Origin of the sequence: Paenibacillus radicis (ex Gao et al. 2016), from assembly GCF_014641555.1 — a bacterium.
GTDB lineage: Bacteria > Bacillota > Bacilli > Paenibacillales > Paenibacillaceae > Pristimantibacillus > Pristimantibacillus radicis.
The window spans coordinates 960,987-1,076,329 of the sequence record NZ_BMHY01000001.1; the positions used below are offsets into that span (position 1 = coordinate 960,987).

At 46.6% G+C, this 115,343-nt stretch carries 109 protein-coding genes and 1 pseudogene (1 of these 110 only partly in view); 81 read left to right on the forward strand and 29 right to left on the reverse strand.

Going from position 1 to position 115,343, the window contains the following annotated elements:
• Nucleotides 1–49: 49 nt before the first annotated feature.
• The 3 genes from IEX98_RS04340 (at nucleotide 50) to IEX98_RS04350 (ending at nucleotide 3,574) form a co-directional block, all read left to right on the forward strand.
• Nucleotides 50–868, forward strand: a complete 819-nt coding sequence (locus IEX98_RS04340) for a MerR family transcriptional regulator (protein WP_188887664.1) — start codon at nucleotides 50–52, stop codon at nucleotides 866–868.
• A 100-nt stretch (nucleotides 869–968) separates the two neighbouring features.
• Nucleotides 969–1,787 carry a MerR family transcriptional regulator gene (locus IEX98_RS04345; protein ID WP_188887665.1) on the forward strand — a complete coding sequence of 273 codons (819 nt, stop codon included), beginning with the start codon at nucleotides 969–971 and terminating at the stop codon, nucleotides 1,785–1,787.
• Between the two features lie 566 nt (nucleotides 1,788–2,353).
• Nucleotides 2,354–3,574 (forward strand): hypothetical protein, encoded by a 1,221-nt coding sequence (locus IEX98_RS04350; protein WP_188887666.1) that lies wholly within the window; start codon nucleotides 2,354–2,356, stop codon nucleotides 3,572–3,574.
• Nucleotides 3,575–3,644: 70 nt separating this feature from the next.
• Here the strand turns inward: IEX98_RS04350 and IEX98_RS04355 are convergent, their stop codons facing one another.
• Nucleotides 3,645–4,163 (reverse strand): DUF3231 family protein, encoded by a 519-nt coding sequence (locus IEX98_RS04355; RefSeq protein ID WP_188887667.1) that lies wholly within the window; start codon nucleotides 4,161–4,163, stop codon nucleotides 3,645–3,647.
• 279 nt (nucleotides 4,164–4,442) lie between these two features.
• Nucleotides 4,443–5,396 (reverse strand): AraC family transcriptional regulator, encoded by a 954-nt coding sequence (locus IEX98_RS04360; protein WP_188887668.1) that lies wholly within the window; start codon nucleotides 5,394–5,396, stop codon nucleotides 4,443–4,445.
• 282 nt (nucleotides 5,397–5,678) lie between these two features.
• On the opposite strand from IEX98_RS04360, the gene IEX98_RS04365 reads away from it, so the two are divergent.
• The 19 genes from IEX98_RS04365 (at nucleotide 5,679) to IEX98_RS04455 (ending at nucleotide 32,120) form a co-directional block, all read left to right on the forward strand.
• Nucleotides 5,679–6,722: an SDR family oxidoreductase gene (locus tag IEX98_RS04365; RefSeq protein WP_188887669.1), complete on the forward strand. Its 1,044-nt coding sequence runs from the start codon at nucleotides 5,679–5,681 to the stop codon at nucleotides 6,720–6,722.
• 346 nt (nucleotides 6,723–7,068) lie between these two features.
• Nucleotides 7,069–8,445, forward strand: a complete 1,377-nt coding sequence (locus tag IEX98_RS04370) for a glycoside hydrolase family 30 protein (RefSeq protein ID WP_188887670.1) — start codon at nucleotides 7,069–7,071, stop codon at nucleotides 8,443–8,445.
• A 106-nt stretch (nucleotides 8,446–8,551) separates the two neighbouring features.
• Nucleotides 8,552–10,873, forward strand: a complete 2,322-nt coding sequence (locus IEX98_RS04375; RefSeq protein ID WP_188887671.1) for a response regulator transcription factor — start codon at nucleotides 8,552–8,554, stop codon at nucleotides 10,871–10,873.
• Nucleotides 10,874–11,085: 212 nt separating this feature from the next.
• Complete coding sequence (locus IEX98_RS04380) at nucleotides 11,086–12,033, forward strand: ABC transporter permease (protein ID WP_188887672.1); 948 nt, start codon at nucleotides 11,086–11,088, stop codon at nucleotides 12,031–12,033.
• 10 nt (nucleotides 12,034–12,043) lie between these two features.
• On the forward strand, nucleotides 12,044–12,919 hold the full coding sequence (locus IEX98_RS04385) for a carbohydrate ABC transporter permease (protein ID WP_188887673.1): 876 nt from the start codon (nucleotides 12,044–12,046) through the stop codon (nucleotides 12,917–12,919).
• A 92-nt stretch (nucleotides 12,920–13,011) separates the two neighbouring features.
• Complete coding sequence (locus tag IEX98_RS04390; protein WP_188887674.1) at nucleotides 13,012–14,553, forward strand: ABC transporter substrate-binding protein; 1,542 nt, start codon at nucleotides 13,012–13,014, stop codon at nucleotides 14,551–14,553.
• A 52-nt stretch (nucleotides 14,554–14,605) separates the two neighbouring features.
• Nucleotides 14,606–16,882, forward strand: coding sequence for a carbohydrate-binding protein (locus IEX98_RS04395; RefSeq protein ID WP_188887675.1), 2,277 nt, complete (start codon nucleotides 14,606–14,608; stop codon nucleotides 16,880–16,882).
• Nucleotides 16,883–17,067: 185 nt separating this feature from the next.
• Nucleotides 17,068–18,615, forward strand: a complete 1,548-nt coding sequence (locus IEX98_RS04400) for a spore germination protein (RefSeq protein WP_188887676.1) — start codon at nucleotides 17,068–17,070, stop codon at nucleotides 18,613–18,615.
• Between the two features lie 43 nt (nucleotides 18,616–18,658).
• A complete protein-coding gene (locus IEX98_RS04405; RefSeq protein WP_188887677.1) occupies nucleotides 18,659–19,765 on the forward strand; it encodes a GerAB/ArcD/ProY family transporter in 1,107 nt (368 codons plus the stop codon).
• On the forward strand, nucleotides 19,752–20,918 hold the full coding sequence (locus IEX98_RS04410; RefSeq protein ID WP_188887678.1) for a Ger(x)C family spore germination protein: 1,167 nt from the start codon (nucleotides 19,752–19,754) through the stop codon (nucleotides 20,916–20,918). The genes IEX98_RS04405 and IEX98_RS04410 overlap by 14 nt, the downstream gene beginning before the upstream one ends.
• 190 nt (nucleotides 20,919–21,108) lie before the next feature.
• On the forward strand, nucleotides 21,109–21,717 hold the full coding sequence (locus IEX98_RS04415; protein WP_188887679.1) for a DUF998 domain-containing protein: 609 nt from the start codon (nucleotides 21,109–21,111) through the stop codon (nucleotides 21,715–21,717).
• Nucleotides 21,718–21,925: 208 nt separating this feature from the next.
• Nucleotides 21,926–24,124 carry a helix-turn-helix domain-containing protein gene (locus IEX98_RS04420; RefSeq protein ID WP_188887680.1) on the forward strand — a complete coding sequence of 733 codons (2,199 nt, stop codon included), beginning with the start codon at nucleotides 21,926–21,928 and terminating at the stop codon, nucleotides 24,122–24,124.
• Nucleotides 24,125–24,269: 145 nt separating this feature from the next.
• Nucleotides 24,270–25,229, forward strand: coding sequence for an ABC transporter permease (locus IEX98_RS04425; protein WP_188887681.1), 960 nt, complete (start codon nucleotides 24,270–24,272; stop codon nucleotides 25,227–25,229).
• Nucleotides 25,230–25,243: 14 nt separating this feature from the next.
• A complete protein-coding gene (locus tag IEX98_RS04430; RefSeq protein ID WP_188887682.1) occupies nucleotides 25,244–26,140 on the forward strand; it encodes a carbohydrate ABC transporter permease in 897 nt (298 codons plus the stop codon).
• A gap of 26 nt (nucleotides 26,141–26,166) precedes the next feature.
• On the forward strand, nucleotides 26,167–27,846 hold the full coding sequence (locus IEX98_RS04435) for an ABC transporter substrate-binding protein (RefSeq protein WP_229691956.1): 1,680 nt from the start codon (nucleotides 26,167–26,169) through the stop codon (nucleotides 27,844–27,846).
• 183 nt (nucleotides 27,847–28,029) lie between these two features.
• Complete coding sequence (locus IEX98_RS04440; RefSeq protein ID WP_188887683.1) at nucleotides 28,030–29,334, forward strand: VOC family protein; 1,305 nt, start codon at nucleotides 28,030–28,032, stop codon at nucleotides 29,332–29,334.
• Between the two features lie 90 nt (nucleotides 29,335–29,424).
• Entirely contained in the window at nucleotides 29,425–29,991 is a 567-nt protein-coding gene (locus tag IEX98_RS04445) for a TetR/AcrR family transcriptional regulator (protein ID WP_188887684.1), read from the forward strand.
• Between the two features lie 191 nt (nucleotides 29,992–30,182).
• Nucleotides 30,183–30,989 carry an aldo/keto reductase gene (locus tag IEX98_RS04450; RefSeq protein WP_188887685.1) on the forward strand — a complete coding sequence of 269 codons (807 nt, stop codon included), beginning with the start codon at nucleotides 30,183–30,185 and terminating at the stop codon, nucleotides 30,987–30,989.
• Between the two features lie 603 nt (nucleotides 30,990–31,592).
• Nucleotides 31,593–32,120 carry a histidine phosphatase family protein gene (locus IEX98_RS04455; protein ID WP_188887686.1) on the forward strand — a complete coding sequence of 176 codons (528 nt, stop codon included), beginning with the start codon at nucleotides 31,593–31,595 and terminating at the stop codon, nucleotides 32,118–32,120.
• A gap of 61 nt (nucleotides 32,121–32,181) precedes the next feature.
• Here IEX98_RS04455 and IEX98_RS04460 read toward each other — a convergent pair whose 3' ends face one another.
• Nucleotides 32,182–33,051 (reverse strand): LysR family transcriptional regulator, encoded by an 870-nt coding sequence (locus tag IEX98_RS04460; protein WP_188887687.1) that lies wholly within the window; start codon nucleotides 33,049–33,051, stop codon nucleotides 32,182–32,184.
• A gap of 181 nt (nucleotides 33,052–33,232) precedes the next feature.
• Between IEX98_RS04460 and IEX98_RS04465 the strand changes: the two genes are divergently transcribed.
• Both IEX98_RS04465 and IEX98_RS04470 read left to right on the forward strand, forming a co-directional pair.
• Nucleotides 33,233–34,330 carry an NAD(P)H-dependent flavin oxidoreductase gene (locus IEX98_RS04465; protein WP_188887688.1) on the forward strand — a complete coding sequence of 366 codons (1,098 nt, stop codon included), beginning with the start codon at nucleotides 33,233–33,235 and terminating at the stop codon, nucleotides 34,328–34,330.
• A complete protein-coding gene (locus tag IEX98_RS04470; RefSeq protein WP_188887689.1) occupies nucleotides 34,327–35,181 on the forward strand; it encodes an alpha/beta fold hydrolase in 855 nt (284 codons plus the stop codon). The genes IEX98_RS04465 and IEX98_RS04470 overlap by 4 nt, the downstream gene beginning before the upstream one ends.
• Nucleotides 35,182–35,332: 151 nt before the next feature.
• Here the strand turns inward: IEX98_RS04470 and IEX98_RS04475 are convergent, their stop codons facing one another.
• The 3 genes from IEX98_RS04475 to IEX98_RS04485 form a co-directional block, all read right to left on the reverse strand.
• Nucleotides 35,333–36,964, reverse strand: a complete 1,632-nt coding sequence (locus IEX98_RS04475) for a M56 family metallopeptidase (protein WP_188887690.1) — start codon at nucleotides 36,962–36,964, stop codon at nucleotides 35,333–35,335.
• A 9-nt stretch (nucleotides 36,965–36,973) separates the two neighbouring features.
• Complete coding sequence (locus tag IEX98_RS04480; protein ID WP_188887691.1) at nucleotides 36,974–37,333, reverse strand: BlaI/MecI/CopY family transcriptional regulator; 360 nt, start codon at nucleotides 37,331–37,333, stop codon at nucleotides 36,974–36,976.
• 226 nt (nucleotides 37,334–37,559) lie between these two features.
• A complete protein-coding gene (locus tag IEX98_RS04485) occupies nucleotides 37,560–38,591 on the reverse strand; it encodes a YheC/YheD family endospore coat-associated protein (RefSeq protein ID WP_188887692.1) in 1,032 nt (343 codons plus the stop codon).
• Between the two features lie 469 nt (nucleotides 38,592–39,060).
• Between IEX98_RS04485 and IEX98_RS29060 the strand changes: the two genes are divergently transcribed.
• The 3 genes from IEX98_RS29060 to IEX98_RS04500 all read left to right on the forward strand — a co-directional run bounded on the left by IEX98_RS29060 (nucleotide 39,061) and on the right by IEX98_RS04500 (nucleotide 41,492).
• The gene (locus tag IEX98_RS29060) at nucleotides 39,061–39,483 is read left to right on the forward strand and encodes a hypothetical protein (RefSeq protein WP_229691957.1); all 423 of its coding nucleotides are present in this window, start codon (nucleotides 39,061–39,063) and stop codon (nucleotides 39,481–39,483) included.
• Nucleotides 39,484–39,726: 243 nt separating this feature from the next.
• Nucleotides 39,727–40,455 (forward strand): AraC family transcriptional regulator, encoded by a 729-nt coding sequence (locus IEX98_RS04495; RefSeq protein ID WP_229691958.1) that lies wholly within the window; start codon nucleotides 39,727–39,729, stop codon nucleotides 40,453–40,455.
• Between the two features lie 146 nt (nucleotides 40,456–40,601).
• Entirely contained in the window at nucleotides 40,602–41,492 is an 891-nt protein-coding gene (locus tag IEX98_RS04500) for a DMT family transporter (protein WP_229691959.1), read from the forward strand.
• Between the two features lie 88 nt (nucleotides 41,493–41,580).
• Here the strand turns inward: IEX98_RS04500 and IEX98_RS04505 are convergent, their stop codons facing one another.
• The 6 genes from IEX98_RS04505 to IEX98_RS04530 form a co-directional block, all read right to left on the reverse strand.
• Complete coding sequence (locus IEX98_RS04505; protein WP_188887693.1) at nucleotides 41,581–42,024, reverse strand: hypothetical protein; 444 nt, start codon at nucleotides 42,022–42,024, stop codon at nucleotides 41,581–41,583.
• Nucleotides 42,025–42,256: 232 nt separating this feature from the next.
• Nucleotides 42,257–43,048: an energy-coupling factor transporter transmembrane component T family protein gene (locus IEX98_RS04510; RefSeq protein WP_188887694.1), complete on the reverse strand. Its 792-nt coding sequence runs from the start codon at nucleotides 43,046–43,048 to the stop codon at nucleotides 42,257–42,259.
• 9 nt (nucleotides 43,049–43,057) lie between these two features.
• Complete coding sequence (locus tag IEX98_RS04515; RefSeq protein ID WP_188887695.1) at nucleotides 43,058–43,936, reverse strand: ATP-binding cassette domain-containing protein; 879 nt, start codon at nucleotides 43,934–43,936, stop codon at nucleotides 43,058–43,060.
• On the reverse strand, nucleotides 43,921–44,763 hold the full coding sequence (locus IEX98_RS04520; protein ID WP_188887696.1) for an ATP-binding cassette domain-containing protein: 843 nt from the start codon (nucleotides 44,761–44,763) through the stop codon (nucleotides 43,921–43,923). Before IEX98_RS04520 ends, IEX98_RS04515 begins: the two co-directional genes overlap by 16 nt.
• 2 nt (nucleotides 44,764–44,765) lie before the next feature.
• Nucleotides 44,766–45,278, reverse strand: coding sequence for a CD3072 family TudS-related putative desulfidase (locus IEX98_RS04525; RefSeq protein WP_188887697.1), 513 nt, complete (start codon nucleotides 45,276–45,278; stop codon nucleotides 44,766–44,768).
• Nucleotides 45,268–45,846 carry a CD3073 family putative ECF transporter S component gene (locus tag IEX98_RS04530; protein WP_188887698.1) on the reverse strand — a complete coding sequence of 193 codons (579 nt, stop codon included), beginning with the start codon at nucleotides 45,844–45,846 and terminating at the stop codon, nucleotides 45,268–45,270. Before IEX98_RS04530 ends, IEX98_RS04525 begins: the two co-directional genes overlap by 11 nt.
• 621 nt (nucleotides 45,847–46,467) lie before the next feature.
• Between IEX98_RS04530 and IEX98_RS04535 the strand changes: the two genes are divergently transcribed.
• Genes IEX98_RS04535 through IEX98_RS04545 form a run of 3 tightly spaced genes read left to right on the forward strand, consistent with a single transcriptional unit; the run spans nucleotide 46,468 to nucleotide 48,071 of the window.
• Complete coding sequence (locus IEX98_RS04535; protein WP_188887699.1) at nucleotides 46,468–46,920, forward strand: MarR family winged helix-turn-helix transcriptional regulator; 453 nt, start codon at nucleotides 46,468–46,470, stop codon at nucleotides 46,918–46,920.
• Between the two features lie 40 nt (nucleotides 46,921–46,960).
• Nucleotides 46,961–47,440, forward strand: a complete 480-nt coding sequence (locus IEX98_RS04540; RefSeq protein ID WP_188887700.1) for a GNAT family N-acetyltransferase — start codon at nucleotides 46,961–46,963, stop codon at nucleotides 47,438–47,440.
• Nucleotides 47,441–47,477: 37 nt separating this feature from the next.
• A complete protein-coding gene (locus IEX98_RS04545) occupies nucleotides 47,478–48,071 on the forward strand; it encodes a GNAT family N-acetyltransferase (protein WP_188887701.1) in 594 nt (197 codons plus the stop codon).
• On the opposite strand, the gene IEX98_RS04550 is transcribed toward IEX98_RS04545, so the two are convergent.
• The gene (locus IEX98_RS04550) at nucleotides 48,060–50,960 is read right to left on the reverse strand and encodes a hybrid sensor histidine kinase/response regulator (protein ID WP_229691960.1); all 2,901 of its coding nucleotides are present in this window, start codon (nucleotides 50,958–50,960) and stop codon (nucleotides 48,060–48,062) included. The two genes, IEX98_RS04545 and IEX98_RS04550, sit on opposite strands and share 12 nt — an antisense overlap.
• A 431-nt stretch (nucleotides 50,961–51,391) precedes the next feature.
• Between IEX98_RS04550 and IEX98_RS04555 the strand changes: the two genes are divergently transcribed.
• Together IEX98_RS04555 and IEX98_RS04560 are read left to right on the forward strand one after the other, a co-directional pair.
• Nucleotides 51,392–51,676, forward strand: coding sequence for a hypothetical protein (locus tag IEX98_RS04555; protein ID WP_188887703.1), 285 nt, complete (start codon nucleotides 51,392–51,394; stop codon nucleotides 51,674–51,676).
• 97 nt (nucleotides 51,677–51,773) lie between these two features.
• Complete coding sequence (locus IEX98_RS04560) at nucleotides 51,774–52,061, forward strand: hypothetical protein (protein ID WP_188887704.1); 288 nt, start codon at nucleotides 51,774–51,776, stop codon at nucleotides 52,059–52,061.
• Here IEX98_RS04560 and IEX98_RS04565 read toward each other — a convergent pair.
• Nucleotides 52,045–52,533: a DinB family protein gene (locus tag IEX98_RS04565; protein WP_188887705.1), complete on the reverse strand. Its 489-nt coding sequence runs from the start codon at nucleotides 52,531–52,533 to the stop codon at nucleotides 52,045–52,047. The two genes, IEX98_RS04560 and IEX98_RS04565, sit on opposite strands and share 17 nt — an antisense overlap.
• A 245-nt stretch (nucleotides 52,534–52,778) precedes the next feature.
• On the opposite strand from IEX98_RS04565, the gene IEX98_RS04570 reads away from it, so the two are divergent.
• Nucleotides 52,779–53,429 (forward strand): phosphatase PAP2 family protein, encoded by a 651-nt coding sequence (locus IEX98_RS04570; protein ID WP_188887706.1) that lies wholly within the window; start codon nucleotides 52,779–52,781, stop codon nucleotides 53,427–53,429.
• Between the two features lie 176 nt (nucleotides 53,430–53,605).
• A complete protein-coding gene (locus IEX98_RS04575) occupies nucleotides 53,606–53,866 on the forward strand; it encodes a hypothetical protein (protein WP_188887707.1) in 261 nt (86 codons plus the stop codon).
• A 119-nt stretch (nucleotides 53,867–53,985) separates the two neighbouring features.
• On the opposite strand, the gene IEX98_RS04580 is transcribed toward IEX98_RS04575, so the two are convergent.
• Nucleotides 53,986–54,801, reverse strand: a complete 816-nt coding sequence (locus IEX98_RS04580) for a UTP--glucose-1-phosphate uridylyltransferase (protein ID WP_188887708.1) — start codon at nucleotides 54,799–54,801, stop codon at nucleotides 53,986–53,988.
• Between the two features lie 208 nt (nucleotides 54,802–55,009).
• Here IEX98_RS04580 and IEX98_RS04585 point away from each other — a divergent pair, with 208 nt between their 5' ends.
• From IEX98_RS04585 to IEX98_RS04605, 5 genes are all read left to right on the forward strand, one after another.
• A complete protein-coding gene (locus IEX98_RS04585; protein ID WP_188887709.1) occupies nucleotides 55,010–56,293 on the forward strand; it encodes a UDP-glucose dehydrogenase family protein in 1,284 nt (427 codons plus the stop codon).
• Nucleotides 56,290–57,228: an NAD-dependent epimerase/dehydratase family protein gene (locus tag IEX98_RS04590; protein ID WP_188887710.1), complete on the forward strand. Its 939-nt coding sequence runs from the start codon at nucleotides 56,290–56,292 to the stop codon at nucleotides 57,226–57,228. The genes IEX98_RS04585 and IEX98_RS04590 overlap by 4 nt, the downstream gene beginning before the upstream one ends.
• Before the next feature lie 17 nt (nucleotides 57,229–57,245).
• Complete coding sequence (locus IEX98_RS04595; protein ID WP_188887711.1) at nucleotides 57,246–58,448, forward strand: glycosyltransferase family 4 protein; 1,203 nt, start codon at nucleotides 57,246–57,248, stop codon at nucleotides 58,446–58,448.
• Between the two features lie 5 nt (nucleotides 58,449–58,453).
• On the forward strand, nucleotides 58,454–59,458 hold the full coding sequence (locus tag IEX98_RS04600) for a CotS family spore coat protein (RefSeq protein ID WP_188887712.1): 1,005 nt from the start codon (nucleotides 58,454–58,456) through the stop codon (nucleotides 59,456–59,458).
• A 193-nt stretch (nucleotides 59,459–59,651) separates the two neighbouring features.
• Nucleotides 59,652–60,602 carry a VanZ family protein gene (locus tag IEX98_RS04605; protein ID WP_188887713.1) on the forward strand — a complete coding sequence of 317 codons (951 nt, stop codon included), beginning with the start codon at nucleotides 59,652–59,654 and terminating at the stop codon, nucleotides 60,600–60,602.
• 58 nt (nucleotides 60,603–60,660) lie between these two features.
• Here IEX98_RS04605 and IEX98_RS04610 read toward each other — a convergent pair whose 3' ends face one another.
• From IEX98_RS04610 to IEX98_RS04620, 3 genes are all read right to left on the reverse strand, one after another.
• Nucleotides 60,661–61,623: an alpha/beta hydrolase gene (locus IEX98_RS04610; RefSeq protein ID WP_229691962.1), complete on the reverse strand. Its 963-nt coding sequence runs from the start codon at nucleotides 61,621–61,623 to the stop codon at nucleotides 60,661–60,663.
• A gap of 203 nt (nucleotides 61,624–61,826) precedes the next feature.
• Nucleotides 61,827–63,194 carry a sensor histidine kinase gene (locus IEX98_RS04615; RefSeq protein ID WP_188887715.1) on the reverse strand — a complete coding sequence of 456 codons (1,368 nt, stop codon included), beginning with the start codon at nucleotides 63,192–63,194 and terminating at the stop codon, nucleotides 61,827–61,829.
• Nucleotides 63,191–63,865 carry a response regulator transcription factor gene (locus IEX98_RS04620; protein WP_188887716.1) on the reverse strand — a complete coding sequence of 225 codons (675 nt, stop codon included), beginning with the start codon at nucleotides 63,863–63,865 and terminating at the stop codon, nucleotides 63,191–63,193. Before IEX98_RS04620 ends, IEX98_RS04615 begins: the two co-directional genes overlap by 4 nt.
• Before the next feature lie 161 nt (nucleotides 63,866–64,026).
• On the opposite strand from IEX98_RS04620, the gene IEX98_RS04625 reads away from it, so the two are divergent.
• The 13 genes and pseudogenes from IEX98_RS04625 to IEX98_RS04685 all read left to right on the forward strand — a co-directional run bounded on the left by IEX98_RS04625 (nucleotide 64,027) and on the right by IEX98_RS04685 (nucleotide 74,271).
• Nucleotides 64,027–64,788 (forward strand): YHYH domain-containing protein, encoded by a 762-nt coding sequence (locus IEX98_RS04625; RefSeq protein ID WP_188887717.1) that lies wholly within the window; start codon nucleotides 64,027–64,029, stop codon nucleotides 64,786–64,788.
• 65 nt (nucleotides 64,789–64,853) lie between these two features.
• A pseudogene (locus IEX98_RS04630) lies at nucleotides 64,854–65,012 on the forward strand (HAD hydrolase family protein); the annotation flags it as partial.
• Nucleotides 65,013–65,076: 64 nt separating this feature from the next.
• Nucleotides 65,077–65,649 (forward strand): TetR/AcrR family transcriptional regulator, encoded by a 573-nt coding sequence (locus tag IEX98_RS04635; protein ID WP_188887718.1) that lies wholly within the window; start codon nucleotides 65,077–65,079, stop codon nucleotides 65,647–65,649.
• Between the two features lie 1,161 nt (nucleotides 65,650–66,810).
• A complete protein-coding gene (locus IEX98_RS04640) occupies nucleotides 66,811–67,407 on the forward strand; it encodes an RNA polymerase sigma factor (protein ID WP_188887719.1) in 597 nt (198 codons plus the stop codon).
• A complete protein-coding gene (locus tag IEX98_RS04645) occupies nucleotides 67,404–68,009 on the forward strand; it encodes an anti-sigma factor family protein (RefSeq protein WP_188887720.1) in 606 nt (201 codons plus the stop codon). Before IEX98_RS04640 ends, IEX98_RS04645 begins: the two co-directional genes overlap by 4 nt.
• A 166-nt stretch (nucleotides 68,010–68,175) precedes the next feature.
• Nucleotides 68,176–69,366, forward strand: coding sequence for a hypothetical protein (locus IEX98_RS04650; protein WP_188887721.1), 1,191 nt, complete (start codon nucleotides 68,176–68,178; stop codon nucleotides 69,364–69,366).
• 164 nt (nucleotides 69,367–69,530) lie between these two features.
• On the forward strand, nucleotides 69,531–69,713 hold the full coding sequence (locus tag IEX98_RS04655; protein ID WP_042162387.1) for an IDEAL domain-containing protein: 183 nt from the start codon (nucleotides 69,531–69,533) through the stop codon (nucleotides 69,711–69,713).
• A gap of 158 nt (nucleotides 69,714–69,871) precedes the next feature.
• Entirely contained in the window at nucleotides 69,872–70,300 is a 429-nt protein-coding gene (locus IEX98_RS04660; protein ID WP_188887722.1) for a DUF2487 family protein, read from the forward strand.
• Nucleotides 70,301–70,530: 230 nt separating this feature from the next.
• Nucleotides 70,531–71,061 (forward strand): QcrA and Rieske domain-containing protein, encoded by a 531-nt coding sequence (locus tag IEX98_RS04665; protein WP_188887723.1) that lies wholly within the window; start codon nucleotides 70,531–70,533, stop codon nucleotides 71,059–71,061.
• Nucleotides 71,062–71,076: 15 nt separating this feature from the next.
• Nucleotides 71,077–71,748 carry a menaquinol-cytochrome c reductase cytochrome b subunit gene (gene qcrB / locus IEX98_RS04670; protein WP_042162381.1) on the forward strand — a complete coding sequence of 224 codons (672 nt, stop codon included), beginning with the start codon at nucleotides 71,077–71,079 and terminating at the stop codon, nucleotides 71,746–71,748.
• Between the two features lie 18 nt (nucleotides 71,749–71,766).
• Nucleotides 71,767–72,642: a menaquinol-cytochrome c reductase cytochrome b/c subunit gene (locus IEX98_RS04675; protein WP_188887724.1), complete on the forward strand. Its 876-nt coding sequence runs from the start codon at nucleotides 71,767–71,769 to the stop codon at nucleotides 72,640–72,642.
• Nucleotides 72,643–72,729: 87 nt separating this feature from the next.
• Nucleotides 72,730–73,362, forward strand: a complete 633-nt coding sequence (locus IEX98_RS04680; protein WP_188887725.1) for a DUF1405 domain-containing protein — start codon at nucleotides 72,730–72,732, stop codon at nucleotides 73,360–73,362.
• 42 nt (nucleotides 73,363–73,404) lie between these two features.
• Nucleotides 73,405–74,271, forward strand: coding sequence for a sporulation protein YpjB (locus tag IEX98_RS04685; protein ID WP_188887726.1), 867 nt, complete (start codon nucleotides 73,405–73,407; stop codon nucleotides 74,269–74,271).
• Between the two features lie 31 nt (nucleotides 74,272–74,302).
• On the opposite strand, the gene IEX98_RS04690 is transcribed toward IEX98_RS04685, so the two are convergent.
• Nucleotides 74,303–75,169, reverse strand: a complete 867-nt coding sequence (locus tag IEX98_RS04690) for a YitT family protein (protein WP_188887727.1) — start codon at nucleotides 75,167–75,169, stop codon at nucleotides 74,303–74,305.
• Between the two features lie 147 nt (nucleotides 75,170–75,316).
• Here IEX98_RS04690 and IEX98_RS04695 point away from each other — a divergent pair, with 147 nt between their 5' ends.
• The 21 genes from IEX98_RS04695 (at nucleotide 75,317) to IEX98_RS04795 (ending at nucleotide 95,665) form a co-directional block, all read left to right on the forward strand.
• Complete coding sequence (locus IEX98_RS04695) at nucleotides 75,317–75,652, forward strand: nucleotide pyrophosphohydrolase (RefSeq protein ID WP_188887728.1); 336 nt, start codon at nucleotides 75,317–75,319, stop codon at nucleotides 75,650–75,652.
• Between the two features lie 54 nt (nucleotides 75,653–75,706).
• Nucleotides 75,707–76,252 carry a tetratricopeptide repeat protein gene (locus tag IEX98_RS04700; RefSeq protein WP_188887729.1) on the forward strand — a complete coding sequence of 182 codons (546 nt, stop codon included), beginning with the start codon at nucleotides 75,707–75,709 and terminating at the stop codon, nucleotides 76,250–76,252.
• A gap of 5 nt (nucleotides 76,253–76,257) precedes the next feature.
• Nucleotides 76,258–77,058: a 4-hydroxy-tetrahydrodipicolinate reductase gene (dapB, locus tag IEX98_RS04705; RefSeq protein WP_188887730.1), complete on the forward strand. Its 801-nt coding sequence runs from the start codon at nucleotides 76,258–76,260 to the stop codon at nucleotides 77,056–77,058.
• Nucleotides 77,059–77,089: 31 nt separating this feature from the next.
• On the forward strand, nucleotides 77,090–77,512 hold the full coding sequence (locus tag IEX98_RS04710) for a methylglyoxal synthase (protein WP_042162366.1): 423 nt from the start codon (nucleotides 77,090–77,092) through the stop codon (nucleotides 77,510–77,512).
• On the forward strand, nucleotides 77,512–78,204 hold the full coding sequence (gene bshB1, locus IEX98_RS04715) for a bacillithiol biosynthesis deacetylase BshB1 (RefSeq protein WP_188887731.1): 693 nt from the start codon (nucleotides 77,512–77,514) through the stop codon (nucleotides 78,202–78,204). The genes IEX98_RS04710 and bshB1 overlap by 1 nt, the downstream gene beginning before the upstream one ends.
• A gap of 95 nt (nucleotides 78,205–78,299) precedes the next feature.
• On the forward strand, nucleotides 78,300–79,460 hold the full coding sequence (bshA, locus tag IEX98_RS04720) for an N-acetyl-alpha-D-glucosaminyl L-malate synthase BshA (RefSeq protein ID WP_188887732.1): 1,161 nt from the start codon (nucleotides 78,300–78,302) through the stop codon (nucleotides 79,458–79,460).
• 86 nt (nucleotides 79,461–79,546) lie between these two features.
• The gene (locus tag IEX98_RS04725; RefSeq protein WP_188887733.1) at nucleotides 79,547–80,827 is read left to right on the forward strand and encodes a CCA tRNA nucleotidyltransferase; all 1,281 of its coding nucleotides are present in this window, start codon (nucleotides 79,547–79,549) and stop codon (nucleotides 80,825–80,827) included.
• Nucleotides 80,814–81,791 (forward strand): biotin--[acetyl-CoA-carboxylase] ligase, encoded by a 978-nt coding sequence (locus IEX98_RS04730; RefSeq protein WP_188887734.1) that lies wholly within the window; start codon nucleotides 80,814–80,816, stop codon nucleotides 81,789–81,791. The genes IEX98_RS04725 and IEX98_RS04730 overlap by 14 nt, the downstream gene beginning before the upstream one ends.
• Before the next feature lie 259 nt (nucleotides 81,792–82,050).
• Nucleotides 82,051–82,983, forward strand: coding sequence for a 3-methyl-2-oxobutanoate hydroxymethyltransferase (gene panB, locus IEX98_RS04735; protein ID WP_188887735.1), 933 nt, complete (start codon nucleotides 82,051–82,053; stop codon nucleotides 82,981–82,983).
• Nucleotides 82,958–83,854 carry a pantoate--beta-alanine ligase gene (gene panC, locus IEX98_RS04740; protein WP_188887736.1) on the forward strand — a complete coding sequence of 299 codons (897 nt, stop codon included), beginning with the start codon at nucleotides 82,958–82,960 and terminating at the stop codon, nucleotides 83,852–83,854. The genes panB and panC overlap by 26 nt, the downstream gene beginning before the upstream one ends.
• Complete coding sequence (panD, locus tag IEX98_RS04745; protein ID WP_188887737.1) at nucleotides 83,847–84,230, forward strand: aspartate 1-decarboxylase; 384 nt, start codon at nucleotides 83,847–83,849, stop codon at nucleotides 84,228–84,230. Before panC ends, panD begins: the two co-directional genes overlap by 8 nt.
• A 129-nt stretch (nucleotides 84,231–84,359) precedes the next feature.
• Nucleotides 84,360–85,127 carry a hypothetical protein gene (locus IEX98_RS04750; protein WP_188887738.1) on the forward strand — a complete coding sequence of 256 codons (768 nt, stop codon included), beginning with the start codon at nucleotides 84,360–84,362 and terminating at the stop codon, nucleotides 85,125–85,127.
• Nucleotides 85,128–85,144: 17 nt separating this feature from the next.
• A complete protein-coding gene (dinG, locus tag IEX98_RS04755; RefSeq protein ID WP_188887739.1) occupies nucleotides 85,145–88,021 on the forward strand; it encodes an ATP-dependent DNA helicase DinG in 2,877 nt (958 codons plus the stop codon).
• Nucleotides 88,018–88,674, forward strand: coding sequence for a redox-sensing transcriptional repressor Rex (locus IEX98_RS04760; protein WP_188887740.1), 657 nt, complete (start codon nucleotides 88,018–88,020; stop codon nucleotides 88,672–88,674). The genes dinG and IEX98_RS04760 overlap by 4 nt, the downstream gene beginning before the upstream one ends.
• Complete coding sequence (locus IEX98_RS04765; protein WP_188887741.1) at nucleotides 88,655–89,962, forward strand: amidohydrolase; 1,308 nt, start codon at nucleotides 88,655–88,657, stop codon at nucleotides 89,960–89,962. The genes IEX98_RS04760 and IEX98_RS04765 overlap by 20 nt, the downstream gene beginning before the upstream one ends.
• Nucleotides 89,963–90,559, forward strand: a complete 597-nt coding sequence (locus IEX98_RS04770) for a cell wall elongation regulator TseB-like domain-containing protein (protein ID WP_188887742.1) — start codon at nucleotides 89,963–89,965, stop codon at nucleotides 90,557–90,559.
• Between the two features lie 117 nt (nucleotides 90,560–90,676).
• A complete protein-coding gene (locus IEX98_RS04775; RefSeq protein WP_188887743.1) occupies nucleotides 90,677–91,222 on the forward strand; it encodes a hypothetical protein in 546 nt (181 codons plus the stop codon).
• A complete protein-coding gene (locus IEX98_RS04780) occupies nucleotides 91,215–92,711 on the forward strand; it encodes an AAA family ATPase (RefSeq protein ID WP_188887744.1) in 1,497 nt (498 codons plus the stop codon). Before IEX98_RS04775 ends, IEX98_RS04780 begins: the two co-directional genes overlap by 8 nt.
• A gap of 171 nt (nucleotides 92,712–92,882) precedes the next feature.
• Nucleotides 92,883–93,758, forward strand: coding sequence for a 3-hydroxyacyl-CoA dehydrogenase family protein (locus IEX98_RS04785; protein ID WP_188887745.1), 876 nt, complete (start codon nucleotides 92,883–92,885; stop codon nucleotides 93,756–93,758).
• Entirely contained in the window at nucleotides 93,758–94,963 is a 1,206-nt protein-coding gene (locus IEX98_RS04790) for an acetate/propionate family kinase (RefSeq protein WP_268237821.1), read from the forward strand. The genes IEX98_RS04785 and IEX98_RS04790 overlap by 1 nt, the downstream gene beginning before the upstream one ends.
• Before the next feature lie 21 nt (nucleotides 94,964–94,984).
• Nucleotides 94,985–95,665 carry a DnaD domain-containing protein gene (locus tag IEX98_RS04795; protein WP_188887747.1) on the forward strand — a complete coding sequence of 227 codons (681 nt, stop codon included), beginning with the start codon at nucleotides 94,985–94,987 and terminating at the stop codon, nucleotides 95,663–95,665.
• Between the two features lie 48 nt (nucleotides 95,666–95,713).
• Here IEX98_RS04795 and IEX98_RS04800 read toward each other — a convergent pair whose 3' ends face one another.
• The 9 genes from IEX98_RS04800 to IEX98_RS04840 all read right to left on the reverse strand — a co-directional run bounded on the left by IEX98_RS04800 (nucleotide 95,714) and on the right by IEX98_RS04840 (nucleotide 104,976).
• Nucleotides 95,714–96,700 carry a MerR family transcriptional regulator gene (locus IEX98_RS04800; RefSeq protein WP_188887748.1) on the reverse strand — a complete coding sequence of 329 codons (987 nt, stop codon included), beginning with the start codon at nucleotides 96,698–96,700 and terminating at the stop codon, nucleotides 95,714–95,716.
• 145 nt (nucleotides 96,701–96,845) lie between these two features.
• Nucleotides 96,846–97,496: a methylthioribulose 1-phosphate dehydratase gene (mtnB, locus tag IEX98_RS04805; RefSeq protein ID WP_188887749.1), complete on the reverse strand. Its 651-nt coding sequence runs from the start codon at nucleotides 97,494–97,496 to the stop codon at nucleotides 96,846–96,848.
• Between the two features lie 69 nt (nucleotides 97,497–97,565).
• Nucleotides 97,566–98,237, reverse strand: coding sequence for a 2-hydroxy-3-keto-5-methylthiopentenyl-1-phosphate phosphatase (locus IEX98_RS04810; protein ID WP_188887750.1), 672 nt, complete (start codon nucleotides 98,235–98,237; stop codon nucleotides 97,566–97,568).
• A complete protein-coding gene (locus IEX98_RS04815) occupies nucleotides 98,237–99,457 on the reverse strand; it encodes a 2,3-diketo-5-methylthiopentyl-1-phosphate enolase (protein WP_188887751.1) in 1,221 nt (406 codons plus the stop codon). Before IEX98_RS04815 ends, IEX98_RS04810 begins: the two co-directional genes overlap by 1 nt.
• Nucleotides 99,454–100,335, reverse strand: coding sequence for a pyrroline-5-carboxylate reductase (proC, locus tag IEX98_RS04820; protein ID WP_188887752.1), 882 nt, complete (start codon nucleotides 100,333–100,335; stop codon nucleotides 99,454–99,456). Before proC ends, IEX98_RS04815 begins: the two co-directional genes overlap by 4 nt.
• A gap of 48 nt (nucleotides 100,336–100,383) precedes the next feature.
• On the reverse strand, nucleotides 100,384–101,634 hold the full coding sequence (locus tag IEX98_RS04825; protein ID WP_188887753.1) for a glutamate-5-semialdehyde dehydrogenase: 1,251 nt from the start codon (nucleotides 101,632–101,634) through the stop codon (nucleotides 100,384–100,386).
• A gap of 59 nt (nucleotides 101,635–101,693) precedes the next feature.
• The gene (proB, locus tag IEX98_RS04830; RefSeq protein ID WP_188887975.1) at nucleotides 101,694–102,794 is read right to left on the reverse strand and encodes a glutamate 5-kinase; all 1,101 of its coding nucleotides are present in this window, start codon (nucleotides 102,792–102,794) and stop codon (nucleotides 101,694–101,696) included.
• A 399-nt stretch (nucleotides 102,795–103,193) separates the two neighbouring features.
• Complete coding sequence (locus tag IEX98_RS04835) at nucleotides 103,194–104,384, reverse strand: pyridoxal phosphate-dependent aminotransferase (protein ID WP_188887754.1); 1,191 nt, start codon at nucleotides 104,382–104,384, stop codon at nucleotides 103,194–103,196.
• Nucleotides 104,385–104,535: 151 nt separating this feature from the next.
• Nucleotides 104,536–104,976, reverse strand: coding sequence for a hypothetical protein (locus IEX98_RS04840; RefSeq protein WP_188887755.1), 441 nt, complete (start codon nucleotides 104,974–104,976; stop codon nucleotides 104,536–104,538).
• A gap of 128 nt (nucleotides 104,977–105,104) precedes the next feature.
• Between IEX98_RS04840 and IEX98_RS04845 the strand changes: the two genes are divergently transcribed.
• Nucleotides 105,105–105,899: a carbon-nitrogen family hydrolase gene (locus IEX98_RS04845; protein ID WP_188887756.1), complete on the forward strand. Its 795-nt coding sequence runs from the start codon at nucleotides 105,105–105,107 to the stop codon at nucleotides 105,897–105,899.
• A 488-nt stretch (nucleotides 105,900–106,387) separates the two neighbouring features.
• On the opposite strand, the gene IEX98_RS04850 is transcribed toward IEX98_RS04845, so the two are convergent.
• Nucleotides 106,388–107,278: a LysR family transcriptional regulator gene (locus tag IEX98_RS04850; protein WP_188887757.1), complete on the reverse strand. Its 891-nt coding sequence runs from the start codon at nucleotides 107,276–107,278 to the stop codon at nucleotides 106,388–106,390.
• A gap of 212 nt (nucleotides 107,279–107,490) precedes the next feature.
• Between IEX98_RS04850 and leuC the strand changes: the two genes are divergently transcribed.
• From leuC to IEX98_RS04885, 7 genes are all read left to right on the forward strand, one after another.
• Complete coding sequence (leuC, locus tag IEX98_RS04855) at nucleotides 107,491–108,906, forward strand: 3-isopropylmalate dehydratase large subunit (protein ID WP_188887758.1); 1,416 nt, start codon at nucleotides 107,491–107,493, stop codon at nucleotides 108,904–108,906.
• 30 nt (nucleotides 108,907–108,936) lie between these two features.
• Nucleotides 108,937–109,536 carry a 3-isopropylmalate dehydratase small subunit gene (gene leuD, locus IEX98_RS04860; protein ID WP_188887759.1) on the forward strand — a complete coding sequence of 200 codons (600 nt, stop codon included), beginning with the start codon at nucleotides 108,937–108,939 and terminating at the stop codon, nucleotides 109,534–109,536.
• Between the two features lie 227 nt (nucleotides 109,537–109,763).
• Nucleotides 109,764–111,209, forward strand: coding sequence for an N-acetylmuramoyl-L-alanine amidase (locus tag IEX98_RS04865; protein ID WP_188887760.1), 1,446 nt, complete (start codon nucleotides 109,764–109,766; stop codon nucleotides 111,207–111,209).
• Between the two features lie 21 nt (nucleotides 111,210–111,230).
• Nucleotides 111,231–111,785, forward strand: coding sequence for a GerMN domain-containing protein (locus IEX98_RS04870; RefSeq protein ID WP_188887761.1), 555 nt, complete (start codon nucleotides 111,231–111,233; stop codon nucleotides 111,783–111,785).
• Nucleotides 111,786–111,839: 54 nt separating this feature from the next.
• Complete coding sequence (locus IEX98_RS04875) at nucleotides 111,840–114,335, forward strand: S-layer homology domain-containing protein (RefSeq protein WP_188887762.1); 2,496 nt, start codon at nucleotides 111,840–111,842, stop codon at nucleotides 114,333–114,335.
• Between the two features lie 133 nt (nucleotides 114,336–114,468).
• Nucleotides 114,469–115,170, forward strand: a complete 702-nt coding sequence (gene nth, locus IEX98_RS04880; RefSeq protein ID WP_188887763.1) for an endonuclease III — start codon at nucleotides 114,469–114,471, stop codon at nucleotides 115,168–115,170.
• 5 nt (nucleotides 115,171–115,175) lie between these two features.
• Nucleotides 115,176–115,343, forward strand: the 5' portion of a protein-coding gene (locus tag IEX98_RS04885) for an NAD/NADP transhydrogenase alpha subunit (protein ID WP_188887764.1). 102 nt of this gene lie beyond the right edge of the window; 168 of the gene's 270 nt are visible here — the first part of the coding sequence; it begins with the start codon at nucleotides 115,176–115,178; its stop codon lies off the right edge, out of view.

The window sequence follows — 115,343 nt, forward strand, 5'->3', positions numbered from 1 at the left end:
GTAATATAAATATATGGTTTTTGAGACATTAAGTCAGGAGGAACAATTCGTGTCGGATAATGACAATAGATACTTCACAACTAGCGAAATGGCATCCATAAGCGGCGTGACAAAGCATACCCTTTTTCATTATGACGAGATAGGACTTTTAAAGCCCGAGTTCATTCACGCGAACGGGTACCGCTATTATTCGCTTAGGCAATCCTATATTTTGGATATTATTAGTGTTCTGAAAAAGGCAGGCAGCACACTGCAGGAGATCAAAGGGTATATTGAGAACCGGAACGGCCTGAAGCTCGAGAATCTGTTCAAACAGAAGCAGAATGATCTGGAGAGGGAACTACACAGAATCAAACGGATGCAGGTTATTATGCAAAATGCCATTCAAATGACGAAGACATCAATGAAGGAGCTCCGGACTGAGCCATTAATAGAAGAATGTCAGGAGGAGTATTTGATTGCTACACCGCTTAAACAAGGCGATAGAATGGAAATTAATTCGAAGTTAAGTGAGCATCGAAAATATTGCGAGAAGAATTTGATTAATCATGAGTTTTTAACTTGGGCAATTGTAAGTAAAGAAACATTTGTATCGGGCGGCTTCTCTTGGAGTTATGTTGCAAATAAGCTTAAAGCCCCTATAGCGAGAAATAGAATGATTACCAAGCCGAAAGGTTTGTATGTGGTTATGGATTATATAGGCTCTTACGAATCTTTGCCGGAAGCCTGCGTAATGATTAAAATGTTCATCGAGCGCAAAGGAATGAAGGTATGCGGAGATGTGTACATCATGGACCTGCTGAATTATTTCTCCGAGATCGATTTTGATAGCTACGCAGTACGAATTTCAGTCGAAGTCTCGATTTAACAACAGAAATAATGTTAATGGGGGAGGAGGCAATCGCAGATCTAACTGTGAAGAGTGGTTTTTCGCACCGTTAACTCCGAAAATGAAGGAGTGATGAATTTTGTCAAATATACAACCCCAGTTTTTTAGCACTAATGAGATGGCCAAAATATGCGGAGTCACGAAGCACACCCTCTTTCACTATGATGAGATTGGATTATTAAAACCTGAGTTTATTAACGACAAGGGCTATCGTTATTACACTACTAAGCAATGCTACACTTTGGATATTATCAACGTACTCAAAAAAGCGGGAAGTTCCCTTGAAGAAATCAAACAATTTTTTGAAAATCATAATACAGAGAAGTTCGTAAATCTAGTTCAACAGAAACAGTGCGAGCTTGAAGTAGAGCAGCTAAAAATAAAACGCATGCAAAATTTTCTCAGGAGTGCAGTCGAGATATTGAAGAATGTGAAGAATGATTCGAGGGATACTCCAGTGATAGAGAGATGTGAAGCGTATTACTTTATCACGACGGCTGTGGGTGATCAAAGTAACGATCATGAATATGCTAAGAGACTAAGTGAGCATCGGGATTATTGCGAGAAAAACATTATTATGAATGAATTTTCATTGTGGTCGATTATAAATAGGGATAACTTTATAGCTAGTAATTACTTTCCAAATTTTATAGCCAATAAACTAATTGTTCCAATGGATGGAGACAAGGTAGTGGTAAAACCCAAAGGCACTTACGTCGTAATGGATCATAAAGGATCATGTGAAACGAAATCTAGCACCTATTCGAAAATAAAACAATTCATTAAAGAAAAGGGGCTGATTATAAGCGGGGATGTATATGAAGTGGAAATAATGAATCATCTCGCAGAAGAAAATCCGGATAAATATGTGATCAGAATTTTAGTAGGGGTCTCTTGAAAATAAATATTTCGTTTATCGTCTATAATTTGCTTATTGTTTTTGAATTGGAGACAAAGATCGGCATCATTTATTGCTATTTACAACGGAACGTATATCTACTACAGCGTAAACCGCGAAATAGCTTGTTGGAGTAATTTTTTTTTGATTTTATTTCTATGAATTTAGAAGTATAGAAATATTTTTAGTGGAGAGAGAAGTTTTACTTTATAGGTCGAATACATTGAAAATTTATATGCTGGCTCCTTTTTTAGATAGGTCTGTTTACACAATTATTGTACTCAGAAAAAAAAAATAAATGTAGACGCTTGGTAGTGGCCTATAAAGCTCGGGAAAGGGCATCTAGAATAACAGGTTGCCGAATTTCTCGGTGAGGTGTTTGTTAAATACACGGAGCTCATCATTATGCACCCTCGCATACAAACCTATATCGATCGCTTTGGGTCTAAAAGACAGTTACCTGAAAACGATATAAATGGTAATATAAGTTATTGGTAGGAGGTTGGTTAAATTGGTATGTTCATCAGATTTCATTTTGATGGCTTTTGCGAAAAGGGAGGGTTAGTTTGAAAAAAATAATAGGTTTGCTTGGTTTAGTATTCATGATGATTCTATATAGCTGTGTTGACAATTCCCAAAACAAAGAAATACACGAATCTAAACAAACAATTATCCCGGGCACTACGATTTCAAATGAAACCATTTCGATTTATGACATTCACAATGCAAAAATCGGAGAAATTGAACGTTATGGAATCTTAGTGCTAACCGACGACAGCATTATTTACAATAGGATTCCGACGGGGTCTGTTGACTTGATAACTGAAATGGATTATTATCGGTACATTTTTGCAACAAAAGAAATTATAAAATTGGGCACAGTTGAAAATTTTTCATACGAAGCTAAGTATGACACAACAGTCATTGGCAACTCATTATACATGATGGTCACAACGGGTGAAATATCAGAAATTGAAAACAGAACGCTTCATCTTTATAAAGTGGACTTAATCAGTAACACGATGTCAGTTGTTTTTTCTGAAGAAGGCGGATTTCCCTACAATACCATGACAGCTGTAGGGGATAAATTGTTCATGATCAGAGTAAACCCTGCCGGCGGCTCTGAGTTAGAAGTATACAACACAGAAACGAATGAAAGAAAGATTGTAAAGAAATTTGAGTTTAATGACAAAGCAAATATAGGAGAAGCTATCCGACAGATCACTTCTGACGAAAAAACAGTTTCATTATTACGGTTGAAAATGGAATCTGGTGAAAAATCACGGTTGTACCTGGATGTATACGACCATGATATGAATTTCCTGCGGTCTGTTGATGTGTCAACGATTCCATCTCATTCTACTGACTCGCCTGAAAACGAATTACGTCAAGGCGTATCCAATTTTGTCATTGCAAACGATTATATCTACTATGCGAATTTTAGCATTACAAGATTTTTGGGGGAAATTGAAAATGACTCCCTACGCTCTATTATGGATGTTAATCCGGAGTTCGAAATGGCTTCAGAATCTGTGAAAAGCAAATATTCGGGTTTATTTTATCAATCGTTTAGCAAAGACAATGACTTATATCTACTAAATTACACAGATGGCAAGCTAAGAAAAACGACGTTTAATGCGGATGACGAAAGGTATTATATCGTCAACATTTCGAGAAATACAAATGACAATCTCTTAATTACAATGAAATACAGTCACCCCGACACAGGAGAGGAACTTGAGCCCAAATTATACTATGTTAATTTGTCAGAGTTAGAATTTTCATAGGGTTACTCCTTCATTAATTCAATAACTAGCGTTAAGCCCCTGTTAAAGGGGCTTTTCCAATATGCTCGACTTATACTTTAGCTGTCTCTGGCCGCTTAACTTGAAGCGGAGGAAAGATGAGCCAGCCTTTATCTTTAAGCAGATCCAGTATTTTAACGCCTTGAGCGGCCTTGGCGAGATGATATTTAGCAAACAGTGCGCCAATATCTATTCTGATCGATTGTCCCATAGCTTGGCTGCATGCAACGATACCCATGGATGTATCTGTGGCAATTTTTATAGCGATCTCAGGATCAGTAAATCTTGCACCGGCTGGAATATCTTCAAGTTTAACTGATGGTCTTTCCGGCATAGTAGGAGCGGGAGTGATGCCATTGTTAATGAGCAAAGCATCAAGTTCTTTACTTTCTGACTTTGCTTGATCAATAAGGTTCTCGAGAATTTTTTTCAGATCCTTGTCGCCAGAGTGATTTAAATATGCTTGGTAGCACGATATAGCGCCTTTAGCTGCTGATGAGGCCATAAATACATTAGAAATTTCGCCATAATGCATGGGCTCATCTTTAGGATTGCCGCTTAAAATTCCCATTTTTTTTAGCTCCTTTGTTAGATAGGTCTGTCTACACAAGATTATTGTGCTCAGGAAAATAAAAAAAATGTAAGACGGTTTTTCCATACTAATGGCGTACACCAAAGATACTCAAATGCCGTTGGAGAGTAAAGGGACTTATCCCTACTAGATCCCGTAGCATTCGATGTAAATAGAATAGTTCTGTAACCCAGCTAGCTTAAGTAAGAAGGATCGGTGGCTTGAAACAACGTGAAACATCTATAGTATGGATTGGTTCAAGTAATTAACGGATTACTTTCACGACCATGAACGGCTGTCTGGCTGCAAACTCTCAGAAGCAGATTTCTGCACGGTTTTAATATCCTGAAGAGGAGGGAGACCAAACTGCCGCCGGTATTCCCGGTTAAATTGTGAAAGGCTTTCATAGCCCACCTCTAGTGCAGCAGTCGTGGCATCCATTGTGCCGCTTAACATCAAGCGCCGTGCTTCTTGAAGGCGAAGCTGCTTTTGATACTGCAGGGGACCCATAGATGTTATGATTTTAAATTTATGCTGCAGTCCCGATACACTCATGTTCGTATAACTAGCTAGCTCATGAGCAGTAAAAGAACGTTTAAAGTTTTCTTTTATCCAGGCAATAGCTTTTCCGATACCGTCGGCTTGCTGGTCAAAGAGCACTTGTTGAAAAAACAAATGCCCGTAGTCGCCCGACAATAATCGGAAGATCATTTCTTGTTTGATTAGAGCGGATACAAAAGGTGCTTCTGCCGGCTTGCTAGTCAGTTTCAAAAGTCTAATTAACAATTCTAAAAAATCGGCATTGTATTTGCCAATGAACGCTCCGGTACTCAATTTTTTATCCTTAGGTTTAACTTTAATTCCGGCCGAGAGCATGACGGAGGCGATCTCCTGCGTCGTAAAGTCGATGCGCAGACCGATAAAAGGCGACTCCTTCGTAGCTTGGACGACTTGTGAGGTTCCAGGCAGATCAATTATAGAAGCTAAGAAATCACCCGGGTGCGCATAAAATATGTTTTTTCCAAAATGGAGCTTCTTCGTTCCTTGAAGAAAAAGACAAAAGGAGGGCATTAACAGGCAGGGAATCGGCGGCCTCTCATGACTGTGCCGGTCAATGATAAGATAGGGGATGATGGTTCTCGTACTTCCGTCTGCGGTGGTAATTCTCTCGGCCAGTTCAATGAGCTGGCCTAAATTGTTCTCAAGATTCGAGGGGCTTCCTTCGGTTGACATAGGGGCTGTACTCCTTTCTATGACATACGAATGCAAATGCTTCTTATCTAATTTGGCTCTACATTTACATTGATGCAGTATACGTCAAATTATACGTTTTCCATATTTGAGCACAATTACAAATACGATAAAATGCAGTTTTAGGCAAATTTCATGCAGGATTGGGCTCATTTAGCTTTTCTTTTTAACAGATAATTGGGTTAAGGACTTCTTGAAAGAATTAGTTACAACGGAAGTATAAATCGGCTGCAGATTGTAATGTAAACGAGAGGAGCATGTACGATGTCAGAAAATAAGAACCCTTTAGTGCTTGTAACCGGAGGTTCAGGATTTATCGCTGTTCATATCATTTTGAAGCTGCTGCAGAAGGGATTTCATGTGCGGACAACACTTCGTACGATGAGCAGACAAGATGAAGTAAAAGCTATGTTAAAGTCAGGCGGCGTGACGAATTTTTCAGGCCTGTCATTTATTCAAACCGATTTATCATCAGATAAGAACTGGGGGGAGGCTGTCAAAGGGGCAGAATATGTCATCCATGTGGCTTCACCAACGCCTAATAAAATTTATAAAAATGAGAATGAAATGATTCAGCCAGCTCGTGAAGGTGTTTTACGGGTGTTAAGTGCAGCACGTGATGCAGATGTCAAACGTGTTGTCCTCACTTCTGCATTCGGAGCAATTGGTGTGGGGCATCATAATCATAAAGGACCCTTCACGGAGGAAGACTGGTCTAATATCAATGCCAAAATTCATCCTTATCAAAAATCAAAAACGATCGCTGAACAATCTGCTTGGGAATTTATCCGCAAAGAAGGTAATGGACTAGAGCTTGCTGCAGTAAATCCTGTTGGTGTGATGGGGCCTATTCTAGGAAATGACTATTCTCATTCTAATGACAGTGTTCGCCGAATGTTGGAAGGCAAACTAAAGTATGTCCCCAAAATTTATTCTGATTATGTGGATGTCCGAGATGTTGCGGATTTGCATATTTTGGCCATGCTGCGTCCCGAAGCGAATGGAGAGCGTTTTATAGCTTCTAGCTCAGAAAATATTTCGATGTTAGAGGTCGCTAATATTTTGAAGAAACATTTAGGGGACGATGCTATAAACGTTCCTAAGGGAGAGCTTCCTAATATTTTGGTTCGTATGCTGGCGATTTTCAATCCGAAATTAAGAATGATTGCTTCACTATTGGGACTAGATATGTCAACGAGTAACCAAAAGGCCAAACGGATATTAGGCTGGAGGCCTCGTTCAGCAGAAGAGTCAATTGCAGCAACAGGCAAGAGTATGTTGAAAATTATGAAAGGGCAGATGAAGTAGACTGCGATCCTGCTTAAGTAAAAACTCATGAAGCATTAGTCTAATAAATATCTTTTGAATGGCAGCCGGCTCGGCTGCCATTTCTGTTTATGATAAATATGAAAACCAAGGATAAGAACACTTTCTATATATACCCGGTATCGGGTAAAATTAATGAAAAGTACTTGTACCATTGAATGAAATCGATTTCATTTAATTCATCTTCTTCCAGATCACTTTTTACTGTAAAGTGAAGTGTTGGAGTGGAGAAATGTACAATTTGAGCAGTAGCCCAGACACTTTGGTGCTGTCATGCTGGGGAGAGAAAACAGAACCCATCCATTGATAAGGGGAAAAGGAGATTAAGATGACAGCAACTAAAGTCGAGGTATGGTGGAGCTCAGAGCTGGAGCCGAGAGATCGCAGCTGGTTTTACGAATCTAAGGATATTGAGTATAAAGGTGAAGCAAGGCCTCCTCTATGGACACATGCTCCGCGTCCGGAGAACCGGACAACCATTACAGTCTTCCCGGAAATGAAGTACCAGGAGATGCTTGGGATTGGCTCCTCCATGGAGGAGAGTACAGTATATAACCTGGCACGTATGTCTTCTATTAAGCAAGAGGAAGTCATTTCCTTTTTACTTGATCCGGTAAACGGCGCTGGTTTTTCGTTTGTACGGCTTACGCTCGGTACCTCGGATTTTACTGCGCAAACCTTTTATAGCTATAACGATCTGGACGAAGGAGAAACGGATTTTACGATGGAGCGGTTCTCGATCCGCAAGGATATAGAGTTTGGCATTATTCCGACGGTTCAGCGCATGTTGGCCGTTAAGCCGGATCTGAAATTTTTCGCATCCTCTTGGTCACCTCCGGCCTGGATGAAGACCTCGGGCAGTTTGTGGCGTGGAGAGCTTAAGGAAGGAAAGGCCTATATCGACGCTCTGGCTCTTTATTACCGTAAAGCTATTCAGGCTTATAAGGAGCAGGGGATTGAGCTCTATGCGATTACGGTACAGAACGAGCCATTGCTGGAAATCGATTATCCAAGCTGCTATATGAGCCCGGAACAGGAGAGGGAGCTTATTATCGCGCTCCGGAAGGAGCTGGACGAGCATCAGCTGGACACAAAGATCTGGATCTTTGATCATAACTTTCAGGATGCATGGATGTACGCCTGTCCGATTCTTAACGATAAGGAAGGCCGTACTGCCTCGGACGGCATAGCCTTTCATGATTATGAGGGTGAGCCCTCCGTCATGACCGAGCTGAAAGCGGCGTATCCCGATCAGACCATCCATATGACAGAGAGATCAATCTGGGGGGTGGCTGCAGCAGACCGGATTGCGCAATATTTCCGCAACTGGGCTTCCAGCTACAACGCATGGGTGACCATGCTCGACAGCCGGATTGGCAAGCATCAGTGGGTAGGCATTCCAGATCCGACATTGCTGGTGCAGCATGCGGACCGTCCGGATGAATATTGGATGACGCCGGAGACTTATATGACAGCCCAGTTTGCCCGATATATTCAAAGAGGGGCTTGGAGAATTGAAAGTAATTATGGCTCTCACGAAACGGTAACGAATGTGGCATTCTTGAACCCGGATGGTCATGTTATCGTAGTTGTCATTAATCAGACGCTGGAGGAGCAGCCCATACGTGTTGTATGCGAGGGCAGGCAGTTTGAGGCCAATGTCCCGGCCAAAAGTGTGGCGACTTACCGTTTTTCGCAGCGTTGATTCGAATAAACTGCATAACGTAATTTTTCAAGGGCTGTTCCCTAACTGGGATAGCCCTCTATGCTTTAGAAAGCGGTGACTTCAGTCTGCCAGGAGGAATTGTAGGATGTTGATTTCGTTTCGTTCCCGCAAATATTTGCAGCGAATCTTATGGTCTCTAATTGCTTTTATTGTCGCTATTCTATGTGTATTTGCTTCTACTTTATATTGGAATATGAAGAGTTCGACGCTCCGTATCCAGACCGAGGCGAACCGCAAAGTCCTAGCGCAGGTCAAGTATAACGTAGAGTACATGGATGAAATTTTGAAAAATTTAATGATGTCTCTTTACTTCGACAATGAGGTCATCCCGATTTTATATAGCAAGACTTTCAGCTATGAGGATATTGCCATTAAGCTGGCGAAGCTGGACAAGGTGGCGGATTCCTCTACTTATCTGTACTCTATTATTCTGTATAACTGCTATACCGATACTTATCTATCTACTAACCGCAAATTTCAGGATAATCTGAACGGCGAGATCGAGCGGTTCGAAATGCAGTTGGGCAATAAATCTAATCTGCAGAAAATGCGGCTTGTCCCGATGAAGATTACGGGAGATTCGCAGGCAGCCATCGATTTCTTCTCGTATATGATGTATGACGATAAGGCCAATCAGACGGAGCAGAGCAAGCTGATTCTGAATGTAAAGCCGGAATGGATTTTTAACAACATTAAAGTCATTAACGATCTGGCCTATGACAAAAGCAGCTCTGTGCTGCTGATGGACGGCAATGGCTCGCTTTATTCCAACGATAACCGGCTGGCGGATTATCTGCCTGATCGTATTAACGAACGGATTCAGAATAGTGAAGCGGAGTTTGAGACGTTCACCTATGGCCGGGGAGACAATAAGTCTATCGTGACCGTCATGTCGCTTGGCAAATACAACTGGAAGGCGATCAGCATCCAGTCCTATGATTATGCGTTCCGCGAGCTGTATGGAGTCCGCAATATGCTCATTATTGTAACCGCTTTATTTTTGCTGCTGTCAGCGATTATTGCTCTTATTATTTCAACAAGGCTTTACCGTCCTGTTGATACGATGGTGAGGCAGGTGCGGGGAGCATTTCCTCCTGAAGCCAAATCCGGTCTGCAAAAGGATGAATGGTCATATCTTGCCGCCAGTTACGCATCTATGGCTGATAAGGCGGATAGCGCGGAACGGCAGCATACCCGAAACCGGAAAATTATTGAGGATTTCCACATCCGCAGTATATTGAGCAGAGGCTCCGGGCTAACGGAAGAGAGATTCAGACAGCTGCTTGAGGAGTATCAGCTTCCGCTGGATGCAGAAGGGCCGTTTCTCATCGGAATTTGCAAAATTGATCAGTTCGAGCAATCGATGCTTCAGGCAAGTACGGAAGAGCAGCGAATATACCGGTTTGCGCTGGGCAATATCACCGATGAGCTGCTGTCCCGGCATGGGAAGCCAGCATGGATTGAGATGGGGGATAACCAGTTTGTTTTTATAGTCTCTCTATCAAGACCGGCAAATGCTATAGAACCGATTAAAGCGGCAATTAGTGAAATGCAAGCTGTCATTCAAAGCTATTACAAGCTGTCTACGACGGTTTCACTTGCCCGTCCATTTGAGAGCTGCACGGAGATAGCGGGGGCATACCTTGAAGCGCAGCAATTGATGCAATACCGGATGCTGCTGGGCAGCTCCGTCCTTATTACGGCAGATCTAGTGAAGGCGGAGGAACGGCATGAGGATCTGCATCAGGCGACTCACATTGAAAAGCTGATGACCGAGCATCTCCGTATGGGAAACAGCACGGAGCTGGCCAAAGATTTTGACTCTTATTTCGCATACGCTTCGATTCTGACCTACACGCAGTTTATGAACGCTGTTATGCATATGACGGTGACTGTGACAAAGACGATTAGTGAAATGAACGAACACAGGCTGCGGCCTCTCGAGATTGATATCCGGGCTTTCCACCAGGAAGTGCTTAAGCAGGAAACGGCGGAGGAGATCAAGGCTTTGTTCCAGTCGCTTGCGCTGCAGCTGTCCGAGCAGGACAATCCGGCAGAGGCGGAAAAGGCCGATATTCTGGCCCGGACGATGAAGGATATGATCGCCGAGAATAGTATGGACCCGGACTTCAGCCTCCATGGGATGGCTCAGCTGCTTAAGATGTCTTCCGCTTATATCGGCAGGCAGTTCAAGCAAAGCACGGGTATGACCGTTACCGAATACCTGAATGATTTCCGTCTGGAGCGGGCGCTCGAGCTGCTTGAGACGAAGGATATCACCATTAATGAAGTGATGGAGCAGGCGGGCTACCGCTCGCAAAGCTATTTTTTCAAACTATTTAAGAGCAAATACGGTACTTCACCGAAAAACTACAGGCTCCGCAAAGTCATAGCGCCTGATAAATAACGGTCTGAAAGCTCTGAATCTCAATAGAAACGCGAGAATTCAGGGCTTCTTTTTTCCCCTCTCAGGTGATAGGAGAAATATGCCGATAGTGCAAGCTAAAATAGAGAAAAGTGCAATATGTTCAGTAGAAGAGAAGCCTTCCCGTCTGCTTAAATGGGCCTATGACAGCTGCGACTTTCAAATACGGCAGCAAGGGGAGGTGAATGTAAAACGTGAAAAACGAAGCGATCATACTCAGCAAGCCCAATAAGCCGAATCGCAAAAGATATTTTCGCAGGAATAGGGATCTCTTTATTCTGAGCCTGCCGGCGCTGCTGTTTAAGTTGATTTTCAGCTACTTGCCTTTGATTGGACTCATTGTTGCGTTCAAGAAGTTCCGGTTCGACAAGGGGATTTTCGGGAGCGAATGGAACGGCCTCGACAATTTCCGTTTCTTCTTTGTTTCCGATAATGCGTGGAGAGTTACCCGTAATACCGTGTTGTACAACAGCGGTTTTATTCTCATTACATTAGTGTGCGCATTACTATTGGCCTTGCTTCTGAATGAGATGAGCGGCAAGGCGGTGAAGTTCTACCAGAGCGCGTTGTTCCTTCCGTACTTTTTGTCCTGGGTGGTTGTCGGCTATATCGTGCTGGCTTTTCTCGAGCAGGACCGGGGGCTGCTGGATCATATATGGAGGCTGTTCGGTCATGAGCCGATCAACTGGTATCAAGAGCCTGACCGCTGGCCGTATATTCTGAACGCCGTTAACTTATGGAAGACGCTAGGCTTCTCCACGCTCGTCTATTATGCCGGAATGATCGGAATAGACCCGAGCTATTATGAGGCGGCGAAAATCGACGGAGCGAACCGGCTGCAGATGATCCGCAAAATTACATTGCCATTACTGACGCCATTAATTGTCGTATTGCTAATCGTGGCAATTGGAGGCATGTTCCGGGCAGACTTTGGCCTATTCTATTTCATTCCGAACAATTCCAGTTTCCTCTATTCGACGACGGATGTTATCGATACGTATGTGTTCCGTGCGTTAAGGACGGTTGGCGATGTCGGAATGTCGGCGGCAGTAGGTCTGTACCAATCGCTTGTAGGCTTTGTGCTTGTCATTGCAGCCAATACGATAATTAAGAAATCGAATTCGGATCACGCATTGTGGTAGGGGTGTTCTTATGAGAAAAAATGTCGCTCGCCTGTTAAGCCATGCCGTTCTGGTGATCGTGGCTGCCATCATGATCTATCCCTTGCTGCTGGTTGTATCGATTTCCTTCTCGGAGGAAGGTTCCGTGGTCAAGCATGGATACCGGTTTATCCCAGAAGAGTTCAGCCTTGACGGATACGCAGCTGTATTCAACAACCCCGGCATTCTGCTTAATGCCTACAGCATAACGATTGCAGTAACTGTTCTCGGAACAATAGTTGGTCTGCTGCTTACAGCCATGATTGCGTATGTCATGTCCCGCAAGGAGTACCGCTATAGAAAGGCGACAACTTTATTTGTTGTATTTACGATGCTGTTCAACGGAGGTCTTGTTCCATTCTATATTCTCGTTGTGAAATATTTGCATCTGAAGGATACGCTGTGGGTACTCATTATTCCTTATTTGATAAATCCGTTCTACGTCATGATTATGAAGGGCTTCCTTGACCGGATGCCGGCGGAAGTCATCGAATCTGCCAAGATAGACGGGGCCAGCGAGTATCGCGCTTTCTTCACGATCGTATTGCCGCTGTCCACTCCGGCGCTTGCAACGGTTGGCTTGTTCATCTCTTTCATTTATTGGAATGACTGGTGGCTAGGGCTGTTGTTCATCGATCAGGATCGTCTCGTTCCGCTGCAGCTGCTCTTATACCGGATCATGAGTACGATTGAATTCTATGCCGTTCATTCACAGCATCTTAGCGGAAGTGTGGATGTCACTAAATTTCCTAGCTTGACAACCAGGATGGCATTAGCGGTTCTTGGAGCGGGACCGATGCTCTTTATTTTCCCGTTCTTCCAGCGTTATTTTGTCAAAGGGCTGACTGTCGGCTCACTTAAAGAGTAAACAGCTTTAGCACGGGGAACACACGGCTTGGGCTTGACCATGGCTTGTCCATAGCTGTATTCCATAAATAGTTAGGGAGGTCGTCAATAAAGATGGGGTACAACAACAGAAAAGGGATACTTGCGCTTTTGATTGGGTTAACGCTAGTGCTGTCTGCATGCAGCAGCGGAGGCAGTACGGGCAATAACGGAAACAACAAGCCGGCAAACAGCACGCAGACCGCAGCGGAATCAGAAGGCACGAAGCTTAATCCGGTACAGCTTACCTGGTATTACCCGCAATGGAGTATGCAGCCGGGTACGAAGGAAGTAGAGGATGCTATCAATAAAATTACACAGGAGAAAATGAACGCCACCATCAAGCTGATGCCGACAGACGGAGGAAGCTATGAGCAGAAGCTCAATACGATGGTTGCCGCCAACGAGGAGTTCGATATCGCTTGGACCTCGTTCTGGATGTTCAACTATGCGCAGAATTCGCGGCGCGGCGCGTTTGTCGAGCTGGGGCCGCTGCTGGAGAAGAATGCACCCGAGCTGAAGGAACTGTTCCCGGATATGGTATGGGAAGCGCTGAAGGTGGATGGTAAAATCTACAGCATTCTGAACTACCAGACGATTACGAACAAAGAGGGCTTCCTCATCCAGAAGCGCTTCGCGGACAAGTACGGCCTCGATCCAAGCGCAATCAAGTCCATTAAGGATATCGAGTCATTCCTTGTGAAAATCAAGGAGAACGAGCCGGACATCATTCCGTTTGGCATCACACGCGCCGGCAACTTCGAGAATATGAAGACAACCTACAACAACATCGAATATATCTCGAATGAAGCTATCGTGGGTCTCTATCGGGATGACGCCCAGTCCAAGGTCATGGACGTCATTCAATCACCGGAGTATAAGGAATATCTGACCCTGATGCATGACTGGTACAGCAAGGGCCTAATTAATAAGGATGCGCCTACGGTTAAAGCGCTGGATGACCGGAAGAAAGCAGGCCAGATCGCCGTATCCTTCCATAACGTGCTGAAGCCGGGCCGCGAGGTAGAAGAGAAGAACGCTTCCGGCGGACAGGATATTGTCATCGTTCCTACTTCGGAGCCGTTTGTCGGAACCAATACAATTATTCAGTCGATGCAGGCCATTAGCCAAACATCGAAAAATCCGGAGCGCGCTCTTATGTTTCTGAACCTTCTCAATACAGATAAAGAACTGCTCAATTTGGTGAGCTATGGAATTGAAGGCAAGCACTATACCAGAATTTCGAATGACATGATCAAGATGAATGAGAACAGCAGTTATAACCCGAATATCACTTGGGTGTTCGGCAATACGTTCCTCGCAGATATGCAGGAAGGACAGGATGCAGCGGTGCGCGAGCAGACGCTGAAGGAAAACAATGAAGCGAAGTCATCCCCGATTCTGGGCTTCACCTTTGACCCGGAACCGGTGCAGACGGAAATTGCCAATATTCAAGCCGTTAACGACGAATTTGGACCTCCGCTGAACACGGGTGCCGCAGACGTCGAGCAGAAGCTGGCTGAATATATCGAGAAGCGCAAAAAAGCAGGTATCGAGAAGGTCGTAGCAGAGGTACAGAAGCAGTTGGACGACTGGAAGCAAAAGACGGGCAAATAAAGCATCAACGCTTCTCAATCATTTGCAAGTAACAAACAAAGGAGGCAATAAAATGGCTAATTTGTTTAAAGGCATGGCGGCCGCAGCACTGGTGACTTCACTGCTGGTAACTTCGTTATCGATTGCAAAGCCGGAGATAGCAGCTGCTGCAGGAGAAACGGTGAGCGTATGGCGCACGAATGAATCATTAACGGAAAAGCTGGCGCCCCAGAGCAACCTGACATTTGCAACGGACACAGCCTCGAGTACAAATACAATCTTTGTTGATGAAAATTCGACGTTTCAGACGATTGACGGCTTTGGCGCATCTATTACAGACTCCTCTGGTTATCTGATGAATCAGAAGCTTACAGCAGCCAATCGCAATACGCTGATGACGAATCTGTTCAGCCCGACAAGCGGGATCGGGATCAGCTGGCTTCGCCAGACGATGGGAGCATCCGACTTCTCTCATGTAGGCAATTACAACTATAAGCCGACACCAACTTCGCCTTTCTCCATTGCGCAAGACGAGATTGATATTATTCCTCTACTGCAGCAGGCACGGACATTGAACAGCAATCTGAAGATTGTTGCCAGCCCATGGAGCCCCCCTGGCTGGATGAAAAACAATAATTCCATGCTTGGCGGAGATACAGCTACTTTGAAGCTAGAACATTATGGTGATCTTGCCACCTACTTTGTTAATTTCATCGATGCCTATGCGGCCAAAGGCGTGCCGATCTATGCCGTGACCCCTAATAACGAGCCGCGCTGGGCTTCAACAGGATATCCGGGTTTGTATATGACGCCGCAGGAACAGGCCAATTTCGTGAAAAATAATTTGGGTCCGGCGCTCAGCGGCAAAAACGTCAAAATTTTCGCCTTTGACCATAACTGGGATATCGATTTTGTTCCTGCTTACTATAGTGATTCGGCTGCCGCAAGCTACACTGCGGGTACCGCATGGCATTGCTACGGCGGCGAAGCGACGATTATGTCCACCATGCATTACTTGTTCCCGGCCAAGGACACCTATGAGACCGAATGTACAGGCGGTACTTGGACGGATACCACAACGGGACAGTTTGACGTGGATATGAAAAACTTGACGAAGACGCTTCGTCACTGGTCCAAAAACTTTATTGCATGGAATATGGCACTGGATACAGCTAATGGTCCAACAAATGGCGGCTGCACAACCTGTACAGGACTGGTTACGATTAACCAAGGGACAGGTGCAGTAACATATGGACCTTCGTATTATGCAATGGGCCACCTCAGTAAATATATCGTTCCAGGAGCGGTACGTATCGCTTCCACCGGCTATGCCAATGGCATTCATAACCTGGCAGCGAAAAATCCGGACGGCAGCAAAGTGCTTGTCGCTTACAATGAAACGACTTCTAACAATACCTTTAAAGTGAAATGGGGCGGCCAGTCTTTTACTTACACGCTGCCTGGCAAATCTGCCGTAACCTTCAAATGGTCCGGAACGCAGTCGACAACACAAACGATTATTCCGAACACGTACGGGTTGAAGGCCTCGGCATATAACGAAGCATTCTCGATCAAACCGGAAGCAACAAGTGATACAGGCGGAGGCCTGGATATCGGCAATGCATCCAACGGCAGCTGGATTATGTTCAAAAATGTAGATTTGAACGGGGTAACAGGCGTCAGCGCACGCGTTGCAAACGGTTATACAACCGCAACATCACTTGAGATTCGTACAGGAAGCCCGACAGGAGCGCTGCTCGGAACGGTGCCTGTAGGCGGAACTGGCGGTTGGCAGACTTGGGCAACGAATAATGCAGCGTTGACCGGAGCAGGTGGTACACAGGATGTTTACGTCATCTACAAAGGAGCTTTAAACCTGAATGGCATTAGCTTTACGGCATCCTCTTCAACGGCGAATCTGCTGCTTAATCCGGGATTCGAAGCAGGAAGCTTGAGCAATTGGAGTGAATGGCGTCCGGCAGGCCAAGCCGTTGCGCAAAGCGCAGATACAGATACTCCGCGTACAGGCTCCTATAAGCTGACGCACTTCGCAGCAACCGCTTATCAGCAAACCACTTTCCAAGCCGTATCGGTGCCTAACGGTACGTACAAAGCATCGGTATGGGTCCGCTCCAGCGGCGGACAAAGCGCCCTGCGTCTGGAAGCAAGCAACTATGGCGGAGCTATTCTTTACAGCACGAACTTGACTACTGGTTCGACAGGTACTTGGGTGGAGCTTGTGATCGATAATATTAATGTAACGACAGGCACGATTACGGTCGGGGTTCACTCCAATGCCGCAGCAGGCAATTGGGCTGCATTTGATGACTTCACGTTAATTAAAAAATAATAAAAAAAGCAGCTGATTCTCATGAATCGGCTGTTTTTTTCTGTTCCGTTTTTGAGAGATAATCAGCAAAGGATGGACGAACGGACTTTCACACAGAATGGTATTCCATAAATGGGTTATGCTAACAAAACAAATTAAGGAATGGGCTGTAACTTGTAATGCTAAGCTGACAGGGGGAGTGCATTATGGCTAAGGGAGAAAACATTCATAGGAATGACGCATTGCCAGAGCAGCAATTAAATCCCTCGCTTTACCAAAATGAAGCCTATTTGAAAGAGATTTTTCAAAACTGCTCGGATGTCGTATTTCGTCCTCTCCATATCGAAGGCAGAATGCATGTGCTGATCATTTATGTAAATGGTTTGGTGGACACAAAAGGATTAGAAGAGATGCTCCTGCAGCCAATTCTCACAGCATGGCATAATCCAGAGCTGGACAAGCTTTCTTATTTTAAAGAGTTAATTGCTCAGCAGGCGCTCGCAATCAGGCAAACTGCTCTGGTTAACGATATTTCACAAATCGTAAAGGGAGTTCTAAATGGACAAATTGCCCTGCTTACCGAGGGAGAAACAGAAGCGCTGCTTGGCAACATGTGTGAGTATGAGAAACGCCCGATCGGGGAACCGGGTACGGAATCCGTCGTTCGAGGTCCAAGAGAAGGGTTCACGGAATCGATATCTACCAATATAACGCTAATACGTCGCAGAATGCGCAGCTCAAAGCTGAAATTCGAAATGACCACTGTTGGTGAGATGTCGCAAACCGGGATGTCCATCGCCTATATTGAGGGGATTGTCAAACCCGGCATATTGCAGGAAGTACGCAAGAGGATTAATGGCATAAAGACGGATGCCATATTAGACTCGGGATATATTGAGGAATTTATCGAAGATACGCCGCATTCGCCTTTTCCTTTAGTTCAAAATACGGAGCGTCCGGATGTTGTTGTTGCGAGCTTGCTGGAGGGCAGAATTGCGATAATGGTTGACGGCACGCCCTTTGTGCTTATCGTTCCGATGACCATCTGGTCTGCGATCCATGCCGCTGAGGACTACTATGAGCATTTTATTTATACAAGCGGGATTCGATTACTGCGCTTTATACTGCTAAGTGTTTCCTTTCTTCTTCCGTCTCTTTATGTCGCGACCTCAACCTTTCACCCTCAGCTTATTCCAGAGGCACTGCTGTTAACAATCGCTGCCGCTCGTGAAAATGTTCCTTTTCCGACTGTAGTGGAAACGCTTCTAATGGAAGTTATTTTTGAAGCACTGCGTGAAGCGGGAATTCGGCTGCCTAAGCCGGTTGGCTCTGCTGTAAGCATGGTTGGGGGGCTTGTTCTTGGAGAATCTGCAGTGCGTGCAGGGATCGTATCAGCGCCTACAGTAATTGTGGTTGCTTTTACCGGGATTGCATCGTTCTCTTTACCTCGATACAATCTGGGATTAGCATTTCGGTTGTTGCGCTTTCCGCTCTTACTGCTAGCTGGCAGCTTGGGCATTTACGGAGTGGGTTTTGGAGTTATTGCACTCATTATCCATTTAGTAAATCTCACCTCGTTTGGAGTTCCCTACTTAGCGCCTGTTGCCCCTAACTTATCCAGCAATATGAAAGATATTTTTATTCGTATGCCTCGTTGGACCATGAATAAAAGGCCTGCCTTTCTAGTTGATGAGAACATGGTTCGTACACCGGCAGGGCAAGATCCCGCTCAGAATAAAGAGAGCCGAAAATAAAGCTAGGGTGCTAAGTAACATCAAAGGGAGGGGAATAGTTGAGATGCAAATATCTGGAAGGCAGTTGTTTTGGCTCGTTTTCAGTATCGAGATTGTACTGACAATGCTGTATGCGGTATCTGCCGCAGCGATAGAAGCGAATCAAGATGCATGGATTTCCATGCTGCTTGCCGGACTCATGGGATTCGGAATTGTATTCCTGATTGTAAAATTGAGCATGAGGTATCCTCAGCAAACCTTTGTACAATACAGTCAGACGATTTTGGGCAAATGGGGGGGCAAAATCGTTATTTTACCTTACTTTATCATGTGGGTGTATTTGAATAGCATGGCGCTGCGTAATTCCGCGGATTTCGTCTACTTAACCTTGTTTACGAAAACACCGTTATACGTCATTATGGTAACCTTGCTTATCCTTGTTATCTATGTGATTTTCGTTGGAGGGCTGGCTGGCATTGCTCGCTGCGGGGAGCTGATGGGCCCCATCATTTTAGTCGTTATTTTGGGTACATGCATGCTCAGTATCAATCATTTGGACTGGCATCATTTGACACCCGTATTCGTAGACAGCGGTTGGAAGAACATCATGCAGGGATCGATTTCGGGCGTTGCATTCTATGGCGACATCATTATGTTCACTATGATTTTTGCTTTTATGTCCAATTCGAAGCAAGCATTATCGGTAACGATGTGGGGAATGGCTCTTACAGCTGTGTTGGTTGTGGCAGCTTCAATGATGGTTATTATGACATTTGGGTCTATTTTACCTACGCGTATGTGGGCGCCTTTTTTTGGGATGACCCGGTTTATATCGGTTCTTGGATTTATTCAGAATGTCGATATTCTTTTCGTTATTATTTGGCTGTTTTCCGCTTTTATCAAACTTTCGTTATTTCTATTTATAACTGTGTATGGTACTGCCCAATGGCTGAACATAAAAAACTGGCGAATCTTATTATGGGTTTTTGCTCCAATTACACTAGTACTTGCGCTGCTGCCTCAGAATGCGACGGCTCCTATAAAAGAATATGTCCAGCATTTCTGGATTCCGTTTGTCATACCGGTCAATGTGATAGGCATTCCGCTGTTATTATGGCTGGTTTCCGTTATACGCGGCAAGAGTATGCAGAGAAAGGATGAGTTTAATTAAAGCGGGCATGCGATGGATGATTCTGATCATTGTTGTATTACTCCTTACAGGATGCTGGGACCGCAGGGAGCTGAACAATCAAGCGCTCATATTTGCTTGGGGAATGGACTTGAAGGAGGATGGAAGTTACCTGGCTACAGCGCAGTTTCCGATCCCGCGAGAATTGGGAGATAGTGAATCTGCGGCCCGGAAAGCTTCATTCACCATTACGGGAAGCGGGAATAGTGTCTATGAAGCAGCTAAAGATCTTCAAACCAAAGTATCCCGGGCCTGGTTTGCCGGTCATCGGCGTGTCATTCTTATTGGTGAAAAACTAGCAAAGAAAGGGCTGTCCAACATCATTGATGAATATAGCCGCAACCCCATTGTTCGTCTGCGTACGGATATCCTTATTGTTAAGGGAGGAACGGCTGCGGAGCTATTATCTTTATCGTATCCATTGGAGCAGGTTCCGGCTAATGCTTTCTTTAGAATTCATGAGGCAGCAGGTACGACTCCCGATTTAACATTACTGAAGTTCTTAATGGCAAATGCTAGTGAGGAAAGCTGTCCGGTGTTGCCCGTTATCACAGCACAAAATGATTCAAATTCGAAGCTGAAGCTGTGGGGAACAGCCGTTTTTAACAAAGATACCAAACTAGTGAATTATTTGACCTTGAAGAAAGGCATGATAGTGGAATGGATTAAAGGAGAACTGGACGGTACAATTCGCACTGTCAAAATTCCTTCTGAAGAGGGAAATATGGTGGTAGAAATCAATCATTTATCGACTAAAGTTAAAACTTCTGCGGATGAGAATGATAACATTCGGATTCAAGTTGTGCTTGGCGCTAAAGGCGTTTTGAGAGAAAACAACACGCATCTCGACTTATTTCAAACGAAAAATATTAGTATGGTGCAGCAGTATATGAATGATCAAACCTCAACTGAGGTCAAGCGTGTAATAAAGGAAATACAAGCGCGTGGAACTGATATCCTCGGATTTGGATTGTCGGTACACCGTCAACATCCTCAACAATGGAAAGTATTGAAGGAGGAGTGGCCGCAGCATTTTCAACAAGCAAAGGTAGAGGTTGTGGTGAAAATCAATTTGGAGGAGTCAGGAATGACGGGACCTTCGATTGGTCAAAAGAAAAGTGAAATTCGATCTTAGGCTCAGGTCTAAGTATGGGAAAGGGAGGAGGGGCCTGAGGGAGGCACCCTGTGAGCTTTTTCCATGCATGCATGATCGAATTAGTGTTTAGTGTCAATCAAATCATTAAGGTGAATAATCATTCAAGAGATGGGTAATATAGGTCTAATTCAAGGTTGTAATAAGTGTATTAAATGAAAGGAGTTAGAACATGAACTTAATTCAAACCTTTAGCATTCTCACTATTATTATGACTTCTGTAGCCATAATTTGCTTGATTATGTTACATGTGCTTCCAACGGGGTATACTCCAATTCGAGATGCCGTTAGTGATTATGGTGTCGGATCCTATCGTGGCTGGTTTTGGCTGCAAGTCGTTGCAGGCGGCCTGGCTTGTTTGTTTCTTGCGATTGCCCTAAGCCAACTGCGTCCTTTTACTCCAACGAACGTTGTCATTGCTCTGCTCGTGACCACAGTGTCGCGGATTCTCCTGCCCTTTTTCGCTACTGACCAAGGAGGCAGTCGATTTCAGACGATACAAGGGAGTATCCACATGATTTTGGCCGTTTTCAACTTCGGAGGACTTGTGTGGGCAGCAAAAGCACTGTGGGCGACACTAAGTCATTACCCTGTCTGGCAAGACGCTGAAAGCCTGCTCAATATTTTAGCGAGTGTCATGTTATGGTGTGTTATTGCCGTCGTGGTGGGGCTCGTAATCCCTTGGTTTAAAAATTTCTTCGGGCTATTCGAGCGTTTGTTCTTACTCTCCACCTACCTCTGGTTCTTCTTTATTTCAATCGAACTCGTAAGGTTGGGATAAAGTTCAAAGCTAGAGAAAGCGGCTCATCCTGATTTAATAAACGAAGTTTAAAAATTTACAGACGGGGTAGTTTTTAAGGCTCATATGAATGAATTTCTGTTGACAATTACACCTCGCCCCGATACGATGCTGTTAGTTATTAAAGTCTAGAAAGAGAAATGCCGCAAGGCTTTTGTACGTGTTTTTTAGGAAGGGGGAAACTATAAATATGAATCAAGTCATCAACAAACATGTTTGGTTTATACGTCTTCTGGTTCCTTATATGTTATTTTTGTTTCTTGCTCTCACACTTGGCTGGTTAATATACAATAATACGCTTGACCTGCTTGATAATGAAGCGAGAAGAAATAACCTGCATATGCTTGAACAGGTCAAAACGACGCTGGATGGAAGATTTACTGAAATCGACACGATTGTAAAGAAAGCGGCTAACGATCCTAAGCTTCTTCGTTTTCAGCAAGTTAAAGAGCCATTCGAAGGAACGAATACGTATAAACTGCTCGCAACACAAAAGGATCTTTATAATTTCAGTATTTTTAACAAATTTATTGTGAATTACATGATTTATTATCGGAATAGCGATATCGTAATTTCACCTTCCCAATTGTACCAAGCGGATCAATTTTATAAGCAAGTGCTAAATTATGACGATATGAGCTACGAACAGTGGCATCAGTTATTTTTTGAAGGGGAGAATAGTAAGCGCTTTCTTCCGGCTGCAGATGCGCTCTACCTTCACAAGTCAAAATCGATTATCACCTACAGCTACCCCTTAGGTCTCATTCCCAGCTTATCTCAAGGAAGCATTGTCGTTCTTATTGACAACAACGAGATCTTGAAGCTTCTAAGCGGACTGGACATTAAGGACGGCGGCTGGGCTTATATCGCGGACGATAAAGGTAATATTATTTCTTCGACGGGTGAATACAACAAGCTGGACCTTTCAATGTTTAGTCAGAATAAAGGATTCATTACCGAGTCGCAGCAAACGGGGCAGAAAATGATAACGTATGTTCATTCCTCTGCAAACGGATGGTATTACGTGCTTGCTCAATCTCCACATGTCGTGCTTGAGAAAGTAAATTACGTCAAACGAATCACTTTTGGCTTTACGTTGGCTTTTTTGGTGATTGGAGTCGTTGTGGCTTACTTCTTTACCTCGCGTAATAGCCGAAAAGTATCGCATGTTCTTAACAACAATCAGGCGCTTCAAGAAGAAATAGAAAAGCAGGCTCCTTTACTGAGAGCAACCTTCTTTGAACGGCTATTGAAAGGCGAGCTTGTGTCAGGACATGAAATGGAGGCTATGCTGAAGCGTCAGCATTTATCAGCGCAAATTAGTTCCTCCGCCGTAGTGATCGTGCAATTCTCTCCTGCTAATCACTATGAAGAAGGGGACCAATTGAAGGAATTAGACCGTCAGCGGGTCATAATCAAGGAGACGCTTCGGGCGAATAATCAATTTCCTATTCATTATCATGATGTAGCTGAGGATAAAATTGCATTGTTGTTTCTGGAAACAGATATAGATTCAGATGCTTGCAAACAAAAAATTCGATTTGTTGCAAAAGAATTAACGGATGCTATGCTTCAACAGTTCCAGATTACGCTGAACATCGCCGCAGGCGGGGTGTACGAGTCACTGCTTGACTTATCCCGATCCTATGGGGAGGCCAAGCATGCCTTGCATTTTTCGTTAAGATTGCAGCAGCAAGGTATTGTTTGGTTCAGCGAGCTTCCTCAGCAATCAGATGTCCATTATTATCCGGGCGAACTCGAAACACGGCTGATGAACCATGCGAAAAATGGTGATGTGGATGAGGTAAACCTGTTGTTAAACGATATTTATGAACGGAATTTCGTTCAGCGCAATTTGTCACCTTCGATTCAAAGGCTGCTTATTTACGATATGGCAAGCAGTCTATTGAAGCTAAACGATCAGTTGTCTCTGGAGAACGAGACGGATATTTTATCCTTGCTCGGCAAAGCCGACAATTCCGACGACCTGGCAGCAGTCTTTCGGTTCTCCCAGCGTTTATATGGCGACATTTGCGAATGGATGCTTGAGAGAAAGATGCGTTCGAATGTCAAGTTGCTCGAGAACATCCTTCACTATCTCCACACGATGTATAGGAATGCCGATTTGAATTTGGATACAGTCGCGGATCAAGCAGGAATTTCTAAGGTTTATCTGTCTCAATTATTTAAGGAGAAAACCGGCAGCAATTTTTCGGATTATTTGGAGAGCTTGCGTATGGAGCAATCAAGGAAACTTCTATCGGACACCACATTATCTGTCAATGAGATCGCTGTTCAAACGGGCTATAATTCCACGAACTCGTTTTGCCGGGCTTTCAAGCGAATTAACGGGATAAGCCCGACGGCATACCGGAATTTTACACTCTAATGACCGCTATTTCTTAATCGTTGTATAACCGATTAGCAAGTGAATAAAGCCAAATGATAACAAAAGTATACAACAATATGGAGTGTTGATATCATAATTCGCCCCCTCCCGGTAAAGTGAAAACAAACGAGAGGGGGTGAAAAAAATGAAAGCGCTACAATTAAGGACGCTGACGAAACGTCCTTCTGTTCCTTCTGCTTCACCAATCCGGAAAATGCTGCGTGTCTGGCAGTTGTACGTTCTCATTGCTCTTCCGCTCCTTTATATTGTTGTATTCAAATACATTCCAATGTACGGAGCGCAGATTGCCTTTAAAGATTTTATCGTGACTAAGGGGGTCTGGGGGAGTGATTGGGCCGGTCTGAAGCATTTCGATCGATTTATTCATTCCTATGAATTTGGGAAAATAATGAGAAATACGCTTGTGCTCAATTTCTATAACCTGCTTGCCGGTTTTCCTTTCCCGCTTATGCTTGCTCTTAGCTTAAACTATGTACGGATTCGCTGGTTCAAAAAAACAGTTCAAATGGTAACTTATGCACCTCATTTCATCTCTACGGTCGTTATGGTCGGTATGATGTTTGAACTGCTGAACCCGCGAAATGGGCTCGTCAACAACATCCTGCAAGCGTTCGGTTTGGATGCCATCAACTTTATGGGTAACCCTGATTTGTTTCAGTCCATTTATGTATGGTCTGGAGTATGGCAAAGCGCAGGCTTTAACTGCATTATCTTTCTAGCGGCACTCTCAAGTATTGATCCTTCTTTGCACGAGGCTGCTGTTGTGGATGGAGCGAGCCAGCGTCAACGCGTATGGCATATCGATTTGCCGGGCATTTTGCCTGTTGCGATTATTTTGCTCATTCTGAATATGGGAAGTATGCTGGATGTCGGATATGAGAAAGTGCTGCTGATGCAAAATCCGCTTAACACTCGTACTTCAGAGGTCATCGATACCTATGTCTACAAGGTCGGTCTGGTCTCGCAAGCTATGAATTACTCCTACTCGGCGGCGATTGGTCTATTCAAATCCGTCATTGGTTTCATTCTCATCCTTACAGTAAACCAGATCGCTCGCAAAGCAAACCAGACAAGCCTGTGGTAAGGGGGTTTTTACGAATGGATTATACCAGCATTAAACCGTCATTTGGCGATCGCATGTTTACCATCATTAATTACTCGCTGCTGTCGTTGTTTTTCCTGATGGTGCTTTATCCATTGATCTTTATTTTAAGCGCTTCCATTAGTGATCCGTCTGCTGTCGTTGCAGGAAAGGTCTGGCTGTGGCCAGTCAAACCCAATCTAATGGGGTACGAGGCAGTCTTCAAGCACAAGCTGATCGGTTCCGGCTTCCTTAACTCACTTTATTATACGGTGCTTGGGACGATCATTAATGTTATTATGACGCTGCTTGCCGCTTATCCGCTTGCTCGCAAAGATTTTTATGGCAAGAACGTCATTATGCTCCTATTTGTGTTTACGACGATGTTTTCCGGAGGCCTCATCCCTGGTTATCTGATCGTCAAAGATTTAAATATGCTGAACACGGTATGGGCCATGGTGCTGCCAGGAGCGCTCAGCGTCTGGAATGTTATCATTACGCGCACTTATTTCCAAACTTCTATTCCTCCGGAGATGCTGGAGGCTGCACAGATAGACGGGTGCAACGATTTTAAATTTGTCTGGAAAATTGTTATTCCGCTTTCGGGTCCTATTATTGCGGTTATTACTTTGTTTTACGCTGTCGGACATTGGAATCAATTTTTTAGTGCCTTGATTTTCTTGGATAAGCAGCATATGTACCCTTTGCAGATCATTTTACGTGACATTCTAATTCAAAATGATGTAAGCGCAATCATGCTCAGCGATATTCAGGATGCTGCGAGGCGGGAGGCGCTTCGCGTCCTGTTGAAATATTCGCTGATCGTCGTCTCAACGGTACCGCTTATGCTCGTTTACCCATTTGTACAAAAACACTTTGTAAAAGGCGTCATGATTGGCTCACTGAAAGGTTAATTCGAAAAACCTAGGAGGGGTATTCATTGAAACAGAAGGTCATGGCATTTTGTATAATGTTCCTGCTTGCCACTACGATTCTTAGCGCGTGTTCCGGTTCGAACAGCAATACTAATGGGGAAAATAACACCAATACAAGCCCAGCACCAGCCTCTGGCGCGGATAATGTTACACCAGCGGGTCAGTTGCCGATAACAAAAGAAAAAACAACGATTCGCGTTATGGTGCCGGCTAATGGAATCGTTGAAGATTTTGCGACCAATGAATTTACGAAGTATTTGGAGGAACAAACGAATATTCACATTGAATGGGATATCGTGCCGAGCACATCATCCGCGGAGAAGCTGAATCTCGTCTTGTCGAGCGGTGAAGATTTACCCGATGTCATTATGGGCTTCGGGGTGTCAAACACCCAGCAAATGATATTCGGCAGCCAGGGGATCTTCCTGCCGCTTAATGATCTTATCGATAAATATGGTTTTGAGACAACGAAGATGTTCGAGGCGATGCCGGTAGTAAAGGATACAATTACTGCACCGGACGGAAATATTTACGCGCTTCCTCATACAAACGAGTGCTACCACTGTACGCTTCCACGCAGAATGTGGATCTACGAGCCGTGGCTTGAGAAGCTTAATCTTTCAATGCCTACAACAACAGATGAATACTACAACGTGCTCAAGGCGTTTAAGGAAAATGATCCTAATGGCAATGGCATTGCTGATGAAATTGCGATGTCGGGCTCACCAACAGGCTTCTATTCCAGCATTGATTCATTCATTATGAACGCTTTTATTTATAACCCGGGCGGCGATCGTATCTATTTAGATCATAATAAAGTGGTCGTACCGTTCGACAAACCGGAATGGCGGGAAGGGCTGCGCTTTCTAAATAAGCTGTACAAAGAGAAGCTGCTTGATCCACAGTCATTGACTCAGGACGAGAATCAATTGAAGCAGCTCGGCGAACATCCTGATTACGCTATTCTAGGCGCTACTGCAGGCATGCATATGGGTGTGTTTAGTGAATTTTACGGAGCAAGCAACCGTTGGATGGAATATAAGACAATCCCTCCCCTTAAGGGACCAAATGGTGTTCAAATCGCACCCTATGAGGCGTATCATTTGGTTGGCGTCGGTGCTTATTTGATCACAAAATCAAGCAAGAACCCTGAGGCGGCATTCCGCTTAGCCGATTATTTATATAATCAAGAGGTCACTCTTCGATCGATAATTGGCCGTCCAGGAACGGAATGGGTCAAAGCAGAAGAAGGCGAACTTGGAATTAATGGCAAGCAGGCCATATGGAAGCAAATTGCAGATTGGGGACAGGTTCAAAACTTTAACTGGGGTCAAACGGGTCCGTCTCTCAGAACGAATGACCTGAGACTCGGAGAAGTGGCGAACAAAGATAAGCCGCTCGAGATTATTATGTATGAGGAAGCGAAAAACAAGTACGAGCCTTATATGCAGAAGCTGGAAAACGTACTGCCACCAATGTTTTTCACCAATGATCAAGCGATTGAAATTGCCGACTTTTCCAAAACAATTAATGATTTTGTAAATGAGATGGTCGCTCGATTCGTTATTGGAGATGCTGATCTGGATAAAGAGTGGGATAGTTATCTTAACAATTTAAAGAAAATGCAGTTGGATAAATACTTGTCCATTTACCAAGACGTTTATGACAGCAAATACAAAAAGTAAAAAATATCGTTTAAGTGGCCTCCAGCCAAATCGTGAAGGTCATACGTGCTGACCACTCTTCGGAGTGGTTTTTTTTTGTGGGAAATTACAATTTTATTGATAATTGACAGAGGGGTGTTGGTGTTAGGTCACGAATAGGATAGATGTACCAAATTTTTTACAAATGCTTGAAGGGGGACGAGCATGACTGCAGCGTTGGAAGAAAAATTATTAGATTTGACCGCGAACATCGAAAACTATGTATCCGCAACAAGTGATGGATTATCTTTGTACCAAGGGCATCATCTTGATAAAACATATGTGCTTACTCCTCGAGCCTATAAGGTGCCGATGAGAATTGAAGCAGTAGCCCGGACAGATTCCAGCAATATCAGGCTTAAGTATGGAAAAGGGCAAATTATTTTTAACTGGGAACGAAATCATGATTCCTTGCGTTGTGGGGAGCCGTCAAAAGGCGGGGCCTACAATAATATGAATGGGCGTATTCCCATCAATGAATGGAATCATTTTGTGTGGGAGATTGAGCCGGATTTCATGAGGGTGACGGTAAATGGAACAGAACGGTTGTTTCTGAAAGGGAAATTCTCGAATGTGAAGGGTCAAGCTGGAATTGGCTCGGCGTTTCGATCGAAAGTGGACATTAAATCGTTCCGTGTTGCGGGTGAGGAGACAGATCCGCCGCCTGCGCCCCTAAAACCGCTGATGTTCGAATACGACGAAACACATATCTCTGTCCCTCAAGGCTCGCTGGAGACAGCGGTACAATGGTACTCCCATCATCTTGGTCTTGAACCTAAGCTCGGCTTTGGTCCTTGTTCACTTCATCCATCGATGAAAGGTACCCTTATGCAGTTTCCGAAAGGACGAGGCTCTCTATACTTGATAACTGTATCGGAGGAACCAGAGCATTTCCAAGTGAATAGAGAACAAGCGGATCATTTTCACCTGCAGCTCATGGCAAACGATGTCAAGGTTGCATATGACTACGCCAAAGATAACGGTCTCCATACAAGCAGTCTGTTCGAGGAGCGTGGGAAAGTATGGTTTCATCTGTACGACCCCTATGGCAACCGACTGACTGTAACGCAAGGTAAAGACTCCGATGGTGAGTCCGCAGGATCAGGAATTTATGGCTGTGTCATGCCGATTGTCACAGTCAGCGACCTGGAAAGGTCTGTAGAGTGGTATACCAAGGTGTTGGGTTTGAAGAAATCTGGCCGTGGTTCTGGCGATGGGGATGTGCTGCTGCGCGGGATTAACCGGCATAACGGAGCGAATGTGAACATCCTACAGCTTGTACATGACCCCAATTGCTCCAATCCTACTGCCTGTAGACCAGGAATACGACAATACTTTTTTGTGGAGCGGCATAACCTAAAAAAAGCCTATCAGAGAGCGCAAAAATGGTGTCCTCTTATAGCTCCGCTTGAGGATAAATCGTTCCATTTCTACGACCCGGACGGCAATCGGATCAATGTGCTTTCATAGTTGATGTAACATAAGCGCTTTGATACACTATGAGGACAGAACTAGAACGGTTCATCCATACTATTAGAGATTGGTTAGGTGTTCGAAGTAATGACATCGCGTAAATCTGCGCGGGAGCGCATCCTTGAAGTGGCTTGCGATATGTTTTATCACAAAGGTATACGTTCGGTAGGTGTAGATACGATTGTTGAGAAATCCGGAGTCGGCAAGGCGACGCTTTATCGCCATTTTCCAACCAAAGATGATTTAATTGCCGCCTATCTCGTGGAATCGGATAAACATGATTGGAAGCAATTTGATGACATAATCGCGAAGTATGAGGGATCCCCAAAAGAGCAATTATTGGCTTTTATTGATACAATTACAGATACAATGGTGGAGCCTGATTTTCGTGGATGTGCTTTTTTAAACGCTCTTGCGGAATTTCCAGAAGAGAGTCATTTTGTTAAAAGAATGACTGTTGAATACAACCATTCATTGCGTTCACGCTTGAACCGGCTGACACAGCAGGCAGGTGCAAAAGATGAAAGTTTAACGGATCAGCTTATGCTTGTAATCACTGGAGCATTGTCGTTGGCTCATGCACTGGGCTCAGCAGGTCCGGCATCTCAACTTAAAGCACTAGCGGCACATTTGATAGATGTGCATGTAGCCTGAGGCAGTGATTGTGAGAGTGAAAAATACACCCTTTAGAATAAACATTGGACCTAATGTTCATTCTAAAGGGTGTATTTTTTATAAGGATAATTTTTTCGTATCTCTTGACATAGAACTAAATAATGTTGTATCTTAAAACGGAACAGAACAGTTCTGTTCCGATAAAATACGAATTAAAGGGAGAGAATAATATGTCAACACCAATTTCTGCAGCGCAAGCTGGTACCATTTCAATAGGTGATTTCACAGTCAACCGGATTGGCTTGGGCACAAACCGCATCACCAACACTCCGGAAGCACATGATTTACTTAAACGAGCCCTAGAACTGGGCATTAATTTTATTGACACCGCACATCTCTATGGCGATGGAGAGAGCGAGAAAGGCATCAGTAGTGCAATTGCGCCATATGGAAACGGTGTTGTTGTAGCCACAAAAGGTGGCGCGAATGGGAATGACCCGCAACAATTACGTCGTGAGTTGGAAGAAAGTTTGGAGAGACTTCAAATAGACCGGATTGACCTTTACCAACTCCACCGTGTAGATGAGAATATTCCGCTGGAAGAGACGATGCAATTGCTTAAAAGCTTTCAAGAAGAGGGGCTTATTAGACACATCGGCTTGTCTGAGGTAACGGTTGATCAGCTTCAACTGGCCATGCAAATCGCACCGATCGTGAGCGTTCAGAACGAATACAATGTGATCAACCGCAAACATGAGGCACTTGTGGACTTTTGTACCCAACATCAAATTGTCTTTATTCCTTGGTTTCCGTTGGGTGGCTTGTTTGGAGATACGGCCAAGGTAGAAGAACGGGTAGCAGACATTGCACGCAAATTGAATGTTCCAACCCGTCAAGTGGCATTGAAATGGCTGCTTCAGCGCTCACCTATCATTCTTCCAATTCCAGGGACACTTTCTCCTGCTCACTTGGAAGACAATTTACGTGCAGCTACTCTGGAACTAAGCCAGGAAAATTATGAGGCTCTAACAAACTAGGGGATTCCTTATGAATAGGAGTTGTCCAAAGGTCCATTAAAGGACTTAAGGCAACTCCTTTTCGATTAAGATCGGGATTTTATTGCTGGCACCGTGGCGATTATTAGGGTGCGTCTGAGAACTCTGAGGGCAGCAAATTTTGCCGAATTTTCGTTCCATGCAAGGCGCGTTTGTGAAGGCGTACCCGGGGGTACGTCAAGCAAACGGAACGAAGCAGGGGGCGGAAAGGCGGTGAAAGGTGCCACTGAACGAGTTTTCAGACACGCCCTAGTTGATAATGGTACCAAACTTTTTCATCAAGTCTTGAGATATCTGAATGGCTTCTTCACGATCCTTCGCAGGAGCGGTTATCATGAATCCATCTGTGGGTGTCCATTGTTTATTCCAATCATTCGTTAATGCTATGGTGAATTGATTAAAAGCAACGTTAATATATGCAGCGCCGTAGAAATAGATATCTGCAGTGACACTTCCATGCTCATCTATAACTCTAAAAGGTGATATTATTGAAGTGAAATTATTCCCAGAATACTGCAACACTAATTCAGATCGATCTTTTGGAATCTGAGAAAAGTTATGGGCTATAAAAAAGGAGGTCTTTAGGTGATATACGTAGTGAGACATGGAGAAACAGATCTGAACAAAGAAGGAAGACTTCAAGGAAGACAAGGAATGCCATTAAATAAGCACGGAATTGAACAAGCTGAATCTTTAAGAGAAGGCCTTAAAGCTATTCATTTTGATTATATATATTCATCTCCACAAGAAAGAGCAATTCAAACAGCGGAGATAATTACGAATGTAAAAGCAATAATTGATGCGAGAATAGATGTTTTTGATTTAGGAGAAGCGGATTCGTTGAAAAAAAGTGAAGTTAAGATGGCCGGAGCCGTTCCTGACTCTAACCTGTATAGAGGCGTTGAACACATTCAACGTTTCATTAAGAGAGTATTTGATTTCATGAATGAAATCAAAGAACATCATGGGGGAACTGAGGTAAACATCCTATTGTCTGGTCATAGATGTACAACGGGCTGTATAGGTGCATATTTCGAAGGAATTCCGAAGGATGGAAATTTACTGAGGTTCTCTTCTGATAATGGGCAGTACAAAGTGTATGACTTCAAGTAGATTAAGAGTATTACTTTCGTTAAATTAATGAACCGCCCTTATCTGAGGGCGGTTAGATGAATTAAGTAAATCTTTCTTTTGCTATCCTCATTAATTCAGACACGGCCGGAGTCGAGTATGAATCTTTACGGCGAATGAATAAAGTCGCGGTTTTGAATGCTTTCTCTGCTATTTTTTGAATATGAAGATCATAGTGCGCACTCGCTCTCTCCACGACTGAACGGGGTAATAGTGAGATGCCAAGTCCCGCATGAATACATCCAAGGATGCCGTCAACTGTACCGAACTCCATTATTTTGGAAGGACGGAGGCCTTTGAGACCTAGCCAATCTTCATATTTCTGACGGTAAGAGCAGCCAATTCTAAAAACGAGCAGCGTTTGATTTTGTAATTCTTCAATTTCCCCAAGGAATACATTTTGTCCTCCTGTTACGAGCACAAGCTCTTCATCACCGATCTTCGTTGTTTCTAACTCTTCATGCTCAATTGGTGCGGATACGAATGCGCCGTCCAATTCAAACTTCAGGACTAATTTAGTTAGTTCATCCGTAGTGCCAGTTTTCAATGTTAAATCGACCTCTGGATAGGAACGATGATAATCGGCGAGAATATTCGGTAAACGAATGGCAGCTGTCGTTTCAAGGCATCCAATGCGCAGTGGTCCTTGTGGTGTTGATCGATCCGATACTACTTGTATAGCTTCTTGCGTGAGCGATAAAATTTTCTCTACATAAGATTTAAGGATCTGTCCTGACGTAGTAAGCTGAACGCCTTGACGCTGTCTAATAAATAGAACAGTATGAAGTTCATTCTCCAATTGTTGTATACGTATGCTGATGCTCGACTGAACGTATTCTAATTTCTCAGCGGCTCTTGTAATACTGCCTTCGTTTGCTACAGCCAAAAAAATATGCATGTCGCGGATCTCCATAACCATTCTCCATTTCAAACATTGATTTTATTAATGTTAAACATTATTTAGCTTCATTTTACACAATATCATGCTGGCGTTACAATTGAAACAGAAAGGGGAGTTTATTGCTGTTATTGTACTAATAGCGGGCAGTATGATGTCCAATGTTGAAAGTCTAATTGTAAAGGAGACGATCTAAATGTTTGAGACGGATCTCATACGCCGATTAAATATTCAATTTCCAATCATCCAAGCTCCTATGGCAGGCGGTCCTGCAACATCTAAACTAATAGCAGAGGTTTCAAATGCAGGGGGGCTGGGCAGTCTGGGTGCTGCCTATTTAACACCAGAAACACTCCGGAGCACCATACAAGAGATCAGGCAGCTTACGAAGCAGCCTTTTGGAGTTAATTTATTTGTACCGGAGGATGCAACTGAATCTCAAGCAACAATTGAAAAGATGACAGCCTATTTGAACAAATATCGGACGGAGCTGGGGATTAAGGAAAACCCGTCAATTAATATCGCGACTGAGTCTTTTGAAGAACAAGTGCAAGTATTAATTGAAGAAAAAGTTCCGGTTGTCAGTTTCACATTCGGTATACCTTCTAAAGAAGTGATTCAGGCACTGAAAAATCAGGGAACCCTTGTAATTGGAACAGCGACTATTGTTGAAGAAGCCAAGCAGCTAGAGTCGGCAGGGGTAGACGCAATTGTAGCGCAGGGGAGCGAAGCGGGAGGGCATCGAGGAACGTTCCTGAGCAATAAGGCGGATTCTTTAATCGGAACGATGGCGCTAGTTCCTCAGATTGTGGATCAAGTATCTATTCCTGTCATTGCATCAGGCGGAATTATGGATGGAAGAGGCCTTGTAGCAAGTCTTACATTAGGAGCATCTGCCGTACAGATGGGTACTGCATTTCTAGCGAGTGTGGAAAGCGGCGCTCACCGTGTGTATAAACTGACCATTTTATCAGCAAACGAAGACAGCACTGCAATCACGCGTGCTTACTCAGGTAAAGCGGCTCGCGGTATCCAGACTACATTTATGCAAGAGATGGATCAATATGCAGGAGCAATTCCAGCGTTCCCCATTCAGAACGCGATGACAAGAGATATTCGCCAAGCAGCGGCCAAAACGAATAATCCGGAGTATATGTCGCTATGGGCGGGGCAGGGGCTTCGATTAGCTACCGATCATTCTGCAGGTGCAATTGTTAAACAGACGATGTCTCAAGCGCATGCGCTTCTTGGAAACATGCTTAAGCTTAAGGATAAATCGGAGGAAATATTATGACGACATATCATGCTGTAGAAGTAGAAGGGTTACAAGTGTTTTATCGTAAGGCGGGCAATCCGGATAAACCAGTTGTTATTTTACTTCATGGATTTCCGACTGCAAGTCATATGTTCAGAGATCTAATGCCTGTATTAGAAAAAGACTACTATTTAATCGCCCCTGACTATCCTGGTTTTGGTCATTCATCATCACCTGACAGAGACCATTTTCAATATACGTTTGATCACATAACTGACATAATGGAAGCCTTTATTAATGAACTTAGGCTTACTAAATACGCATTATATGTCTTTGACTATGGAGCACCGATTGGCTTTCGTTTGGCTATGCGCCGTCCAGAAAATGTAACAGCAATAATAAGTCAGAACGGCAATATTTATCGTGAAGGGCTTGGCGGGAAATGGGCGGCCCGAGAAGAATATTGGCGTAATCCAACACCAGAGAAACGAGACAGTTATCGGATCGCCTTTGCACCTGATACAATAAGGAACCAATATGTGGATGGCACAAAAGTGAATCAAGTTTCCCCAGACGGATATACTCTTGATATTGCGTATATGTCCCGACCGGGAAATGATGAGAAACAACTAGATTTAATTTTTGACTACCAAACTAATGTGAAACTGTATCCAGATTTTCAAAAATATCTTCAAGAACACCAGCCGCCTTTATTAGCGGTTTGGGGTCAAAACGATATTTCTTTTATTCCGGAAGGTGCTAAGGCTTTTAAGAAGGATTTACCAGAAGCTAGTATTCACCTGTTCGATTCAGGTCATTTTGCTTTAGAAACACATGCTAAAGAAATTGGGGAATTAATGTTGAGTTTTTTGAAAAAGGTTGGGGTTTGAATCCATCATCAGGGATGAAAAAAACCGTAAGTGCTGGGGTGCCCCAGCGCTTGCGGTTTTTGTTTTAGCGCAGCTTTTGGTTCCATCATGCGGTGGAAAATTAGTTGGACTTTGCTTCACACAAAGCATACTTGTTCGCTCTCGCTTAATCTTAGTCGGTAATTGTAAACATCGTATCATTTTGCTCGAAGTGCTCTATTTTTGCAGAATAATCTTGTTCTGCTTCCGTTTCCGTCAGTATTCCATTAGAAACTAGCAAGTCATAAAATGACTGTAACATCGTTGCTGATATATTGGACAATTTCTTGAACGTAATCATCATTCGATGACCATCAAGCAGAACGGAAGCGACTTTTTCAGGCTGAACAAGCTCAATATGTATACCGTTCTGGTCAGTAACCAAATACATTTCTTTTCCGTTCCCGAAGACGATATGTTTGACTTGTGCTCCTTCTTTGAGACGGCTCTGCATTTCTTTCATGGAATAGCCCGGAATCGGATCGTTTATGAGAAGCCAGTTAGCGAATTCTGTTGCGTTGATATCATCGGCATCGTACAGGCTCCAATTCGTGCCACTGTCCTTGCTAATCAAGATGGAGTTATCTTTCGTTACACGCAGGTACACCTCGTTGTCCATATAAACCGCCCTATAATTTGAAGCGTTAAGTCGGTCAATCAACATCGGTACATCCGCGCTTGTGAATGTTAGATCAATGGGCATTAAAGCTGTCGTTGATTGGCCTTTGCCTTGATAGACGACCTTAGCGCCGTCAGAACCTGCGTGTTCAACCGTATGATCAGGAGCAGAGGTCGCAAAAACTGTAACAGATCCGGCTACAATGACAATTGCGAGCAGCATGGCCGTAATCGAGATTTTCTTTGTTTTCATAATGGCAAGAATCCTTTCTTCAGTTGAACTTTGGGAAAAGTTATTGACCATGGGAGACAAACCGCTTTTCTTTTCTTCCAAACGGACTAGCGCCATCGCATAAGCAGACTTCATGCTTTCACCAAATGTCCGAATCACCTTTTCATCACAGGATAGCTCAATGTCACGGTTGGCAAGGAAGTACATGACCCATACGAAAGGGTTAAACCAATGGATACACACGCTAGCGGCGAGCAACCACTTTTTAAGGGTGTCAAACCGTCTAATGTGAATATATTCGTGGGTAAGAATTAGGCCAAGCTGTTGCTCGTCCTCATAATCGATTTGTTTCGGTAAAAGTACTACAGGTCTGATAATACCATAGGTGAGCGGAGTCAAAATTTGATCGGATTGACGAATTTGTACCTTACGCCTTAAAGAATTGGTCTGCTGCCATTCTCTTATGTAATTACTTTCAACCGGTAACGACATTTTGTAACGATTTCGGCTTCTTAAATGCGGGATGATGAAAAACAAAGCGCATGCAATAAAACCAACAAGCCATATCAGCACATAAGGCGAAAGTGGTGAAGCAGCCTGTACGGGTACGGCTGGAATAGCTATGCTATCCGATTTTGGCTGCATGATAACCGTATTGTCATCTAGTAAGGAGGAGCTTCTTTTCGAGAAGGCAGCGTTTTCTGGCACTGTAACCACCATTTCCTCCAAATAGCTAACTGCTGTAAAAATGCTAAATGGCGAAGGAACGGAAAAAGGAACAAGCAGCCGAAATAACACGAAGCTCCAAAGAACGACAAAGGTTAGTTTGGGCACTTTATGGATGAGGAGGAACCGAAAGATCATGATGGCGACAATGAATGTAGATGCCGATATAGTCATTTCAAGCAAGGACATTTATTCAGCTCACTCCAAACTCTCAATAAGCCGTTTTAAACGGTTAATTTCCTCAATCGTCAGTCGTTTCTGCCCGAGCAGGGATGCAATTAATCTGTCCGGGGCCCCATCATACATCTTATTAATCAGTTCGGTTGTTTCTTGCTCCTGAACCTGCTCCCGCGTAACAAGCGCATGGCAGACAAAATGGGGCTCTTGTCGTTCAATTGCTCCTTTATCCAGACATTTCTTAATAATGGTATAGGTCGTCGTTTTACTCCAGCCGACCTTTTCCTTCGTAATTTCAGCAATCCTCTTTGCCGTCGTATCGCCGTCTCTCCACAAAATTTCCATAATATTGAGTTCGCTGTCGAACAGCTTAATTCCCATAACAAAACACCTCATTTCAGACTTAATTCTACTACAGTAGAACGATGTGTTTATATTCTACTGCAATAGAATGCTTTTGTCTACACTTCGTCTGCTTATCATAGAGAAAAACGGCGATGCAGATGGAACTGCACCGCCGTGTAGTTAACGAACAGGGAAGTCGAGCTAATAACAAAGGCATGTAACCATGCCAAGCCTGAAATCATATACTGGGGATTATCAAGATTTAATGGGTGCATAAATAACCAGCATAATCCAATGGTCGCTTAAAAACCTCGAACTGGTTGAGGAGGCCATCATATAGTTTCTTTTGCGGTTGTCCGTTTAGTTCAATGATCCACAAATGTTCGTTGTTGTCTAACGTAAAATCCACACTGAACTCACCTAAGTGGTAGCTGGTGTTTGAATCGATAATTTCAGCTGCCCTTAAGCTTAAGTCATAAACAGAACGGATAATTGCATTAACTTTATCTGGCGGGTACAAACAATTAAGAACTTCTATTGATAAACAAACCTTTTCACAGATACTTGTATTATAACTGCCTTCATAAGCAATTCGGCTGACGATATTTGTAATAGACCATAAGCCTTCTTCATTTTTTTGCACGAGAGCTCGGATATCAAAGTTTTGTTCGTTTATTTGTAGGACATCCACACCTTCTTGAATGATATAGGGGGTGGAGCCGATAAACGTTTGAATGCTCTTCTGAAATTGTAAAGGGTCTCTTACTATTAATGTGGGTGAGAAATAATGATGGCAAATGTGTATTTCCCCTGAATCTTTCAACTCCGCGCGATAAACTCCTTTCCCTTTATGTCCATAGAAAGGCTTAAGATATAGGGTTTTATGAACTTTTAGCAATTGGACAGCTTTCTCTTTGTCATAGGCAACGGTCTCTGGTAAATAATCAATGAGCAATCTGCTTAAATTATTATAAATCTCACGTTTGTTAAATTGATTGATATGGTTGAAACATTTTTGACTCCCAATTACCGCTCCCAACCGTTCAATGATTTTTTGATTTGTGTCGTAACATCGGTTGTATACAACCTGCGGGAAAGGAAATCTGCTTAGCATCCATCTCCCTTTTGAACGATGAAGTCCAATCACACTCTTGTTTTTCCATTTAATAGACGAGGGGGTAAAACAAAATATTTTCAATTTGGCTGCATTATGTTGAAGATATTGCTTAAGAACATACTTTCTTTGACTACGGTTTGCAACTAGAATGCCTACCAAACCGTTGTTATTGTTCATTATATGCCTCCATTATTATTAAAGAGAGTCGTAATAATAGAGTATGTAAAATAAAAGGAAGCGTATGGACAACAATACAACTGAAACAAAAAAAATTTATCATAGACATTTGCACTAATTGGTATCCGTAAGAATAACATGGGTTGGAATACAAAAGAGTGAGTTATCATTGTGTATAATCAATGCAAAAAACACCAATGATCCTCAGTCAATAAAAAGGATTGTGTGTTCAAAGATGGGTAGTTTACCTGGGCCTCCAGGCCCTCCTGGCCCACAAGGACCTCAAGGTCCACAAGGCCCGCAAGGCCCGCAAGGTCCACAAGGTGTATGTCCTCCATGTCCGCCGGGACCACAGGGTCCTGCAGGTCCTGCCGGTCAAACTGGCCCACAAGGACCTCAAGGTCCACAAGGCCCGCAAGGACCTCAAGGTCCTGCTGCAGTCACTTCATTTGCCTTTCTGTGCAGCACTGTGGATCAAACTGTTGCAGCAGCACCAGCTCCAGGCGGGCAAGGCGGGGCGGTTACCTTTGATAATTCTTTGATCAATTCAACAGCACTTTCTTTCACAGCACCATCTACAATAAATATCTTAGAAACTGGATTCTACCACATTAGCTGGGAAGTGTTCCCTACGGCGGGGAACTCTGCTTTTGGGTTATTCTTTGATCCGGATGCTGGAGGTCCTATTGCAGCTTCATTGGTTCTTTGCAGCAATTATGGTTCAGGAGCAGGAAATAATCCGTATCAGGGTCAAGTCATTGCACAATTAACAGCCGGAGGAACGCTGACCTTAAACCGGATTGATAATATGGGGGCTCAAACCTTGCAAGCAAGCATTGGCGGAGGAACTCCTACTGTTAGTGCATCAATTGTCATTGAAAAATTAGCATAGAATAAGATAGTAGGGCTGCCTCCATAAGATTGGAAAATCTTAAGAGGCAGCCCTACTTTTTATTGTTGATTGTAAATATGGACGATTTTTTTGAGGTACATAAAGAATAGCAATCGGAGGACAATCAAAGTTGTTGAAATATTGTAAAGGAAATTCAAGCACATAAGCCGGATACTTACAGTGTATATTGCACTTTCTGGCTGGTATGATAGATTTAACAAAACGAAGAGAGGGCGACAAAGAGTGGATACGTTCAACGACATCGTTGCAGAGAAGCGTACCTATACAGCGGCACAGGTGACGCATTCTCATCACCATGCTCATTTAATTATGCCGCTGAGCGGAGAGCTTACGATAGCGACAGAAGCAAGTCATCACCGGGTGAACGAGCAAACTTTGCTGTATGTTTCGCCCAACTATGAGCATTGCTTTTATGCAACAACTAGAAATGAGTTTTTGGTGCTTGATATCCCAAGCGGGATGGTCTCTGCAAGCGAAATGCCGGGAAATAGCGCCGGCTGTAAAGCTCATGCATTAAATAATCAATGGAAAAGCATTCGGTATTTGCTTCTGCATGAGATGGAGCAGCATCATTCCCGTTCGTCGCTTAGGGATCTGTTTCCTTACATTTCTCGCTGCTTGCAGCAAGAGAAACGAGGACTGCCCCGATCCATTCAATATATCCATGAAAATTACGACCAGCCGATTTCGGTTCAGAAGCTTTCTGAGCTTGAAAATTACAATCGCACCTATTATTCGAACTGGTTCCTGAAGGAAACAGGTAAAACGCCTTCCGTCTATATACAGGAAGTCCGATTGAGCGAAGCAAAGAAGCTGCTGCTCAGCAGTGACATGTCTTTGCTGCATATCGCCATGGAGGTGGGGCTGGAGCATCAGTCTTCTTTGACAAGGCTGTTCGCCAAGCATGAGCAATTGACACCGAGCCAATACCGCCAGCAATATAGAACTTAGTCTTGAACATCCGACAATAGGTTAAAATAACCTGAATACGAGTCAAATTCCCTTTGCATCCAACCATTACAATGAATGAACAGCCTGTCCAAGTGAACCGGTTGTGAATGCATGACATGATGTTGATCGCTAAGGGGATGTGCGCAATGAAAATATTGTTAGGCTTACTTTTTACTCTACTATGGTCATCTGCGGCAATAGCAATTAAGCTGGGGCTGCACGCGACTACTCCGCTGCTGCTAGCTAATATTCGCTTTCTTATAGCCGGCGCCTTGCTGTTTATCTACGTGTATTGTATAAAAAGGTCTTATCGCTGGCCGCGACGGGAAGAATGGCGTCCGCTCATTATTTTGGGAACGCTCAATACAACGTTGTACTTAGGGGCAACAAGTCTAGCTCTGGATAAAGTGTCTGCCGGATTATTCAATTTATTCGTGACCGTAAATCCTTTTCTGGTTGCCTTGCTTTCGTCGGTCTGGCTAAAACGAAAAATAACGGGCAAAGAGTGGATCGGCATGATTATCGCGGCTATTGGCTTGTTCATTGCGACTTGGCCGGCGCTTGCCGACAGTGAATTTCAGTTTGCGGGAATTATAATCGTGGCGGCAGGCATGACGGCGATGGCGCTGGGAAGTGTATTTTTTAAAAAAGCTAATTTAGCGCTTCCCGGCCTTGTCATTAATACTTGGCAGCTTGTAATAGGCGGAGTGCTTTCCTTGCCCATTACATACTTCTTCGAGCGTGATAAGTATGTTCTGCACTTTAATTATTATTTGGCAGGGTCGCTTTTCTGGCTTGTCTTCGTAATATCGATCGCTACGATGCTGCTCTGGTTCTACTTGCTGAAGCAAGATGCCGTTAAAGCAAACAATTGGTTGTTTATGACCCCGATTTTCGGTTTTATGCTCTCTGCTGCTATATTAAACGAATCAGTTACCACATATGATTGGATAGCGACTGTCTTTGTGGTGGCGGGACTGTTGATCTCGGGTAACATCGCGGTACAACGGGTTGGGAAAATGAAGCTGAAGCAGTGATTCGTATACTGCTTGAATCTCTTCAATAACGAAAAAAAACGCCGTGATGGCGTTTTTTTTCGTTGAACATTGAAAAGCGATCAAGCAATTAGCAGTTAGGTCCAGCTGCAACAGCGTTAACTTGTTTGAAGGTGATGAATACGATGGAGCCTGGTTGGAAGAGGTGGTGCTGGCGATCACCGCCAGATCTGCCGCCAGATCTGTGATTTTCGACAATTGTCATTTCAAAGCCGTCACCGTCAACACTGATAATACGGCCGCGAATGACGAATTTGTCAAGAACTACAGTAACGATTGTGCTAGCTTTAGCCCAGCCTCTCAGACGTTGAGCAAGAGAAGGTCCAAAAAATGGGTCATTTCGTCTGTCATCTTGTCTGTTAGAAGAACGATGGCAGTTGTTGTTATTGTTGTTGTTGCTATAACCTCCAACACTCCCGCCATAACCTGAGATTTTTACTTTTCCTTTAGCTGCAACTTTAGCTGGTGCGTTTTTAACGATAGAAGCATAGTTTTTCACTGTCATTTTTTTCATTAAACTTTCATCCCTTTCGATTGGTATAAGACATTCTATGAATTATTCATAGAAATGGTATAGACTAGTAGCTTTATAGATTAGCGGAGTTTTAAATGATAGAAACGAGCAAAGCGGAAGCAGTTATTTGGAACTGAATGGAGGCTCGGGGGATATGAAGGTATTTGGTGCAGCAGCGGACTCAAGCCGTAAAAAAAGAGAGATCAGCGCAAGCTGATCTCTCTTTTCGATGTTACACAATAAAAACGAGCAATAAATTGATAGCAGAGAAAGCCAATACGGAATAATCACGGCGATGCATCTGATATAACCGGATCGGTGTACGCCCTTCATCGCCTTGGTAGCAGCGGGATTCCATCGCTACAGCGAGTTCCTTGGCGCGCAGGATGGATAGTACAAAAAGCGGCATAAGCATCGGGAATACACCGCGAAAGCGCGAAGATATGCCTTTGCGATGGAAGCCGCCGCCTCTCGCCATTTGAGCCTTGCGGATTTTATCCACTTCTTCAATTAGAATCGGCAGAAAACGCAGGGCAATCGTGAACATCATGACCATTTCATGGACGGGCAGACGCAGCTTCTTGAACGGCTTTAGAATCATCTCCAGTCCTTCTGCCAGAATGATGGGCGAGGTGGTGCGCACGACTAAGGATAAGAGCAGGACAATGCCGGCAATTTGCTCGCACATTAGGATGCCATCGATGGCTCCTTGCTGAGAATAGGTTAAGGCTCCAAGGTGAATCAAGGTATCTCCGGGATTTGTAATGAGCATGGACCGGTAGATCATCGTCGAAATAAAGAAGATCGTTAAGCTCAGCAGCGTGAATACGAGTGCCCGCCAGGACAGCTTGGCCACCCACCAAAGCGCGATCAATAGCACAATCTGAGCGGTCTTTAGAATCAAGTTATGGTTCAGCAGCAGGCTTGCAGCAAATATAAGGCTTACCGTAATCTTCATTCGCGGATCCCATTGTTCCAGCCATGTATTTTGTTTTTGAAACAAAAGAAAGCTGTTATTTGCCATAATCGTTCCTCATTTAGCTAGAATTTGTTGCTGGTTTAGTGCTGTTGAAATGACCGCTGCAGCTTCTTCCGGCGATAGCTTACCGTTGCCAGAGGATATTCCAAGTTGTTCAAGCAATCGGGACACGACTAATGCGGAAGGTTCCTCCCAGCCGAAGGCATCCAGCAATACAGGGTCGGAAAGCGTTGCTTCAGGTGAACCGTCTGCAATGAAGATGCCATTCTTTAAGGCCAGCAATCTGGAAGCGTGGTTGACGATTTCGTCGAGCTGATGGCTCACCCAAATAATCGTCAGACCTTGCTTCTCGTTCAATTGATGCAGGAGCTCGAACAACGCAGTTCGGGATGGAAGATCCAGCCCAGCTGTTGGTTCGTCCAGAATGAGCAGCTTTGGCTCCAGCACAACGACGCCTGCGATAGCAACCCGTCTTTTCTCACCGCCGCTTAGCTCAAACGGACTGCGGTCTTTGAATACCTCATAATCCAGTTCAACGGATTCCATCGCTTTGCGAACCTTCTGCTCGACGACTTCTCTAGGGAGCTTGGCACTTTGCAGCCCAAATGCAATATCATCAAATACGGTGGTAGAAAATAATTGATGCTCCGGGTATTGAAAAATAAAGCCAACCTGATCGAATAGCTCCGGCCGCTTGGAGGTGTTGGGATCAACACCGTCCAGTAATACGCTGCCAGTTGTCGGAGCGAGAAAACCTTTGAGCAGCTGCAGAAAAGTAGACTTCCCTGAGCCGGATTTCCCGGCAATCGCCAGCATCTCGCCGCTATGAATCGTAACATTCAATTGTTTCAGAACAGCAGGGGCCAGGGCAGATGCTTTCTTCTTTTTCTTCTTCTCATAAATGAAGGAGACGTCGCTTAATTGAATCTGCATAACAAATCCCTCAATTCTTCTATCCCTAGCGAAGCAGGAACAGAAACTCCTTTGGCTTGCAGCGCAAGCGCAAGGGCATGATAATATGGCAATTCCAGTCCGCATTCCGCCAAGAGCGCCTCATTGTTTAGAAATTGAGCCGGCGGGCCGTCTAGATGAATACGGCCTTCACGGAACAAAACCCAGCGATCTGCTTCCAGTACCTCTTCGAGATGATGGGTAATATAAATGAGCGCAAAAGGATGACGTTTGCGCGCTTCGTGAAGCGTTGCAACAAATTGCTTTCTGGCCAAAGGGTCCAGCATAGACGTGGCTTCGTCCAAAATTAAATATTTTGGAGACAAGGCCAATACAGAGGCCAGAGCGAGCTTTTGCTTTTCACCGCCAGAAAGACGGGTTACGGGACGATCCTCATCGGCATCAAGACCAACAAGGTCAATAGCCCAAGCAATGCGTTCTTGCATTTGCTGCTGCGGATAGCCAATATTCGATAGACCAAAAGCGATGTCTTCACCAACCGTCATTCCCACCTGCTGATTCTCAGGATTCTGGAACACAATTTGCACCGCTCGACGGATTAACGGAAGACTCGGGGAATCATGCGTGAATCGCCCTTCCACCTGAACCGTGCCTTCAGATGGAAGTTCAATTCCGTTAAGCAAGCGAGTGAAAGACGACTTGCCAGATCCATTACGTCCAAGCAAGGCTACAAATTCATTAGCTGCAATGCTTGCAGTCACTTGGTGAAGCACGCGAGAAGTGTGCAGCGTATCCTCTTCGTCCTCCCAATCCGTGTAAGAGAAGGAGGCGTTTCGAATATCAAGCATGACTACTTCACCGCCTCGTTATCTTTCTCGGTGGATGGTGACACCGGACCAAATACGCTCTTAGGATGATTAGGATCGAATTTACCGGTTTTCGTATTCGGAATTTGCCAGAAGAAATCGATATTTATTCCAAGCTCAGCTGCAAGCTGGATTACGTCCTTCATAAATATGCCTTTACCCGGGTCGCATGATGGGCTGTCTTGAATGCCAAGACCTCCGACAATGTCGTAACCGTGGTCCTGATACACTTTAAGCTGCTCCAGATACGGAAGTAATATTTTACGATTATGGGCATGAAATTCTGGCGTATCATATTCCTCAACGGTCATTGGAGGACGCTCAGGACCAAGAAAAGTAAACTCGGGGCATGGCAGCTGGAACACGCCATACCCTTCCTTGTAGGACCAGTCAACTGCCGCTTTCATGATGCCTGGGCTACGAGCTTCTCCTTCTACGACTGCGTTCTGATTAATGACGCAGTGCGAAACGACAAGAAGTTGTTTACTACGCTTCAATGGACGGCGCCTTCTTTTTATTCGACCTTTTAATCAGAGATTGCGGCAGGTTTTTAATGACAAAGAATACCAGAATGGCAGATAAAATTTTATCGACTAAGTTTTCAGCAAGACGCGGCAGAAAAGCTGAGGTGAACAAGCTGCTGCCGGCTTGTTTGAGCCAAAGAATAGCTACGTCATGCGCTCCGCCAGTTAATCCTCCGAACAGACCAATGGCAATTATCGTACCGATCGACGGGCAAAGGACGGCCAGAATGGCGCCTGAAGTAAGAGCTGTCGAGAAGCGATATCCTTTTTTTCTAGCCAATAGGCCAACGACTAGACCAACTACCGCATTAACAAGTCCAAACGGAATGGAGGTGTAACCCGAGGTTACGCCTAGAACCAAGTTCGTAACAACCCCGACTAGAATGCCCCATACCGGGCCAAAAATGGCGGCGGTGAAAATCGTGCCGACCGTATCAAGGAATAGGAATGGAATTTTTAAGCTTCCCACAATCGTACCGGCAATAACGTTAATAGCTACAGCCAGTGCACTGATTGTGATGATTTGAGTTTTTTTGTTCATCTCGTTTTCTCCTTAAGTTTGATTGTAAAAATAGCATACTCATGTCTTGCAATTACGGGTGAAACTCAAGTATTGTGAAATCCCTGAATGAATCGGTCTCCTCCTTTGTACATAACGAGATGTTTTCTAAACTGTGCAGAAAAGAGGGACAGCGAAACATCTACAGACGATTCAAGTTCAATCTCTACTAAAACCATTGGTTTAGTAAATTTTATTCTAGTTAAATTTCTGTATCTGTCAAGATAAATAATTGATAGCGAGTTTTTTGAGTTGTTTACAAGCTTGGAAGTACAGCGTACAAGCGGGTTTGAACAGTATTCGTTTCCAGAAAGTGCTATGAGAATGCATAACTATCACTTAGAAACGAGAGAATTTTTGTACTGTTCGGAGTATGAAAATTAGATATTTGCGGAGGAATTGAAAGAGGGATATAATTTATATTTAGGTTAAATATGTATTTAAGATCGTTGAGAGAGAAACGCTAGAATGGGCGGTTTTCTTCTAAAGCCGGTATATTCATGCAAAAGAATCGCTACTTCTATAGCGGTTCTTTTTTGCTGCGATTGCTATTTCAGAGCGAATATATTATATTGTAAATGCAACAAAAATTGGAGGTTGTATATGAAAGAAATTCTTCGTGAAATCGGAATGATAGCCAGAGCATTCGATTCCATCAGCAATATTGAATTTAAAGAATTGGATTTGACGAAAGGGCAATATTTATATCTGGTGCGGATCTGTGAGGAACCCGGGATCATACAAGAAAAGCTCGCGGAAATGATTAAGGTTGATCGTACGACTGCAGCCCGCGCGATTAGCAAGCTGGAGATACAGGGCTTCATTGAGAAGAAAAAGGACGAGGATAATAAAAAGAACAAAAAGCTGTACCCGTCAGAGAAGGGGAGGGAGGCGTACTTATTTTTAAAAAGAGAAGCTGATTATTCCGATCAGGTGGCGTTAGCCGGACTCTCCAATAAAGATAAGGAAGCACTGCTTAAACTGCTTCATAAAGTACGAACCAATATAGAGGGCGATTGGGAATTTGTTAAAAAGGGGGGAAAAAGAAATTATTAATTCTGTCCCAGGAGAATGAACAACTTAAGGAGTGAACAGCATGGAGCAGCTTACTTTACAGATTGTAGATGCGTACAATGAAGATTTACGAGGCTTGATAGCTAAGCTGGATAACTATTTATTCGCCCTATATCCCACGGATGAAGTACATGGTGTTGAGTTAGAAAATGCTGAGGCAGAGCGTGTTATATTTGTCGGTGCATATTTGGGCAAAGCTGCTGTCGGATGCGGGGCGTATCGTCCGTTTGATGAACGGTCTTGTGAGCTGAAACGGATTTTTGTGGATCCCGCCTATCGGAACAAGGGGATTGCATCACGTATTTTATCGTTTTTGGAGCAGGAGATTAAGCATGCTGGATATCATTCGATACTCCTCGAAACGGGACTTGTGCAGCCTGAATCCATTGCATTGTACAAAAAGTTTGGGTTTGTTGAAATCGAACGTTTTGGACCCTATATCCATTGTTCCAGCAGCTACTGCATGGGGAAGACGTTGCCCTCATCCTCGCACCTTGCATAAGAAAAATGCAGATCACAATGGGGGAGGGAAATGAGATATGGAACAAGTCTACTGGCATCAAGGATTAACCATTCGTCAGCTTGGTCACAATCAAGTTCCGCAAATTCACGAGCTGATGCTGGACGTCGTATCGAGGCTGCCGGATGATGTTTTATTTGCTGCTGACGAAGAAAATTATTTTCATAAGGTGATGCAACAGAATGGAGAAATTTACGGGGCATTTGAGAAAGATAAAGATAAGTTAATGGCCTATACCGTACTAGCATGCCCCGGAACGACAGAAAACAACTTAGGCAGAGAATTTGGTGTGCCGGAAGAAGAATTGTCAAGAGTATGGATCCTTGACTCCACAATCGTACATGAGTCTGTTCGCGGCCGAGGCTTGCAGCGTTATTTCAATCAGCTGCGTGAAGAGCGTGCCAAAGCTTTGGGCGGTCTGTATCTTTATTCAACGGTTCATCCGGATAACAAAGCGAGTATTCGCAACTTGGAGGCCGCAAAGCTCAAGCTGCAATTTTCGAGACCGATGTATGGAGGCTTGCCGCGTCATTGTTTTGCAAAAAAAACTTTAGCAAAAAAGCCTGATTTCCCTCTGCGGAAATCAGGCTTTTGTCATCGTTCAATGCGGTAGAGAGTTCGGAATTAGGAAGGATACAACAGTACCTTCTCCAGGCTTACTATTAATTGAAAGACCTTGTCCATACGATTGAAGCAATCGGCGGTGAGTGTTGGCTAATCCAATACCGTTATTGCCCTTAATAGCAGGCTCTAATAATGAAGAGAGCGTTGCCTGATCCATCCCTTTACCATTGTCCTGCACTTCAATGAGGACTGAATCGTTCTGAGCTGCAACCCGGATTTGGATGGTGCCGCCTCTTTGACGAGTGAGCAGTCCATGCTTAACCGCATTTTCTACAATCGGCTGAATCGATAGCGGCGGTATAACAATGTTAATGTCGGGCTCTACCTTCCAGACGACGGCCAACCGCTCTTCGAAACGTGTTTGTTCAATATGCAAATAAGCTTCTACCAGCTCTAATTCATGGGACAGCTCGACTTGCTTTCCTGTATTCAGGAAGTCGAAGCTAATTCTGAGAAAGGAAGCAAATGCACTGACGAGATCCTCAAGCTTTCTCGTATCCTGATGAATGAGTGCCGTAATGGAATTCAGGGTGTTGAATAAAAAATGCGGATGAATCTGTGCTTGCAGATAAGCAGCTTCCAGTCGCAAACGTTCATTCATCGATTGTTTCATAGCCGTTAAGGCACGAATACGGTATTTGAGCTCCATCGCATCTACAGGCTTTGTTACATAATCATTGGCACCCGACAAAAATCCGGTGTACATATCCTCCGGCTGACTGCGTGCGGTCAGCAGCAATATGGGCAGCTCGGATAAGGAGTAGCGCTCCCGCACCTTTTGAGTTAATTCATAACCGGACATATGAGGCATCATTACATCAGCAATTAGCAAGTCCCACTTCTTTATATCCAGCCAATTAAGCGCCTCTAAGGCCGAATTTACTGCTGTAATGGAATAGGATTCACTAGACAAAATCCCCTTGAGAACGTTCAGATTAACCGGATCATCATCGACGACCAGAATGTTCACCTTAATATCCGTCAAGAGCGGGGGGAGATCCTCATGAATAACTGATCTGCTCGTCTCATACTTAATTACCGTCCACTCTGCCATCCGGTCAAACTGTTCCTCAGCCGCCGCAATCAAATGGGAAGACTCTGTAAGTATCGTCATCGCTTGCGGACCTGCTAAATCGGCTGCGAGCGGCAAATTAAAGCTGAACACGGTCCCTTTGCCGAGCTCGGATTGAACGGATAAGCTGCCTCCATGGAGCTCTACTAATTGCTTGCAAATGCTGAGTCCCAGCCCAATGCCGCGTCCGTCTTGATGGCCGCTTGGGCCTTGTTCATAGGGAAGGAATACCCGCTCTGTCGTTTCTTGTGTCATTCCTATTCCGGTATCTGTCACATGAATAAAGACAATGCCATTCCGTTCCTCAGCTGAAACGGTAATAACCCCTTTTTCCGTGTATTTAAGCGCGTTATGTACGAGGTTATATAAAATTTGGACCAGCCTTTTCTCATCTGCAAGAACAGGAGGCAAAGATTCCGGAATATCCATCGTCAACCGTATCGGCTTACCCTCGATCATATAGTTAAGCATGCCAATGACGCCGGGAACAACGGATTGAATAGCGATAGGCTCTTGCTGCAACGTAATGCGATGCTCCTGAAGCCGAGCGACATCCAGCAAATCACCAAGCATACGGGACATCCGGTGGCTAATCGTAATTAGCAGTTCCATATCCTCTCGGCTGCTCTCGTATAGTCTGCCTTCCTCTTTGGTCACTACATTTTGCGCGATATTCATTATTCCGTGAAGCGGTGTACGCAGTTCATGAGACGTATTGGCAAGAAACTGGTCCTTCAGCTTGTCTGCTTTTTTTAACTTCTTCGTTAAATCCATAATCTCTTTGACATTGCGGAAATATTTTTTGAACCAATACGCCGAGAAGCCTACGATGGCAGCTATAATATCGAGCGGGTAGTAGACGAGCAGAGATTGTCCGTTATAGTTCCAAAAGCTCCATATCAGATTAGAGATAATTGCTGCCCCGGACAGGAGCAGAAAGACGACATCCTTATCTTCTTTTTTCTTAAATAATAAACTTCCCAAGCTATAAATCAGCCAGATGAAAGGGATATACTGCAACGCTTGGACGATACCCAAATCATTGAATTTACTTACAAGCGAAGCAGGGGAGATGACGATAAATACGGAATAGAGATAAAGGCATCCCATGTATAAGCGTAACCCATAGTTAGATTTAGAGTTGGAAATGAATTTCCGGAAGACAAGCAGAATAAAAAGGTTCTGCCACAAGAAAGCAATCAAACGGATCTTCATAGCCCAAGTATAATTAATCGGCAGCAACGTCAGCAGCAGGCTGTCATTCCGCGCCATCAGGATTGCAGCTACCGAAATCGTCATTAGCCCAACCAAAAACAAAGCACGCTCTTTAGCATTAAACAGGTAGAGAATATAGGCATAAAGCCCATGCAGCAGCAGAATAATGACGGTAATCATTAGAGTGCCGACGTTATAAAAGTAGGTCTGGTCAATAACTGTCTGAGAGCCAAAGAAAATAGGTCCGGCAATGCCGCCTTTATTTGGTTGATCAAAGTTCGCTACATGAATAAGCACTTCAATGACGGTCGTTTCTTTCGAAAAATATGACGCGGTATACGAAGCGGTATTTGGTTTATAGTCCTCCGCATTTAGCGAAACTTTGCCATTCGCAGGCACGGGCGTTCCATTGATCTCGACTGAGGAGGCAGATTGGATTTTATTGAACCATAGCGATATGGGCTGCTGAAGCGGGTCGATCAAAATTTGTATCCGGTATGTCCCATAACCATAGGAAGATGTGCCGCCCGTTTCGAATGCATCGCTCCAATCCCCGGGAACTTGAAGAGGGACCGAAGAAGAATCGGACATTGATAATAGATCCTTGTTAGAAATGAATTGGGAAGGGTAAAAACGCCATTCGCCATCTATTCGGAATAGACCGGAGTCCTCCAAATTGCGGTCACGCAAATCCATCACACCATTGACCACAGGAATAGGCTCTGATTTGGAAAATAGGTTTTGCCAAGTTAAGCGTAAAGCAAATAAAACAACAATAAAGAGCAAAATAATGATGATTTTATGGAGAACGGTATTTTGTTTCATACTGGTATCATAACAAAATCTAGTATTGTTTTCTAATCCATTTCATGATGCAGGGTGATAGGGTGGGGGTTGTTTATCTCGACGGTTTGACCGCAATTCTAGTGAAGGCTATCGCCTTCCATGTCAAAAGTACAGGCCGCATACTCTTTCTGTGAATATGATGTGTTGTATTCAAAAAATGGAAGGAGATTGTTAATTTGAAACGTAACGGTTACTATAATGTGGGCAATGAAATGAATGAGGCTGGTTTTTGTCCGGATTGTCCAACACAGACGATTTACGATCCTCCAATTGTCCAATATGAGGACTACTTCCATCCGCAAATTGTGAATGTCGTGCAAAACATCGAAACGATTAAGCAACATCACTGTTGTCCGGTATACAAACACTACTACACGCATACGGAAAAAAATGTGATGGTTTCGAGCCGGAAACGCGGCAGACAGACGAAAACATCCTCCAAGAAACGGTCTAAAAAATAGTTCCTGAAATGATATAATGACCTGTAAGAACGACCACTTCTGCAATGGAGTGATTATCTTACGGGTCATTCGTATGTTTATTGGAGGGGGGATTAATATGACTTGGCTAGCTGTCCAGCCTTATTATAAGATTCAGAGAGAAATCTCACATGCAGAGCAAAAAACAGTCATGGAAGAACGGCAAATGTATTTATACAAGGATAGAATTGAGACTAAATACCGGATGTTTCAAATTGAAGAGATATTCGATTTATCTTATAAGCGTATAGGCGGCAATCAAGGCTTCCTCTACTTACATACGCAGCAAGGTGTATTTTCATATATGGTTTTTGAAAATCCGCAGACATTCATTGGAGCCTGTAAGGCGCTTATTTTAAAGAAATAATCTGCTCGGTATGCCGTTGTTCGTGCATATACAGCAGCTCAATCCATTGATCTAATGGCAAATCGCCAAACCGCGGATGATTTACCGCTATTTCTTTAAAAATAGAAGGATCTTCGATCCCATCAAGCAGTTCAATCAACTTCATTCTTGATTTGTGTAATTGTTCAAGAATCTGCGGCAACTGGAAAGGGCCCGAATCAGGCCTTGCAACTTCAGGCGCTTCATACTTTGTAGCCATATCTAACACAATTTCAACGTTTTTACGTTCGGTTTGGAGGAGAGGTTTACGCTTAATCCCAAACCTAATGGCTTTGATGAATAGAGTTTCCGTCAGCCATAAGTGATGGCAAACCTGTGCAATACTCCACTTGTCCGGTTCAATTATGCGATTAAACACTTCGTCATTTAGAGATGACAGCTCGTGCAGCAACCGCCCTCTGGCTGCAGCCAAATGCGCCTTTACCTCATCCATTCAATCCCCTCCAATTAATGGTAAGTACCTCCTTCATTATAGGCCAAGATGCTATGAATGCGTGAAGTAAATTATATTCTCCAAGATAGTTGAAGATGAGTAATACGCAGTACGTATATTCCGCTAAAGCGGCGGGATGAGTCTGATGTTTTTAAATTGGCTAAGCATATGATATTCTCTTTTAATAAGGTTTTGTAAATTTATTAGTTGTACCAGGAGAAAATGCAGGTTCCAAGGAGATATTTATGAATTTGAAGTTCGTCTTTACAGCATCATTTATTATTAGCCTAATTGGGGCTATCGGCTTTGCCTTAATCGCTGTTTTAATTGGAAAAAACAATATTGAATGGTTCGACAGCCAGATTATTACTTTTGTGCAGCATTGGGAGAGCCCTTGGCTTACATCGGTTATGAAAGGATTTTCCTTAATCGGAGCAGGTACGTTAAATGTAATCATTACCATCCTCATTATGATCATGCTCTATTTTGTATTTAAGCATCGCTGGGAGCTGCTTTTCTTAATCGGTGTTATAGTGGGGTCCGCTTTGCTGAATGTCGTGCTGAAGGCGATTTTTCATCGCGCACGCCCGACGCTTCACCGCCTTGCGGATGCAACGGGCTATAGTTTTCCGAGCGGACACTCGATGGCCGCTTTTGCACTATATGGTGTGTTATGTTTTCTGTTATGGAAGCATGCTCGAACAGCACTGACCCGGACTTTGTTGATTGTTGGCGGCATCGTTATGATCGCGGCTATCGGGATTAGCCGAATCTATTTAGGGGTGCATTATCCAAGCGATGTAATTGGCGGTTATCTGGCAAGCGGCACATGGCTCGCCGTTACAATCTGGTTTTACCAGAGATGGCTGGAAAGACGGAGTACCCGACGGGTGTGAAGCGTTTAGAAACAATAAACAAGATCAGTCAGCTTTCAAGCAAAGCATGATACTGGTCTTTTTTTTTTGCATCAAAAGACTAAATCAATACAGACTATAAAACAATCAATCGCCTTGTTACGAATGATAGATCGAAATCATATATTGTCTATATCTACAAGGAAGGGGATTTGCGAATGTCACAATTTATATCATCATGCAATACAGGAGGCAGCCGTACAGGAGGCAACCGTACAGGAGGCAGTCGTACAGGAGGCAGCCGTACAGGAGGCAACCGTACAGGGGGCAGCCGTACCGGAGGGAACCGTACAGGAGGCAGCCGTACAGGAAATAACCGCCCGTATGATCCTAATCATTCACATCACTCTCAACGTTCCAATGGCGATTCGACGCAAGCTGAACAATTCAATAAAGACTCGGATGACGATTTCGAATAAAATAAACGGCACATAAACAGACGGAGCGCCTTCAATGTAGAAGGCGCTCCGTCTGTTTGTATTGCATATTTGGTGAAAGAACCTTTACATCCTTCTTAAAGAGGTCATAAAGGTTCTTTTTAACCGTTCTGCTTATTCATTCTATACGCATAAAGTTGAGCTTTCATGTATTCACTTTCAATGCTGGTATCATACCATTTCTCCTTAAAAACATACCCATATGCGGGATTCTTTTGACATAGCCGATTTAATGCATCTGTTAATTGAATTTCTCCTGCCGCATCTTTCTCTATATGATCAAGGGCAGCAAATATATCGGAGGTTAATATATATCTTCCCATGATAGCGAGAGTAGAAGGCGGATTAATTATAGGTTTCTCAATAATAGAATGGATTTGATATACCTCATCTTGAACTTGTTTGCCTGAAACCACACCATAATTTTTAAGCAGTTCTTCCTTAACTGAATGCAAGCCGATAATTGGACTCTTATATTGCTTGTACAGCCTGATCATGTTCGATAGCGGGGGCGGCTGATGTAAACATAGTTGATCCGGCAGCATAACGACAAACGGATCACTTCCAGCGAATGATTTTCCCATTTGAATGGCATGACCAAGCCCCAGAGCCTCTGGCTGTCTTATATATTGAATATTTATTTTTGGAGGCTCAATTCCTTGGATTAGATTGCTTTTATGATGCTTGGTTAAGTACCACTCCAGCTCGATTGAGCGATCAAAGTAATTCATAATTTCTGTCTTGTTGCGGGAAAGAATAATTAATATTTCTTTCAAACCAGCGTTAATTGCTTCTGAAACAATATAGTCTATCACTGGCCGATCATGAATAGGAAACATTTCTTTAGGAATGGATTTAGTAACGGGTAAGTTGCGGGTTCCATATCCAGCAGCAGGAATGACAGCTTTAAGTACCAAAAGAATCACCTCTTTGCAAAGAATATCCAATATCTAGTAATAGTATATTGCCAAAAATATTTTTGAAGCTTGTCCTCCATGATAAATAGGTGAATCCATCAACCCATTTAATAGTTCTATCCTCATTTAATAGATCATAATAGCCGTGACCTTTATTAATAGAATCTTAATATAGTAGTTGTAGTAGCGTCGAAAGGGGTAGCGAGGAATGGATATTTGTATAATCGGAGCGGGTTATGTCGGTTTGACTACAGCAGCTGTATTAGCGGACATCGGTCATACCGTATATTGCACAGATGTGGATGAAGAAAAAATCAAAAAGCTTCAGCAAGGGATCATCCCCATTTATGAACCGGGATTAACTGAAATGATTGCGAAAAATCAAGAGAAGGGCAAGCTTTTTTTCGATACAGATAGTAAAAGGTATATGGCGGATTGCCCCTGCATTATGATTGCGGTAGGCACCCCTTCAGCTAAAAATGGCAGTGCCGATATGGTTTACGTGAAAGGCGTCATAGACGCATTATCGCAAACGATTCGTACTCCAAAAATTATTATTTTGAAAAGCACCGTTCCGCCTGGCACCGCAGATTGGATTGAAGCCGATTTGCAGCGGCAAGGAGTTGACAAACGTTTATTTGAGATTGTCTCGAATCCGGAGTTTCTTCGGGAAGGTACTGCTATCGAGGATACGGTTCATCCGGATCGAATCGTTATTGGTGCGAAGCAGAGCGAAGCGGCATTGAAAGTACAGGAGCTCTATCAAAATTTGCAGACTCAATTTCTAATAACGGATCGCTTGGAGGCTGAATTAATCAAATATGCTTCCAATGCATTTCTAGCAACGAAGATTTCTTTTATTAATGAAATAGCTCGAATATGCGACGCATACCATGCAGATATAATGGAGGTTTCGAGAGGGATAGGCATGGATCGGCGTATCGGACCCAGGTTTCTGCAAGCAGGCTTGGGTTATGGCGGGTCCTGCTTTCCTAAGGATGTGAACGCCTTGAATTATGTTGCGGCAGCGAAGGATATCCAACTGGATCTGGTACAGGCCGTTAAGAAAATCAATCGTTCACAAGTAGACATTTACCTGAATAAAATAACTCATTCTTTGGGCAAACGTTCAGATAAGCCGCGTATTGCTGTATGGGGGGCGACATTTAAAGAAAATACGGATGATATCCGCTATTCCCAAGCTATCGTTTTAATGAAAAAGCTAATACGTAAAGGGTATCAAGTGTATGCGTATGACCCGCTTGTATCACCTAAGCTTTCTTCGGTTGTCTGGTGCTCCAATCCTTATGAAGCTGTAGAACAAGCCGATCTATTAGTCGTTGCAACTGCCTGGTCTGCCTTTCTTGAAGCGGATTGGGACAGGGTGAAAGCGTTGATGAAGCGTCCCGTTATTGTCGATGGACGAAATTGCTTGAATAGAAAAACGGTAGAAATGTACGGATTTGAATATGTTGGCGTTGGTCGGCCATGAAAATCGTCGTAACTGGGGCAGCAGGGTTCATTGGATCACATCTTTGTGAGCATTTGCTTGCGAGCGGTGACCATGAAGTAATTGGAGTCGATGCTTTTGTTCGCGAGGAATTGCAAGTAATTGGTACTAAAAATATGGAGGGTTTTTATAACCATCCTAATTTTCAAATGATTACAGCGAATATACTGAACATCGACTGGCACAAAACGCTTGAAGAGGTTGACATTGTCTTCCACCTGGCTGGCATACCGGGTGTTCGATCGAGTTGGGGAGCAGATTTCCGCAATTACGCAGATACGAATATACTTGGCACACAACGGCTGCTGGAAGCTTGCAGTCAATCATCGCTCCAAAAATTTGTGTTTGTATCCACCTCATCCGTTTATGGAGAAACGACAGGGAAGGTGTCTGAGGACAGAAAGCTGGCACCGTTAGCGCCCTATGGTGTCAGTAAATTAACAGGTGAACATCTATGCCGCGTCTACAGCGAGAAGGTTCCTATCGTTATTTTACGCTACTTTACGGTGTATGGACCGCGCCAACGCTCCGATATGGCGTTTCATCGTTTCATTAGACAATTGTTGAATAACGATTCCATCACCTTGATTGGCGATGGATCGCAATCACGGGACTTCACTTATATAAGTGATTGCGTGGAAGCAACCGCAGCAATCGTTAACGCTCCCAGCGTAATCGGAGAAACCATTAATATTGGCGGTAAAGAGAGATCCACCATAACAAATGTTATTCGCAACTTGGAGCTTTTGACTGGGAAAAAAGCGGATATTATTCAAAGCGGCAATATGCATGGAGAGCCTATGCACACTTGGGCCGATATATCCAAAGCCAGCAAGCTTTTGAAATACGAGCCCAAAATTAGTCTAATGACTGGCTTAGCTAGGGAAGTTGAATATTTCAGCCACTATTACAAATGACAGGAGACTATCCTCGCATGAGACTGGCATTCATATGCACGGAAAAACTCCCCTCACCCGCTATTAAAGGGGGGGCTATTCAAATCATGATGGACGGGATATCGCCTATGTTATCCCGCAAACATGATTTAACGATTTATTCCATTACAGATGAAACTTTACCCGATCAGGAAATACGAAACGGTATTCAATATATCAGATTTCCCAAAGAAACCTATGTGAAAGAAGTGAAACGATCGTTGAAGGCTCATGCCTATGACGTCGTTCATGTATTCAATCGACCTAAGAACATTGCGCTTTATAAGGAAGCTTCTCCATCAAGCCGTTTTGTCGTCAGCTTGCATAACGAGATGTTTGAAGAGAAGAAAATATCGGATACAGAAGCACAGCTTTGCGTCCAGTATGTTCACAAACTAACGACCGTCAGTAAGTATATCAAATCGACGATAACAAGACGTGTTCCGGCGGCAGAGGATAAAACAGAAGCGATTTACTCCGGATTTGACCCCAATAGCTACTACCCGATTTGGACCTCCCGTGGAATGAACATACGAAATCAATTACGAACGCAATACGGCGTTCAAGACAAGAAAGTTATTTTATTTGTCGGGCGGCTCAGTGTCAAAAAAGGCCCTCACTTGCTTATCCAGGCGATGAGCAGAGTGCTGGAGAATCACCCGGATGCCGTCCTAGTTATTGTGGGGGGCAAATGGTTCAGCGATAACACGATTGACGGCTATGGGAAATGGTTACTGAAGCTGGCAAAGCCTTATGGCAACAAAATTATATTCACCAAGTTCGTCCCAGCGAATGAAATCCAAAACTATTTTTCAATGGGCGATGTGTTTGTTTGCAGTTCTCAGTGGCAGGAGCCTTTGGCTCGTGTTCATTATGAAGCGATGGCTGCGGGGGTTCCGGTTATTACAACCGATCGCGGCGGGAATGCAGAGGTTATCCGGCATATGTGGAACGGTTATATCGTTCGTGATTACACGTCTTCGGACTCTTTTGCCGAGGCAATCCATTATATGCTGACCAACAAGGAGGAGGCTGGTGAAATGGCTTCCCGAGGCAGGCAAATGGTCAATGATTTCTATACATTCGAGCACGTAGCAGATCGGCTGGATAAAATTTATATGGAAGCTTACAATAGTGAGCCAACGCCTTTGTCAAACGTTACTGTATCTAAATACAAACGAATAAAACAAAGGGGCAGATAACGATTATGCAGACGATATCCGAATTAATGGCCCAATATCCGCTTCAAATGAAGAGTATCAAGCTGATATCGGATAAAGGGAAAAAGGCGACGTGGAGCTTAGAGACGAGCGAAGGCAGTAAAATATTAAAAAAAGCGCCCGTCTCCAAGCAAAGGCTGCTTTTCCTTATTCAGGCGATCAAGCATCTGCAGCAAAACGGGGCACCTATTCCTGAAATGGTCGCTACAACGACTGGAACTTATTATTCAGAAGACAGCAAGGGGAGCTGCTACGTATTGTCTGACGCTGTTCAAGGTACATCGCCAACCTACGGAGCGGCAGACCTTATCGTCATTATGAAAGAGCTTGGCAAGTTTCATATGGCTTCCAGAGGTTTTTACTCTCAGCATCAATCGGCCAATGAGAGGGAGCATCTTGGCGGATGGCAGCAAAGTTACATCAAGCATCTGGATCAATTAGAGGCTTTTAAAGCGTTAGCCCGAAGCAGCGGCGAATTCGATAAGCTTTATCTTCTTCATGTTGATCACTTTATCGATCAAGGCAAAGAAGCGCTGCGATGGATTCAGGGGAGTTATTACACAGATTGGGTGAATAAAGTAAGGGTGCAACGAAACCTTTGCCATCAAGATTTTGCGGCAGCTAACTTGATTAAATCGAAGCAAGGACTAGTCATTATTGATATGGATTCTTTGACCTTCGATTTGCCGGCAAGGGATATACGTAAAATATTTAATAAGGTGATGAAAAAACACGGGTGGAGCTCGGATAAAGCGATTACGATGTTGAAGGCGTACCGCGAGGTCCATCCATTAAGTGCGGAGGAATGCAGCATCATTTACGCCGATTTGATGTTTCCTCATCTCTTCTATGGCCTATCCAGCAAGTATTTCAATAAACGACTGGAATGGGATGCTCCTCAAACGCTGAAGAAGCTGAAGTCTTTAATAATGTCTGACAAAGAACGCCAGCAAGTTCTTGCATCCTGGAGCAGCATTATCCAACAATCATAGACCGAGGAAAGTAACGAAGATAGTAGTTAGCAGCGTGAAATGCGTTGATAATTGCTATTTTTTTATGGTTTCATGCAGACCATCAACAAAGGAGTCATGTAATTGCGGTTAAGAAATCTGCAAATAGGTGTTATAAAACAGTCACGGATACCGTCTTACATAAATAAAGAAGCAGACAACAAAGGAGAATGTAATGGAAGCTAAGCATCGCAAGCTGATTTGCCTCATCACGATTTTGTACACAATTGCTGTTTTGTATTTTATGTTTCTGGGCTTCAACAGACCGGGAGCAGCTAAGCACACAGTGGGCTACACATTTTATTTCATACCAGATGTCGTATTTAAGTATCCGACGGGATTTATTTTTCGTTCCTTTACGCTGATGGACCTGGTGGGCATCGGAAATCTGGCCGCTTTTGTGCCCTTTGGCATTTTCATTCCTTTATTGTTCCGCATTCGTTTTACCGTATTTATATCGTTGTTTTTCATGTCCATCTTGGTGCTGGAGACACTTCAAGCCATAACGCTGCTCGGCAGCTTTGATATGAATGACGCATTTCAGAATACGATAGGTGCAGCGGCAGGCTTTGCCGCTTACAAGATCGGCTTTCGTTCCGCAAACTTTTGGAGAAACGGCCTTGTCACGATTTTGTCCGGCATTTTCCTCGTCCTTGTGATATTAGGGTTGTCTCAGCTGATCGACAAAGCGTTCTTCACGAAAGCTGAAGGTCCGGTGCTGGCTTTGACGGAGAAAAAAGAGCAGAACGGCCATCTTCCAATGGAACATTTGAAATCGATGGAAATCGGAGGCAAGCGCATAACGCCACAATTCAATTTTTATAGCAGCGACGGGAAGCAAACTGAAACCTATCAATATTCATTCAGCAATCATACGACCATCATTGAAGGATACTGCGGCATACCGGATGGAGCAGACGCTGCCAAAGCGGGAGTTGTTTTTACCACTGAAGGCTTTGAGGAGAACTATACGGAATTTTGCCGTCCTGCAGATGGTGAACAGCAAGAACCTTATTCGTTTTATGTGCATCTCGACAAAGTGAAGAAACTGACGATAACGCTTGAAGGCAGTCAGATGTTGTGGGATGTTACGTTTAAAGAGATGAAATACAAATGGGCACCATAAGAGATTTTAGCTGGCATTAGAAAACCCGTGAGGAATGATCCTCACGGGTTTTTAACAACTATTTAATCTCTTTCATAAAAGCTCTAAAGTCTTCGGCGATTTCTTTGGATTTGGTATGATGCAAATAGTGTTCCCCATCCATTGTGATTACTTTTCCATGAACAGAATCTTTAATTTGCTCTTCATGCAGCGGTACCCATGTGCTTATTACCGGGTTGTTTGCTTGGATAAAGAAAATAAGCGGAAGCTCTTTCGGGAATGTTAAGTGTTGGGCTGCTTGGAAGTTAGGATAAATGTTTACCATTTCATTCAAGTAGTTGGATGTGTAAGCATTTCGGAGCGTAATCAATTGTAACTGCTCCTTTGTTTTATCGTCATACGGCAATCCATCATAAGCGCTGCCGCCTATCTTCAACAGCAATCTGCCGAAACCGGATTCTCGGAGCAGTTTTAGTTTGCCTGTATCAAATTTAACATCCATACCTGGCTGTGTTGGAACACTGCTGTCAATTCCGGCAAAAGCGATCACTTCGTTCTCATATTTATTTACATAATCGATTCCGTAAATACCGGCAATGGAGTGACCCATTAGAATGTAACGGTCAATTTTCAGCGCCTGTAAAGCTTCATGAACTTCACTGACAATATTGGCCGTGTTCCTTTCTTTATCCGTCATATCACTTAGTCCATAACCAAAGGGCTCAACGACAGCGACTCTGTAATAAGGTGCCAGCTCTTCAATTAGCGGCTTGAAGTCAATGGCGGGCGCGGCTGTTCCAAAACCAGGAAGGAGCACGATTGTTTCTTCGCCTTCCCCTTGAATCGTAACGTTCATTTTTTTACCGTCTACCGGAACGAGCTGACCGTAGGTTTCAATTTTCTTCTGGTCCGTTTTGTTGCTGATTACATTAACGATATATACAATAGCTATAAATAGTAAGATTGCTATCGCGATACCGCCTACAATTTTAAGCAGGATACGAAGCGCTTTGTTTTTCTTCGTGCCTTCTTTTTGTGTCATTCTCATCTGCTCCTGTCTCTATCTATATATTGGGCTGCCTTACAAGCCGTTAATGAAACATTACACGACGAAAATGTACTCCTCATGACGCCAATATGAACGGAATATGAACGAGCAAAAAAAAGCTGCATCGTCACATGCACAGAAGTTGCGTTTGCATGTGACGATGCAGCTTTTATTAGGAAACATTTGCTTTATTACAGTTAATCGTGTGGCGCAGCAATGGGCAAAGTGATGATAAAGGCCGTTCCTTGCCCGGGCTCGCTTTCCACTCGAATGTCGCCCTGATGAAGCGATACGATCTGTTTAACGATGGCCAGTCCCATGCCGCTGCCGCTATACTTGCGGCTATGTGAACGATCAGCCTTGAAAAATCGTTCGAATATACGCTTCTGGTCTTCCTGGGTAATGCCAATGCCTTTGTCCGCTATTCGGATGACCACATTTTTAATATCTTGCTTCATACTGACGGCAATGACGCCGCCATCCATCGAAAATTTGATGCTGTTGCCGATGATATTCGTCCACACTTGATTTAATTGATCATGATCGGCTGTTAGCTTGATCGCTTTCAGATTAAGTTCAAACCGTATGTTGCGGGCCGACCATTGCGGCTGGATCGCCACAATGACCCGTCTGATCTGCTCATCAAGGCTTAATGTAACCAATTGCAACTGCTGGGATGGCGATTCAAGCAAACTAAGCTTTAACAGGCTGGCGCTCATCTTCGACATCCGATTAGCTTCAGCGATAATAATATCGAGATAACGGCTTCGATCGGCAGCAGAGATGTCAACTTGCTTGAGTGCCAGAGCATAACCGGATATCGAGGTGAGCGGGGACTGCACTTCATGGGACACATTCGCTACAAATTCCCTGCGCATATGCTCAAGCTGCTGCAAATCGTACATCATCTCTTCAAAGCTGCGCGCCAACGTGCCCAATTCGCCTTTTTGCTTAATATTGAGCTTGACGTTGAAATTTCCATCTGCAATATGCCTTGTCGCAATTGTCAGCTTCTTGATCGGTCTGACCAGGAACACGGCAGCTATGACAATAATGAGACTTCCTGTTATTAGCGAAAGGGCCGAAAAGTTTAAAAGCCACTTGACGACAAAAGAGGTGGAAGGAAAAGCTCTCGGTTCCACAAAGATCGCTTTTGCTCCCGAATCAGTAGTCAATCGCAGTCCTAACAGAGTAGTGGATATACCAGTTGGATTGACATGTACAATTTCCCCGTTCAGCACTCGATGTATTTGTTCCTTAGACACAGCAGCAGCAGTACGTCCGTTAAGTGTTCCGAAAGACTGATACTGGCCGTTCTCATCAAACATTCGAATGTGATAGGAATTGAGCTGTTGCATTCCACTTACATAAGCATCGGCTTCAGCTGAAGGTAATGCCTCGTAAATCCGGGCGACGTCCTGGGCGAAGTAGAGCAAGGGGAATTTCAAATTTTCGTTCAGTTGATCTTTGTATGCCCAAGTGGCCACAAAATAAGCGATGACCGTGCCCGCGGTGACCGAAATAATAAAGGTCAATACGACTCGTGTATATAAGGATCGGATCATTCGTCGACCTCAAGCCGATACCCAAGCCCGCGTACCGTCTCAATCCGAAAATCAGGCGTCGACGCGAATCGTTCGCGCAGACGTTTAATGTGCACATCGATGGTTCGATCATCTCCAGCATAATTGATGCCCCATATCTGATCGATCAACTGCTCACGGGTATACACTTGTCCAGGCGTTCCAGCCAGCTTGTACAACAGTTCAAACTCCTTAAGAGGCAGCGTGAGCGACTCGGACCCTCTCATTACCTTATAAGTTTGACGATCCAGCGTGACATTGCCGAATTGAATCGTCTGCGTGGAACCGATGCGGTACCGCTTCAGCAATGCTCGAACGCGTACCGTGAGCTCCAATGGGTCAAATGGTTTCGTCAAGTAATCGTCCGTTCCCAGTTCGAATCCTTTTACTTTTTCCCACGTTTCGCCTCTAGCCGTCAACATAAGCAGCGGAAGATCCGGATTCGCTTTTCTCAATTCCTTGCATAACGTCCAGCCATCCATAATCGGCATCATAATATCAAGGACGACAAGATCGACTTGAGTGGAGGCATACACGGTTAAGGCTTCCTTGCCGTCTTCGGCTTCCACCGTTGTGAAACCATCATTTCGGAGAAATAAGCAAACAAGTTCGCGAATGTTCGCATCGTCGTCAGCAACCAGTATCGTAGGCATTCGTTCCCTCTTTTCCTGTTGTTCATTCTCATCACTATACTATAAATCGCCAACGTTGCATAAATCGCACACGATGAAGTCAATAATTTTGTGAAAACCGCCATCTGTAGATCGAATGCTGGTATAATTTAACTATTATACAGAAGATATGGGGGATTCCATTGAAAAAAACAGTGGTCAGTTCGATTATTCTTGCATTATTTTTCACGATGTTAATGCCGCTTGCAGCCTTTGCCCATTCCGGGCGTACGGACAGCAACGGGGGACATAACTGTTCGGAAAAGTCCAAACGAAAGGGGTTATGTACCGGCTACCATTACCATAATGGCGGTAAAAGCTCGGGCAGCAGTTCCAACAGCAGTTCCAGTTCGAGCTCCAGATCAAGCGGCAGTTCCAGTTCATCCAGTTCCAGCTCGAATTCATCGTCTTCTGCTCCGAAAGTGAAAGTAATTTATAATGAAACGGCTCCGTATCCTCATTGTAAAAAAGTGAAGGATGTTTATCGTTCCAGCAGCGGAAAGTATGTCTACTACGACCGGGAATGGGATTGCAATAAGTATACGGAAGGCGGCGCGGTATATACGAACAGCAGCATGAGTTTGTATGTAAACGACAAAAATTTTAGCCTGCAGCAAGGCTTTATTAGTATTAAGGATTCAAGTTATATCTATATAAGAGATTTCAGCCAGGCGTTTGGATTCCAGATCGAGATCGATAAATCGAAAAACGTTAGTTTAAAAGCAAAAGATAATACGATTAAGATCTATGCGGAGAGTAAAAAGATTTATTTGAACGGGGCCTATACCGGCTTCAATGCGGTTAAGGCTGACGGACAGTATTATCTGCCGTTCCGAGCGTCCGTGACGTGGGCCAAGGCAAAAATCGATTCCATAGACAGCTCTGCTGTTTATGTCTCCAAATAGCTGGCGGCGATCAGAATCCGCACTGAGGAGGATTTTTTGCTCGATGTACGACGAAGAAATACGCCGTTCAATTCTCGGAACTTCGTTTTCACCGTTTTCACGGGTATGTTGTGAATGTGCTCGAAGCAGTGGAAGTATCCAAATCGGCAGCTATTCGTAAATGGCTAGAGCACTTGAATATTAGCGAGAAGGAAGCGATCGCCTTCGGTGATGGCGGGAGGGAAAAACAGCCGAAACGCTAATGCTGCCGAAGTTGACAATTTACTTACTGGATGGTAGGTTTTTCGTATGAATACGAAAAATAACACTCTGCAAAGTATTATGGATAGTGGCCTTAGGCTCGTTCAGGAACGCGGATATAATGGGTTCAGCTATGCGGATATTGCGGAAGCCGTCGGTATTCGCAAGGCGAGCATTCATTATCATTTTCCTGCGAAGCAAGATTTGGTACAGGCCGTGCTTATTCGATATCGCATGGACTTTGTCCATAAACTCGAACAAATAAATCTTCAGCTTATAAATGGAAGGGAGAAGCTGCAGCTTTTTTTCAATCTGTATCGGGAGACGTTGGAAAACAACACCAAGCTATGTTTATGTTCCATGATGGCAGCCGAGCTGAATTCTTTTCCCGAGGAAATTCGAAATGAACTGAATGTTTTCTTCCGGGCTAATGAGAAGTGGATAGAAGATGTTCTGGAGCAAGGGAAAAAAGAAGGCGAGTTAGACGCGTCAATGCATGCGGGTGAACAAGCCAAAATTCTCATCGCTTTTGTGCAAGGCGCTCAATTGTTATCCCGAACTTCCGGCGAGATGGGCTACTATGATGCTTTGGTTGCGAATGTGATGAGCAGCTTGAAGTGATGCACTAGCCCCGGGTTCGCTGCGCATTTTGGTTCATGCTGTCGTTCTTGATTCCATGATCTCATCGCTTACACGATGCAACATGAAGAGAATCTTCAAAATGCCATCATGAACTCAAAATGCTCCGCTCTCCCTAATGCACGCAGCACCAACTGAGCAAGCAAATAGTTGCCGTGCAAACACAAGCCGTGCAAACAAATGCTGTGCATTCACAAAGTACGTGAAATACAGTACAAGACTGTACAGCAAGTTTGGGGCATCTAGACAAACATCTAGAGTCTAGTCAAATATAACGAGTTTCCACACTCAATTAGCGCTTGTGGCAGTCCTCAAGGGTAGTCAGGTTTTCGCGTTATAAAGGCAGCATTTCGAATCAAAATGTAAAAATACATGCTGGGAGCCGCTTTTTCGCCGATTTATCGCATCAAAATGCAAAAGTGCAGGCTGATCTGCCTGAAAAGCATCAATTGGGCAAAGTTGAAGCGTTTGAAATGTACTTTTGCATTTTGATGACTGTTTTGAGCGATTTGAGGCTCGTCAAAATGTACTTTTGCATTTCGAACCGCATTAGCACATCAATTTGCGAGGGGAGATCAGCGGCAGCGAACCGTTTAATGAGAGGAAATTAATATTAATTTCTGCTGCGGACAAACAGAGCGGGTAGGCAATTGATTTGGAAATTGATGATGGCGGATCGGCCGCATTAGCAGCCATTTTACCGAGAACTGTTCGCTAGAAACACGCATAGCTGCGGCCATAGCTCGGCTTTGAGCATTAGCGCTTTCTATTCTGTTTTGAAGCTGCGGCGGTCCATCAAAAAATGAAAAGTACGTTGTTTTCTCTGCGTTTTTCTATACATTCTAACCACCTTGAAAAAGGTGGTTTTATTTTTCTCATTTTCAGGACGTATTAAGGTTGCTATGTTACAATACTTAGGAATGCTTTGTCTGTAAAATAATGGGTGACCGACCATCTGTCGAAGCTAGCAGGAATTTGATAGAGTAACTCGAATAATTGGTAATAGGCCGATATCTTGCCGATATCGTCTAACATATAATCATTTTTTTAATCTAATGACCGCAACTTTTCGCTTCCGGTTCGGTACAATGATACATAATCGAACTGGGAAGAAGAATTCGCAGGTGAGGAGGTTCGCCTGTCATGACTGATTCCCAATTAATAAGAGAAATTAAAGAAGGCAATATTGAGCTGTATTCCGAGCTGATGCGCCGATATCAACGCAAGATTCTATCATTTATCTATCATATGCTCAAGAGCGCAAAGCTGGAATTGCTGGCGGAAGACTTGTGCTCGGAAACCTTTTATAAAGCTTATCGAAGCTTGCATTCCTTTCGTGAAGTGGATGCTTCTTTTTCCACGTGGCTATATACGATTGCACGCAACACGGTGCTGAGCGAACTCCGGAAGCAGAAAGCAGCTAGTTTGCCGCTGGAGGAATCGGGACATATTCCGATTGCCTCGCCCGAGTCGGCTCCCGAGCATCTCGTATTGCGCAACGAACGTATGGCGATGGTTCGCGATGCGATCAACAATTTGCCGGAGAAGCAGCGTTCGGCATTAATTCTTCGGGAATATGACCAATTAGACTATCAAGAGATTGCCAACATTTTAGGACAGACGGTCAGCTCCGTGAAATCGCTGCTATTCCGGGCAAGGGCGAGCGTCAAGACGCAGCTTGAGCCTTATTTCGGCGATACGCAGATGATGGAGGAATTCGAAGGGATGAAAACGCGATGAACTGCGAGGACGTTCAACACAAATTCAGCATGTATTGGGAATTGTCCGAGGAGGATCCGATAAGGGAAGAGATGGAGGCCCATCTGCTGGAGTGCGAACACTGCACGGAGCAGTTTCGTCTTTGGGAAGAGAGCGAATCGCTGATTCGCTTCATGCCGGAGGTGGAGGATGAGGACCATCTTGGCCCGATCGATCATGTGAATCGGAACGTAATGGATCGGATTTATGCGGAGCAGTCATGGCTCATGCCGGTTGCTCAGAAAAGTTACCATTTCTCCAAGTCTTTCCGTCGCAACTTGGCTATCGTGATCGCCGGGTGCATGGCGATGTTTACCTGCGCCCTCATCTTTTTCGTGATCGACTACGATAACCATCCATCTGACGAGAAGATGGCTCAGTTGACGGGGCTAATGGACACAGCTAATGCGTCCGGCAACGGCCTTGTCATTAGTGCAGAGTATGAGGTTCCCGTAGCAAGCATAAGCGATCCCTTCGTGTTGAAAGTCGTCCCTGCATTCCCGCAATATTGGGCCGCACTGGCTCTTCTAGGCATTATTATTACAATGCTGATCTTGAACTGGCTGTCGCGAACCCGCAACTGACAACTGAACATGCAATCTATAGACGAATGAATATCCACCGTGAAGCCGATCGGGCGAAATAACCCGTATCGGTTTTTTTGCTGTTCCTTCGTTTGAAAATATAAATTTTTCCCCATAATGGTACTAATTCACGAAGATGCAGGCATTACTGAGAGGGGGAGTGGCGATGAATTTTTCAGATATGCTCGGTTACGCCGATATTGGCCAGCTTAGCAGAATTGCTTCCGTGTACCGCTGCGAATGCAACGGGCACTCGAAAAATGATTTAATTCAATCGATTCTCTCAACACTCAGCCGAAACGATGTATTCGAAGCGCAAATCAATGGAATGAATGTTGAGGAGCTGCGCTTTCTGAATTCATTAATGTTCGAGACGCGGGATTCATTCAGTCTGGAGGAATTAATCGCACGCGTACAGCAGAGCAAGTTCGGAGAAACCGAACCGCCGGTCACGCAGGCCGAGCAGCAGGAACCGCCGGTCAAGCCGAAACGTTCCCGGAAAAAAAGCGAACCGCAGCCGGTAAAGGAAGTAACTCCACGGGATATTATTGCACGGTTTAAGCATCAGGGCTGGTTATTCAACGGTTTTAGCGGTCCCAACCGCTACTTGTTTCAAGTGCCGCATGATTTACGCACCCGGTTTCGAGATACACTTAAGCGCAAATATGCGGCCCAGCTGCAATATACCGATGAGCCGCATATGTACAGAGATGAACAGCAACTGATGTCAGGCGATATTCGCCAGACGCTTCACTACATTCATCACAATGATGTCCAGCTTGCGGCAGACGGCTCCATGTACAAACGTTTCAGTATGCAATTGCTCGACAGCTTTGCCGTTCGCGAAGAGCTCCCCGCGAAGGGAGAATGGCGATTCGGCTACGGACGGCATTTCCATCACTATCCGAACCGGATGTCATTGCTTTTCGACTATTGCAGGTCCATGCGTTATTTCGAAGATAACCAGCAGACGCTTGTGCTGACAACGGCGGGACAAGAGCGGATGGCGGGCGCTCCGGGAAATGAGACGGAATTGCTTTATAAACTTTGGCTGAGGCTGTACAAACTACCGATTCCTAATCTGATTGCGTTATCGCAATGGATTAACGGTTTGGCGGAGCAATGGGTTACGCTGTCCTCGCTGAGACCCGTGCTTATGCCACTCATCAAGCCTTACTACTATGACGACGCCAACAAAATATTGGAGCATCGCCTGATTGGTATGATGGTACATCTTGGGTTGCTGAGGATCGGCGATCATCAGGAACACGGGACCGTCATTCGTATGACGAAAGCGGGAAGAGCAGTTATGGCAGGCATCAGTTTGGAGAACAACGATAAAATGTTTCTATTATAAGTAGCTTCCGGTATAGGCTAGAGCATATTCGGAGATAGGAAGGGCAATCGCACTTTACTGCTTCGATCCTTCTGAATATGCTTTAGTAGGAGCCGGATATGGCATCGGAGCTTTGAAAATAAAAAATCGGGGAAATTACGAGCACCGGTATGGAGGTGTATCCTATGGACAAAATGAAGGTAACGTATGAAGCCATGTTAGGGCTGGCGGCTGAAATGGTTCTGGATGAAGCCGTTCTGAAATTTCGCACGGAACAAACGTATAAAGCGATCGACCAGGCGCTAGCGTCCGGGGACGAGGATACGTTCTACCGCTTGGCGAAACAATTAAATGAAATGAAGCGATAAATGAAATGAATGTACAACTTCCGCAATGCGTGCAGGCGACCAGCCTTAACCGCCAGCGGAAGTTTTTTTGTTGGCGGAGATTGGCAATCTGTCCGATTGCGGTTAACATAGGTAGAATAGGCAAATAATAAATCACTGCAAGAAGGAGTCAATTTTTCATGAAATTCAGCGATATTGCAGCAGACCAGTGGGAGGAGCTCAAGCCATATCTGGATACCTGCTTGCTTCCGGTGACCGGAATGACGGGAAGCGAACAGCCCTATGAGGCGACTCAGGCGCTGGAAAAGCTAAGGGACATAATGGATTTGATCGAAATCCCGTTTAAAGGGAGGGTAGTTACGTATCCGGCATTGCATTACATAGAAGAAACGGATAAATCGGCAACAGTGGAGAAGCTTTGCGCAAGAATGAAAGACATCGGCTTCAAGTTCGTCATTCTCGTATCAGCAGCCGAGCAGACCAATTTGAAATGCCCGAGTGCCGATCTGTTGTTCACACCCGATGCGTCGGGAGCCATTCCTGCAGCGTCGACAATCGCCGCGGCCATTCAATCGGCTTGGATTGCAGGAAAGGTTAAGGACAATTAAATAAGATTTGTATAATAAAATAGGCTTTTGGGGAAAACATATGGCATACAAGGTCAAATGTGACAATTTGACAACAAATTTATGAACGACATTTTATAGGTAAACAAATCTCCAGCCATATTCTTGACGCTCCCAAGCACCTAGGCTATTATAGTTATGTCCTAGTTCGTCATGTGTTTTATCGATGGGTAAAACACGAGAAATGGTTGGCAAAGGGGGTAGAACAGAAGATGAGTAACCACGAACATCACGAGACCGCGCATCGACCGGTTCAGCGCAAAGAGATGTCCCGGCGTCAATTTTTGTCGTATACGCTCGGTGGTACGACTGCATTTATGGTGGGCGGCGCGGTTTTGCCAATGGTCCGTTTTGCAGTAGACCCGCTGTTAGAAAAAAAGGGCGAAGGTACTTGGGTTAAAGTAGTAGAGGCATCAAAAATTACGAATGAACCGCAAGAATTCAAGTTCCAAATTCATCAGGTCGATGGATGGTATGTAAGCGATCCGGAGCTCGCAGCTTGGATTTCCAAAGATGCGAACGGAGAGATATTCGCACTTTCGCCGGTATGTAAGCACTTGGGCTGTACAATCGGTTGGAATACGAAGGGCAAGAATGAATATGATTGCCCATGCCACGACGCGCGATATACGAAGGACGGCAAAAACCTTGCCGTTGCCCCGAATCCGCTTGATGAGTATGAAGTGAAGGTTGAAGACGGAACCGTTTACGTAGGTCCAATTAAAGCGAATTCACGAGTATAGGAGGGCGTATTTCAGATGTTTAAAAACGTTTACAACTGGATTGACGAGCGTCTTGATATTACGCCGCTATGGCGGGATGTCGCGGACCACGAGGTGCCTGAGCACGTCAACCCCGCACATCACTTCTCCGCCTTCGTTTATTGCTTTGGCGGCTTGACGTTTTTTATTACTGTAATTCAAATCTTGTCCGGCATGTTTCTGACGATGTACTACGTACCGGATATCCTCAATGCTTATGCAAGCGTTGACTATTTGAACCATAAAGTTGCATTCGGCGGAATCGTTCGCGGCATGCACCATTTTGGGGCAAGCTTAGTAATCGTTATGATGTTCTTACATACCTTGCGTGTATTCTTCACCGGCTCCTACAAAGCGCCGCGCGAAATGAACTGGGTTGTAGGGATGCTGATTTTCTTCATCATGTTGGGTCTTGGTTTTACAGGTTATCTGTTGCCATGGGACAACAAAGCTTACTTTGCGACTAAAGTCGGCGTTCAAATTGCGGAGTCGGTTCCTTATATCGGCCCTTATATCGCCCAATTCCTGTATGGCGGCGATATCGTAGGCGCGCAGACGTTGACTCGCTTCTTCGCGATTCACGTATTCTTCTTGCCTGGCGCGCTGATCGCTATGCTTGCGGCTCACTTCTTGATGATTCGGAAGCAAGGCATCTCGGGACCACTTTAAGCGAAGGGAGGACTAACTATGGCGCATGGTCATAAATCAAACGAGAAAGTCGTTTTTGTCGGCGATTCTCGTGTTAAGAAGGGCGCAGGCGTTCAAGTTCCGCCTGACTATACGTCCTATCCCGGTAAATCGGAAGCGTTCATCCCGAACTTCTTGCTTAAGGAATGGATGGTTGGCTGCGTGGTGCTCGTCGGCTTCCTCGTATGGACGATTGCTGAGCCGGCACCGCTGGGCTACCCTGCGGATCCAACAAACGCATCTTTCATTCCGATGCCGGACTGGTACTTCTTGTTCCTGTATCAATTTTTGAAATATCCATATGTATCACAAGAATATATCGTACTCGGTACGATGGGCATTCCGGCTGTTCTGTTCGGAGGCCTGCTGCTCGCTCCTTTCCTCGATACGGGCAAGGAACGCCGCTTCTACCGTCGTCCGATCGCTTCATCGCTTATGTTCCTTTCACTGATTGCTGTCGTGTATTTGACCGTCATTTCGTGGGATCACTACACGCATCAGCTCGAAATTACGAATACGATTCCAGAGCATCATGTTCGGGAAGAGAAAGCGCGTGAAGCAGCTGAGAAAGGCCAAGAACCGCCTAGCACAGTTAAAAAACCGGCTGCAGCGGTTGCTATCGTTGATGCTAAAGATCCTGCAATGGATATCATTAAGCAAGCACAATGTATCGGCTGTCATGCGGCTGACTTGAAAGGCCAAGGAAGCTTCCCAGCTCTGACCGGCGTAGGCGACAAGTATTCGAAAGAAGAACTCGTCGATATCGTTACTAACGGTAAGAGCGGTGGAATGCCTGAATTTGGCACCAAATTGTCGGCTGATGAAATCGATCAGCTTGCAACATGGCTCGCTAAGCAAAAGGCTCCGGCCAAATAATAGCTGCAACTTCAAAAAACCTGATCGTATCTGCGGTCAGGTTTTTTCTCGAATTTTTACAGAGCTTATGCAAAGGGAGAGTACGACGTGAATCTATCATGGTTTTGGAGCCGCTCTTTTCTCATGAACCGGGGGATGCTGTGGCTATTGTTTGTCGTGAACCTGCTTGGCACGATTTACGGTTATATTTGGTACGGCAATCAGTTGGAGGATACACTTGCGCATAACCCGCTTTGGCAGATCGTATTCGTGCCGGACAGCCCGACGGCCAGCTTGTTTTTCACGCTAGTGCTGCTATATTTCTTGTTCCCGCCGAAATCATCGTCCAAATGGATTAACGGTACCCGAATGATCATTGAAGGATTGGCTGTTGTCACCTCAGTCAAATACGGGATTTGGGCCGTAGCGATGATCGTTGCCGGCGGCTGGCAGGGCGATCCGCTCAATTGGCAGCATGGGATGCTGAGTGTCTCTCATCTAGGCATGGCGCTTGAAGTGCTGCTGTACGCGAGATTCATGAAGGCCGGAGGCATTGCGGCATTTATCGGTACGTTATGGCTGCTTCTGAACGATACGGTGGATTATCAATTTGGCGTTTTCCCTTGGCTGGCAGAGCAACTGATGGATGACTTGCCCCAAGTCGAGCTGTTTACCTATTGTTTGTCGATATTCAGCTTCATCGTCGGTTGGCTCGCGTTGCGAGCAAGAAAACAGGTCTAAACATGGACATCCCCTCATAGAGTTTTCTATGGGGGGATGTCCATGTTCATGAAGATACGTATCGTCATACCAATGCTATTCTGTATCGCCATGACGATCGGTTCTGTAACGTCCGTTTTTGCTGCGCCTGCGCCAATTCGGGCAGTTGACTATACGACCGCTGTTAAGCAGGAGCTGTTGAAGCTGGACGAGACAGCCGACTATTTGTATGAGGCCGCTTATACGAACAACCGCCAGGCGGGATTTAAATATGCGCAGCAGCTTAAGAGACAGATGAAAAAGGACGAGCTGCACCGTTTCGGGCAAACGGCAGGCTGGCGTCTACTAGAGGATAGCGTGCAGTCGGTAGAGAAGACGCTGCGAAGCGGTCAGCCAGCGACAGATTGGCTGCTTGCGTCGGCGCGCATCCACTTGACAACGGATGCTTTGCTGCGCCCGCAGCATGCGTTATGGCTTCAATACGAGAAAGTGATGCTGGAGGATTTGCGCAGAGTGAATCAGGCATGGAATCGGCAGACCGGAGACGGAGCGGTAGCGGCAAGGGCGGCAATGAACAGCTTTACCGATCATTTATCGAAAATCGAGGCGGCGGCTGCGATGCAGCGGCCAAACGAACGAATTACGGAGCTTAAGGAAAGAATGAAATATACGAATGTACTGCTCGAAGCGGGAATGAAAGGGCAGACGAAGCAGGATTGGACGGGCGACTCCATTCATGATTTGCAGTCGGCATTGGCTAATTTATTTGCTGACCGGCTGGCAGCCAATGACGAGCCTGTATTCGCGCCTCCTGCCGCCGCAAATCCGATTACCTGGAGCCTCCTCCTCGGTGCTATCATTACGGGGGCGCTTACCTATACAGCATGGAAGAAGTACAGACATGTGCCTTATGGCGTGAAAAAGCTGTAGTTGGTTCGTTTCACTAATATTTAATTCTTACTCACTCTTCCTTAAAGCCTTCGCCTAGTACATCATGCACCTCGCTGATGACGGTGAAGGAACGGGGGTCGATACTGCGAATGATCGATTTCAAACGGCGCATTTCCTGCCTTTGAACGACGCAGTATACGACCTCTTTTGCATGCCCGGAGAAGGCACCCTTTGCAGGCATCAGCGTGACGCCGCGTTCAAGCTCCTGTGCAATTCGGTCGGCCATTGCCGTGCCGTGATCGGTAATGATCGTGAATGCTTTGGCGGAGTAAGCCCCGTCTTGTATAAAGTCAATCAGCCGGGAGGCAACAAAGACGGCAACGAGTGTGTACAATACTTTTACGGTTGGGATATAGAGAAGCGCCGCGCCAATAATAATCACATCGAAGCCCAATATGACTTGCCCCATGCTGATCGTTTTTTTGCGGGAAGCCAACCGGGCGATAATATCGACGCCGCCCGTCGTTCCGCCAAAACGAAATACGATGCCGAGCCCGGTACCTAAAGTAACGCCAGCGTAGAGGGCGGCTAGAATATAGTCCTGGGATGTGTGAAACGGAACAAGCCAGCCTCTATGAATCATTCGTTCAAGCAATGCGAGAAAGAGTGATAATGATCCGACGCCAACGATTGTGTAGGCCATTTCCTGGCGACTGAGCGTTCTCCAGCCGACGATAAATAACGGAATATTAAGAAGCAGCGTGGATAGAGACAGCGGCCAGCCCAGCGCATAATTAAGCAAGACGGCGATGCCTGTCACGCCGCCCTCCGTTAATTGATTCGGGATGACGAAATAATGCAGTCCAAACGCGTAGATAGCGGTGCCGACCAGTATAGGGAGGATGATCTGCAATTGGGCAGTCATTTTGCGTAGCATAAATAGGCTCCTTTTCGCCTGTGATGACGTATAATGGTTAGTATGGCTCAAAACGAACCATCTCAAAAAACATTGTTTTCATCGTCTCGATAAGTTAACATATGAATTGTTATATGTTGTTGAGAATAGTGGAGAGGGATAGACGCAATGACCGAAAAATCGTTAGCTGATATTCAGCGTGAAGTGGATGCATATATTTCCCAATTCAAAGAAGGTTACTTCAGCCCGCTTGCTTTGATGGCTAGAATGAGCGAAGAAGTCGGGGAGCTCGCTCGCGAGGTTAACCATTTCTATGGGGAAAAGCCGAAAAAGGCCGATGAAGCCGATAATTCGGTGGAAATGGAGCTTGGCGACATTTTGTTTATTTTATCTTGTTTCGCCAATTCGTTAGGCATTGACCTAACGGAAGCTCATAATAAAGTAATGAATAAATTCAATACGCGGGACGCGGATCGGTGGACGAGAAAAAACGCTGAACAGTAGACTGCCTCTATACATATGCTGTACCATCACCCTGTGTACAAGGAGGATGGGCAGATGGACGGCGAAAGCTGTGTGAAAAAGGCGTATGAGCATATTCTGAACAGTGATTTCGAGCAAGCGATTGAATGGTTCGAGCAAGCGATTGCGGCGGACCCGGGCAATGCCGGTTATCATTATAAATGTGCGATTTCCTGCTCACGAAGCGGCAAATGGAGCAAGGCGCATCGTTATGCCATGCTGGCCGTCGAGCTTGACGGCAGCCATCCGGAATACGGTTTTTATCTGCAAACGATTGAGGCGAAGCTGAATGTGATCGCCGCCGAGCAGTTCATTAAAGCGATACCGCCGCTTCATGCGGAAGCTTTACCTTTGCTGCGGCTAGCGGCGGAGAAGGATCCTTTAAGTTTTGAGGCCTTTTTTCTTATGGCAATGATTTATGCCGAGCTGGGTGAGCTGGATGCAGCAGCCGCAAACGCAAGGGAAGCGATCCGGATCGACCCGGGCCATTCCGCTGCGCGGCGTTTATTCGCAGATGTAAACCGGAAACGGCGCGCGCTGCGCGACGGGATAAAGGAAAGACATCGGAAAAGGAACAGGTGAATGCAATGGAAAAAATTAAAGTAGCAGTTGCAGGAGCAAACGGAAGAATGGGCCGAGAGGTCGTGAAAATGGTGCTGGAGGATGAGACACTAGAGCTCGTCGCCGCTGTGGCTCCTTCAGCAGGCGCTGTGGACGCTGGTATTTTTGCTGGCAAAGGCAATACCGGCGTCCTCGCCAGCACGACTTTGGAAGAAGCGTTAAACAGTGCTAAAGCGGATGTGCTGGTAGATTTCACTGTACCTCAGGTAGCCTATAGCAATACCAAGACAGCGATTGAGTATGGGGTTCGTCCAATTGTAGGCACAACAGGCTTTACACCGGAACAAATCGAAGAGCTGGACAAGCTCAGCAAAGAAAAAGGGCTAGGTGCTCTGATCGCTCCGAACTTCTCGATCGGCGCTATTCTGATGATGCAATTCGCGGCGCAAGCCTCCAAATATATGCCACACGTTGAAATTATCGAATATCATGGCGATCAAAAGCTGGATGCTCCGTCAGGAACATCGATCAAAACGGCGGAATTAATCTCGCAAGCGCGTGAGGAGCTTCGTCAAGGCAATCCGAACGAGCATGAGATCATTGAAGGCGCCCGCGGCGGTTACTACAACGGCTTCCGTATACATAGCGTCAGGCTGCCAGGCGTTTTCGCTCAACAGGAAGTCGTGTTTGGCGGATACGGACAAACGCTCAAAATTCGCCATGACTCCTACGATCGGGCAGGCTATATGCCAGGCGTCAATGTTGCGATTAAAAAAATAATGACCTACAGCGGTTTAATTTATGGCTTTGAGCATTTAATGGATTAATAAAGAAGCAGTTAGAGAGGAGAACAGCATCGTGTTGAACATTGCATTTATCGCTCATGACCGTAAAAAAGAGGAAATGGTCAATTTCGTAATCGCATATGAGCATGTTTTCTCGCCTCATCGTCTTTATTCAACCGGTACGACCGGCACGCGCATCATGGAACAAACAAAGCTAAGCATTCACCGCTTCATGTCGGGGCCTCTGGGAGGCGACCAGCAAATTGGCGCTTTGGTGGCGCAAAATGAAATGGACTTCATCATCTTCTTGCGTGATCCGCTGATGGCGCAGCCTCATGAGCCGGACATTATCGCATTATTGCGTCTTTGCGATGTTCAAGGCATACCGGTGGCTACAAACGTTGCAACCGCTGAGCTGCTCGTTAAAGCGCTGGAGCGTGGCGACTTCGGCTGGCGCGAATTGGTACATAAATATAAGCCAGGAGAGCCGGTCTAATGACACAGCTTGATATTCTTATCTTCGGAGCGCATGCCGATGATGCTGAGATTGGAATGGGCGGGACGATTGCTAAGCATACAGCAGCAGGTCTTCGCGTTGGCATATGTGATCTGACTAAGGCTGAAATGTCATCTAACGGTACAGTTGAGCTAAGGCTGCAGGAAGCGGAAGAAGCTTCCAAGGTGCTTGGCTTGGCTTCGCGTACCAATTTAGGGCTGCCGGATCGCGGTTTAACTTTGTCTCGTGATCATATTGATGCCGTAGTGGCTGAAATTCGGCGCACAAGGCCGCGTATCGTATTTGCCCCATATGGCGTAGACCGTCATCCGGATCATATCGCTTGCAGCAAAATCGTCGAAGAGGCGGTATTCAACGCTAAGCTTCGCCGTTACATGCCGGAGCTTCCAGCCGTGCAGGTGCAGCAGTTGATCTATTACTACATAAATGATGTGGACGAGGTATCGCTGGCTGTAGATGTATCCAATTACTACGAGGCTAAGCTGGCCTCACTCAGCGCCTATCGCTCGCAATTTCAATCGGCCTCTGAAGGCGACCGGGTTGCAACACCGCTTACCGACCGCTATATTGAGCGGGTTGCGGCGCGAGATTTGCTTCTTGGGCAAACAAAGGGCTGGAAATATGCGGAGGGTTTTGCGATCAAACAACCATTCGCCGTCGATTTGTTCTAGCTTCCAAGCCTTGGGGGCTTGATAACGCGGCATATTATAACGAATAATAAAATATACAATGTAAAGCAACATGTGAAAACGGAGGTGCGACAAAAGTGGCGCGAAAGTTGAAGATTGGAATTACCTGTTATCCGACCCTGGGAGGCTCGGGCGTCGTCGCCACCGAACTGGGCAAATTGATGGCCGAACGCGGCCATGAAATTCATTTTATTACCCACAGCATACCGTTCAGGCTCGGTAAATTTCATAAAAACATTTATTATCATGAAGTGGAAGTCAATGACTACTACGTTTTCAGATATCCGCCGTATGATCTGGCATTAGCAAGCAAGATGGCTCAAATTGCCAAAAGGGAAAAGCTGGACCTGCTTCATGTTCATTATGCGGTTCCCCATGCAGTCTGCGCTCATCTGGCTAAGCAAATGGTCGGAGATGACTTGAAAACCGTTACGACGCTGCATGGCACCGATATTACGGTACTTGCGCAGGATGAGTCGCTGAAGGATCTGATTCGTCTTGCCATTAACCAAAGCGATGCCGTTACGGCTGTGTCCCAGGATTTAATTAATGAGACGAGATCGCTGCTCGATATTACAAAACCGATTGATCTGACTTATAATTTCGTCGACAAGCGTATTTATTATCCTCGTGAAGCTGCATCGCTCCGGGCGGATTACGCAGCGCCGCACGAGAAAGTACTTATGCATATTTCCAACTTCCGTCCCGTGAAGCGGGTCGGAGATGTGGTTGAAATATTCGAGAAGGTTGCGGCACGTATGCCTGCGAAGCTGCTTCTTGTCGGAGAAGGACCTGAACTGTCGAAAATTCAGTGCCGGATTACGCAAATGGGTTTGGAGGACCGCGTTCATTTCCTTGGCAAACAAGAAGATGTGGCTCAGGTTATATCCATTGCCGACTTGCTGCTGCTTCCTTCGGAGAAGGAGAGCTTTGGACTAGTTGCTCTGGAAGCGATGGCCTGCGGCGTTCCGACGATCGGTTCGACGGCAGGAGGCATACCGGAGCTGGTTACGCACGGGGAGACCGGCTACTTGTGTCCAATCGGCGACGTAGAAGGAATGGCAGGTTATGCCGTTCGTCTGCTCTCAGACGAGAAACTGCACGCAAGCTTCAAGGAAGCGTGTATTCAGCGCGCGCGATATGAATTTTGCAATGATAAGATTACGACAGAATACGAAGAAATCTATTACCGCGTGTTAGGTATTGAAGCTCAGCTGCCTGTACCGGTATGCGATTAACAACAGAAAGCTAAGACAGAACAGGCAGCCAAACCAGCTGCCTGTTTTGTTGCCTGTCGCTGGGCAGAGCGAAGGAGGCGGATGATATGACGGAAGGCAAGTGGCGTGTAATGCCCGAGATGATGGCGGGTGCGCTGCCCGTATTGGAAAAATTAAATTCGCAAGGCTTTGAAGCTGTTTTCGTAGGGGGCTGTGTACGCGATACGATTATGGGGTTGCATATTCATGATGTTGATATCGCTACCGCTGCTCTGCCAGAGCAGGTAATGGAGATTTTTCCGGACAGCATTCCAACGGGTCTGCAGCATGGAACGATAACGGTCCGTTTTCAGAACGAGCTGTATGAGGTAACGACTTTTCGAACAGAATCGGAGTATGAGCAGCATCGCAGACCAGCAGGCGTTCGTTTCATAGCAAGCCTGGAAGGCGATTTGCTGCGCCGGGATTTAACGATTAACGCGATGGCGCTGATGGCGGACGGCAAGCTGTATGACCCCTTTAAAGGCTTATTGGATATCGAAAGGCGGTTAATCCGCTGTGTGGGAGATGCGGATGCCAGATTCCAAGAGGATGCCCTTCGCATGCTCCGGGCGGTTCGATTCGCTGCTAAATTCAGCTACTCCTTCGCCTATCGGACGTGGAGGGCATTGCGCAGCCATCATCATTTGCTTCGCCATATTGCGATGGAGCGAGTGATGGCTGAGCTTGACCAAATGATCGAAGGACCTCGTCCTGCGGCGGCCATGAAGCTGCTTGGAGCTAGCGGCTTACTGCAGCACACGGCCAAGCCTCTTCCCGCATTGACGGATATTCAGAAGAATATGCGATGGGACAAGCTGGCAGAGCTTAAGCCTAGTCTTCGATGGGCGGCGCTGCTGGCTTATAGCGGAGCAACGGTCGGACAAACGGAAACGACGATGGAATCGCTTCGTTTTCCGGGCCGGCTTAAAGCTTCGGTTATGGCTGTTATCCGTCTGCAATTACAGATGAAGCATGCGCTGGCTGCCCGTTCATATAGTGAAGAGAATCAGCTCAGAAGAGAATGGACCATTTGCGTGTTAGAGTACGGCGCTGAGGCAGCTGCGGACTGGCTGGAGATTCTTATTCTCGAGGAGTCTTATCCTGACTTTGCAATGACATTCAAGCAATGGCTGGAGGAAATGCCGGCAACCGTATTGAAACAACTAAAGATCGATGGACATGCCTTAGCACAAGGCGTGAAGCGGCAACCGGGCAGTTGGATGGGATCTGCGATGAAGCGTCTGCTGCTGGCGGTTGCGATGCAGCAATTGCCGAACGAGCCGCACAGGCTGCTGGAGCAAGCTAAACTATGGATAGCAGAGGATATGACAAATGACGATGAGTAAATTGCTGGAGCTGTTAGTCGCCCATTCCGGACAATATGTTTCCGGAGAGATGATCAGCCGTGAACTAAACGTTAGCCGGACTGCGATTTGGAAGCAAATTCACAAGCTGGAGGACCAAGGCTATGAGATCGAAGCCTCAAGACGGCTCGGTTATAAACTGATCTCTGTGCCGGACAAGTACTCCCTTGACGATCTCAACGAACAATTGCAGACTGCTGCTTTCGGCCGCAGCATCCATCTGTTCGAGCAAGTGGATTCGACGCAAAATGTCGCTCAAAAGCTTGCAGAAGAAGGAGCGCCGGAAGGTACGCTCGTCATTGCAGAGCAGCAGCTAAGCGGGCGAGGACGAATGGGACGCGCCTGGATGTCGCCAAAAGGCAAGGGCGTATGGATGAGTCTGATTATGCGGCCTACCATTCCTGTTCATTTCGCTCCCCAATTGACTTTGTTGACTGCAGTAGCGCTTTGCCGCAGCTTGGCGCGACTGACCTCATTGCCAATCGGCATCAAATGGCCAAATGATCTGTTAATTGACGGGAAAAAAATTAGCGGCATCCTGCTGGAGTCGACAGCCGAAGACGCCCGTCTGCGCTATGTCATCGCAGGGGTAGGAATTAGCGTCAATCTTGCGTCTTCCGATTATCCGGAAGAGATGCAGGAACGCGTCACTTCCTTGCGTATCGCTTCGGGGGAGCGGCTTAGCCGGGAAGCGGTCATTGCCGCTTTTATGCTGGAGTGGGAGCAGCTCTATACGCTGTATCAGGCGGAAGGCTTTGCCCCTGTCGTAACGCTATGGGAAGCTCTGTCCGTTTCATTGAACAAGCCAGCCCGTCTTACCACGCCACAAGGCATCATAGATGGCACGCCGGTTGCGCTCGATGAGAGCGGAGCGATAGCCGTCCGATTGGAGGACGGAAATGTTGTTCTTGTCTTTTCAGCAGAAATGGGTGAGCCTGTAACGTAATCGACACATTTACGAATGTTTGTTTTTTTGGTACTATGAATGTAGCAGACGGCATTCTCATGGAGGAGCTGTACTCGCTGCATTCAGGCAAGCAAGGTTTGACAAGCAAGGCAAGCAACACTCTGCTCTGAGCCGTAGGGACCGAGACAGAAGGAAGCCAATAATAAGCTATCGTTTCCTTTTTCGTTCGAGGACCTTTTTAGCAGCGGCTAAAAGGTTTTTTTGTGTTTATCCTAAGCACTGAAGGGAATGAAGCGTAATGAGGAAACGGTTAACGATAACCGCATTAAAGACCATGAAGCAAAAAGGCGATCCGATTTCCATGCTGACGGCTTACGATTATCCGTCAGCCATTTTGTCGGAGGAAGCGGGAATTGATGTAATTCTTGTCGGCGACTCGCTGGGCAATGTCGTTCTTGGCTATGACACGACGATTCCTGTAACGCTGGAGGATATGATCTATCATACGAAAGCGGTCATGAGAGGGGCCAAACAAACGTTTGTCGTTACCGATATGCCCTTTATGACTTATGGAATCGGACGGGAAGCGACGATGCGCAACGCGGCCAGACTGATGCAAGAAGGCGGTGCGCAGGCGCTTAAGCTGGAAGGCGGAAGCGAGATCGCCGATGATGTGTCCGCTTTAGTTCAAGCCGGCATTCCGGTAATGGGACACATTGGCTTAACGCCGCAGTCCGTTCACCAGCTTGGAGGGTTCCGCGTTCAGGGCAAACTGGATCGCGAAGCGGCCAAGCTAATGGAAGATGCCAAGGCGCTGGAGAAGGCCGGGGCATTCGCAATCGTGCTGGAACTGGTTACTGAGCCGCTAGCGGAAGCAATCAGCAAGGAGCTTTCCATACCGACAATCGGTATCGGAGCAGGCCGGGGCTGTGACGGACAAGTGCTTGTCTACCATGATCTCATTCAATACTCATCGCCTTATTACGAGAAAAAAATGGTTAAAACCTATACAAACGTAGGGGAATCGATTCGCAATGCAATCAAATCCTATGTGGATGAAGTGAAAACAAAAGCATTTCCCGCTGAGGAGCATGCGTTTGGCGTCCTGAACGCTGACAAACAAGAGCAAGTAACGCAACTTTATGGCGCCGCTGCCGCATTCAAGGAATCCGAAGGCGACGTCAAAGGAGAGGGGCAAGACAAGCGTGATCGTGTGCCGAACCATAGCTGAGCTGCGTACTGCTCTAATTGAGGGCAAATCGCAGTTGTCCGGAGGCAATGCATCCGTAGGGCTTGTGCCTACGATGGGGTATTTGCATGAAGGGCATGCTAGTCTAATGAGAAAAAGCGCGGAGGAAAACGGATTAACCGTTTTATCTATTTTCGTCAATCCGCTGCAATTTGGGCCTAACGAAGATTTTGAGCGTTATCCGCGCAACGAGGAGCGGGATTTGGCATTGGCGGAGCAGAATGGTATCGACATTGCGTTCCTGCCGTCGGTCGACGTCATGTATCCGACCAAACCGTTAACAACCGTTCTTGTGAACCAGCTTACAGACAGGCTCTGCGGCGCTTCAAGACCCGGACATTTCGATGGCGTAGGTACCGTTGTCAGCAAGCTGTTCCATCTGGTCCAGCCGGATCGCGCTTATTTCGGAATGAAGGATGCACAGCAGGTTGCAGTCATTCAGCAAATGACTGATGATTTGAATTTTCCGGTCACTATTGTGCCTTGTCCGACGCTTCGTGAACCGGACGGTCTGGCGCTTAGCTCTCGCAACGTCTATTTAACGGCCGAGCAGCGTCAGCAAGCGACTGTATTGTCGCAATCGCTTGATCAAGCGGGGGAGTGGGTTAACGAGCCGGAGATGAACGCTGAGGAGCTCGTTAAACGCGTGACGGACAAGATTCAACAAGCCCCGCTGGGGGAAATCGATTATGTCGAGTGGCTCCGGTATCCAAGTCTTCAGCCCATGGACTCAACTGAACCGATTCGTTTGGAATCGGAGCGTTATATTTTGGCGTTAGCCGTAAAGTTTGGATCTACCCGATTAATTGACAATCATTTGTTTGGTTCCTCCGGAGGTGACTACCATGTATAGAACGATGATGAAATCGAAGCTTCACCGCGCCACGGTAACCGAGGCGAACTTGAATTATGTGGGAAGCATTACGATCGACGAGAATTTGATGGATGCAGCCGATATATGGGAAAATGAAAAGGTGCAGATCGTTAACAACAACAATGGCGCGCGGTTTGAGACTTACGTCATTACCGGCGAACGAGGCTCCGGCGTTATTTGTCTGAATGGCGCAGCGGCCCGCCAAGTGCAGCCTGGGGACCAGGTGATCATTATTTCGTATGCTTCTATGAGCAATGAGGAAGCCCGCAGCCATAAGCCGATTGTTACGATTCTGGACAGCGACAACCGTCCGCTTAAAAGCTTGACTGAAGAAATTCACGCGACCATCCTTTAATACCTTGAAGCTGGCAAAACAGCTTAGTTCCAGCACTATGTAACGGCTGGCACCGGGTATGAAAAGCCCCCCCGAAACAAAGAATGAGCATATCACTCCTCAATTCTTTGGTGAAGGCGGGATGCGACCATGTTTCAACATCTATTCGATACGATGAACGAAATGCTCGATCAGCTCATCTGTAATTATCCGAATGCCGTAGGTGCGCAAAAGCTTCAGTATGAAGAGCAAATTCAAATGCTGAAGCAAATGAGCGATTCGCTCGTGGAACAATGGATCGATTTCGAGGAGAAGCTTTCCGGTTTGTTGGAATGGGATCAGAATACGACAGAAGCAGGCATTATGGCTGCTTCTGCAGCAATCCCGGCGATGGCTGTCTATGCACAGCCGCTTGCCGTTGCCACTGTTGAAGCTGGCGTCGCTCCCGAAGCCGGGAATGCGAGCGACCAGCAGCTGTATGACGCGGAGTTGAATATGGAGGTTCCGTACGAAACGGCGGAGCTGCTTTCCAAAGGACAAGGCTATTATAAACTTTTTATGTTTACCCACGCGGCATCACAATTTCAAACGGCGGTTAGTCAAATCCCGGAATGCAATTTGGCGCGCTTATTCCTTGCGATGACTTATATGCATCTTCAAGAATGGAGCGAAGCGCAGCGGCATTTCCAGCTGTTAGTTGCATTAACGGACTATCCCAAATGGCGTGCTTTAGGCTATAATGCCCTTGGGTGCATTCAAGCGGTTCACATGAACCTGGAGCATGCAGAGCAATTTTTCTTGAAAGCTCACGAGACATGCCCAAGCTTTAAGGATTCGCTCACCAACTTGAAATGTTGTAAAGAAACGCCGCAGCAATTGTCTTTGTTTTTTGGAAGCACCGAGCTTTGCTGCTTGTGAGGAGATCGGTCATTACAATGAAATATGCAGTATTAGATCTGGAAACGACAGGGCATAGCATAAGCGATGAGATTCTACAAGTCGGACTCGTCATTGTCAATGACGAGCTCGACATTGTAGACAGCTTCAATTCATTCGTGCGCCCAACCATCGAAATACCTGCTTTTATAACACAGCTTACCGGCATAGATGCCGGGCTTGTAGCAGATGCGCCAGAACTGGATGAAGTTCTGATGCAATTGATTCCTTATTTGGACGATGCGGTATTGGTTGCCCATAACGTTAACTTTGACGCAGGTTTTCTTAATCAGGCATTGGACCGCTGCGGCTATCACACTTTTGCAGGCCGCAGATTGGACACCATAGAACTGCTTCGCATTTTATATCCTTCCATTACGACGTACCAGCTTGGTGCGGTTTCTGAACTGTTTGGCATTACGCATGACCAGCATCACCGTGCTGACAGCGATGCGATGGCCACGGCAAAGCTATTCGCCGAATCGGTTCGGAAACTGCGCCGATTGCCGCTGCTTACTTTGCAGCGGCTATCTTTTCTTGTAGACAACGGCTCCGATTTGAGCTGGTTTATCGCCTTGACGCTTCAGCAAGCCGAGCAGCAGTCTGCTATTGATTTGAATGCGTATCAATACTTCAATCAGTTCGCTATGAAGGCTGGAGAATGGACGGAAGAACAGCCAGCTCGTACCGATTCTATTGAAGACGCGCTTAGCGATATGTCATTCGAGCAATATCTGGACAGCATTAAGCAGCGCTTTATTGAAAAGTTCCCGAACTACGAAGAGCGTGAAGCACAAACGACGATGTTCCACGAAGTATTCGAGTCCCTGCAAAGCGACCGTCATTTGCTGATCGAAGCAGGCACTGGAACAGGCAAATCATTGGGCTATTTAATTCCTTCCCTCTATTATGGCGTGAAGGAAGAGAAAAAAATCGTGGTCAGCACGCATACCATCAACTTGCAGGAGCAGCTTCGCCATCGCGACATTCCTTTGCTGAAAGATGTGCTGCCGTTCGAATTCCGGGCTTCCATCTTCAAGGGCCGGGGCAACTATTTGTGTCTGCGGAAATTTGAAAGTAAAATTAATGCAAAGGATATGGCTGCTCCTGTGGATGACGCCATTACCGCATCGCAGATGGTAGTTTGGCTGGGGGAAACGGAAACGGGCGATCAGGAAGAGCTTAATTTCGGCGGCAAAGGCGCCGATTTCTGGTCGACGGTTGCAAGCGACGCAGATTCCTGTCTGAATCGCGCTTGTCCGTGGTTCAAACGATGTTACTATCATCGCGCCAAGCATGAGGCTAACATTGCCGACGTATGCATTACGAACCACTCCATGCTGTTTACAGACGTGCAGGCCGATCATCGCTTGCTGCCGACCTATAATCATTTGATTATTGACGAAGCCCATCATGTCGAGGAAGTGGCAAGCAAGCATCTGGGTATGCAGATCAATTATTTCTCTTTGTCTCATACGACGACACGTTTGTTTAAAGACGCCCGAACCGGACTGCTGCCTACTTTGCGTCATCGTCTTCAGCAGGAAGGGCATGAACGTTCCGAATCCTGGGCAGAAACGATTGATACGATTATTCCCGTATTCTCCGAAATTAAGGAGCATTGGGAGAAGCTGTTTGAGCTGATGTACAGCTTTGTCGGCACAACCGTAGAAGGCAATACGGAGAACGGTCAATCCGCTGTTTGCCGCCTGCGCGGTGACAGCTTGCCTTCAGGCTGGGAGGATACCGTTACCGTTGAGGACAACGTTTCTTCGGAGATTAGCCGCGTGATTCGCTTGGCGGAGAAAATGAGCTCCGACATCAAAGATAAAATCGATGATACCGGCATTCAAGGCCTCGTCACCGATTTGAACGGCGCATTGCGTGATTTGACACGGATCAAGGACGATCTTAAGCAATTTATGAAGATCGATCAATCGACCGATGTCTTCTGGATTGAGGCGAGTGCCCAGTACCGCTACAGATCCGTTCAATTATATGCGGTACCGATCGATGTGAGCCGCCAGCTTCAGCAATATTTCTTCAATGTTAAAGATAGCATTGTCATGACGTCGGCCACTTTATCCGTGCAAAAATCGTTCCAGTATGCGGAGGAGCAGCTGGGGCTGGAAGGCTTTGAAGCGAGCAACCGGCTCAAAACGGTTCAGCTGCCATCGCCGTTCAACTACCGGCAGCAGGCGCTAGTTATGATCCCGCGTAATTTCCCGACGATGAAAGGCGCCTCCGGCGATCCTCAATTTGTCTCGATGCTCGTACAATCGCTAGCGGAGACGGCGATCGAGACGAAAGGCAGAATGCTCGTCTTGTTCACTTCTTATCGAATGCTCAAGCAAACCTATGAGCCGTTGAAGGAAGCATTGACCGGCAAAGGCATTCAGGTCATTGGCCAAGGAATTGACAGCGGCAACCGGACCAAGCTGACAAGGAGATTTACCCAGCAGCCGGAATCGGTGCTGCTCGGCACAAGCAGCTTCTGGGAGGGCGTAGACATTCCAGGGGATGCGCTAACATGTCTAGCGATCGTCAGACTGCCGTTCCAGCCGCCGAATCATCCACTTGTTGAGGCGAAGTCGGAGCTGCTGCAAAAGCAGAAGCTGAATCCGTTCATGAAGCTGTCCATTCCGCAGGCGGTCATTCGTTTCAAGCAAGGCTTTGGCCGGCTGGTGCGCACAGCAAAGGACAAAGGTATCGTTATTTTATACGATACTAGAGTTATCGACACTTATTACGGCAAGCATTTTCTATATTCGCTTCCTGGCCCGAAAATCGAAACGATGCATACCGATTTGATGGTGCCAAGAATTCGGGAATGGCTGGCCGGATCCGAAGCTGAGATGGAAGGAGCAAGCAAATGAAGCACACGAAAATATCGGAAGCGGTCGTTCGAAGGCTGCCGATCTATTTGCAGGTGCTGAAAGAGCTTCAGCACCGGGAAATCCAAACGATTTCCTCGCAGGATCTAGGTCTGAAGCTCGATTTGAATCCTGCGCAAATACGTAAGGATTTAGCTTACTTCGGCGATTTTGGCCGCAAGGGTATCGGCTATGACGTTTCCTATCTGATGGACAAAATCAATCAAATTTTAAAGCTGGACCAAGTGATTAATGTCGCACTTGTCGGAGCGGGCAACTTGGGCCACGCTCTATGCAATTATAATAAATATTCGAAAGACAACATGAAGATCGTCGCTGTCTTCGATGCCCATCCGAGCAAAATCGGGAGTCAAATTAACAATTTATCGGTGCTCCCGATGCATGAGCTCAAGGCGACAGTCAAGCAGCTTGGCATCCGAATCGGTATCATTACCGTACCGGCTTTCGAAGCGCAAAACGTAGCCAATCTGTTTGTAGAGGCAGGCGTCGAAGGGATATTGAATTTTGCACCCGCTATTCTAAAAGTGCCGGATGAGGTTCGAATTCATCATGCCGATTTCACGCAAGAGCTGTTAAGCCTTGCTTATTATTTGGAACGAGAGAGGAACGGGAACGATGAGTCAAATTTGGATTGAAAACGGATTGTTTATTCCGATGAACGATAGCGCCTTGCAATTTCGCGGTCATATGGTCGTAACGGATGACCGGATCTCCTATATCGGTGCAGATGCTCCTAACCCGGCCGAGCTGTCCCCGAACGCCGAGCGAATCGACGGCAGCAAGCTGGCCTTCATGCCGGGCCTTATCAATACGCACGGCCATGCAGCGATGACGCTGCTTCGCGGTTTTTCCGACGATCAGAATCTGCAGGTATGGCTGGAGCAAAAGATGTGGCCGATGGAAGCCAAATATGTCGACAAAGATACCCGTGCGGGAAGCGCGCTTGCCATTGTTGAGATGCTGAAGAGCGGAACAACGGCTTTCGTCGATATGTATGACCGGATGGATCAAGTTGCGCAAATGGTGGAGCAATCGGGCATCCGCGGCGTTTTGACGCGAGGCGTTATTGGCCTGTGTCCGGAAGACGTTCAGCAAGCGAAGCTGGCAGAAGCGATCGCTTTCGCGCGTGACTGGAACGGCAAAGCAGACGGCCGGATTACGACGATGATCTCGCCGCATGCTCCATATACTTGTCCTCCAGCATACATTGAGAAATTTGTTCAAGCGGCGCATGATTACGACCTTCCGCTACATACGCACATGTCGGAGACGATTGCGGAAGTTGAGCAAAACGTACGCGAGTATGGCTTGCGTCCGGTTGAACATCTGGACAAGCTGGGCTTCTTTTCCCGTCCTTCGCTTGTAGCACATGCTGTACATTTGACGGATGACGAGATCGCTTTGCTCGCCGACCGCAACGTTGCAGTATCCCATAACCCTGTGAGCAACCTGAAGCTGGCGAGCGGCGTGGCGCGTGTGCCGGAGCTTCTCCGCGCAGGTGTAACCGTATCGCTTGGAACCGATAGCGTGGCGAGCAACAACAATTTGGATTTGTTCAAAGAGATCAAGTTCGCTGCTTTGCTGCATAAAGGAGTAAGCGGAGATCCGACGGTCATTCCGGCAATCGAGGCTTTGCGCATGGGTACCGTATACGGCGCGAAATCGATCTGGCAGGAAGGTCAGCTTGGCGCTTTGTCCGAAGGGATGAAGGCGGATTTCATCGCCATCGATTTGGAGCAGCCGCATTTCTATCCACAGACTGACATTGTCTCTCACCTTGTATACAGCGGCTCTGGCCGCGATGTGAAGCATGTATGGGTCGATGGACGCCAAGTTGTTAAAGATGGTCAATGCACACAATTGGACGAGGAAAAAATTCGCTACGAGGCGGCAGCCAGCTTTGAGCGGCTGCTGAATGGATAGATGAGAGCTGTAACGAAAAAGCGCAAGCCGATTATGTCGGCCAAGCGTTGGCTGACCCTCTCCATTCTCCTCGTCATTGCCTTGCTTGCAGCTGTATTTATTTATTATCGTTCCGTACAGCTTCCGTACTGGTCGCAAGAAGCTTCTATCCGCAATGAGGCGGTCGAAGCCGCGCAGTTGAAGAGTGTAACGAAAGCAACGAAGCATGTATGGGATCGTGCGTATTGGATCGTCGAAGGGACTGACGAATCGGATACCGATGTGTATGTGTGGATAGCGGCCAAAGAAAAGCCAGATGCGAATGCAGAGACTGGCAACGAAGCAACAAGCGATACGACTAATGCAAATACAATACCGCCGCTAATTATTAAAGCCTCAGAAGCGGCAAGCAAAGACGCTATTCGTGAAAGCTTTCTGCAGGCCAAGCCGGATGCCGAGATCAAGCGGTTGCAGCCGGGTATGCTGAATGGCGAGCCCGTCTGGGAGATTTACTTTTCCCGTGAGGAGCATACAACGAAATACTACTATGAATTTTACTCATTCCGTGACGGATCATTCATAACGGAATACCGATTGCCAGCGCGGATTTCCGCCTAGCAGGGTCTGTTTCCTGTTTTTACACCCCCTAATCAACGCTAATCCATGATATACTTTCGTATAGCAGAAATGATATACGTGTCGTATAACATATAGCGTTGGAAGGGGGATTTTTCATTGTTGCAAAAAATTAAAATCATTCCCGTGCTGCTTACTGCCGCGGCTACTGCACTTGTCTTGTTTGGCGGATGGCTGCTCTATAATAAAGTTGCGCTAGAGGCGCCTTTGGACAAAGCAGTTAAAGGTGTACCAGGCATTGCATCGGCGCAAGCTCCTGTTATTGACCGGGACCGCATATCGATCTCGTTGACGCTTAAACCAGATGCCAGTCTGAAGCAGGTTTATGATGCCATTCAGGAAAATGGAAAAGACGTAATCGGCAGCAAAGAGCTGAAGTTGAATATAGATAATGCGAAATCAAGTGATAAGCTGGACAAACTATGGTCGACCGTTCTATTTGACGTCGCACAGGCGATGGAGACGAAGGCCTATTCGGATATCCCGAAAGCGATGGACCGGATTTCCCAGGAGCATGCAGGCATCACTTCGAATACAGAAATGGACGACAATAACGTCTATATTACGATTATAGACGGTACAAATCGCAAGTATATCGTATTGCCTCGCACGCCAGTGATGCTGGAGGTGTCCGCTCATGCGTAAGTATTGGCTGGAGCTGGTTATTGGCTTTGTACCTGTGCTGTTGGTGTTCTTGATTGTTGCAGGTGTTAATGTAATGCCATTCTTGCTGCTCGCCGCTTTGGCCGCGGGCGTTGCGTTTGCTTATCGAGGGCGAGGCCGTATGGCTGCCGCACAGGGCGGCAAGCAAAGAATGGATCTCTCCAAGTCCACGATGAGCTTTGAACAGATCGGCGGGCAGGAGCGCGCCAAATCGGAGCTGATCGAGGCGCTTGACTTTCTGGTCAAGCATGAAGAAATCAAGAAGCTTGGCATTCGTCCGATGAAGGGCATATTGCTGACCGGTCCTCCCGGAACAGGTAAGACGCTGCTGGCGAAAGCGGCGGCTACTTATACGGATTCCATCTACCTGGCTGCTTCCGGCAGTGAATTTGTCGAGATGTACGTAGGTGTCGGCGCTGGCCGTATCCGCGATATGTTCAAGGAAGCGCGTCAAAAGGCGAAAAAAGCCGGCAAAAGCAATGCCGTTATTTTTATCGATGAGATTGATGTTATTGGCGGGAAACGCGATGGCGGGCAGCACCGTGAATATGACCAGACGCTGAATCAGCTGTTAACGGAAATGGACGGCATTCGTTCGGATGAAGCGCCGCGAATTTTAATTATCGCTGCAACGAACCGCAAGGAAATGCTCGACAGCGCTTTGCTTCGTCCGGGCCGCTTCGACCGCCATATCGGCGTAGAGCTGCCGGATAAGAAGGGCCGGCTTCACATTCTGAAGCTGCATGCAGCGAACAAGCCGCTGGATCCGGCTGTTGATTTGGAGCGGATCGCTTCCGAATCATTCGGTTTTTCCGGTGCGCAGCTGGAGAGCGTCATGAATGAAGGCGCGATCTATGCGATGCGCGAAGACAGCGCGCTTATTAGCGAGCAGCATTTGGCGATGGCGATTGATAAGGTAATGATGGGCGAGAAGACCGACCGCGAAGCGACAAAAGAAGAGCGTGAGCGTGTCGCCCTGCATGAACTGGGACATGCCATTGCGGCGGAGCTTGTACGGCCGGGCAGTGTATCCCAAGTGGCATTGTCGCCGCGTGGACAGGCGCTTGGTTATGTGCGGCATAATCCGCAGCAGGATAAATATTTGTATACGCGAGAGTTTTTGGACAGCCAGATTATGATCGCTCTTGGCGGGGCAGCCGCAGAAGAAATTTTTTACGGCGGTCGTAGTACGGGCTCACGCAATGATTTCGAGCAGGCTATGGGAATCGTGCGGACGCTTGTGGAATCGGGTTTGACTGAGCTAGGTATCATTGATGCGCAAATGATGACGCCGGAAAGCTGGGCGAAAGTGAACCGTTCGATCTTAGATGAGTTGATGGCCCGGACGAAGGACATGCTAACGGCAAAACGGCAGGTTTTCGTTGATGCGCTGGATGTGGTCATACGTGAAGAAACGATAAGCGGTGACGATTTCCGCAGCTTGCTCACCAAACTGTCGCAAAGCGCGTAACTATTTTCAACAATTTGAAGGCAGACGCCCCGTCTGCCTTCTTTTTTTACTAAAATTCGTTATAATGAAAGGTGGCATACATATGCCAAGAAAGAAGATGAAGATAAAGGCTACCCCACAGCTGCGGACGAAAGCAGCTGCGAGAGGATAAAGCCAAACAAGGAGAGAACTATGTCAATTAAAAAAGTTGGAGTAATCGGTGCCGGCACAATGGGCCAAGGCATTGCCGAGATGCTCGCGTCAAACGGGTTGGATGTTTACCTGATCGAAATATCATCCGAACGATTAATATACGGCAAGGAAATGATCGAACTTAGCTTGGACAAGCAGATCGAGAAATGGGCGCTCACACAAGCGGAGAAAAAGTCCATCTTCAATCGTATTCAGTTTGGCGAAAGCTACGACGGCTTAAAGGATTGCGAGCTGGTTATTGAGACAATTACAGAAGACTTGGACAGCAAAAAAGCGGTATTTGAGCAGCTTGACCGCATTTGTGGTCCTGACGTCATTCTGGCCAGCAATACGTCAACGCTCAGTTTGACGGAGCTCGCAAGCGTAGCCAGCCGTCCGGAACGGGTCATTGGCTTGCATTTCATATATCCGGTATTCAAGATCAATATGGTTGAGATTGTACGTGGATTGAAAACTTCCGAGGATACGTTTGCCCGTACGAAGTTTTTTGTAGAGAACGTTATTAACAAAAAAGGTGTTATGGTATTTGAGTCACCAGGTTTCGTCACCTCCAGACTAATCTGCCTTTTCATCAACGAAGCGCTTCACGTTCTTGAAGAAGGGGTTGCCTCAGCAGAGGATATCGACAGTGCAATGCGCATCGGTTATTCATTCCAGCACGGACCTTTCGAAATGGCTGACCGTTTCGGCCTTGATTCGGTGCTGGCAGCGCTTGAGCGCATGTTCCGCGAATACGGCGAGCTGAAATATCGTCCGTCCATCGTGTTGAAAAAGATGGTCCGCGCAGGCCACTTAGGCGCTAAATCAGGCGTAGGCTTTTTTAAATACGATAAGGATGGAGACCGACTGCTATGATGAAAGTACTTGTAATTAATGCCGGGAGCTCCTCGTTAAAATATCAGCTTTACAATATGGAAGATGAATCGGTGCTGGCAAGCGGCCGCGTTGAGCGGATCGGCATGGACTCTTCGATCGTGACTCATGAGCCTGTTGATAAGCCAGAAGTACGCACGGTCGATGAAATATTGGACCATGTCTCAGCGGTTAAAAAGGTGCTGGCTGCGCTTATGCATCCGGAATACGGCGCACTCAAATCGATGGACGAGATTCAGGCTGTAGGCCATCGTGTTGTACACGGAGGCGAAGTGTTCAAATCCTCCGTACTCGTTACGAATGAAGTGAAGCTGGAAATCCGCAATCTGTTCGATTTGGCGCCGCTTCACAATCCCGCTCATATGATGGGGATTTTGGCAGTGGAGACGAATATGCCGAACATCCCGCAGGTCGTCGTATTCGATACGGCCTTCCATCAGACGATGCCGGAAACTTCTTATTTGTATCCGATTCCGAAGGTGCTGTATCGCCGTCATAAAGTGCGACGCTACGGCTTCCACGGCACATCACATCAATATGTAAGCGAGCAGGCTGCCGAGTTTCTGGGCGCTCCTCTTGAATCGCTCAAGATCGTATCTTGCCACATCGGCAACGGTGCAAGCTGCACGGCGATTAAAGACGGCAAATCATTTGATACGAGCATGGGCATGACACCGCTCGAAGGCTTAATGATGGGCACCCGGAGCGGTGACCTTGACCCTGCAATCGTACCTTATGTTATGAACAAGGAAGAGCTGACGCTGAACGAAGTTAACTCTATGTTGAACAAGCATAGCGGCATGCTGGCGATTTCCGGCATCAGCAGCGACATGCGAGAGGTGCAGGAAGCGATAGCGGACGGCGATCGCAACGCTAAGCTTGCTTTCGATATGTACACGTATCGCATGCGCAAATACATCGGTGCTTACGCTGCTGCTATGAATGGTATCGATACGCTTATTTTCACTGCGGGTGTTGGCGAAAACTCCGCTGTATTGCGTAAGGCGGTTTGTGAGGGTCTAACGTTCCTTGGACTGGAGCTGGATGAAACCCGCAATGCCGAACGGAGCAAGCATGCCCGTTATATTTCGACCGACAGCTCGCGTATTAAGGTGCTGGTCGTTCCGACGAATGAAGAGCTGCTCATCGCGCGGGACACGTACCGGATCGTGCAAGCAACAGTATAGTTATAGAGAGGATCTGAGGACATGAGCAATGACGATATGTGGAAAGCGTACTCGAGAGGAATGGCTGCCGTATTGAATGAAGGCGGTATTCATGTATCGGCGCTTTTGCTGCGTTCCTATCGCCAGTTGGGACTGTCCGATACGGAAGCGATGCTGCTTCTTCAACTGATGCTGTTCAGGGACAATGAAGGGATCGAATTTCCGACACCTGCCCAGCTCGCAGACCGGCTCGGCATAACGGGTCAGAAAGCGGAACAGCATTTGGGTAAATTGATGAAGGAAGGGTTTCTGGCCATCGACGATCAGATCGATTCAGATACCGGTATTCAATCCGAGCAATACAACTGGAGCGGCTGGCTGCTGAAGGCAGCCGAATGGGCTGCAGGCGAGAAGAGGGACACGAGACGGGCGGAGCGCAAGACGCCGAAGCGGTCTGTGGATCCTAAAAATCTGTTTTCCGTCTATGAACAGGAGTTCGGACGGCTGCTGTCGCCGATGGAATGCGAGACGATCAGCACTTGGCTCGATCAGGACCGGTATTCGGATGAGCTGATTCGTTTTGCATTGAAGGAAGCGGTGTTTGCAGGGAAGCTCAACTTGCGTTATATTGACCGGATTTTATTCGAATGGGGCCGCAATCGCGTAACGAATGTGGATGAGGCGAGAGCTTTCACCCAGAAATTCAGAGGCGGCCGCGGTTAGTCCGAATAAACCGAAACATAGAAACATAGTAAAGCCCTAGCCTAACGGCTAGGGCTTTACTGCGTATAGCAGCATGAGGCTGCCATCCAGTGCTTCCGTAACGATGGAGTAGTTATGGTCTTCCAGCCAGCGGCAGAGAGGGGAGACCGTGTCTTGGCGGTCGGTGATGGCTAGCCTCCCTGCGGGCAGCAGGACGCGATCCGCTTCCATAAGTGCAAGCAGCTGCTGATTGGGCTCCAAGTGACGGAAAGCGAAGCTGGAGGCGATGAAACGATAAGAGGGACCAGAGACGGGAAGCGCGAGCAAATTGCCTAACCGGGGCTCTACTGCAGGCAGTCTCGCTCGAAGTACAGCGAGCATCTCCTGTGACTGCTCCACAGCGGTTACAGTGGCACCCTGAGCGGCTAGAAGCGCTGTCAGGTTTCCAGTACCCGCCCCTAGCTCCAAACCTGGCTCCTGCGGTCTGGGATCGAGCCATTCGACAGTCTGGAGCAATGCGCTTTCGTATTGCTCTTGGGTAAGCTCGCTGGCCAGTGCTGCAATAGGAGCGTCTTGGCCGTGAATGAGAGCCAGCTCGTCATAATGCCATCGATCGCTCCAAGTCATCCGCTCGATTCGGGATTGTTTGAGCTGCATCGCATTCGCCTCAGCGGTTTGGAGCCCAGGGGAGGCTTGCTGGGTTCGCCAGACTGCTATCGCCCTGTCCAACGCCTGCAACCGCCGTCCTTGCTCGGTCCATTCGGCATACAACTCGGCTCGCACTTCATCCGCTTGCCTGATAAAGCTGTCTTTGCCCGCTGGGGCAGTACGCTCCACGTCCACAGCCAAGGCGGCTAGTACTTTGCCGACGGCCGTTAAGGGAAGGCCAAGCTCTCTAAGCGCAATGATCCAGCGCAACTGAGTGATGTTATCCTCGCTATAATCGCGATAGCCGTTTTCTTCTTCTTTTCTAGGCTTCAGCAGCCCTTTCTCTTCGTAAAAGCGCAATGCGCGGGGCGTGACGCCAAGCTGTTTTGCCGCTTCATGTACTTTCATTCCAGCTCACCGCCTTTTCATCCTTCACTATATACATTAACGCAGCGTCAAGGTCAATGTTTGAATGATTTGATTGGAGGGAGTGCTGCCTCACAAAGAACGAAATCGGCCCCTAACGCAAAGAGCGGTAGGGGCCGTGCCGTTTTTATTTTTTACCGTTCAGAAGCTCCCAGCGGTATACATATTCAAAGAGGAACTCAAACGATTCCAAGTGGCGTTTCGCTTCGAATGCATTGGCGCCCCAAGCATAAATGCCATGATTGCGGAGAAGAATGCCGGGAATTTTCGGATCGAGCCGTTCGGTTACTTCCGGAACGATTCGCGGAATTTCTGCGAAGTTGGAAACAATCGGAATATCGATTTGCACGTCCTCTTCCCAGATGTTTAACCCTTTAATGAGCTCCACCGCTTTAACCGGAACGGCTTTGCGATCCCAGAACCACTCGGAGACGATGCTATTATAGATGGAATGAATGTGGAAAATAGCTCCCGCACCCGTCAAACGGTAAATTTCTGTATGGATCAGTGTTTCGGCGGAAGGGCGCAGCGTTGTCGCTTCAACGGGCTTGCCGTCTTGATCAACGATCAAATAGTCTTCCGGAGTATGGACCGTCTTGTCCTTGCCGCTGGCCGTAACGGCGAATTGAAAATCATTGGCGGCATAGTCGCCAACGCGAACGGACAGATTGCCGCTTGTACCGGGAAACCAGCCGCGTGAAGCGAATAATTCCTTCACTTCCCGCAGTTCCGCGAATGCTTGTTGTTTCTGTTCCAAAGTTACGTTTTGATAAGCCATGCTAGAGTTACCGTCCTTCCTGAAATCGAACGCTATGTGTATGCCTCTCTGTGGAAGAGAGGCGGATCGTTAGGCTAGCTTTAATTGCTTGATAATATCGTGGAAATCTTGAAATTCGAAATGCGGCAAGCCAAGCTCGCGGCATTTCTCGGTTAGAATGGAGCGGGAGAACACCGTATCTGCCAGCTTAGCTCCTTCAAAATCGGTCACGCTGTCTCCGATGAGAATCCGCTCGTATTCGTTAGCCGGGAAGCGGCGCATAATCGTCGTCTTGCACATGCCGCAATCATTGGTGCAGTGACCGTCGCAAGGATGCGGCCATGTAATTTCGATCTGCTCGCCGCTAAAGTCGCTGCCATTGCAATAAATATGATCTTGCGGAATGCCGAACGGCTCCAAAATCGGATAAACGAAAAATTCGATACCGCCGCTCGTTACGTAAAATTCAATATCGGCTTCCTTGCAGTAAGCAAGCAGATCAGCGAAGCCTTCGCGGATTTTGGCATTCGTAATGCCAAATTCGACAACTTCCTTCTGCATCAAAGAGGGCAGGAGCCGGAACATTTGCCCTACGCCGTCACGGATAGAAATCTCTTGCCCGATGACCTTGTTCGCAATCGCTTCCCAACCCGGCGGGTTAAAGTGGCGGATGATGGCTACGATATTGTCGTTCACCGTAATCGTACCGTCAAAGTCGCAAAAGATGATGCGTTTCTTAGTTGTATTGGATGATGATGTCATTATTCTTTTACTCCCCATGCGTCAATTGCCGCCTGCAGCGGCTCATTGCCAGGCTTTGCTGCCGCCTCGCGCAGCGGTGTGCCGTTAAGTGAAGCGTCGATAGCGATGCGGAACGCTTGTCCGCCCGCTGCTGTGCCCATCGGATGGCCATGAATGCCGCCGCCGGCGTTCACAACGACGTCGGTGCCGAAGTCACGTAGAATAAGCGGGACGAGTCCCGGATGAATGCCAGCCGACGGAACAGGGAAGCTGGTACGCAGCTTGTCCGATGGCGCCAGCAAAGCGTCTTTGACTGCCAGGTTCTCTTCCTTCGGCATCACGACCGAGCCGTAAGGAGAAGGGAACAGAACGAGATCGGCGCCAGCCAGCCGCATCAGCTTACCAAGCAGCACCGATGCGCCAATGCCGTAATGCGGCGACGGGTAGAAAGCGCCCGCCATAGCCGGATGTGCAGCGATCGGAACGTTGATGGAGCTGTCTTTGCTCAGCTCATGCAGCACATCGTAGCCGTAGGCCAGCACGTTGAACAACAAGGCGTTGGCACCGGCGTTGATCGCTTTGCGGGCATTGTCAGCGAGCTGTGAGGTTGGCCCTGTCAGGTTGACGGCATAAAGCAGCTTCTGTCCCGTTTCCTGCTGCGCACGTCTTGCAGCCGCCATACAGACTTCAACGCGTTTCTCCAGGGGAGTCAGCGGGTTTTCGAACAAAATTTCATCGTCTTTAATCAAATCCACGCCACCGAGCGCCTGTTTGAAAAATTGATCCTCCAAGTTAGCCAGATCATGGCCGACTACCGATTTGAAAATGCTCATCAGGAGCGGGCGGTCATGAATGCCTAATGCATCGCGGACCCCCTGCAAGCCAAATGTCGGGCCCGGGAATGCCGATTGGAATTGCTCCGAGACGTCCAGGTCGATGAGCTTGATCTTACCGTCCATAGACAGCTTGCCGAATATCGTGACGAGCAGCGCGGGGATATCCCGGCTAAAGTTAATGTCGGGGTAAGCGATCCGAATATCCGCATAACGATCACCGCCAGCCAGTTCATGAACATCAACTGACAACACTTTACCCAAGTGTTTTTCCATATCCGCTTTGCGGGCTTCCGGCAAATCTGTCCAGCTGCCGACTGTTAAGCCAACGGCAATGGATTGCGCTTTTTTATGAAAATCCGCTTTGTCATCGTAGCTGCGGTAGGTAGCAATACAGACTTGACTCATTTCATGATGCTCCTTTCGATTTCAGCACCCAATTCTGCAGCGCGTTCTGAGGAGCGGAGCATGCCTTTAATGATTGTCTCGGCTAATTGGCCGGCCGCCATCGTTTCAATGGCTGCTTGGGTGGTACCGTTGGGCGATGTGACTTTACGTCTCAGCTCCGCGGGTTCCTCTCCCGTTGTCCGGACCATTTCGGCTGCGCCAAGCACCGTTTGTACGACTAAATCTTTAGCTGCTTCCGGTGCGAGTCCAAGCTTCTCTGCGGCAGCGAGCATAGCTTCCATAAAGTAATAGACATAAGCCGGACCGCTGCCGGACACGCCAGTAATGGAATCTTGAAGCGGTTCTTCTACGACAGCAGTAATGCCCACTGATTGGAAGATGGTTTCCGCCAGCTGACGCTGTTCTTCCGACACGGTGCTGGAGAAGCTGATTCCAGTCGCACCGAGCCCAATGGTGCTGGACGTATTCGGCATCGTGCGAACGATCGGAATTTGTCTGCCGAGCAGCTTTTCAATCGATGCGATGGAGATGCCGGCAATGACGGATACGATAAGCTGCTTCTCATTGACATGAGGGCGGATGGCTTCGATGGCAGCTACAGCGTCTTTAGGCTTCATCGCCAGAAAGATGATGTCCGCTTGCTGCAAATAGTTTTCATTCGTGGAGCCTTCCAGCGTTGTAGCGATACCGTAGCGCTGCGAAAGCTCGCGCAGACGTTCTGTATTGGAACGGTTCAGCATCGAGATTTGGGAAGGGGCAGTCAAGTTTTGATTCAAAATGCCGCGCATGATGGCTTCAGCCATCGAGCCGGCTCCGTAAAAGCTAAGCTGCAGCGACTGTATTGCAGCCGCTGCGCCGTTTGTTGCTGATTCAACCATAGTGGCAACCTCCATCTGTTTTATTCATGTCTGTATGTTCGTATAAAGTTAACCGCGAATTTGTCCGTGTCCGTAAATGCGGTATTTGGTTGAAGTAAGAGCAGGCAGTCCCATTGGACCCCGTGCATGAAGCTTCTGTGTGCTGATGCCGATCTCTGCGCCGAAGCCGAATTCAAAGCCATCCGTGAAGCGGGTGGAGGCGTTGTGGTATACGGCTGCCGCATCGACTTCCTCAAGGAAGCGTTCGGCGTTTTTCACATCTTCAGTAACAATACATTCAGAGTGCTTCGTACCGTACTTGCGGATATGATCAAGCGCTTCGTCCAGATTCGAGACGATCCGGATATTCAAGATATAGTCGCTGTATTCGGTCGCATAATCCTGCTCGGTAGCGAGTACGGCTTGCGGCAGCAGCTTCAGCGATCTAGCGTCGCCCCGAAGCTCTACTCCTGCTGCCGTAAATTTATCAGCAAGCTGGACGAGGTAACGCTCGGCAAATGCTTCATGAAGAATAAGCGTCTCCATGGAGTTGCAGACAGAAGGGCGTTGTACCTTTGCATTGAAAGCGATATTGGCCGTCATCTCGTAATCAGCGCTGCTATCGGCATAGGTATGGCAGATGCCCGCACCCGTCTCGATGACAGGGACAGTCGCATTGTCGACAACGTTGCGGATCAGCGAAGCGCCTCCGCGTGGAATAACGACGTCAAGCAAGCCGTTGAGCTTCAGCATCTCATTGACCGAAGCGCGGTCGGAATCCTCAATTAACTGAATCGCGTCAGAAGGGAGGGCTGTGTTAGTCAATGCTTCTCGCAGCACCTTCACAATTTCGCGATTGGACTCCAGTGCTGCCGAGCCGCCGCGCAGCACAACGGTGTTGCCGGTCTTGAGACATAGGCCAACCGCGTCTACCGTAACGTTAGGACGAGCTTCATAGATCATGCCGATAACGCCAAGCGGCACTCGTTTTTTCTCGACGCGAAGTCCGTTTGGACGGTCAAATTGCTCCAGCAGCTCCCCGACTGGGTCTGGAAGCTCCACCACTTCCCGCAATCCGTCTGCAATAGCGGCTACCCGCTGTTCATTCAAGGCAAGGCGGTCGAGCAGGGAAGAGCTTGTGCCTTGTTCTTTGCCTCTTTGAAGGTCCAAACCATTTGCTTCAATAATGGAAGCCTGATTGGCTACCAAAGCATCGGCCATTGCATTCAGCGCGGCATTTTTTTGTTCCGTTGTCGCTTTGTTCATGAGTCCCGTCGCATTTTGGGCCAACGTCGCTTTTTGTCTAACTTCGCTTATCATATCGAAAACCTCCGCTCTTTATGTTGAATTCATAAGTATTCTTTGATATTAATTGATGCTTATCGCAAAGAAATCCATTCATCCCGGTGGATGACCTCGATGCGGGCAACGTCAAGCCGGCGCCGCACTTCTTCGGTGCTGAGTCCCGCTGCCGCTTGCACTTGCCATGCGGCATAACTGACAACGCCGCGGCCGATCGTTTCGCCGTTTTCGCTAACGACCTCTACAACATCTCCGGGGTGGAACTCTCCTTCTATGTTACGGATGCCGGCAGGGAGGAGACTTTTGCCGCCGCTTAGCAGCGCATGCTCCGCGCCGTAGTCGACGATGATCTTCCCCTTGGGCATGGAGTGGAAGCCAAGCCATTGCTTCTTCATCGGCAAGCTGTCAAGCAGCGTATCGAAGTAGGTGCCTCTGCCGTTTCCTGCGACCGCAAGCGCCAAATCGCCGGGGTGCTGCACTTTGCCGATAAAGGCGTGTACGCCGCCACGCATCGCGATTCTCGCCGCTTCGATTTTGGAGCGCATGCCGCCGGTTCCGACGGAAGAGCCGGAATCTCCGGCCAGCTTCATAATTTCTTCAGAGATTTGATCGACCCGCTCGATTTTGACAGCTTCCGGATTTTTACGCGGATCCTCCGTGTACAGACCGTCCATATCGGTTATCATGACGAGTTGGCCGGCTTTGGTCATCGCAGCGACGAGAGAGGACAAGTAGTCGTTATCGCCGAACTTAAGTTCATCGGTTGATACGGTGTCGTTCTCGTTAATGATCGGTATCGTCCGCAGCCTGAGCAGCTCCTCAATCGTCATTAGCGCGTTGGATATCCGCTTGCGATTGGAGAAGTCAGCACGAGTCAGCAAAATTTGAGCGGCAATGATGCCATACTTGCTCATTGCCTCCTGATAAGCTTGCATCAGGAGCGCTTGGCCTACAGCTGCCGCGGCTTGTTTCTCATGAATAACCTTCGGTTTGGCAGGGTATCCGATTTGGCGGAAGCCTGCGGCTACGGCGCCGGATGTTACTAGTATGACGCTTGTGCCTTGCGCATGCAGGGCAGCAAGCTCTGAAGCGAAGTAAGCAATACGTTCGCGGTTCAAGCCGCCTTCGTCTGAGGTAAGCGAGCTGCTTCCGATTTTTACAACAATTCGTTCCGGCATCATGTGTCTCATCCCATTTCATGACAAAATAAAAAGGCTCTCGTCCATAAAGGACGAAAGCCTGTGCTTCCGCGGTACCACCTTTGTTGACTGCCGGTTATGCATCTATCGGCTTGCGATAGGCATAGATGTGCAGTCCTGCTTAATGCCTCGTAACAGGAGGCGCTGTCCGGCTCATCGCCGACCGTTCAGGGGCTGGTTCGGCGAGCGATCGAGGTAAATTCTTGCAGCCTAAGGAATTTACTCTCTGTACACGACCTGTTCAAGCTTACTATTCCCGTCATCACGTTACATGTTTAATTAAGGAATAGCATATCATGATCCGGCATTGCTGTAAAGCAAGGCAAATGAAGCATTTACGCGATATTTTGCAGCAAATTGCTCCTGAAAACAAGGCGTTTAGAACAGGCCTAGCTTGCCGATCCGCTCGACGGCCTCGATGAGCCGCGCTTCACTGGTCAGCAGGCCCAAACGGACATAACCTTCGCCATTTGTGCCAAAGCCAACGCCAGGTGCAACGACGACATCCGCTTCTTGCAGGACAAGATCGGCGAATGATTCCGAAGTGTGGCCTTCTGGAACAGGCAGCCAGCAGAAGAAGGAGCCGCCAGGGCGCTCCGCTTTCCAGCCGATGCGTTCAAGTGCGCCAAACAGCGCTTCACGGCGGCTTTCGTACGTCGCATTGAGATCGGCTACACATTGCTGCGGACCGGTGAGCGCTTCGGCTGCCGCTTCTTGAATACCGCCGAACAGACTGCAATAGTAATGATCCTGAATCAAATTGATCAGGGAGACGATTTGAGGATTGCCGATGGCAAAGCCGACTCGCCATCCGGCCATATTGTAAGACTTGGACAGCGTATAAAATTCAACGCCAACCTCTTTGGCACCCGGCGTCTGCAGGAAGCTGATTGGCCGTTTGCTGTCAAAGCCAATCGCGCCATATGCGAAGTCACTTGCGACAACGACGCCGGACTGGCGGGCGAAAGCAACCGTTTCTTCATAAAAAGCAGAGGTTGCGACCGCTCCGGTCGGATTGTTCGGGTAGTTCATGAACATCAGCTTAGCCCGTTTCAACGTTTCTTCGTCGATTGCGCTGTAATCCGGAAGGTAATTCCGGTCAGCAGTCAATGGCATGAAACGCATTTCGGCGCCTGCCAAAGCGACGCCAGACCAGTAATCCGGATAGCCGGGATCGGGCACGAGGCAGACATCACCGGGATTGAGCAAGCATTGGCTAATTTCGACGAGTCCTGTTTTGCCGCCGAATAGGATAGCAACTTCAGTCGCTGGATCTACGTCGACGTTGTAATCTTCTTTATAACGCTTCGCTACGGCTTCTTTCAGAAAAGGAAAACCGCTGAACGGCGGGTATCGATGATATAACGGATTGGTTGCCGCTTTCTGCAGCTTTGCTACAATATGCGGAGGAGTCGGCTGATCCGGATTGCCTTGGCCCAAGTTAATGACATCGCGGCCTTTGGCCATTTGGGCATTTGCTTTGGCCACTAATTTGGCGAAAAATTGCGTCGGCAATCCCGTCATCCGCTCCGCGGGTTTAATTGCATGTTGACCGATTTGCGTTTCCATTCCCTCACACTCCACAAATAATTGCTTCTCTCATAAGATCGACATTAAAATTAATGTAGCATGTGAAAACCTTATATGTCGAGTATATTAGTCGGCATGATGGGGAGTAGTGTCAGCGGCATCCGCAATCCGGCCGTATGATCGGCCTGGGTTATGGCAGCCCGATTTTCTGAATGAACGGTTTGATGTCGGCACTGAACAGCAGCAAGTACGGTCTGCGCTGCTCGTCGAATACGAGTAAAAGCGGCGGCTTTTCATCGCAGTAAAATAGAAACACGTCTTCTGCGGCAACCTTGATGCCGTTCACTTTAATCGTTGCCGGCTTCTCTAATGGAATCCGGTAGACATAGCTGCAGCTGTCATCATTTTTGAGCTGAGGGGCGAGACCCGTTACCGAACCGATCCAGCTATGGGCAAAGCTTTGGAATTGCTTGTCATTGGGAACGCTTTTTACAACTTTTCCTGCTTTGACATCAAATACTTGAACGGGCTTGAACGGCTCATTATTCGGAGCCTCGGCCGATGCGGACATGGCAAAACCAAACATCATGCCTACTGCGAGCAGCATCGCTGCTAAACGTTGGAGCGGCATTAACATCTCTCCTTTATAATTAGGGAATCGGGTCGGGCATCAAAAATTAGATTCCCCAACTTGACAGAGAACCATGAGAGGGTATCATTAGGGAAAATAATAATGATTTGTGAAGGGAAGTTTTACCGATGACATCATCATTGCGGATCGCGCTTCTGCAAATGCATATCGAGGTTGGGCAGCCGGAGGCCAATTTCGCCAAGCTTACAAGCATGCTGGAGGAGGCGGTTGCCGAGCCCGGCAAGCCGGATGTGATCGTTTTTCCGGAAATGTGGAATACCGGCTATGCGTTGACGGAAATCAACGAGCTAGCAGATCCTGAGGGAGAGCGGACTAAGGCTTACATTTCGGCATTCAGCAAAAAACATGCCGTTCATATTATCGCAGGCTCGATTGCGGAGCAAAAAGCCGATGGCGTATACAACACGATCTATGCTTTTGACCGGGAAGGCCGGGAAATCGGCGACTATTCCAAAATCCATCTGTTCCGCCTTATGGATGAAGAAAAGTATTTGGCCGCAGGCGACAAGCTGGGCCAGCTGCAAATCGAAGGCCATCAAGCCGGAATGATGATTTGCTACGATATCCGGTTTCCGGAATTGTCCCGGAAGCTTGCGCTTGAAGGCGCGAAGCTGCTGTTCGTTCCGGCGGAATGGCCGCATCCGCGCCTCCATCATTGGCGTACGCTGCTTACGGCTAGAGCGATCGAGAACCAGATGTACGTTATTGCTTGCAACCGTACAGGAACTAGCGGGGATACATCGTTTTTCGGCCATTCCATGGTGCTTGATCCATGGGGTGAAACGATCGTCGAAGGCGGCGAGGAAGAGGCGATACTCTACGCCGATATCGATTTGTCGCTAGTCGATTCGGTAAGAGCGAAAATTCCGGTGTTTGAGGATCGCCGTCCAAAGCTTTATTAAGCGGTTGGCGAGTTTGAAGTTAGTGCCGAGCGAGGTTCTCCTGTATAGGGAGAACCTCGTTTGCATTTTGCGTTATGGGAAAGGAGGGAGGAGGAGATATAGCAGATAAATTGGTTAGAAGCGTGGAGTATGTGCAAAAGAGACGTTGGTTGGTTCATTCGTGTGCAGTCGGCCTATGGTGATGCAAAATTGGCTGCGAGCGCTGTACGAATCAAAATAGAGTAAATTGACAGAAGGTAGTTTCCTCGCAGCTATCGATTAACGAACCAGATTCGCTATTTAACGGAAGTAACTTCACACCAGATGCCGATCTTTTGGCGATTTTGAGCCAATTAGGGTCAATAATGTACATTTTTTCTCAATAAGGAAATGCGTTTACACTATAGAGAAAAAACATGCGCTATAGACGTTTTCAGGCCGAAGGCAGGCATGTAGAACGAAAAAAGCTCCGCTTTTTAGCGAAGCTGGTTCGTTATAATTACACCAGCTTAATACTGGCTCATCGTGTTGTTCATCGTTCGGATGAAGGCGTCTGCCGCTTTCGAAAGGTAGCGGCCCTTCCGGTAGGCGATGACAAGCGTGCGCGAAGGGTTGTCAGCCAGCGGCAAGTAGCTGGGCGCGAATTCACTTCCCCGGTAGCGAGTCAGCATGCGAGGGACGAAGGCGATGCCCATGCCGCCGGCCACGAGCGATTGAATGGTCTCCATGTTGCTGCTTTCGAAGACGATGTTGGGCGTGAAGCCGGAGCGCTGGCAGAGCTCGACTGTAATTTGCCGGAAGCCTTGCCCCTTTTTGAGGCCAATGAATGATTCGTCCTTCAACTCTCCGATCCTCAAAGGAACGTTAGTTCCGGCAAGGCGATGCTGAGGAGGCACGGCTAAGCAGATTTCTTCTTCCATTAATACTTCCCAGGCAAGGGAGGAGTCCTCCAAAGGCAGGGAGAGCAGGCTGATGTCGGTGCCGCCGCTTGCGGTAAGCTGCTCAAGGCGGGCAGAGGTTTCTTCCATCAATACCACTTCAATTTGCGGATACAGCTCGCCGAACACAGGGAGTACGAGCGGCAAAATATGGGCACCCGTAATTGGCATCGTCCCGACGACAAGCCGGCCGCGCCGCATTTGCGCCATATCGTCCATTTCTTGCTTCAATTGCTCGACAGCGTCGAGAATAGTCTGCGATTTGTTGATGAAAACTTCGCCGGCCTGCGTAAGCTCGACGGAATTGGTCGTACGCCGGAATAATAGCACGCCGAGCTCCTGTTCAAGTTTGGAAAGCTGCTGGCTGAGGGAAGGTTGCGCGATGTGCAGTTTTTCGGCGGCACGGGAGAAGTTTTTTTCGAGTGCAATCTGTTTGACATACTGAAGTTGTCTAAGTTCCATAGCGGAAATATTCTCCCTTTCAAAAATAGGTTTTCTCTCTATTCTCACTGATAGATGGGGTATTCTCATTCATGCGCGCTTACGCAACTTCTATAGTTGATACCTATAAACGTTATAGATATTATATCTTAGATCAATCAAGAAAGAAATGCTATGCTAGTTCCATCTTAATAAAAGCTAAAGAGAAACATTGATAAGACGGGGTGAACATAATGACGAAAAGAACACTGTTTGAGAAAATTTGGGACAATCACGTCATTCATCAAGAGGAAGGCCAGCCAAGCATCATTTATATCGATCTTCAGCTGGTGCACGAAGTAACTTCGCCGCAAGCTTTCGAAGGACTTCGGCTGTCGGGGCGTAAAGTGCGCCGCCCGGATCTGACTTTCGCTACGATGGATCACAATGTACCGACGAAAGATCGTTACAATATTAAAGATCCGATCTCCAAGCAGCAAATCGACACGCTTACGCAAAACTGTAAAGATTTTGGCGTAAAGCTGTTTGATCTTGACAATATCGACCAAGGTGTCGTTCACGTTATGGGCCCTGAAATCGGCCTGACACACCCTGGCAAAACGATCGTTTGCGGCGACAGCCACACTTCGACTCACGGCGCGTTTGGCGCACTTGCTTTCGGTATCGGTACATCCGAAGTTGAACACGTTATGGCTACGCAATGCTTGCAGCAATCGAAGCCAAAAACGATGGAAGTTCGCTTCAAAGGCAGCCGTAAACCAGGCGTAACAGCAAAAGACTTGATCTTGGGCGTTATCGCACAATACGGCACGGACTTTGCAACTGGCTACGTTATCGAGTATACAGGCGAAGCAATCCGTACTTTGACTATGGAAGAGCGTATGACGGTCTGCAACATGTCGATCGAAGGCGGCGCGCGCGCTGGTCTGATCGCACCGGATGAAACGACTTTCAATTACCTGAAAGGCCGCGAATATTCGCCGGCTAATTATGAAGAGGCGGTTGCAGAGTGGAAGCAGCTGACGACTGACGAGGGCGCAACCTACGATACGATCGTAGACTTCGACGTAGACTCGCTGATCCCGCAAGTAACTTGGGGCACAAGCCCGGGTATGGGTACGGACATCACGTCCAAAGTGCCTTTCCCTCAAGATCTGCCTACGGAAAACGAGCGCAAAGCAGCAGAAAAAGCGCTTGAATATATGGATCTGAAGCCAGGCACGCCGATTACTGAAATCGAGATCGATTATGTATTTATCGGTTCTTGCACAAACGGCCGGATCGAAGACCTTCGCGCCGCAGCTGAAATCGCTCGTGGTTACAAAGTCAGCGACCGTGTAACGGCTATCGTCGTTCCAGGCTCTGGCCGTGTTAAAATCCAAGCGGAAAAAGAAGGCCTCGACAAAGTGTTTATCGAAGCTGGATTCGAATGGCGTGAAGCGGGCTGCTCCATGTGTCTCGCGATGAACCCGGACGTGCTTCAACCGGGCCAACGCTGCGCATCGACTTCCAACCGTAACTTCGAAGGCCGTCAAGGCCGCGGCGGACGTACTCACCTTGTATCGCCAGCAATGGCAGTAGCGGCAGCGGTTAACGGACGCTTTACCGATGTACGCGACTGGAACGTTAAATCCGAAGTGTTGAACTAATTGAACGTGTGAGAGAGGGGTATTACCGATATGGAACCATTCAAACAACTAACGGGCATCGTTGCCCCGGTCGACCGCGTAAATGTCGACACGGACGCTATCATTCCTAAACAATTTCTAAAACGCATCGAGCGCAGCGGCTTCGGCCAATTTCTGTTCTTCGAATGGCGTTTTCATGAAAACGGTGAAGTAAACGCTGAATTCGAACCAAACAAACCGCGTTATCAAGGCGCTTCCGTCTTGATCTCCCGTGCCAACTTCGGTTGCGGATCTTCCCGTGAGCACGCGCCTTGGGCGATTTTGGACTACGGCTACAAAGTCGTAATCGCGCCTTCGTACGCGGATATTTTCTATAACAACTGCTTTAAAAACGGCATTCTGCCAATCAAACTGAGCGAAGAGCAAGTCGAAGACCTGTTTCAACGCACAGCGAAAAACGACGGCTACAAGCTGACTGTCGATCTGGAAAACAAACGTCTTACTGACGACTACGGTCTGGAGCTTCCATTTGAGCTCGACGAGCATCGCCGCCAGTTCCTGCTGCAAGGCTTGGACGATATCGGCCTGACGCTGAAGCATGAAGATAAAATTACGGCATATGAGCAAAAACGTGCCGCTAAACTTGGTTAATACACAGCTATGAGAAGACGGTCCTCCCAAACAGGGGGCCGTTTTTGTTTACAATCCCTAATTAATGGGTAAGGAACCAGTGTGAGCAACGATTTCCGGCATAGGAAAGAAAAACCTAAAACATTGGCCAAGCACGCAACTTTTTCTGTCGCCATGCGTCTAAAAATTGTCTGGTTAAGTCGAATGAGCACATTCGATGCGGGCAATTTCAGTCATCGAGGTGGAAAATGAAGAAGTTTGTACCCATTTTGTTGTTTATGTCGGTATTGTTCACTTTATTTGCCGGTGTCGGACAAGCTGCTAGCGCGGTTGTTGTTCCGAAGCTGTATTTGAACGATCAGCTGTTGAAGCCTACAGTAGATCCACAGATCGTTCAAAAAGGGTATACGATTGTTCCGATCAGACTTGTATCCGAAAGCATTGGTTACAAGGTAACCTGGATGGAAGAGTCGCAGACAGTCATCATACATAGTGAAACTGACGAAATCATCTTGAAGATCAACGACAGCATCGCATTGGTAAACAATGAAAAAGTGCAAATGGACACGCCTGCAGTCGTGCTGAAAGGAAATACCCTTATCCCTCTCCGCTTCATTGGGGATAATCTTGGCATTAAGGTCGTATGGAACAACGACTCCAAGTCCGTGTACATGTACAAGGACGACAAGCCGGTAGATCCTACGGAGCCTTCTACGCCGCCAACAGATCCGCCAGCTGGTACCACAGGTAAGCTGACTTCCATCCTGTATGATGGGATGAACGGTATCGTAATCAATTATGAAGGAACAGTAGCGGCAAAGACGCCGTTCAAGCTGGACAACCCGAAGCGGATCGTTATTGATTTCCCTAACGTAGGGTATTCAAGTGATCTAGCCGCGCAATTCAGCGGTGCTGAAGGAAAAATTCCGGTTACGGAACATGCAACGCTGCAGCAGATCAGATATTCCCTGTTCACTAGTAATCCTGCAACTGCACGCATCGTGCTCGATTTGTCAGCTGATGCAGGCGTTGAGTTGACGCCGGGTACCAATGAACTGCGCATTAGCATGACGGATGGTACGGCAACAACACCAACTGATCCGACAACTCCTACCGACCCAACAACGCCAGTGGATCCGAATCCTCCAACGAACAAGGTTTACACTGTGGTCATCGATGCAGGGCATGGCGGCACCGATCCGGGCGCTCAAAGCATTTTGCCAGGCAAATGGGAAAAGGAATTTAATCTATCGCTTTCGCTGAAGGTAAAGGCGCTGCTCGATAAGGAAAAATCGATTAAGACGCTGCTGAGTCGGCCAGACGACAAATACGTCACTCTTGCCAACCGCGCCCTTTTTGCAAATAGCAATAAAGCGGACTTATTCTTATCTATTCACGCAAACAAAGCCGGACCAACTGTAACGGGTACGGAAACTTACTATTACCGAGATGACAGCAAAGCATTAGCTAACGTTATTCACAAATATTTTGCGAAATCGACAGGCTTTAAAGACAGAGGCGTGAAGAAGGAAAGCTTCCACGTTATTCGAGAAACGAAGATGCCCGCTGTATTAGTGGAAGCAGGCTTCTTATCGAATGTGTCGGATGCTACCGCTCTGTTCAACGACGCTGCCCAGAATAAAATGGCCCAGGCGCTCGTAACCGGCATTAAAGAGTACTTGAAACTTTCTTAAAGAAAGCGAGTGAGTAACATCATGCGTAAACCGATCAAGTGGGTACTACCACTGCTGCTGTTGATAGCCATTACAGCTGCTTGCGGCAGCAATTCTGCAACGAAAGGCGGTTCGGCTGCGACGGAGGAGCCGTCAGCAACCCCTTCGGCTACGCCTGAACCGACGGAACCGGCTAAAAAAGAGGCAAAGATTGATGTCTTTTTTGCCGATAAAGAATTAAACGCTGCTATTAAGCAGCAAGCGGATATTGCTTACAGCGATGATGCCGATTTAGTGGAGCAGGCCGTTAAGGCACTGCAAGCGGAAGGCGAAGGTGAAGCCCAATCGCTGTGGAAACCTATTGAGTTATTATCGGTCAAGCTGGACAACGGGTTGGTAACCGTCGACATTCATCTGCCGGATGAAGCGAGATTAGGAGCGCCAGGTGAAGCTATGGTGCTGGACAATTTGGAGCAAACGCTGTTTCAATTTGATTTTGTCCAATCTTATGATTTGCTGGTAGACGGTCAGCCTGTCGAGACGCTTATGGGCCACATCGAGCTGGAGCATCCGACTCTGCGTTCCGCACAAGAATAAATCATAGACGAGTTGCCGATAGAAACAGGAATATTATAAGGAGGAAATTCATTCATGCCATCGCAATCTTCCCGTACAAAATTAGTAGCTAGCGCGCTAGCCTTCACTTTACTTGCCGGCGGTGTACCGGCCATTCTTCCCGCTCAATCGGCTTATGCCGCAGCAATCGGAAATACGCCTTTTACTGATGTGAGCGCCGGCCATTGGGCTGAGAAGCATATTGCCAAGCTTGCGCTGCAAGGCATCGTAAACGGTTATGTGACGGTTAATGGAACCTCGGAATTCCGTCCGGCCAAAAGCGTAACGCAAGAGGAAGCTATTGTAATGGCGCTTCGGTTCGCTGGACTTCAAAACGAGGTTCAGGTCGGAGGGACGGTAACGTTCCCGGACTCGTTCAAAGTGAGCGCGTATTTCAAGCCTTACGTGAAGCTTGCCTTGGATAAAGGCATTTTGGACGAGAAAGAAGAGTTTGCCATCGCTGCAGGCAACGGCGGCAAAGGATGGGGCGATATTGCTGCATCCAGAGAATGGATAACGAAGCTGCTTGTACGTGCAATCGGCGAGAACAACAAAGCGCTTCAGCTCGCCAATACGAAATCGGCCTTCAACGATGACGGTCAAATCGCATCGAATTATCGCGGATATGTCAATGCGAGCGTATCATTAGGATTGGTAAAGGGTGTAACCGCTGATAAATTCGATCCGAAGGCGCCAGTCAACCGGATGAGTCTGGCAGCGTTGTTCAGCCGTGCGGAGGCTCTTTTTCCGGTGCAATACGAAGGTCAAATTAACGGTATCGTTACGAAGCTGAGCAGCAGCTCTGTTACGGTGTATAACGGCGGTACCGAGCAGACCTATACAGTTGGTTCGGACACGTTGTTCTATCGTGCAGATAGCGATACGGCGATAAATGCTTCCGCTATTAAGCTTTATACGAAAATTTCTGTTATTACGAAATTGGGCAAAGCGGTCTATTTAGAGTCGCTTAGCGATGAACAGCAGATCGAGACGATTACAGCCAAGCTGGACCGCGTGAACGCAGCGGGCAAATATATTTACGTATGGATTAATGACGAGCCGGTTAAAATCAATTTCGGCGACGATCTGACGATTCTCGACGTGTCGGGCAATACGATCAAGCTTGCTGATCTGAAACGCGACAGCAGCTTGACGATTACGCTCGATAAATTCCGCGATCAACGGCTGGCAGTCAAGCTGGTTGCCGATCAGCAGACGGGTGCCGGAACGGTTAAAGGCCAGTTCTTCAACGCGGACAATACAATTATTACGTATATGGATGCGAACAAAGAGCTCGTCACCAAGTTTTTGGCCAGCAAGGTTGATGTGACGATCCCTGGCATTAACTCGGCAACGATCGATGATCTGGTGAAGGAAGCCGATGAAATCGAGATAACACTGAATGACAATGACCGGGTTACGGCCGTGAAGGTCGTGAACCGTAATGTGGAAACACTGAACGGCGCTACGGTAGAAAGCTACTCGCCGGATAAGAAGATGATGGTAATCATTGATGCTTCCGGCAAAAATGCTTCCATTATTTACTTAAACGATAAAACGAAAATCGATTATAACGGCAAAGCGATCTCGGTTGCGGATGCAGCTGAGTATTTGACTAAAGGGCGGAAGCTCAACATCAACGCGTCGGGACAAGCCGCGATTTCGGTTCAATTTATTTATAAGCAAACGGGCGTCATTACTTCTATTAATACGTCCAGCAGTACGCTCAGTATAAATGACGGCAAATCGATAATTAGCGTGCCTTACGTCAGCGGCCCGACAGTTGAGCTGGGCGGTCAATCTTACGGTACTCTTACCGATTTGAAAGTTGGCGATACGGTAACGGCGCTTCTGGATTCCAATCAAACGAGAGCATCGACGATCCAATTGCATAAAACGTACCAATATACAGTTACCTCGATTAACAGCCAGAACAAGAGAGTAACGGTATCAACGGGAGTTGGTTCTGCAACTCGTGATCTCGATCTGTCCGGTATTGATATTACGGATGAGAAGGGTACAAAACTGTCGGTCGACAAGCTTTCGCTTGGCACGAATATTAACGTCGCGTATATCGGAAAAGCGATTCAATACGTGAAAGCGATCGAATACACGTATGGAACGATTCAATCCGTTAATACAACAGGCTTTGTCGTGGGCTTTAAGAACGGTACGACTAAGTCTATTTCGGTAGGCGCTAACTTTAAAGTAAATAAAGGGACTAGCTCAGCTGCCAATTTGTCGCTGCTGCAAGCAGGAGACATTGTTGAGGTGTACCTCGATGCAGGCGATACTGTCATCGTGAACGTTGCGGTAGGCGAGCAGCGTACATTCACTTCGTACAGTGCATCAGATAGCACGCTTTGGACCTTAATGACTTCCTCGGCTGACAATGCCAACTTCTTCCGGGTAACGGAGGAGACGAAAGTGACCTATAAAGGCGATAACATTGCAATCAGCACGCTGAAAAGCGGGGATGCGATCATCGTTTATGGGTTCCGCAATAAGGCCTATGAAATTAAAAAAGTGTAAAATCGTAAGGTTATGTGAAAAAACTGCCCATTAGGGCAGTTTTTTTCTTTATTTACCGCTTATAATGGTTGCGCACCGTGACAAATTTCGCTACACTTTGAACGATAGTGTTTGGATGGGGGAGCGAAGGACGATGAATGCGAAGCAGAAGATGCGCCATATACTGGATACATTGGCAGAGATGTTCCCCGATGCGCATTGCGAGTTGCGTCATAGCAATCCATTCGAGCTTACGATTGCGGTATTGCTCTCCGCGCAGTGTACGGATGAAACCGTTAATAAGGTGACTGTATCTCTGTTCGAAAAGTATAAACAACCGGAAGATTACTTGGCTGTGCCGTTGGAAGAGCTGGAGCAGGATATTAGGAGAATTGGCCTATTCCGCAGCAAGGCATCCAACATACAGAAGCTTTGCCGCATTGTGATCGACAAGTACGGCGGCGAAGTGCCGTCCAAGCACGAACAATTGGTCGAGCTTCCGGGTGTAGGACGGAAGACCGCCAATGTAGTCGTCTCCAATGCGTTCGGTGTACCGGCCATTGCAGTCGATACCCATGTGGAACGGGTATCAAAACGGCTCGCTTTGGCTAAACCGGATGATACAGTGCTTGAAGTGGAAAAGAAGCTGATGAAGCTGGTACCGATGGACGAATGGACGCTTACGCATCATCGCTTGATCTTCTTCGGCCGATACCACTGTAAAGCGCAAAATCCGCAATGCCCGATTTGCCCGCTGCTGGATTTGTGTAAAGAAGGCCAGAAACGTATGAAGCCGGGCATCGAGAAGAAAACTAAAAATAAGGCAATGAAACCGAAAATAGCCAATGAAGGATGATGACGATGAAATGCATTTCCGTTTATACGAACAATTTTGAACTGTTCTCCGATATTTATGAGCAGGTGCTGGAAGCTCCTCCCCAAGAGAACGAAGACATTCTTGTAGAAGGAATTACGGTTAGCGGCTCCGGCGACGTGCCTGACCAATACATTGAGCGCATGCGCCAAAAA

What these genes read in the sequence shown, in the direction of transcription:
- IEX98_RS04355 (WP_188887667.1), bottom strand. Translation starts at nt 4,163, where the DNA reads ATGGGAATTTTAAGCGGCAATCCTAAAGATGAGCCCATGCATTATGGC.
- IEX98_RS04360 (WP_188887668.1), bottom strand. Translation starts at nt 5,396, where the DNA reads ATGTCAACCGAAGGAAGCCCCTCGAATCTTGAGAACAATTTAGGCCAG.
- IEX98_RS04365 (WP_188887669.1), top strand. Translation starts at nt 5,679, where the DNA reads ATGTCAGAAAATAAGAACCCTTTAGTGCTTGTAACCGGAGGTTCAGGA.
- IEX98_RS04370 (WP_188887670.1), top strand. Translation starts at nt 7,069, where the DNA reads ATGACAGCAACTAAAGTCGAGGTATGGTGGAGCTCAGAGCTGGAGCCG.
- IEX98_RS04375 (WP_188887671.1), top strand. Translation starts at nt 8,552, where the DNA reads ATGTTGATTTCGTTTCGTTCCCGCAAATATTTGCAGCGAATCTTATGG.
- IEX98_RS04385 (WP_188887673.1), top strand. Translation starts at nt 12,044, where the DNA reads ATGAGAAAAAATGTCGCTCGCCTGTTAAGCCATGCCGTTCTGGTGATC.
- IEX98_RS04390 (WP_188887674.1), top strand. Translation starts at nt 13,012, where the DNA reads ATGGGGTACAACAACAGAAAAGGGATACTTGCGCTTTTGATTGGGTTA.
- IEX98_RS04395 (WP_188887675.1), top strand. Translation starts at nt 14,606, where the DNA reads ATGGCTAATTTGTTTAAAGGCATGGCGGCCGCAGCACTGGTGACTTCA.
- IEX98_RS04400 (WP_188887676.1), top strand. Translation starts at nt 17,068, where the DNA reads ATGGCTAAGGGAGAAAACATTCATAGGAATGACGCATTGCCAGAGCAG.
- IEX98_RS04405 (WP_188887677.1), top strand. Translation starts at nt 18,659, where the DNA reads ATGCAAATATCTGGAAGGCAGTTGTTTTGGCTCGTTTTCAGTATCGAG.
- IEX98_RS04410 (WP_188887678.1), top strand. Translation starts at nt 19,752, where the DNA reads ATGAGTTTAATTAAAGCGGGCATGCGATGGATGATTCTGATCATTGTT.
- IEX98_RS04415 (WP_188887679.1), top strand. Translation starts at nt 21,109, where the DNA reads ATGAACTTAATTCAAACCTTTAGCATTCTCACTATTATTATGACTTCT.
- IEX98_RS04420 (WP_188887680.1), top strand. Translation starts at nt 21,926, where the DNA reads ATGAATCAAGTCATCAACAAACATGTTTGGTTTATACGTCTTCTGGTT.
- IEX98_RS04425 (WP_188887681.1), top strand. Translation starts at nt 24,270, where the DNA reads ATGAAAGCGCTACAATTAAGGACGCTGACGAAACGTCCTTCTGTTCCT.
- IEX98_RS04430 (WP_188887682.1), top strand. Translation starts at nt 25,244, where the DNA reads ATGGATTATACCAGCATTAAACCGTCATTTGGCGATCGCATGTTTACC.
- IEX98_RS04440 (WP_188887683.1), top strand. Translation starts at nt 28,030, where the DNA reads ATGACTGCAGCGTTGGAAGAAAAATTATTAGATTTGACCGCGAACATC.
- IEX98_RS04445 (WP_188887684.1), top strand. Translation starts at nt 29,425, where the DNA reads ATGACATCGCGTAAATCTGCGCGGGAGCGCATCCTTGAAGTGGCTTGC.
- IEX98_RS04450 (WP_188887685.1), top strand. Translation starts at nt 30,183, where the DNA reads ATGTCAACACCAATTTCTGCAGCGCAAGCTGGTACCATTTCAATAGGT.
- IEX98_RS04460 (WP_188887687.1), bottom strand. Translation starts at nt 33,051, where the DNA reads ATGGAGATCCGCGACATGCATATTTTTTTGGCTGTAGCAAACGAAGGC.
- IEX98_RS04465 (WP_188887688.1), top strand. Translation starts at nt 33,233, where the DNA reads ATGTTTGAGACGGATCTCATACGCCGATTAAATATTCAATTTCCAATC.
- IEX98_RS04470 (WP_188887689.1), top strand. Translation starts at nt 34,327, where the DNA reads ATGACGACATATCATGCTGTAGAAGTAGAAGGGTTACAAGTGTTTTAT.
- IEX98_RS04475 (WP_188887690.1), bottom strand. Translation starts at nt 36,964, where the DNA reads ATGTCCTTGCTTGAAATGACTATATCGGCATCTACATTCATTGTCGCC.
- IEX98_RS04480 (WP_188887691.1), bottom strand. Translation starts at nt 37,333, where the DNA reads ATGGGAATTAAGCTGTTCGACAGCGAACTCAATATTATGGAAATTTTG.
- IEX98_RS04485 (WP_188887692.1), bottom strand. Translation starts at nt 38,591, where the DNA reads ATGAACAATAACAACGGTTTGGTAGGCATTCTAGTTGCAAACCGTAGT.
- IEX98_RS04500 (WP_229691959.1), top strand. Translation starts at nt 40,602, where the DNA reads ATGAAAATATTGTTAGGCTTACTTTTTACTCTACTATGGTCATCTGCG.
- IEX98_RS04505 (WP_188887693.1), bottom strand. Translation starts at nt 42,024, where the DNA reads ATGAAAAAAATGACAGTGAAAAACTATGCTTCTATCGTTAAAAACGCA.
- IEX98_RS04510 (WP_188887694.1), bottom strand. Translation starts at nt 43,048, where the DNA reads ATGGCAAATAACAGCTTTCTTTTGTTTCAAAAACAAAATACATGGCTG.
- IEX98_RS04515 (WP_188887695.1), bottom strand. Translation starts at nt 43,936, where the DNA reads ATGCAGATTCAATTAAGCGACGTCTCCTTCATTTATGAGAAGAAGAAA.
- IEX98_RS04520 (WP_188887696.1), bottom strand. Translation starts at nt 44,763, where the DNA reads ATGCTTGATATTCGAAACGCCTCCTTCTCTTACACGGATTGGGAGGAC.
- IEX98_RS04530 (WP_188887698.1), bottom strand. Translation starts at nt 45,846, where the DNA reads ATGAACAAAAAAACTCAAATCATCACAATCAGTGCACTGGCTGTAGCT.
- IEX98_RS04535 (WP_188887699.1), top strand. Translation starts at nt 46,468, where the DNA reads ATGAAAGAAATTCTTCGTGAAATCGGAATGATAGCCAGAGCATTCGAT.
- IEX98_RS04540 (WP_188887700.1), top strand. Translation starts at nt 46,961, where the DNA reads ATGGAGCAGCTTACTTTACAGATTGTAGATGCGTACAATGAAGATTTA.
- IEX98_RS04545 (WP_188887701.1), top strand. Translation starts at nt 47,478, where the DNA reads ATGGAACAAGTCTACTGGCATCAAGGATTAACCATTCGTCAGCTTGGT.
- IEX98_RS04550 (WP_229691960.1), bottom strand. Translation starts at nt 50,960, where the DNA reads ATGTCCGATTCTTCTTCGGTCCCTCTTCAAGTTCCCGGGGATTGGAGC.
- IEX98_RS04560 (WP_188887704.1), top strand. Translation starts at nt 51,774, where the DNA reads ATGACTTGGCTAGCTGTCCAGCCTTATTATAAGATTCAGAGAGAAATC.
- IEX98_RS04565 (WP_188887705.1), bottom strand. Translation starts at nt 52,533, where the DNA reads ATGGATGAGGTAAAGGCGCATTTGGCTGCAGCCAGAGGGCGGTTGCTG.
- IEX98_RS04570 (WP_188887706.1), top strand. Translation starts at nt 52,779, where the DNA reads ATGAATTTGAAGTTCGTCTTTACAGCATCATTTATTATTAGCCTAATT.
- IEX98_RS04575 (WP_188887707.1), top strand. Translation starts at nt 53,606, where the DNA reads ATGTCACAATTTATATCATCATGCAATACAGGAGGCAGCCGTACAGGA.
- IEX98_RS04585 (WP_188887709.1), top strand. Translation starts at nt 55,010, where the DNA reads ATGGATATTTGTATAATCGGAGCGGGTTATGTCGGTTTGACTACAGCA.
- IEX98_RS04590 (WP_188887710.1), top strand. Translation starts at nt 56,290, where the DNA reads ATGAAAATCGTCGTAACTGGGGCAGCAGGGTTCATTGGATCACATCTT.
- IEX98_RS04595 (WP_188887711.1), top strand. Translation starts at nt 57,246, where the DNA reads ATGAGACTGGCATTCATATGCACGGAAAAACTCCCCTCACCCGCTATT.
- IEX98_RS04600 (WP_188887712.1), top strand. Translation starts at nt 58,454, where the DNA reads ATGCAGACGATATCCGAATTAATGGCCCAATATCCGCTTCAAATGAAG.
- IEX98_RS04605 (WP_188887713.1), top strand. Translation starts at nt 59,652, where the DNA reads ATGGAAGCTAAGCATCGCAAGCTGATTTGCCTCATCACGATTTTGTAC.
- IEX98_RS04610 (WP_229691962.1), bottom strand. Translation starts at nt 61,623, where the DNA reads ATGACACAAAAAGAAGGCACGAAGAAAAACAAAGCGCTTCGTATCCTG.
- IEX98_RS04615 (WP_188887715.1), bottom strand. Translation starts at nt 63,194, where the DNA reads ATGATCCGATCCTTATATACACGAGTCGTATTGACCTTTATTATTTCG.
- IEX98_RS04620 (WP_188887716.1), bottom strand. Translation starts at nt 63,865, where the DNA reads ATGCCTACGATACTGGTTGCTGACGACGATGCGAACATTCGCGAACTT.
- IEX98_RS04635 (WP_188887718.1), top strand. Translation starts at nt 65,077, where the DNA reads ATGAATACGAAAAATAACACTCTGCAAAGTATTATGGATAGTGGCCTT.
- IEX98_RS04640 (WP_188887719.1), top strand. Translation starts at nt 66,811, where the DNA reads ATGACTGATTCCCAATTAATAAGAGAAATTAAAGAAGGCAATATTGAG.
- IEX98_RS04645 (WP_188887720.1), top strand. Translation starts at nt 67,404, where the DNA reads ATGAACTGCGAGGACGTTCAACACAAATTCAGCATGTATTGGGAATTG.
- IEX98_RS04650 (WP_188887721.1), top strand. Translation starts at nt 68,176, where the DNA reads ATGAATTTTTCAGATATGCTCGGTTACGCCGATATTGGCCAGCTTAGC.
- IEX98_RS04655 (WP_042162387.1), top strand. Translation starts at nt 69,531, where the DNA reads ATGGACAAAATGAAGGTAACGTATGAAGCCATGTTAGGGCTGGCGGCT.
- IEX98_RS04660 (WP_188887722.1), top strand. Translation starts at nt 69,872, where the DNA reads ATGAAATTCAGCGATATTGCAGCAGACCAGTGGGAGGAGCTCAAGCCA.
- IEX98_RS04665 (WP_188887723.1), top strand. Translation starts at nt 70,531, where the DNA reads ATGAGTAACCACGAACATCACGAGACCGCGCATCGACCGGTTCAGCGC.
- qcrB (WP_042162381.1), top strand. Translation starts at nt 71,077, where the DNA reads ATGTTTAAAAACGTTTACAACTGGATTGACGAGCGTCTTGATATTACG.
- IEX98_RS04675 (WP_188887724.1), top strand. Translation starts at nt 71,767, where the DNA reads ATGGCGCATGGTCATAAATCAAACGAGAAAGTCGTTTTTGTCGGCGAT.
- IEX98_RS04685 (WP_188887726.1), top strand. Translation starts at nt 73,405, where the DNA reads ATGTTCATGAAGATACGTATCGTCATACCAATGCTATTCTGTATCGCC.
- IEX98_RS04690 (WP_188887727.1), bottom strand. Translation starts at nt 75,169, where the DNA reads ATGCTACGCAAAATGACTGCCCAATTGCAGATCATCCTCCCTATACTG.
- IEX98_RS04695 (WP_188887728.1), top strand. Translation starts at nt 75,317, where the DNA reads ATGACCGAAAAATCGTTAGCTGATATTCAGCGTGAAGTGGATGCATAT.
- IEX98_RS04700 (WP_188887729.1), top strand. Translation starts at nt 75,707, where the DNA reads ATGGACGGCGAAAGCTGTGTGAAAAAGGCGTATGAGCATATTCTGAAC.
- dapB (WP_188887730.1), top strand. Translation starts at nt 76,258, where the DNA reads ATGGAAAAAATTAAAGTAGCAGTTGCAGGAGCAAACGGAAGAATGGGC.
- bshB1 (WP_188887731.1), top strand. Translation starts at nt 77,512, where the DNA reads ATGACACAGCTTGATATTCTTATCTTCGGAGCGCATGCCGATGATGCT.
- IEX98_RS04725 (WP_188887733.1), top strand. Translation starts at nt 79,547, where the DNA reads ATGACGGAAGGCAAGTGGCGTGTAATGCCCGAGATGATGGCGGGTGCG.
- IEX98_RS04730 (WP_188887734.1), top strand. Translation starts at nt 80,814, where the DNA reads ATGACGATGAGTAAATTGCTGGAGCTGTTAGTCGCCCATTCCGGACAA.
- panB (WP_188887735.1), top strand. Translation starts at nt 82,051, where the DNA reads ATGAGGAAACGGTTAACGATAACCGCATTAAAGACCATGAAGCAAAAA.
- panD (WP_188887737.1), top strand. Translation starts at nt 83,847, where the DNA reads ATGTATAGAACGATGATGAAATCGAAGCTTCACCGCGCCACGGTAACC.
- IEX98_RS04750 (WP_188887738.1), top strand. Translation starts at nt 84,360, where the DNA reads ATGTTTCAACATCTATTCGATACGATGAACGAAATGCTCGATCAGCTC.
- dinG (WP_188887739.1), top strand. Translation starts at nt 85,145, where the DNA reads ATGAAATATGCAGTATTAGATCTGGAAACGACAGGGCATAGCATAAGC.
- IEX98_RS04760 (WP_188887740.1), top strand. Translation starts at nt 88,018, where the DNA reads ATGAAGCACACGAAAATATCGGAAGCGGTCGTTCGAAGGCTGCCGATC.
- IEX98_RS04765 (WP_188887741.1), top strand. Translation starts at nt 88,655, where the DNA reads ATGAGTCAAATTTGGATTGAAAACGGATTGTTTATTCCGATGAACGAT.
- IEX98_RS04770 (WP_188887742.1), top strand. Translation starts at nt 89,963, where the DNA reads ATGAGAGCTGTAACGAAAAAGCGCAAGCCGATTATGTCGGCCAAGCGT.
- IEX98_RS04780 (WP_188887744.1), top strand. Translation starts at nt 91,215, where the DNA reads ATGCGTAAGTATTGGCTGGAGCTGGTTATTGGCTTTGTACCTGTGCTG.
- IEX98_RS04785 (WP_188887745.1), top strand. Translation starts at nt 92,883, where the DNA reads ATGTCAATTAAAAAAGTTGGAGTAATCGGTGCCGGCACAATGGGCCAA.
- IEX98_RS04790 (WP_268237821.1), top strand. Translation starts at nt 93,758, where the DNA reads ATGAAAGTACTTGTAATTAATGCCGGGAGCTCCTCGTTAAAATATCAG.
- IEX98_RS04795 (WP_188887747.1), top strand. Translation starts at nt 94,985, where the DNA reads ATGAGCAATGACGATATGTGGAAAGCGTACTCGAGAGGAATGGCTGCC.
- IEX98_RS04800 (WP_188887748.1), bottom strand. Translation starts at nt 96,700, where the DNA reads ATGAAAGTACATGAAGCGGCAAAACAGCTTGGCGTCACGCCCCGCGCA.
- mtnB (WP_188887749.1), bottom strand. Translation starts at nt 97,496, where the DNA reads ATGGCTTATCAAAACGTAACTTTGGAACAGAAACAACAAGCATTCGCG.
- IEX98_RS04810 (WP_188887750.1), bottom strand. Translation starts at nt 98,237, where the DNA reads ATGACATCATCATCCAATACAACTAAGAAACGCATCATCTTTTGCGAC.
- IEX98_RS04815 (WP_188887751.1), bottom strand. Translation starts at nt 99,457, where the DNA reads ATGAGTCAAGTCTGTATTGCTACCTACCGCAGCTACGATGACAAAGCG.
- proC (WP_188887752.1), bottom strand. Translation starts at nt 100,335, where the DNA reads ATGGTTGAATCAGCAACAAACGGCGCAGCGGCTGCAATACAGTCGCTG.
- IEX98_RS04825 (WP_188887753.1), bottom strand. Translation starts at nt 101,634, where the DNA reads ATGATAAGCGAAGTTAGACAAAAAGCGACGTTGGCCCAAAATGCGACG.
- proB (WP_188887975.1), bottom strand. Translation starts at nt 102,794, where the DNA reads ATGCCGGAACGAATTGTTGTAAAAATCGGAAGCAGCTCGCTTACCTCA.
- IEX98_RS04835 (WP_188887754.1), bottom strand. Translation starts at nt 104,384, where the DNA reads ATGGAAACGCAAATCGGTCAACATGCAATTAAACCCGCGGAGCGGATG.
- IEX98_RS04840 (WP_188887755.1), bottom strand. Translation starts at nt 104,976, where the DNA reads ATGCCGCTCCAACGTTTAGCAGCGATGCTGCTCGCAGTAGGCATGATG.
- IEX98_RS04845 (WP_188887756.1), top strand. Translation starts at nt 105,105, where the DNA reads ATGACATCATCATTGCGGATCGCGCTTCTGCAAATGCATATCGAGGTT.
- IEX98_RS04850 (WP_188887757.1), bottom strand. Translation starts at nt 107,278, where the DNA reads ATGGAACTTAGACAACTTCAGTATGTCAAACAGATTGCACTCGAAAAA.
- leuC (WP_188887758.1), top strand. Translation starts at nt 107,491, where the DNA reads ATGACGAAAAGAACACTGTTTGAGAAAATTTGGGACAATCACGTCATT.
- leuD (WP_188887759.1), top strand. Translation starts at nt 108,937, where the DNA reads ATGGAACCATTCAAACAACTAACGGGCATCGTTGCCCCGGTCGACCGC.
- IEX98_RS04865 (WP_188887760.1), top strand. Translation starts at nt 109,764, where the DNA reads ATGAAGAAGTTTGTACCCATTTTGTTGTTTATGTCGGTATTGTTCACT.
- IEX98_RS04870 (WP_188887761.1), top strand. Translation starts at nt 111,231, where the DNA reads ATGCGTAAACCGATCAAGTGGGTACTACCACTGCTGCTGTTGATAGCC.
- IEX98_RS04875 (WP_188887762.1), top strand. Translation starts at nt 111,840, where the DNA reads ATGCCATCGCAATCTTCCCGTACAAAATTAGTAGCTAGCGCGCTAGCC.
- nth (WP_188887763.1), top strand. Translation starts at nt 114,469, where the DNA reads ATGAATGCGAAGCAGAAGATGCGCCATATACTGGATACATTGGCAGAG.